The sequence below is a fragment of the Vibrio nomapromontoriensis genome (genome assembly GCF_050337205.1).
GTDB lineage: Bacteria > Pseudomonadota > Gammaproteobacteria > Enterobacterales > Vibrionaceae > Vibrio > Vibrio nomapromontoriensis.
On record NZ_JAKJSS010000012.1, the window covers coordinates 1 to 115,343 of the forward strand.

Below are 115,343 nucleotides of genomic sequence, written 5' to 3' on the forward strand. Positions count from 1 at the left end.
CAGTGATACCGACGCCAATGAAGAGACCTTCATTGCAGGCGCAGGGACACCTGTGGGCACGACTTACGGTGCCCTCACCATCGGCACGGACGGTCAATGGACCTACAAAGTCGACAACAGCTCAGCGCCAATCCAATCATTGGATGTGGGCGATACCCTGACCGAATCCTTTATTGTAAAAAGTGCCGACGGCACAGAGCACACCATTACGGTGACCGTTCATGGAACGGAAGATCCAAGCATCATCAGCAGTTACGAGCCGGGCTCAGTGACGGAAGACACCGCCGGTATTTTGACCGACAGTGGTGATTTAGACATTGCCGATGCCGACAGTGGCGAAGCACAGTTCGATATTACTCGTGTCGAAGGCCAACAAAATGGCAATGGTGACTCACCACTTGGCAGCTTAACCATTACCGCTGATGGGCAATGGAGTTACCAAGTCGATAACTCGTTGACGGGCGTGCAAGAGCTGGGTGACGGCGACAGCCGTGACGAAGTGTTCCGCGTGTACTCCATTGATGGCAGCAGCTATCAAGATATTGTTGTGACCATTCAAGGGGTGGACGGCGCGCCGACCATCGTCAGTGGTGATAGCGATGAACTCACCGAAGACGTCGCGGTTGTGGGCAATAATCTCATTGCGACCGAGCAGCTGGTGATTAGCGATGAAGATGCGGGTGAAAACGTCTTTAACGCAGGCGCGGGCACCTCAGTTGGTACCACGTTAGGCAGCCTGTCTATTTTGGCTGACGGCACCTGGACCTACACCATCGATAACACCTTATCCGAGGTGCAAGCCCTCGATGTGGGTGACACCTTGGTCGAATCCTTTATTGTCACCTCCGCCGATGGCACCGAGCACACCATTAGCGTGACGGTGAATGGCGCGGAAGATGAAACCTTCATCACCAACTACGCACCAGACAGTGTTAAAGAAGACACAGATCAAGTTGCGGGTGAGCTATTAGGTGGCGGTAAACTCGATATTGCTGATTTGGATGCCGGAGAAGCGGCGTTTAACACCACGGTGACGAACTTAACTAACGACCAAGGTCAGTCGCCTCTCGGCACACTGACCATCTTGGCGGACGGTACGTGGACCTACAAAGTCGATAATAGCCTCACTGGCGTGCAAGAGTTGGGCGCGGGTGATACACGAATTGAGCGCTTTGAAGTGGCGTCCATTGATGGCAGCAAAACACAAATCATTGAAGTGACCATTGAAGGGACTGACGACGCACCCGTGATAGCGGGTACTGACATTGGTGGTGTCACCGAAGACTTTGAGGTCCAAAGTGGTGACTTACTTAAAGAAAGCGGCCAGCTGACGATTACCGATACCGACCAAGGCGAAAGCCAGTTCCAAACCAGCGTCACTAAAGTCGATGATGGCAACGGCCTCACACCAGTGGGTACCTTGACCATTGATGCCACTGGCGCGTGGAATTACGAGATAGACAACACCGACAGCTCAGTGCAGTCGCTTTCTGAAGGGGAAACTCGTACCGAGACTTTCCAAGTACTCAGTGAAGACGGCACGACACACAACATCGTCATCACCATTATCGGTACCGATGATGAACCTGTTATTGGTGGCACCTCTTACGGCGAAGCAACGGAAGACAATGCGACACAGATAGATACTGATGGGAATTTATTCTTTAGTAGTCAAGCCTCAATCAGTGATGCTGATGATGGTGAAGGCGCGTTTGTGCCCGCTTCTGTTACCTCTGCAGCCGGTAATTTTGTTGATGGTGCCTTAACCATAGATGCGGCCGGGAATTGGTCGTACGAGATTCCAAATGGTAGCAGTAATGTTCAGGGGCTTGCTGAAGGTGAACGCGCGACACAAACCTTTACGGTGCAAACCATTGATGGCACAGAACATACCATTGTTGTCGATATTGTCGGGGTCAATGATGACTCTGTGCTGATCAGTGATCCAAGCCAAGCGCTAGGGGATGTCAAAGAAAATGATAGCCTGATTGAACTCACGGATAGTGGCGTACTTGAGCTTCAAGATACAGATGGTAGCGATGAGGAAGTATTCCAAACGGACCCTAGCTCAATTACATCAACGAGCACACTGAATGGAGCGACCGATGCGGTTGGCACTTTAACAATCAACGCTCAAGGTGAGTGGGATTACTCGATTGCTAATGCGTACGTTGAATACCTTGGTGAAGGGGATACCGCGACAGAAACCTTCACTGTGCGATCTGAAGATGGTACTGAACATACCGTTGTTATTACCATTGAAGGTACCAACGATGTGCCTTCGATTGTCAGTGGTGCATTCGCAGAAGGCATAGAGGATCAAGGTCTAGACGGCAATAACATTAAGGTGGAAGGCAATCTTGTTATTGATGATCCTGATGCAAACGAAAACACATTCCAAGTAGGAGCGGGGAGCGCTGATGCTGCTAATACTTTAGGTGGTTCGTTGGTCGTTGCTGCCGATGGAAGCTGGACCTATTTGGTAGACAATCAGCAGGCCGCGATTCAGTCTTTGGATGTGGGAGATTCGGTCACTGAAAAATTCACCGTTCTTAGTGAAGACGGTACGCCAATTGAAATTGAAGTCAAAATCAATGGTGCAGAAGACCAAACATTTATCACTGACTATGTGCAAGGAAGTGTGACGGAAGACGATGAGACAACCACACTTTCGCATGTTGGTAATCTAACTGTGACAGACGTGGATACTGGTGAAAATCAGTTTGATCCGACGCGTGTAGACACATTGAACAACAGCAATGGCATTTCGTCTTTAGGCAGTGTTTCAATTACGTCTTCCGGTACGTGGACGTACACCATAGACAACAATTTAGCATCGGTACAACAACTCGGAGCTGGAGATAGCTTTACAGAGCGTTTTCGAGTTTATTCCATCGATGGCAGTACTTCTCAGATAGTTGAAGTGGTGGTCAATGGCACTAATGATGGCGCGTCAATATCCGGTGTTGCATCGGGTTCAGTGACTGAAGACATCACTGTGGTTGGAAGTAATTTGCAAGAATCCGGAACCTTGCAAGTTAATGATATTGATAGTGGGGAGAATATTTTCTCCACTACTGTTACGAATGTGGCAGATGTTACCGATGGATTACCGTTAGGCAGTATCACTATTACCCCTGAAGGTAATTGGACTTACCTTGTAGATAAGGACAACGCCACAGTTCAGGCATTGGGGTTAGGCGAAACGCGTACTGAACGCTTCCAAGTCACCTCGATAGATGGCACTGCGACGCAAGAAATTGTCGTGACAATTCATGGTACCAATGATTTGCCGACGGTTTCTGCAAGTAGTGATCTAACGGGCAAAGTATTTGAAGATTCCGACCCGATACCAACAGCGACAGGCACCTTAGTACCTAGCGATGTTGATGTAAATGATAGCCATACATGGGCGGTTGTAGGTACCACAAATGGTGATTACGGTAGCCTAGTTTTAGACTCCAATTCGGGGGTGTGGACTTATTCCTTAGTGAATGACTCAGTCAACCATTTGCAAGCAGGCGAGAAGGTTTATGAGTACTTCCAAGTTAAGGTTTCTGATGGTAAGGGTGGAGTTGGTTTTGATACGGTTACAGTAGAGATTGAAGGGACTAATGATGATCCATCAATCTCTGGTGATAACTCAGGGTTAGTCATTGAAGATGGCGGTGTGTTGAGTGTCGCTAAAGGTAACCTTGAAGTTGCGGATGATGATATTAAAGATACTCACGATTGGGCGGTTGTCGATGGTGACGGACTCTATGGTACGTTGACGGTGAACGATGATGGTGAATGGACGTACACGTTAGATCAAGCCAAAGCCAACTTTATGGAAGAGGGTGTGATTTATGCTGAAGACCCATTTACCATCACTGTTGATGATGGATTTGGTGGCACGGATAGCTACGTCGTCAACGTTAATGTTGAAGGCAATAATGATGCCCCTGACATCCGTAATGTAAACCAAATACGGATTAAAGAAGATACGGGAACTCAATTTAAGCAAGGTACCTTAAATGATCAAGATCCTGATGAGAATGAAGTACACAGTTGGGTTATTTTAGATGCCAATGGTAATGCGCTATCGGTTGTTGATGGTGTTGCGATTGGTACTTACGGCAACCTATCACTCGACGAGTCGACAGGGCAATGGCGCTATGATCTAGAGTCAACCGCGGATACGACGCTGACATCCGAGCAATTAGCGAATACACAAGCGCTTGAACGGGGGCAAAAAGTTTTTGAGAACTTTACTGTTCAAGTCACAGACAAATACGGTGCAACAGATACTCAAGTATTGCAAGTTCGCGTAACCGGTACCAATGATCAGCCACAAATTGAAGGTACGGTGGAAGGCACGGTGACGGAAGATGATTTCCCGAATGGTGATACTTCGGCTGATATCGTCACATCCGGTACCTTACAACCCGGCGATGTGGATACCAACGACAAGCATACTTGGTCTATTGATACCAATACTGGTGACTATGGGACGATTGTTATTACTTCAGACCCAGTGACAGGCGAAGCGGTATGGACCTATACACTCAACAATAATAACCCAGCAGTGCAAGCTCTTCGCCCTGGAGATACGGCATTAGAAGAAACGTTTACGGTTACCGTTGTCGATGATTCTCGAGGAGGTAACCCGAGCGCAGACCGAGTCGATACTCAACAAATTACAGTTCGCATTGAGGGAGCAAACGACGCGCCAGTACTTAGTGGTGATGTCACGGGTAGTGTGGTGGAGCCCGGTCATAAAAACGAAACGTTCGATATTACTGCGACAGGCGCCCTAGCGGTTTCCGATAAAGATACGACCGACTCGCATACGTTTACGGTTGACAACAACGATAGCAACACGACAAATACCAGTACCTTCTATGGTGAGTACGGCACCTTGTCCGTGGATAGCAATGGCGTATGGACGTATACCCTAGATAACCTCTCTGAGCATACTAAAGCGATCCCACCTGGCACGACAGAGCTTGACGTATTTAACGTTATTGTTACTGACGAATTGGGTGAAACCAGTTCAATTCCAGTGACTATTTCAGTGGCGGGTACCAATACGGACCCATTAATTATCTCCGCAAGTTCATACGAAGTGGTTGAAGATGGGGCTGCTTTGCAAGGTCAGTTTGTCAAAGGGACACCGACCCCAGAGGAGTTAGCACAGGGCGATATTGGTTCCGGTGACCCTGATAGTGGTGACGGTGCGGTTTGGCAAGTGGTGTCTAATGGGCAATACGGAACATTTAGTATTGACCACGCTTCTGGTGAATGGACGTACACCTTGTTTACACCAGCAGATGTCGCTGCGGATCCGAGTAAACGCGATGCCTACAATACCGTTAATGCATTGGCGGAAGGCGATACATTACCCAATGGTGACTCTGTCGAGTTGCGAGTGACAGATGAGTTTGGTCGCACTACGACTGAAGTATTGAACATTGATATTGTTGGCGCCAATGATGCCCCAGTGATTAGCGGTCTTAATAACACCTTTGCTGAAGGGAATCTGGATAACAATATTTATTCCACGTCGGGTCAACTTCAAGACGGTGATGTTGACGCTAATGATGTTCATGTTTGGAGCCTAGATTCCGGTACGCCTAACATTGGTCAATACGGCACATTCTTGCTGCAAAGCGATGGCTCTTGGACCTATTTGGTGAATCCAGATAAGTTTGAAGAGATTCAAAAGCTTAATCCAACAGATTCAACGGTTGCTGACCGTACCTTAGTGGATACATTTGATGTCCAAGTGACCGATATGGGAGGCACAGGTGAAACGGTCACTCAAACAGTGACGGTGACAATAACGGCTGAAAATGATGTTCCGGTCATCTCTGGTGATGTGACAGGCTCTTATGTTGAAGATAGTGGTTTAGCGGTCACTGGGCAATTAATCGCAACGGATATTGATAATAATGACTCGGCTGAATTTCTGGTACCAGATGGTGCTAGCGAGCGATTGTACACTGGTTTGTATGGCAGCTTAACGATAAATGCTGCAGGTGAATGGACCTACACTCCGGTAGAATCGAGTTTGCAAACCCTAGCGGAAGGGGAAGAAAAAACCGAGCGATTTGTGGTGCTTGCTCGTGACACAAATGGCGCAACCGTTACTGAAGAAATCAATATCCATATCACAGGCAACAACGATCGCCCTATTGTCGAAGGTGATAATTCAGGGACCGTGGTTGAAGATGGTACGGCGGATGTCTTTGGCACCGATCTAACACGTGTTGAAGGGCAGCTTTTTGCAACCGATATTGACAATAATAGCCCAGGTCGTAACTGGAGTATTGTCGGTGGACCTAACGGAGATGGGGAAGGCTTATACGGCACCCTGACATTAGATAATACCGGACAATGGATTTACACCCTCGATAACGATAGCCCTGTCGTTCAGGATTTAGATTTTGGTGAGAACCCGACCGAAACCTTTAAGGTAGTGGTGAGTGATAACATCACTGATGTAGAAACGAATACTCCTGGTGTTTCACAAGAATTCACAATCGTCATCAACGTGGTAGGTCAAGATGAAACTGGCGGTGGCAGCGGTGGTGGCGGTGCGATTGAAGTTACTGCTGACGTAACAGAGGATTTGAAGTTAACTGATAGTGCGACTGTTTCTGCCAATATTGATGCTGGTAGCATTACGCCAATCACAGGTGGTGTATTTGGAGAGTTGGTTGTCGATCCTAATGACAGTACGAACTGGCTTTATGAACTGGACAATGATTCAGATTTAGTTCAAATGTTGGAAGAAGGAGACGTCGTAACCGAAAAATGGCGCTTTACCGCAGATGATGGCAATACTTATGTCGTCAATGTGACGATTCATGGCACCGCAGATAACCCCGAGATTTATTTGGGCGACACTGAAGTGGTTGATAATGACGTTATTGGCGAAGTAACGGAAGATGCTATCCCATCAACAACGGGACGTTTAAGCGTCGAAGATCCTGATTCAGATGAACAGTTTAATTGGACCATTGACGGAGGGACTTCCTCAACCAGTAGCTTAGGTGAAATTACGATAGATCCTGATACTGGCGAGTGGACTTACGAGCTTTCTCCTTCGACGGAGTTAGCGCCGGGCGAAGTGGTGTACGACACCTTTACGGTTAAAGTTACCGATAAAGATGATGCTGCGTTTGGGGGATCAGAAGATTCAGCCACGACGAGCGATACACATGTCGTTCGCATTAAGATTATTGGTACCGCAGAAAACGCTCATAATCCAAGTGATCAAGACGCCCCCCTAATTGTTCAAACGGTTTCTACTGTGGAAGACAATAACGATCCGACTGCCGATGCGAATAATACCGAGCCAGCAGAAGTCGTGAGTTCCGGGACATTATCGCTCGATAATGTCACAGAACAAGATGGTACACCTGTTGATAACTTAAACCTTGGTGACACAATCGCATGGACCTTGATTGATGGTTCGAGCCCTTATGGTTCGATGACTGTCACAGAGTCTGGTGATTGGACGTTTACGCTCGACAACGATAGCCCTGCTGTACAAAAGCTTGCCGATGGGGATGTCGTTACCGAAACCTTCGAGGTTTACGCCATTGATCAATATGGTAAAACCATCGTTGATGACAATGGATTCCCACAAACGTTGGAAATTGTTGTTGATATTACGGGACTCAATGATGCGCCAACCGCGACGTCATACGTGGATACTCTTACGGCGGAAACTGACTCAAGTCAGCCACAGCAGCTTAGCGGTAATTTGAGTAGTACTGCCAATGATATTGATACCGGTGACGTATTAGAGTGGTCTAACTTAACCACTATCGATGCCAACCCAGCGTACGGTACTTTGACGGTGAATTCCGATGGTAGTTGGGACTTTGAACTCAATACGACCTATGGCGTCAATGGAGATGAACCTCATCCAGACATTGTGGCACTGAATCAAGGTGAAACTAAAACGCTGCAGTGGCAAGTGAATGTCACGGATAACAATAGTGCACCCGTTACTCAACCAATATCGATCAATATAGTCGGTACGAATGAAGTACCGGTTATTGAAACATTGCAACTTGCTGATGAGAATGAAATTGTTGAGGCCTTACCTGATGATGTTGATCAAACACCGACGATCACCCGCGATATTGTGCTTTCAGATAGAGATGCACCGGGTGATCTAGGCGATGATGTGACTCTTCAAGCGTCAACATTAAATGGTACTTACGGTCTATTTATTGTTGATCCAAGCACGAATCAGTGGAGCTACACCCTATATGATGATGCTCATATTAATGCACTAGCAGAAGGGACAGAAGTAACAGAAACGTTTGTGATACGAGCAACCGATGAATCTGGCGCAGAGGTGATGACGAGCGTTGAAGTGAAAGTCATTGGTAGTAACGATAGACCAGTATTAGAAGGCAAAGTGATTGGTACGGTCGTCGATACCCCTAACGACAGCGCTGAAGGTCAGCTCATTGTCGCAGACCCAGATATTGGCGATAGCTCCGTATTTAGTTTTACTGAAGCAAACCCAAATATGGGGACCTTCGCGATTGATTCTGACGGTAACTGGACTTACACAATCAATAGTGATGATCCTGATATTAACCACTTGCCCAAAGGTGAGACACTGCAAACGTCTATCTTCGTGACCGCTACCGACATGAATGGCGCAGGTTTGTCGAGTGAACAAAAAGAGATTGTGATTACCATTGTCGGTACCAATGATGCCCCTGAGATTCAGGATATTGGTGTTCAAGATTTGACTGAAAATACCCTAACGTCGCTATCGGGAACCTTTGATAGTGGTGACCCAGATAACAATGCAGATGGGACTGGCGGTAGTCGCGTGGATGGCACTGATGCGGATTCTCAGACTTGGCAAGTGGTTTCTGGCGATGCACGGGGTGAGTTGAGTGTTAATGCGACAACGGGCGCTTGGACGTTTAATTTAGTTGACCCATTTGAGGAGTTATCTGAAGGAGAAACGCTGGCTACGCCACTGCAATACACAGTAAAAGTCACGGATGAATTTGGCTTATCGTCAGAGCGCGTGATTGAATTCCAAGTAACTGGTACCAACGATGCACCAACGATTGTGGCTGGCGACACGACTGCGACAGGTACCGTGTACGAAGACCCTACTGGCGGGCAGGTGGATACGGCTAACGGTGTCGTGGCCATTGATGATGTCGATCAAAGTGATACTCATCGTTACAGTCTGAGTAGCACAGGGGTGGTGACGGAAATTGAAGGTACCTACGGTACGTTAACATTGGTTGCCGGCGATACACCTGACAGCGTCAAATGGGTCTACGAGCTGGATCAAGCTAAAGCAAATGCATTGAATGAAGGCCCTCAAACAGAGCAATTTGAGGTGTATATTGAAAGCTTAGTCGGTGGTGTCGGTCAAGGCGATACCATTAGCCAGACCATTGATGTCACGGTGGAAGGCAATAATGACGCCGCAGTGGTGACAACCGGTAGCGTTGAGCTTACTGAAACGGACGCAGTGCTAACGGCAACGGGAACGTTAACTTCGACCGATGTCGATAACCCGGATAACACCTTTACGCCACAGTCTAACGTGAATGGCACCTATGGCACCTTCTCGATTGATGCGAATGGTGTTTGGAACTTTACTGCCAACAGCACTTTTGATGAGCTGAGTGAAGGCCAAGTAATTCAAGAAGTTTTCAATGTCACCAGTGTTGATGGCACACCATCAACCGTGACCGTGAAAATTACCGGTACTAACGATGCTGCAATAGTGAGTTCTGCGGATGTTGAGCGAGATGAAACGGATGCGCCGCTTACTATTACGGATACTCTGACATCGGACGATGTTGATAATCCAAACAACACGTTTACGCCGCAAACTGGCGTTGTCGGCACCCACGGTACATTCTCCATTGATGCTGGCGGTACATGGACATTTATTGCCAACCAATCCTTTGATTATCTCAATGAGAACCAAAGTGTGAGTGAATCATTCTCAGTGACCTCTGTGGATGGTACAACCTCATCGGTTACTGTGAAGATTAACGGCAGCAATGATGCGGCTGATATCAGCGCAGCGACGAAAGCGCTTGATGAAACAGATGCGATATTAACCGCCAATGGCACTCTTACCGCGAGCGACGTCGATAATATTGACGACAAATTCATAGCGCAGACGAATGTAGTGGGAACAATTGGTACGTTTAGTATTGATGAAGACGGGGCGTGGGACTTTATTGCAAACAGTGAATTTAACAGCCTTAACACCGGACAAAAGGCGGAAGAGTCATTCACGGTCACGTCGTTAGATGGCACAACATCACAGGTGAATATCGTTATTAACGGAACGAACGATATTGCGACAGTCAGTTCTGCCGATGTGATATTGCAAGAAGCCGATGCACCGCTGTCTACAGGCGGTACCCTGACCTCGACGGATGTTGATAACGATGATAATAAATTCATCGAACAAACGGATATTGCAGGGAACCATGGAACGTTCTCCATTGATGAGAATGGTAACTGGAATTACACCGCTGATGAGTCATTTAACAGTTTAAATGTTGGTGATTTTGTTGATGACCAATTTAATGTTCAATCTATTGATGGCACCGTATCAACGGTGAAAGTGACCATCCAAGGCACCAATGATGCACCGACAATTGATGGTGACTTCACCGCAGGCGTACAAGAAGGTGTAACAGACGCGACCAGTGGTAGTATCACGGTTTCAGATGTAGATACCGCAACACCAATTTCAAGAAGCCTACGAGGTGGATCGTTAGCAGGAGACACATATACGAAAGTCGGTACCTACGGAACCTTAACCTTTAATGTCATGACGGGAGTATGGGCGTATGTACTGCTCGCGGGAAGCAGCAATGCCTTAGAAGCTAACCAAACGGCCGATGATACCTTCTATATCGATGCGAGTGACGGTGGACTTAATGGTGATTCAGAACAACCGATTACTATCACGGTAACGGGAAATCAGGGATTAAGAGGGGATAGTGCAACCAACGATATTCTTGTCGGTACCGCTGATGATGAATGGCTATTTGGTAACGATATACCGCTTTCTGGCGGTGTTAGTAGTGACAATGACTCTCAAGACACCTTTAAGTGGGAAACCGCAGCACTGGCGGGTACCGATACGGTGAAAGATTTTGATGTTCGTGATTTCAGCAGTAGCGATCCAGCGGTGAAGCATGATGTCGTTGATTTGGCTTCAGTTGATTTTAACGCGGATGAGCTATTGACCGATCAGCTAAGTATCCAAGAGCAGTCAGGTGATACCGTGATTGAAATTAGTGATAGTGGTGCCGTAATTCAGTCTATTGTGCTAGAAGGTGTGACACTCACTTCACTACTCGGTATCACTCAACTTGAATTAGACGATATGACACCAGCAGATGTCATTATTGCTCTACACCAATCAGAGCAACTTACCTTACCAGATCAAATTGTGGTGGGTGATAGTACATCTGAGACGCTGTTAGGTAGCGCTGAGAGCGATATCATTTTTGGTGGCGGTGGTAATGATATCTTAACGGGTGGGGATGGACATGATCTGTTCTTATTCACGGAAGACTCCGCAGGTACAACCTTGAATCCTGCAACCTCGACGGTCACAGATTTCCATGTTGGTGATGACTTGCTGGATATTTCAGACTTATTGCCAGAGCACAATAACCTTGGTGAGCTGCTTGGGAATATATCAGTGACGGTTAATGATGATATTAACGATGCCAATGATGCAACGAGTACGGTGATAAGTGTCACTAAGGGGGGTGAGCAAACGGACATTACCCTTGACGGCGTCGGTTGGAGTGAGTTGGGGATCTCTGACGCAAATGTCATTAATGACCCAGCTGGGCACCAAGTTGATCTCATTAGTCAGCTAGATACACTGAACATTATTAAAGTGGATTTGTAAGGTCATCTTTCGTGTAAAAAAGGCGATACATCTATTGATGTATCGCCTTTTTCTTATGTTGAGTAAACGCAATAAAGAGTGCTTACCTTACGGCTGAGCGATAGTTTTGGGTTTATTTTGTCTAATAGCAAGAATGACTTGTGGTAATAGCGACGTTGCGATCATACCCGACATAAGCAAATATTGTGGTAGGGTGAAAGACTCTCCAAGTAAGATAAGCCCACAGACGATACCAGCAATTGGATTGGCAATGCCACCAAAGGTGAAATCGACCACGGTCATTCGTTGTAACAACCACACATACATGCCGTAGCCGAGAGCGGTATTAAGGCCTATCACCCACAATAATCCCATTAAGTTCTTACTGCTAAATTCATGATATACATTAAGGTACATCGATGGAGCGACAGTCATATGAATGCTGGCCGCGATAGAGAGCATGAGCCCACCTAGAATTAATTGCCAAGTGAGTACTGTCCACCAATGCATTCGGCTACCGAGCGATTTGGTGATACTGCTACCAACAACGATACACATGATAGCTGCCAGCATCGCGCCAAGCCCGATCGGGTTAAGAGTCATAGAGCCGGGTGAAAATAAGAAGTACGCTAAAATCACCAAAGCCAATCCACTTATGGCCTGAATCCAGCTAGGTTTACGCTTACCTACTAGCCAGTGAAATAGCATGGCAAACACAGGAACCGAGACCATTCCAACTCCCGAAATAGCGGATGGGAGCGTTTGTGCCATGACAAAAATTAATCCAAAGAAAGTCGCTATGTTAATTAAGCCAAGGCTAAACAAAATTTGCCAGTCACCCTTCTTTGGTAAAGTGGGTTTAACTGCGAGTAATAGTAAACCTGCAGGTAGCGCTCGCAATGCACCAAGTAGAATGGGTGGCCAGTCGGGCAGGGAGAACTTTGTCACAGCGTAAGTCGTTCCCCAGAAGAAAGCAGGTATCATTGCGAGTAATATATTCATGGTGATTTATCTTTACGTTAAGATATTTGCCCTAAATGTACTAGCAAAGTTGAATAATGTAAAGTATCTTAACGTTAAAGTAATTTTGACGGGCGTTATGATTTTCAACGAACGTTATCTTAATGGAGAGTAAACACTAATGGATGCTGTAGATCGCGTAGTCACGCAATGGGCAAAAGAGAAGCCAGAATTAGAAACTGAGCCGATGGCCATGATGGGGCGAATGATGCGCCTTGCTAAATATATGGAAACCCAAGTTGCTGAAGTCCATAAAAAATATGACTTGAAGATGGGGGAGTTTGATGTTCTAGCAACGCTCAGACGCAGTGGTAGCCCTTATCAGCTGACGCCCTCTGAATTGATCGATTCTATGATGTTAACCTCCGGTGCCATGACTAACCGTATGGATAAGTTAGAGTCTAAGGGATACATCTCACGAACGCATAGCAAAGAAGACAGACGCAGCGTAAGAGTCAAGCTGACGGATGAAGGGCTAGTGCTGATCGATAAGATGATGGAAGAACACGTGGAAGTGCAACAGAAACTGGTCCATTCTTTGTCCAAGCCACAAAAGAAAAACCTTAATCAGTTGTTGAAGCATTGGCTAGGGCAGTTTGAATAATGGTTGTCTTCTAAGCATAAGCATAAGAGTGCGTCTATTTCGCTGCCATATCTCGTGTCTATTCCGGCACGTGGCTGCTCTTCCAAATGTTATCCAGCTAAGAAACAAATGATAGTTTTCATGAAGCTCCCGCATTTTCGGGAGCTTTTTTATTGCAGGTCAATCAAGTTTTGTCAATAAAAGCAAATCCATCTATTCGAAAGGTTAGAGGGCTGCTAATTATTGAATACGGTGGTGGCGTTGTACTATTTGCCTCGTCGATGGGTCAGCCTAAATGGTTGGCGTGCTGGTATTGAAGCTGAAGTCGGCTATGCGTTTGATGTGGGTGTTGTAGATATCAAACCTTATGCAACGTTGGGCGTTGCGACCCAAGGAGGTGAACTCCGCTATAACTACATAGATACAGATGGTCAGCATATATTGAATGACATAGAAGGCGGTGTTGAAAAATTGGGTGGCGCAGCGCTAACAGGTGCGTTAGGTGTACGTGTTAATACACCGATCGGTATTTATGTTGATACTCGTATAGAGCGCGCACCATTTAAGAAAAGTAGCGTAATGAAAGATAATACTCAAGGTACGGTGACGGTAGGCTTTAAGTTCTAAACTTTGGCTTTGCAACCCGCGCTTTCGTAACAGTATAAATTGAGCCTTCGCATGTGCGGGGCTCTTTTTTTGTATGGAACGTACTCTTGTTTCCAGTGTTGATATTTCCGGTTTAGTGTCATTCATTAAGGTTTAAGACAGATGTTGCTGGTTTGAGTAATGTTATGGTTATGTAAACATAATTCTTGCAACACTTAGGCGGAATGGTATTTTTAATGTAAGTAGGCTATTGATTGATTTGGGGTCATCACATGAATAATAACTTTGCATTTGAGAGTAAATTCTACGCCAATCACCGTGTTGATGCGGATACAACGAAGTGTATGGCGCAATTGAACCAAATGATTTTACGCTATACGGATGAGTTTGTGGGCTTACCCGCAGATGCGGCGCTAAATGGAAAACTGAATGGCGCTATTCATTTAACTTCAGGTGAAATGGAGCAATATGCTCTAGAACCAGGAGAGCCAATGGCTTCACGCACTGAACTCGATAAGCTTGCGGCAAAAAAATACATTCTATTATACGTGGATCGTTGCATCCGAATTTACAATGGACGCCCCAATAGTCTAATCAATTGCGCCTTTGCTTCAATTGTTGAAACGATGCACCATTTGGATATTATTTCGTTCGATGAAGCGGAAGCATTTTTGGTGAGCACGCTGAGTGACACTAAAGATAAATAGGATTGGCGATGTTGAATGAGATAGTCAGTGGTCCTCCTAAATTGTGGTGTCATAGCCATTAAGCATTATGTATGTAATAAACATCTTTATGATGAGCGCATCTTGTTGTAGTTCATAGTTTCGTCCTAAATTTTTTTGACAAAAAAGCCCCCGAGGATTCGGAGGCTTAAGCATGGGGATGTGGCTGACTATTTTATTTTTAGCCTAGTGAGTTCGACAGGGAGTTTGATTTCATCTACCGGGCATTCATGGGCGAGAGTTTGGTCGCGGCCAGCAACCCGTTCAAGTGCCGCGGCTTCCCATCCTTGGATGCGCGCGGTGACTTCACCGTGGATTGGTTGAATACCCGTATCGTAAACTTGGATGAAAACGTCATTGTTTATTATTTTCGAGTAACACGTATGCTGATCACCGTAAGGGCAGTTTGAAATGACAACGTACACATCTTTTTCTGCGTACCATTCAATGGCTGTTCCATCTTTTACTGGAGGTGTAGGGCACATGCGTGCACGGGTAATGCGGTTCTCGTCTTGGGTAAAACGGTTTCCTTGGAAGATATTCCAATCGTTACGATCAGAATAAAATTGAATGACTTCTCTGCGTAAATTGGCGTCCTTGATATTTGCAATTGCCGGAATGCGTCCAAATCCATGAATAAAGTTTTCGTGACAAGAATTACGAACATTCTCTCTACCTTGCGCGAGCCCGATCAATTCAGGAGAGCAGTGTGCGGCGAGCCAGATATGGGAGAAGTCGTCAGGCAGTTCATCGTATGGGAACTCATCTTCTACTAGGGTTGCCATTTTTTCGAAGTGGCGAGACTGAGACCAAATTCCAGAATATAGGCGTTGGTTAAGTCCTTCTACCGCCGTTGAGCTGAGGTGACAAGAGTATTGCTCTAAATCCGGGGTGACCATAAGCACATCCATGATTTGCGTACGGCCATTGTTGCCTTTTGCATTTGGACGTTGTTCGATGCGGATCACCTGCCCCTTCTTTACTAAAAAGGCGCCGCCCGTTTCAGCCTTCAATACATCCGTGTAAACGAGTGCACGGATGCCGGTTGATTTCGTTGCTTGAACCTGTTGGTAGAAGTCGAGGTTAGGACTGATTGATCGCGCAAATGTTTCCACGGGATCAACGGTAGCGTCATAGCTTGAGTCAAATTCAGTTACTGCGTTTATTGAATCGTTTACCAGTTTATTACACATAGTCATTACCTATGATGTCGGATTCCTTTTCAGCGATGGCCGAGGGTTCCGTGCTCGACTTCTGATATGAAATAACCATGAGGCGTAGCTCGTTTGGTTGATATGAATATTAGCGAATCGCGTTGAATTGCTCAAAATAGGTAACGCTTGAGAGAGCGAATAGATGTAATTTACAGGCGAGATTTTCTATGATGTTGAAGTGACAAAGCCTCCATAAATGAAGGCTCTGTAAAGTACTAATGGCTGTTAACTATTTTGCTGATACTGGGTCTATGTCAGTGTTGTATTCAGTATTGATTTGAGCTTCTTTACATTTGATATCACACATATTGATAACCTTTTTATGTGCATCCTTTCAATGAGTTGATTTGCTAGCATCGCCTTTGCTCGGCATAGGGCCAGTATTAGGTGACAGGTTTTTGAGGTATACGTTTTAATTAGGTTGTTCATCACTGAACAAATTAGCGTGGTCAATGCCTATCAATGCGCAACTTTCATCAAGATCGGAAAGATCGCCACTTACACCAACGGCGCCAAGTACCGTTTTCTCGGCATCCCTAATTAATAGCCCACCAGGAACGGGCACCATATTGCCATGCGCCAGTACGTTAATGGCTGAAATAAAGGCGGGTCTTGCGTCGGCATCTTGTGCCAATTTTCGGGAAGAACAGCCAAGTGCGAGAGCTCCCCATGCTTTGGCAATGGCGATATCAGGGCGCATCATGCTGGACCCATCCTGTCGTTGCAGTGTAATGAGTTTTCCGCCACTGTCGAGTACCGCGACAGTGAGCGGTGCACTGTGACTTTCCTCCCCAGCGCCAAAGGTGCCATCTGTAATGGTCAGTGCTTGCTTGAGCGTTAAACTTCCCATGTTAATCTCCTAGTTTTATCGCGTTTATCGTGGTGCTACTAACTATTGAAAGATGGCATCAAGAAAGCGGCATGCTGTAGAAGCGGTATCACATGCCTGCTTTTGACTGGCCTTAATGTCGATATTATCTTGCGATGTCTATGACCTTGCCGACCATTAGATACGGGCGACTCCTACAGTAGTTGATAGCTTGGAAGGGTCAGGAAGCTCGCGAATGTCTTTGCTGTTGATAGCTCATAAAAAAGGTCAGCTGTTTCAACAAAGCGGCCAGCAGCATAGCGCGTCTCGCCAACTTCCTGTTTGATAGTGTTGAGTTCTTCATAGAGCCAGCGATGGAATAGTGTTTTGGTGAACACTTGTCCGTCATCTAGCTCTATAGCGTGATGGATCCATTGCCAAAGGTTAGCCCTTGAAATTTCAGCGGTAGCTGCGTCTTCCATCAGCCCGTAGATAGGGACGCAACCATGCCCTTGAATCCATGCCTCAATGTAATACACCGCAATTCGAATGTTTTTTCTAACGCCAGCCTCATCTCGGGTTCCGGGACAAGGAGCAAGCAGCTGATCGGCATCAATCGTATGCGTTGGACTCGGGAAATTAAGTTGGTTCGCTTGCCCTTTCAGGTGCTCGTTAAATGTCGACATCGCTAAATCAACTAGAGCTGGATGCGCTACCCAGGTGCCATCATGGCCATTACGGGCTTCTCGTTGTTTATCATCAATGACCTTGCGGGTGACTTGCTGCATTTCTTGTGTATCTTTTGATGGGATGAATGCCGACATACCTCCCATGGCGAGTGCACCTCTGGCGTGGCAAGTTCGCACTAATAGTTGGCTATAGGCTTTAAGAAAGGATTGATCCATTCCAATGCCATGTCGGTCGGGTAGAATTCTGTCTGCATGGTTTTTAAGTGTTTTGATATAGCTAAAGATGTAGTCCCAACGTCCACAGTTCATCGCAACAATATGTTGGCGCATGACATAGAGTATTTCATCCATTTGGAATACCGCTGGTAAGGTTTCAATAAGTACTGTGGCGCGAATGGTTCCTGTGGGCACATTGAAATAACGCTCTGTGAAGCAAAATATGTCCTCCCACCACTGAGCTTCTTCCATGGTCTCTAGCTTAGGAAGGTAGTAATACACACCTTGGCCTTTTGCTGCGCGCGTTTGGTAGTTATGGAAAAAATACAAGGCAAAATCCATCAGGCAGCCAGGTATTGCTTGATGCTTAAATTGAATCGATTTTTCGGGTAAATGCAAACCTCGAGGACGAGCAATGAGCAAAGCTGGGTCGGCGTCTAATGTGTAGTTTTTTGCTTTGCTTTGATCGTAATAATTGATCGTTCCTAAATTGGCGTCACGCAGATTGATTTGGCCCTCAACCATATTTTCCCATGTGGGTGACGACGCATCTTCAAAGCAGCACATAAAGACTTTGGCGCCTGAGTTAAGGGCATTAATCACCATTTTTCGCTCAACGGGTCCGGTAATTTCAACGCGACGATCAAGCAAGTCCTGAGGTGGCGGAGTGATCTGCCAAGTTTTATCATCACGAATGGCCTTGGTGTCCGTTCGAAAATCAGGCGTAGCTCCTTGATCATACTGCGCTTGTATAGCGTCTCGCTGCTGAAGTAGGGCATCACGTCGTTGGCCAAATTTATCGACTAACGAGGATAAGAAGCACAACGCTTCATCCGACAAAATATCTTTATATCCTTGTGGTCGGGTCGTACCAACGATTTGGATACTGTGCATTGTTGTTTCTTCCTTCGCGTCATTCATTGTCATTGCTCGTCTCCTTTAAACAATGTCTTTTGATTTTGTATACAAAAGTACATTAATTAATCTACTTATATTTTAATTTGTGTGAACAATCAAAGGGTATTTAACAATTATTTTTCATTTAAAAAGCGATGAAAATATTTTTATGTGAAGATATTTAATATAAAGCTAGTGTGAGTGTGGTGTCTGGAGTTAGTGGTTACTTAGTGTATAAGCTCTATGTTGCAAAAATGTACAATTTTAACTTGCGATATCTCCAATATGATTCATAGTACACAAAACAAAGTTGAATTGTATACAATCTGAATTGGAGAACAACATGGCGAAGATGAAAGCAATTGAAGCGGCGGTAGAAGTATTAAGACGAGAAGGGGTAAACATCGCCTTTGGTGTTCCGGGTGCAGCAATAAACCCTATGTATGCAGCAATGAACAAACTAGGTGGTATTGATCATATCTTGGCGCGACACGTTGAGGGAGCGTCTCATATGGCAGAGGGCTATACCCGTACTCAACAAGGCAATATCGGTGTTTGTATCGGCACATCTGGCCCTGCGGGTACCGATATGATCACCGGGCTCTATTCCGCGTCTGCAGACTCCATTCCTATTTTGTGCATTACTGGACAAGCACCGCGAGCGCGTCTGCATAAAGAAGATTTTCAGGCGGTTGATATTGAATCGATAGCGAAACCTGTCACCAAGTGGTGTACAACGGTTCTCGAACCAGCGCAGGTTCCCCGTGCTTTCCAGCAAGCTTTTCATTTAATGCGGTCAGGGAGACCGGGTCCCGTATTAATTGACTTACCATTAGATGTTCAGTTGGCAGAAATCGAATTTGATATCGATACTTACGAGCCTTTGACACCTTATAAACCCGTCGCGACCCGTCCACAGATTGAAAAAGCAATGGAGATGATGTGTGCGTCATCCAATCCTTTGATTGTGTCTGGCGGTGGTGTTATCAATGCGGGCGCTTCTGAGTTGTTGCAACAGTTTGCTGAAATTACTGGAGTACCTGTTATCCCAACGCTCATGGGATGGGGGTCTATACCAGATGATCACGAACTAATGGCGGGCATGGTGGGCTTGCAAACTGCCCACCGTTACGGCAACGAAACCATGTTAGCTTCAGATTTTGTCTTTGGTGTGGGTAACCGATTTGCTAACCGCCACACTGGATCGGTTGATGTGTATACGCAGGGCAGAAAGTTTGTTCATGTTGATATAGAGCCAACCCAAATCGGCCGAGTGTTTTGTCCGGATTTAGGTATTGTCTCCGATGCTAAAGCTGCACTTGAGCTGATGGTGGAAGTGGCACGTGAATGGCGCTCTGCTGGCAAGCTACCTGATAGAAATCAGTGGGTAAGTGAATGCCAACAACGTAAAGCAACCCTGTTACGTAAAACGCATTATACCGAAGTACCCATTAAACCAATGCGTGTCTATGAAGAGATGAATAAAGTCTTTGGCCGTGATACGTGTTATGTCAGCACTATCGGTTTATCTCAGATTGCCGCGACTCAGTTTCTGCATGTTTATAAACCTCGTCATTGGATTAATTGTGGGCAAGCGGGTCCTCTAGGCTGGACTGCACCAGCGGCTCTGGGTGTCAAAGCGGCGGATCCGAATCGAGATGTTGTGGCTATTTCGGGTGATTATGATTTTCAGTTCATGATGGAAGAGTTAGCGGTAGGGGCGCAGTTCAACTTGCCTTACATCCATGTGTTGGTGAACAACTCGTATTTAGGGCTAATTCGTCAAGCACAGCGACAGTTTGATATTGATTACTGTGTTCAACTAGCTTTTGAAAACCAGAACGCGCCAGAGCTGAATGGCTATGGTGTGGATCATGTCACCGTGGTTCAAGGACTTGGCTGTAAGGCAATACGAGTCACTGACCCAGAGCAAATGCAAGACGCATTTTTGCAAGCGAAAGAACTGATGAAAACGCATAAGGTTCCGGTGGTGGTTGAGGTGATATTAGAGCGGGTTACCAATATTGCGATGGGCGTAGAAATTAACGCCATTAATGAGTTCGAAGCGCTATCTGAATCCATTGAAGATGCACCAACAGCATTGCCACGCCACCAATAATATGGTGGCAATTAATTAACAATCTTTGAGGACAAGAGAATGCCAAAATTTGCTGCCAACTTATCAATGCTGTTTACCGAATTGGATTTTATGGCGCGTTTTTCAGCCGCATCTGACGCTGGATTTCATGGGGTTGAATACTTATTCCCTTACGCAGAGTCTGCCAACGATATTAAGCATCAGCTTGATCAGAACCACTTAGAGCAAGTGCTATTTAATCTACCGGCAGGTAACTGGGATGCGGGTGATAGAGGAGTCGCGGTAGACCCGAGCCGAATCGCTGAGTTTCGAGAAGGCGTGCCAACTGCAATAGAGTACGCCAAAGTATTGGGTTGTAAACAAGTGAATTGTTTAGCCGGTATTGTACCTGATGGCGTGACGACAGAGCAGGCGCAAGCCACTTTTGTGAGTAATTTACGCTTTGCTGCGCAAGCGTTAGAAGAGGAAGGTATCTCCCTTGTTATAGAAGCGATTAATACTCGTGATATTCCCGGCTTTTTCTTAAATACGACAGCGCAAGCTAACGCCATTATTGAAGAGGTCGGTAGTGCCAACCTTAATTTACAATATGACATCTATCATATGCAGATTATGGAGGGGGATTTAGCGCCGACAATTCAACAAAACCTAGCGCAAATTTCTCATATTCAGCTTGCTGATAATCCAGGTCGACACGAGCCGGGTACGGGTGAAATTAACTACACCTACTTACTCAATTATCTTGATGAGATTGGTTATCAAGGCTGGGTCGGTTGTGAATATAAACCTCAAACTACCACCCAAGCAGGCTTAAATTGGCTGAATGAATATCGCTAGGTTGGAATTAAGAGATTACGAAGACGTTAAGGAGAACATAGTATGAAAGTTGCATTTATTGGAACAGGAATCATGGGTAAACCCATGGCCGAAAATCTGCAAAAAGCAGGGTACAAATTGATTTTTTCTGATCACTTCAATGCGCCGCCTGCAGAGCTTGTTGCCGCAGGTGCACAAGTTTGTCACTCCCCAAAAGAAGCGACGCTATTGGCCGATGTAGTCATCATTATGGTGCCCAATACGCCGCAAGTGGAAGCTGTACTGTTTGATGATGATGGCGTGGAGCAGGGTCTGGCTCAAAGCCGTGATAAAAAACTGGTTATTGATATGAGCTCCATCTCGCCAATGGCGACCAAATCCATAGCTAAGCGCGTTAAAGAAAGTGGCGCTCAATATTTGGATGCGCCAGTGTCTGGCGGAGAAGTGGGCGCAATCAATGGTACGTTAAGCATTATGGTTGGGGGCGAACAAGCCGCATTTGATGCAGCGCGTCCATTGTTTGAAGTGATGGGGAAAAATATTACCTTAGTTGGGGATAATGGGGCAGGTCAAACATGCAAGGTCGCTAACCAAATTATTGTCGCACTGAACATTGAAGCGGTCTCTGAAGCGTTGGTGTTTGCATCTAAAGCTGGCGCAGATCCAGCGCGAGTGCGCCAAGCTCTACTTGGTGGTTTTGCTAGCTCCAAAATTTTAGAGGTACATGGTGAGCGAATGGTGGAAGGCACCTTTAATCCAGGTTTCAAAATTGCGCTACACCAAAAAGACCTTAACCTTGCTCTAACAGGAGCAGAAGAGCTGCAGGTGGCATTGCCAAACACTCAGACCGCGTTAACATTGTTTGATGAATGCGCTGCCATGGGGGGAGAGGAATGGGATCACTCCGCGCTGATTAAGGCGATAGAGCAACGCTCTGACCATGATATTCGTCGTTAAGAGTAACGACACATCCGTTCCGCACGCGCCCTTATCTCTTAGTAGAGTTTGAGTATAAGGGTTTCAATCGCGTAGTTTCGTCTCCTTTTATACGCGTTCCCTCTACAATTCAATCGGTTGTGAAACGTCTTTATCGCAAATTCCAAGGTGTTGTTTTTCATCATCGCGGGCTTCTGCATCATGACGGTTTCCGAATTAACAGGCATTGATTTGGGTTGTAGTGGGATTTTTTCTTCATATATCAACGAATGTCACGTCTGCGTGCGTGTTATTTTCACATCATTGCTTGCGCTATGCTTCTGACTCTTCGACTATTCTTAGCTTATTTATGCCATTGGCATTTTTATATTTCTTGGATTTAGCCAACGAAATCATTACCATGAAACACGAGCAGCCAGCATGTAGGAAAAACAATGTCACGGATAAGACGAAAGAATCAAGATTTGATCATCGAAGTTGCCAGCGAACAGTTTGCCACCCATGGCTATGCGGCAACAACAATGGCAGATATTGCCAAAGCTGCCGATATACCTAAGCCCAATGTGTTCTATTATTTTAGCTCTAAAGATAAATTGTATTGTGCGGTATTAGAAACGGTGACCAAACCTTTATTGGAAGCTTCTCGTCCTATTGAAGAGCTGGATAATCCTGTCGAAGCGTTAAGCCAATATATTCGAACGAAGTTGACTATTTCACGCGACCACTCCCATGCTTCGCGTGTATTTGCCAGTGAAGTGATGTCTGGGGCGAAGGTACTTCCGGAGGGTATTCGAGAGCAGCTTTTCAAACAATCCCAAATGATAATCAATAAATTCTCCGTTTGGACTGAACAAGGTCTAATGGAGCGCGTTCCTCCTCACCACCTAATGTTCACCATATGGGCAGCCACACAAACCTACGCCGATTTTAGCTGGCAAATTGGCAGTGTTATGGATAAGCCGACGCTCAGTGATGAAGACTATGAACAAGCCGCATCATTTTTAACGCAGCTGGTGATCCAAGGGTGCGGGGTAAAAACGCTTATCGCTGGTGATGTCGGAGGATAATAAAGGCAGAATGATTTTAATACAATTGCCTCTGTCTGATTAAATCGACCGAGGCGAGCGGAACCATTTTGTTTCATACGCTGTTATCCCGTTCAAATACTGTCATTTTACTCGTCATAAGCCTACTCAGGCTGGAACCTACCGATCGCGCCCACCTAGTCACACACTGTGGTTAACTTACTTTTGCTATTCTCTATTTTTGTTCCATCTATAAATAGAATGAACATCTAAGCTGTAAATCTTATTTTTGTTAGGCATACCATAGCTGGGAAAGGCGTTTTGAAACCTATACTGAAATAAATGGTGCACTTATATGTTGAAAAAGGGATTTATAATCGAAGCAGTGGAGCGTATATCGCACTATACGATAAAATATCAGATATGAGTAAGTCCAATTTGCTTAATATCTAGAGTAAATATATAAAGTAACAACACATTCATAAAATGGAACTTGCTATGATTTCACTTATTGTTTTTATTGTTATCATTTTGCTTATCGCGGTGTTCGCTGTCAGCATTTACAATAAGCTGGTGACGCTACGTAATCGCTTTAAAAACAGCTTTGCTCAAATTGAGGTTCAGTTAAAACGTCGTTACGACCTGATCCCAAACTTGGTGAGCACGGCAAAAGGTTATATGGAACATGAGAAAGAAACCTTTGAGCGTGTGATTCAAGCTCGTAATCAAGCCATTTCTGGGTTGAAGGCAGCAAGTGACGCTCCAGACAGCGATGCTGCAATTAGCCAACTGGCACAAGCAGAAGGCATGTTGCAAAATGCGCTAGGTAAGTTGAATGTGGTTGTCGAAGCCTATCCAGAGCTAAAAGCCAATGAAACGATGAGCCAACTACAAGAAGAGTTGACCAGTACTGAAAACAAAGTTGCCTTCGCTCGCCAAGCATTTAACGATGCTGTCACCAACTACAACACTTACAAGCAAACATTCCCACCACTTTTGTTCGCTAATATGTTTGGTTTCCATGACGGTAAACTGCTGGAATTTGCAGACAGTGAAGCAATTCAAGATGTACCAAAGGTTGAGTTCTAATGGATTTTTTCGATCATCAAGATACCGCGCGTCAGCGCACCGGGCTCCTCGTGTTCCTGTTCTCCTTAGCGGTATTAATTATCACAGGTTTGGTAAGCGTACTATCGATTGGTATCTATTACGGGGTGACTGGCGAACCCTTTGATCAGCGAACCGCTATTCTCTACGTCCTGCTGTGCTTTGTCGGGGTGATATTCGTTGTGGCCATAAGCTCCATGATTCGTTTGTCTGAGCTTTCTTCCAATGGTGGTAGAGGTGTCGCTGAGAGCATCGGTGGTAAACTCATTTCATCAAATACATTAGATGCCAAGCATAGACAGCTGCTAAATATCGTGGAAGAGATGGCAATAGCATCTGGTATTCCTGTTCCTCCTGTTTATGTCATGTCGGAAGAGCGTGGTATTAATGCTTTTGCCGCAGGCATGAGTATTGACGATGCGGTCATCGGTGTAACGCAAGGTGCTTTAGACAGCTTTACGCGGGATGAACTTCAAGGTGTCGTTGCCCACGAGTTCAGCCATGTCTTAAATGGAGATATGCGTTTGAACACGCGTTTGATCGGCGTGCTGTTCGGTATTACTTGTATTGCGCATTTTGGTCACTTGGTTTTAGATAGCACACACTACAGCCGTCGTACTTCTAGAAGTTCCTCAGATTCTAACAAAGGCTTCATGGTGATTATGCTGATTGCTATTGTCTGTTTAGTTTTCGGTTGGGTTGGCACCTTGTTTGGCTCTATGATCAAAGCGGCGATCTCTCGTCAACGTGAGTTTTTAGCCGATGCGAGTGCTGTTCAGTTTACACGTAATGACCAAGGTATTGCTGGTGCACTAAAAAAAATTGGCGGTCACACGGCTGGCTCTAGTTTAAATTCCCAAACGAGCAATCAAATGAGTCATATGATGTTTGGACAGAGCAGTCTATCGGGCTTCACGGGCTTCTTTGCTACTCACCCACCGCTAGATGAAAGGATTCGCCGCATTGAGCCAAACTGGGACGGCAGCTTTTCTCTCAGAGGCCAGAGCCAAGATACCGCCTTCAGTCATGAACAAGTGAGTGGGTTTGCGTCGGGTGCCGACGCTGTACCTCAAGATGTATTGCCGACCTTCACTGAGTTTACGGAAACCGGTAAGCAGCTTATCAGCCAGCTACCACAAGATTTGGTGGATATTGCTCGTGAACCCTACAGTGCGCGCTTTATCGCACTAAAACTGATATTTGATGGCAGCGACATACAGCGAGAAATGATCAAAGGCCATATTCCCATGGCTTCTCATGCAGCATTACTACCTTGGCTGGATTATGACTTACCTCTACACTTGCGTCTTCCTTTGTTAGAATTGGCCATCCCCTCACTAAAATCTCTCAGTGAGGGGCAAAAGAATCGGTTATGTGAAGTGCTAAGGGAGCTATCTCAAACCGACAATCATTACTCTTTAGGAGAGTGGTGTGTGATCAACTTATTAGAGAAGCAAATTCTCGTTTCGTTTGGCGCTACTCGCCAAAACAAAAACTTGAAGCAGCTTAAGCAGAGCGTTTATTGGCTATTGAGGGAGTTGTCTTGGGTGAGTCACTCAAGTCCCATAGAAGCACAGAGCGCATTTAATAACGCTATTGCCTCATTGAGCTTACCGGAAGTTGCATTAGAGCCTGCAAGTAATAGCTGGCGTTTGAGCCGTGCCGAGTTGGAGTTATTGCTTCAGCTTAAACCGCAAGAACGCCGCTTGTTTGTGAAAGCGTGTCGTTTAGCGATCGAGTCAGACGGTAAGATTACTGTTGCCGAAGGTGAACTTTATCGAGTGATCGCCAGCTTCCTTGACGTACCAGAGCCGCCGTTAACTATTTCGATATAAGTGCCTCGATATAACAGTCTCGAGATAAGATAAACGATTCTTTGCAAAGAAAAATGCCAGTGGTGACCGCTGGCATTTTTTATCCTACGGCTAAATGTTATGAAATTTGCTCTCGAAAGTGCTTAGGGCTGACTCCCGCTTTGCGTTTAAATACTCGCGAAAAATAGAGCGGATCTGAGTAGCCAATGATTCGTCCAATATGGTTGATGGAATAGTTGGTTGTCAGAAGTAAATGTTTGGCGCGGCTGACTCGTTGATCGTCACGCCATTGAGTGATGGGCATGTTCATCTCACTGCGAAATAAGTGTCCTAAGCGAGACGGGGAAAGGCAGATGTGCGCCGAGACGTCCTCAACGGTAAATTCTTCATTGAGGTGCTGAGTCATGTAGTTCATCGCCTCAATAACCCTTGGGTCGAGTCGTTTACTCATCACGTCAGGCTGCAGTGTTTTGCAACGAATGAGTAGCTGCTCAAGTAAATTAATCGCCAAATCATTTCGATAAGGCACTTCTGATTTTGAGGTGTATTCAATATCGATGAATAGGCTCTCTAACGCTTTGATGGTTTCCATCCCTAGCTGTCGGGTAACGAAAACACCATTAATGTTGTCACTCCAAGACAACCAGTCATGCCAGAACGCACGCGGTCGAAAATAGATCCACCGATGAAACCAAGACGAGCATTGCTCCTTTCTATGGTAGTAATGCGCGGCGCTTGGAGGAAAAAGCAATATATCGCCCTGTTTAACGTCAAAGGCATTATCACCGGAAAAAATGGTGCCTTCTCCCTTACTGGTGATGTTGATAATAAACCCTTTCATCCCGTCAGGACGGTCAATAATAAAGTCCAGCTCATCGCCCTCAATAATAGGGGTTAGCCCCGCGACCAAATGCGCATCGAAATTGAATCCGGGTTTGAGTGGGTCAGTTTGCATAATGTGAACTTTACTTATTGAGTTTATTGTTAATTTGTCGATATTTTACGCCTAGATGGTATTAAGCGCGATGGATTTCGTCTGCCATTTGTTCCAAAACAATCCATTGCGTGCTGCTAAACCCTTCACGAAACTCACGGTCATTCGACTCGACTAAGTAAGCGCTGGGGTTATCACCTCGTTGATGCTGCCAATTCGACAAGGGGCTTAGGCTCTGATGGTCGCTCTCACCCGGTAGAGAAGGGTCTATTTCCGTTATATGATGTCGAATATCTAACCTTGTTGGATTATGGCTTCTGGCGAGATAGTCGATGACGAACACGCCCTGTTGGAATGAGTAGGTCATACTAATAGAAATGGCATGGTTGATTCGTAGGTTACACCATTGCTCAAACTGATGGGGTTTATCACGAAACTGCCATGTGATCGCACTTAAATCTAACGGGTTTCCATTGTTGTAGATTTCTAGTTGCCCTTGAAAAATGGCATGTGAATGGTGCAAAAGTTGAAAGCAATCGGGGGTATGCTTGTTCAGGCTGAGCTGCCATTCATTGCAATTGAGCATTGCGGTAGATGGGAGCGACTCATTCATTGTATTCATAGCTAGACCTAATAAGGCTCCAAGACGGAGCCTCCTTATGAAAATATGACGACATTCGATCGCTAGGCGAAACGGTAGTGTGCACGGTTATGTCTTAACTCCGTTTTTAGCTGGCGCAACTTAGTGTCGTTATCGATTAAGATCATCTCAACCCCAGTCATTTCAGCGTAATCAGTCAGCATATCAACGGTTACAGATTGGCTGTAGACGGTATGGTGCGCACCACCAGCGTGGATCCAAGCGGCAGCGGCCGTCTCTAAATTGGGTTGTGGTGTCCACAGGGCGTGGGCGACAGGTAGGTGAGGCAAGGCTTGCGGTGGCAATACCGTATCAACACAATTGACCAACATGCGGTGATGTGAGCCAAGGTCAATCATAGAGACGTTTAACCCTAGACCGGCTTTACCACTAAATATCATTCTTGCCACATGACAGTCACAGCCAATGGTATGACGGTGAATTTCAATTTTTGGTTTGTTAGCGGCAATCGTGGGACACACTTCTAGCATGTGTGCACCTAATACTTGGCTGTTTGCTCCGAAGTTATAAGTGTAATCTTCCATGAAAGAAGTCCCACCTTGTTTTCCCTGTCCCATGACTTTCATAATGCGAGTCATCGCTGCTGTTTTCCAATCTCCTTCGCCGCCATAACCGTAACCTTTTTCCATTAGGCGTTGCGTTGCCAGCCCAGGAAGATTGGTTAAACCAGACAGGTTTTCGAAGGTGTTTGTAAAGGCTTTAGCACCCACAGAGGTTAAGAATTGCTCCATGCCAAGCTCCAAACGAGCTTCTTGTTGGAGAATGAGAAGGCTGGCTTTGTCTTGTAATAATGCTGGTGCCAAATCGTAATCAGTGGCGTAGATATCCAGAAGGGCGTTGAGATCACTGTCGGAGACATCGTTAACGCAGTCGCTGAGTTCACCGAGTCCATAACCGTTTACCTCGTAGCCAAACTGAATTTGAGCCGACACTTTATTGCCTTCGGTGACCGCCACTTGTCGCATGTTGTCCCCGAATCGTGCGACTTTTAGATGTTGTCCTTCGTGAATGCCCATTGCGGCCCGGCACCAATCATCCACTTGATGATGAACACTTTGGTTTTGCCAGTGGCCAACCACCACTTTGCGATCAATCCCCATACGAGTTCCAATAAAGCCAAATTCACGGCAACCGTGGGCGCTTTGGTTGGTGTTCATGAAGTTCATATCAATGCTGTCCCATGGTAGTGCAGCATTAAATTGAGTGTGGAGGTGCAAGAAAGGTTTGTTTAGTAACCCTAATCCATTGATCCACATCTTGGCAGGCGAGAAAGTGTGCATCCATAGTATGAGGCCAATACAGTCAGGGTGATTATTTGCTTCACGGCACAACGAGGATATTTCATCAGGTGACGTGACGGTCCCTTTATTGATGATAGGGGTAGAAATAGCACTGCTGTGGCTTAATGTGGTCACAATTTCTTGGCTGTTTTGAGCCACATTTTGCAGTACTTGAGGCCCGTAAAGGTGTTGTGAGCCTGTGACAAACCAGACTTGTTTATCAGAATATGTTTTCATGAGAAGCCCTTAATTTAAAATGCTTAATGCTAGTAACTAATGATTGGTGGAATCTTTTTGCCCGTAATAGGCATTTGAACCATGTTTTCTGAGATAGTGTTTATCCAGCAATCGTTGATTGATAGTGCCGACGTTAGGGTTGATTTGTAGCGTTTGCAGTGCCATGCGGGCGACAACTTCTAGTACCACAGCATTATGTACGGCATCATTTGGGCTTTTCCCCCAGCTAAACGGCGCGTGCTCTTTAACGATCACGCCAGGAATTTGCATAGGATCCGTGTCGCCAATCGTTTCGATAATGACGTTGCCAGTATTGAGCTCGTAATCATTCGCTATTTCAGCATCAGATAGCGCTCGTGTGCAGGGGATATGTCCATAGAAATAATCGGCATGGGTAGTACCAAATGCAGGGATGGCTTGTCCAGCTTGCGCCCAACTTGTTGCGTGTGGCGAATGGGTATGCACAATGCCCCCTAATTCCGGGTATGCGCGATACAGCGCAAGGTGAGTATCGGTATCTGATGAGGGATTAAGTTTGCCTTCAATAACGCGACCATTGAGGTCGACCACCACCATATTACTTGGACGTAAGTCCTCGTAAGCCACGCCGCTAGGTTTAATGACCACAAGACCACTTTCTCTGTCTATGCCTGACACATTGCCCCAAGTAAACGTCACTAATTGATGTTGCTGCAAATCAAGGTTTGATTGCCATACCTGCTCTCTTAGCGACGCTAATCGGGTGATTTGTTCGGACATGACATGTGCCGTTGAGATATGGGGTGCATTACTGTTCATGCTGAGTTCCCTGCTGTTGAATTTCACTGAATGTTTCTAGCTCGCGACCCAATTCTTTATATAAGTTTGCTCGATGCTGTCTCACGGGCACCACATTGGCGTTAGGTGTATAGACGTGTGAGATGGGACTAGCCATGACACGTTGAGCATCTTGCGTATTGGGATAGATGCCCGCGGCAACCGCGGCAAAGATGGCAGCGCCTAGTGCGCAGCTTTGTTCTGATTCAACGACTATGATTTCACGGCCAATGACGTCGGCGCACATCTGCATGACGAACTGAGACTTTTTAGAAATCCCTCCGATAGCAACCACACGCTCGACTTTCACATCTTGTGAAACGAAGCAGTCGACGATCGCTTTAGCTCCGTGTGCGGTAGATTCAACCAGAGCTTGGAAAATGTCTGGTGCCTCGGTGCCAAGATTCAAATTTGCAATAGCGCCTTTGAGGCGTTGATCGGCATAGGGTGTCCGACGACCATTGTGCCAATCCATCGCAATAGGGGCGTCTTCTCTTGTTGTTGGAGAGGCGGCATTAGCGAGCATCGGAATGAGTTGTTGTTCAAGTTGTTCAATGGCAAGTTCTAGGGCTGGCTGCTGCTGAGCCAATTGTTCGATGGGCCACATAAGAAGGCGCTTGTACCAAGCAAATATATCGCCAAACGCAGATTGTCCCGCTTCGAGCGCTAACCATTCTGGTGCTGCACTGCCTTGAACTTGACCACAGATCCCATGAATGGTGCGGTCGGCGACGTCGTTCGCGTCCACCATCAAAATATCGCAGGTTGAGGTGCCTATTACTTTGACGAGATCGTATTTTTTTGCGCCGGCTCCAACGGCCCCCATGTGACAATCGAAAGCCCCAATTGCAATCGCAATGCCTTCAGGAAGCCCCAACCGCTGTGCCCAATGTGATGTTAAGTAGCCAGCGATTTGATCCGCGGTATAGACCTTGGAAAACATGCGGTCTCGAATGCCATCGAACGCCGGAGAAATTGCGCTAAGGAAGTCTTGTGAAGGTAGCCCTCCCCAACTTTCATGCCACATGGCTTTGTGACCTGCAGCGCATATACCGCGTTTCAGTGTCTCTGGATGCTCATTACCAGAGAGAAGTGCAGGTATCCAATCGCATAACTCCACCCAGCTATGAATGTGCTGTGCTAGGTTGGGATCTTGCTCTGAAACCCATGCAGCTTTCGCCCAGAACCATTCTGAAGAATACACACCGCCGACATAGCGAGTGTAGTCAGGAAATTGGCCAGAATGTGCCAGGGTGTTAATCAGATCTGCTTTCGAAATCGACGTATGGTCTTTCCATAAGATAAACATCGCATTGGGATTATGTTCATGCTCAGGGGTGAGCGCTAATACCTTACCTTGTTTGTCAATGGGTGCTGGAGTGGACCCTGTGGTGTCGACACCAATACCAACAATTGAGGCCACTATTTCAGTAGGTAGTGCCTTGACCGCGTGACAAATGGCATCACTCATTGCTTCGATATAGTCTTTGGGATGATGGCGGAATTTCGATAGAGCAGGTTCGCAATACTTCCCTTCCTTCCATCTTGGATAATAGGTGACAGCGGTCGCCACCTCCGCGCCGGTTTCGGTATCTACAACTAATGCACGCACGGAATCGGACCCAAAGTCTAATCCAATAACATGCGAATGCACCGCACTCAATTTGTCCATGATGACTCCACATAACAATCGGTATTTCCTTTATTTTATAGCCAGCAAGTGGTGGTAGAGCCATGAATTGAATCGTCATATACATGGACAAAATCGCCGCAATGGGGATTGTGTGGTTGAGTTAATAAAATAACGAATATCGAGGAAGTGGCGTGAAAATCACGTTGTTAGCTTGATTGATGTAGCGTTTATGGCATGTGAGTGCATATGCGGCTGACAAAGTGAGATCTGAATCATGGCTGAGATTGCTATATGCATGGATAAAATGGCTACAAATTTTTGGTGTGATTTTCATCACTTCTTTCATCCATCATTGCCTCTAATAATGCAATAGAACATCAACCTGCATCAGTAAATGGAATGACATCATGAGTAAAATAAGAAAAACACTCACTCTAGCCGCTTTGACGGGAGCAACACTACTGAGTTCATCTGTAAGCGCATTTTTTGGTAGCGATGATGGCCTCAAATTAGGCTATTTGGTTAAACAACCAGAAGAACCATGGTTTCAGACAGAATGGAATTTTGCCGAAAAAGCTGGCGAGCAATATAACTTCGAAGTGATAAAAATGGCGGTGCCTGATGGTGAAAAAACGCTTAATGCGATAGACACTTTGGCTGCGAGCGGTGCGAAAGGCTTTGTTATTTGTACCCCGGATCCTAAGTTGGGGCCCGCGATTATGGCAAAAGCCAAGAGTTATGACCTAAAAGTTGTCACGGTCGATGACCAATTCTTAAATGCTAAAGGTGAGCCGATGCTCGATGTGCCATTGGTCATGATGGCCGCTAGTCAAATTGGTCATCGCCAAGGAACAGAACTTTACAATGAAATGAAGAAACGTGGCTGGGATGAATCCACAACAGCAGTAATGGCGATTACTGCCGATGAACTTGATACGGCTCGTCGCCGTGTGGGTGGCTCTATTCAAGCGCTAGGCGAGCTTGGTTTTCCTAAAGACCAAATTCACCGTGTACCAACCAAATCAAATGATATCCCAGGCGCACTTGATGCAGCCAACTCCCTGCTAGTTCAATATCCAGATGTGAAGCAATGGCTGATTGTTGGCATGAACGATAATACGGTACTTGGTGGGGTGAGAGCGACAGAGGGACAAGGGTTTAATGCTGAGAATATTATTGGTATCGGCATCAACGGTGTGGACGCGGTCAATGAGCTGGCAAAATCTAAGGCGACGGGTTTTTATGGGTCGTTATTGCCAAGCCCTGACGTTCATGGTTTCAAGAGTATTGAGTCGCTATATCAATGGGTTGAAGAAGGCGTAGAGCCAGAGAAGTTTGTTGAAGTGACGGATGTGGTACTGATTACTCGCAATAATTTCAAAGAAGAATTGGCGAAAAAAGGACTGTAATGGACGAACCGAGCGGCAGGGATGCCTGCCGCTTTGGATATTCATAGGAGGAAAATATGTCAGTCTCACCGTCTTATTTAGAGTTTCGCAATATTTCTAAGCACTTTCCAGGAGTGAAGGCGCTATCCAATATTAGCTTTCGCACCAACAAAGGCAGTATTCACGCACTCATGGGTGAAAATGGAGCCGGAAAATCCACGTTGCTGAAAACGCTTAGTGGGTTACATCAGCCGACAGAAGGGGAGCTAATTATTGATGGAGTACCGTTAAGTTTTGCTTCTACAACGGATGCGTTGACGCATGGTATCGCGATTATTTACCAAGAGCTCAATCTGGTACCGGAATTGAGCGTAGCTGAAAACATATATTTGGGTCAGCTGCCAACCAAAAATGGTCGCGTAGATACCGTAACTTTGAATGCGAATGCGCGTGAGCAGTTACTCAAACTCGGTGAAGACTTTGACCCATCACGTCCGCTCAAAGAGTTTTCTATCGGACAATGGCAGATGGTAGAAATTGCTAAAGCATTAAGCCGCAATGCCCATATCATTGCCTTTGATGAGCCAACCAGCAGCTTGTCTCAACGTGAAATAGAACGATTGTTTAAAGTGATTCGTGAGCTACGAGATGATGGAAAAATCATCATGTACGTGTCACACCGTATGGAAGAAATTTTCAATCTATGTGATGCCATCACGATCTTCAAAGATGGTACACATGTTCAAACGTTTGACGATTTATCGTTACTTAGCCACGAACGCTTGGTGGAGCTTATGGTTGGACGGGAGATCAATGATATTTATAACTATCGCAGCCGCCGTTTTGGTGAAAGCGGTTTAGCGCTTAAAAACCTAATAGGTCCGGGATTAACCGCCCCTGTTTCTCTTAACATTCAACAAGGAGAAATATTGGGGGTATTTGGCCTTGTTGGCGCAGGACGAACCGAGTTAACTCGTTTGATCTTTGGCGCAGAGAGAGCAGTCGGCGGGGACATCCTTTTAGATGGTAAGCCAGTGGTCATCAAAAATCCGCGAGAGGCGATTCGAGCCGGTATTACATTATGCCCTGAAGACCGAAAATCGGATGGCATTGTGCCTATCTTATCGGTGGAAGAAAACACCAATATTAGTGCTCGCCCTTGGCACCTTACATTGGGTAGTTTGATCAATTTTAAGTGGGAAAAACAAAATGCGGCTGAGCAAGTTAGTGCGCTTAATGTGAAAACACCATCACTGGATCAGTTGATCGGCAATCTATCTGGAGGGAATCAACAAAAGGTCATTTTGGGCCGCTGGTTGTCAACCGACATGCGTGTCATTTTACTCGATGAACCAACACGTGGCATAGACGTCGGGGCTAAATCCGAAATCTACGATCTGATATTTAAATTGGCTGATAAAGGCGTCACGGTGCTGGTGGTTTCAAGTGATTTACCTGAAGTACTTGGTATTTCAGACCGCTTACTCGTGATGAAAGATGGAGCGGTAACGGGTGAGTTATCTCGCTGTGATTTTAACGAACAAACGGCGCTGCGCCTTGCCATGATGGGCCATGCTTCTGATGCTGCTTAATAAGGATAATTACAATGTCTCTAACCAGTTCAACCAAAATATTTAATAACGAAAAGAAAAAGGCACCATTTAGTGTTGCTCAAATTTGGGATCGATTTGGCATGCTAATGGTATTTGCTGCCTTGTTTATTCTTTGTGCTTTATTTGTCCCCTATTTCGCCACCTTTATCAATATGAAGGGACTAGGGCTAGCGATTTCCATGAGTGGTATGGTGGCTTGTGCCATGCTGTTTTGCCTGGCATGTGGTGATTTGGACTTGTCCATTGCTTCCATTATCGCGTGTTCAGGCGTAGTGACGGCGGTCGCCATTAATGCAACCAGCAGCGTGGTGTTAGGCGTTGGCGCAGGCTTGCTGTCTGGAGTTGCCTTTGGACTACTTAATGGCTTTGTTATTGCTAAGCTGCAAATCAACGCACTTATTACGACGCTCGCTACGATGCAAATTGCGCGTGGGCTAGGCTATATCATTTCCGATGGCAAAGCGGTAGGGATTACGGAAGAAAGCTTTTTTACCCTTGGTAACTCATCGGTTCTTGGTATTCCAACCCCCATTTGGTTAACGTTAATTACGTTTGCCGTGTTCGCTTTCTTATTAAATAGAACCGTTTACGGGCGTAATACACTCGCGATTGGTGGCAATGAAGAGGCGGCGCGTCTTGCGGGTGTTAATGTGGTCAAAACAAAGATCATCATCTTCACCATTTCTGGCTTTATTTCAGCATTGGCGGGTGTCATTTTGGCCGCTCGAATGACCAGTGGGCAACCGATGACATCGGTTGGGTTTGAGCTTGTGGTGATATCGGCGTGTGTGTTGGGTGGTGTATCGTTGAAAGGCGGTATTGGTAAAGTGTCTTACGTGATCGCTGGGGTACTGATTCTAGGAACCGTAGAAAATGCGATGAACCTACTGAATATGTCGCCGTTCTCTCAATATGTGGTTCGCGGCCTGATCTTACTTGCCGCCGTTATCTTTGACCGCTATAAGCAAAATTCAAGTAAAGTGTGACGCCAATATCCCTCTATCCTGTCCTGATAGAGGGATATTTTTTACGACTAAGGCAACGTTTACATTTCATTTATTGTTTTTTTAAGCCGTGATTTTACAGGTTCTCTCCTCATAAAGCGGAGTTAAGCAAAGCGTTAAAATATCGCCAGTGTTAAACAATAAAAACTAATCAATACGACAAATAATCCGATTAGTACCTAAGGTAGTGGTCTGGTTTAATGCGCGCATAAATGTTGTTCATTTTTTTATTTGTTTATTTCAAGGTGTATACATGTTCGCGATTGATGATCTAGTAGTAGCAACGAAAGGTGTGGATTTGGGTCAAATGGTAGTAGTTGGCACAAGCGCTGGCGGTCACTACGTTCACGTTAAAGTGGATGGCGCGACGCTGACTTACCCAGCACGTGACCTTCAAAAAGCATAATTACTAGCGTATTTGATTTAAAAGGCAGCCTTCTGGCTGCCTTTTTCATTTCAGATCATCTAACTCAGCTTTCTCGTCGAGTTGGCAACTAGAACCCTCTGATATTGAATCTTGCGCAGCAAACTAATAGTGAGTGAAGTCCAACGTCAATATTTCGTCACTTCCTTGACCAAATGAAGCATACTTATCGTAAAGAGCTGCGGTCCTTTCTACACCAAGATCGTTAAGAATCTTCGATAATTTTTGGAATTCGTCATTTGCAATGCAAGCTAAAAATGACTCTTCGGACTCATAGCGCCCCTTGTTAATTAGCATTTTGGGGTTTTGACGGTTTCGAAAAAGTGTTGAGCCTAGGAATCCAGGTTGCTGTTCCATAAACTCACCGATAGAAGCCCATGTACTTAGGGCGTTCTTATCGTCACCTTCTGGTAGAATAATCACGTTGAAAAATACATGTATAGTCATCACTCCCTCCCTATATTGTGTATATGAGCTGATATAGCTTATCGAAACTCAAAGGCCTCGGTATAAATAGAGGACTTTTGTACAGATTGTTCAACTAGGTCTTTATGTAGGCCTTTGACCATTGGTTTAGGTCCACAAAGAAAGTAGCTGTATTCGTTCAAAGGGTCTTGTAGCTTATTTTTCATCATATCAACTCTAGCGAAATACCCTTTGTCTGATTCCAAGAGGACAATAGTCAAGTTTCCTAGCTCTTCAGTTATTTGCTCTAGTTCGTCTTTAAAAATGGCTTCACGTAGATTGCGAACAGCGTAAATAAATATTATTTCACGAGGGTCATTTGGTTCCATCGCACGTATCTTTGATAAAAACGGGGTAATGCCTATTCCACCCGCGAGCCAAACTTGCTTGTTCCCTGCTTCTTTAGCATCGAAATTTCCATAAGGGCCGTGAACGAGCACTTGTTTACCTGGCTTGAGCTCTTCGCGGACCTTCCGTGTCCAATCCCCTGAAACTTTCATCGTGAAACGGAGATTTTCCTCAGTTGGTGAACTAGATATAGTAAATGGGTGAGGTTCAGACCAGCCCTTACTTTGTATCTCTACAAACGCGAACTGACCAGCCTTAAACGGGAGTGACTGTTTAATTGGTTCAAGTACTATCTCTGTAGCTCTCTCAAGAGTGTTGACCTCAACTAGCCTAAACGGTGTGTAATTGCGTTTGTTCTTGCCCAAAATGCTGTAGAAGAAAGAGAGTACTCCAACCAATGCAAAAGTAATTAACATATATCCAGGTGCACTAAAGCGCTCAAAGAAGAGTGATGGAACAGTCATGAAATGACCGATTGCTAAAAAGTAGACTAGGCCCATGAATTTGTGAGGAAGGCGCCAACGGTGGTAAGGGATTTTAAGGTTCAATGTAATAGCTAATGAGAGCGCCATTGTAATCAGAGCTAGCATCCCAAGTTGTGCAGATGGAACAAGAGAATATTGTGTAGGCTCGATATTTTCAGGGAGCTCTTTTGGAATACCAAAGAAATGTACCAGGATTAACAGCCCAGAAGAAATTCCGCAGAATTTGTGAACCTGATACATTCGGTCAAGGCCGCCAAATAAGTTCTCAAGCCACATAGCTCGTGTAGATAAAAGTATTGCGCAGGTCATTAATAGGAATGAAAAACCACCGAGCAAGGTCATAATGAGTACTCGAGGGGGAGCGCTTTCAGAAGCTGAACCTAAATGTAGCCCAGCGAAAATGAGTAACAAAAACGCAATCGCGAATACGCCTTTTCTATTCAACATATATCCTCCGATACGGGGCACCGATATAACATGATTCAAGAGACCAATTTGGGTCTGCGTGTATAAACGAAAATCTAACTTAAGTTAACGAAGTGAAGAAAACTGGTAAGTAATATATTGGTTAAATAACGCTACTTTAGTGTCTTCTCGTATAAGTTGACCTTACGTCCTAGATAATTTACGGTGACATTGGCATAACCGAGCTTCACTGCTTCAAACTGACCTGCATAAGCGAGAGCGTGCTCGGCATCATTGGCGAGAACAGATAAATTATATACAGGTTTGATAAAGCCTTGTTCAATAGTTTGAGTGTTTATATATGAAGAGGTAAGTGAGCCTGAAGTATTAAGCGCTATAACGCGCTGCAAGTCTATACCTAAAACCCTGTCAATTTCTAGTGATTCCACTTGACGCTTCCAACGAAATGTTAGTCCATAGTTATCGTAAGTTAGCTCCGAATCCAACCACTTTTCTCCTAGATATTCAATTGAACTAACTTTCACGATATTAGCTTCATTGAGAGGAAGGTCTGCCAGACGATCTTTGAGCTCATCCTCGTCATTTGCTGTGATGACGAGTGTTATGATGTCTAAATCGTTTTCTCCAACATTACTCTTCCGTATATAAATGTCTTTGATTATATCAGAACGGATTAGAGCCCTTACCTTCTCCTTTTGTTTAGGTAGCAAACCTAAAATTTCATAAGGATCATCGGTGTTCCATTCCAACTCGACACCGTAGTCTTTAGCATAACTAAAACTGGAATAAGAGAACAAAAAAAGGGTAAAACTTATTGAGATGAATGCCGCTAATAGGAAACGCATTGTTAGGTCCTTTGTAATCACGAATAATAAATGTCCAAAAGTTGTTTTCATGCCAACCCTCTCATTGCATTGAGAACGGACTGAATTCTGTCTCTATCTAAATAGTCTATGAAGAGAGTACCGTTTAGGTGGTCACACTCGTGTTGGATACAAACAGAAAGAAGACCTTCCGCCGTAAAGGAGAGTGGTTTACCTTTCTCATCAGATGCACTGACTCGTATTTTGTTTAAACGATTTACGCGTGCACTAAACTCCAGGACAGATAGACACCCTTCTTGACTCAACTGTTGTGAGTCATCAATCGACGAATATTGTGGATTGACTAGTATCATAGGGCTATCCCTCTGATGGCTAATATCAATAACGACCACTCGTTTCGATACGCCAACTTGAGTTGCGGCCAAACCGACGCCACCAGATTCATACATTGTCTCCAGCATATCATCCACGAACTCGGATAAATTTGAATTAAATTCCTCTTCTTTAACTGTATGTGCGATCTTCCTTAGTTTAAGATCTGGTATCGTAAGTATTTCGAGTACAGACATCAAAATCCCCTTTTAATTTAGTATGTGATATTAGATGATCAATTCGTCATGTCTTTCTTCTATGGAAATAAAAACCCTTGCAGTAATTTATTTTTCGAATGAGGAAGTTTGCATATTTTGACATAGTCTTCTACCTCTTCAACGCGTTCAAAGATAAGTGTTGGTAAATGATTTACAGAGGAAATAAAATCAAGAAAATTAATGGGGTCCAATATCTCTTCAGAGTCGCTTACATCGATTTTTAAATAGTCAATACAGCTGAAATAGCGCATTAATAAGCTTCTCCAGCTTGTTTCATATAAACAGAAATCATCTAGTGCTATCTTTACCTTATTTTTCCTAAGCCAGAATAGATGCTCATGAATCGAACTGATACATAAATCTTCAGTATGCCTTTCAGTTATTTCTATACATGTATGAACCTCAAACACTATTAGAAACTCTGCTAAATCAATTAACCGACCAATCACTTTTTTCAAAGAAAGTTGCCATGGTTCTACATTGATAAATATTGTAATTCCAGACGTAATCTCTAGGTTATCTATAGAGGAGACATACGAGCAGATAGTGTCTATTTGTAGGAAAAGAATATCATTGACTAAACTTCTATTTTGGAATCCGGATGAGTATATGGATTGGCTCTCGCACAGTAATACTTCATATCCAAAAGTTGCACCCTCTTCAGTAACTACTCTCTCGAATTTAAGTTTTCCAGGTATGGTCTCATGTGAGTGAGAAGAGTGCCACGATGAATGGTGGAAAGCATATTTTTTTTTATAGCTTTGGTCACTATCTTTCACACTCTGGCTGTGACCGCTAAGATTGAAGTCAACATCCAAAAAAAACGTCTTAGCATCATCGACCATTGTATAAGAATACAAGGGTGTATTTTTCTCCGTTGGTTCCATATGACAATAACCCCTAATTTAACTAACGAATAACGAAAATTTAGCGAAGCTGAATCCTGCTAAGTGGTATGATGTTAATTATTAGTTACTAATGGGTAATAATGCAATCTACACGGGGGCTAGACTAGGTATTTTAATATTAAAATAATAGATAATAATATTAAAATACCCTTTTAATATTATTATGGCGTAAGGAAAATACACCCTTCATGATTGTTCATCGACTTATCGTGTTGTTCTTTACTTTCATACTTTTCTATTTTGGTTATAATGAAAGGTAAGCAAGATCCTTCACTATCAGACTTACCTACTAGAAGAAAAGCATCGAAATAACGAAGGTAGCCACCATTAAATGGAACTAGAGATCCATCAGTACCATTTATATAACTCTCAAACCCAAGACGATTGAATTTAATGTTACCAAAAATGTCCGTTTCAGAGTTGGAGCAAGGAGGGGTAATGTGTAGAGTAAGCTCTTCCTTAAAAGTGAATGCACCCGCTAAGCCTAGTACGAAGATCAACTCAATAGCTAATAGGCATAGCCAATTTATTCTGGTAAAAAAACGAAACATAAAAATCACCAGTACAATAAATAATTTAGGAGTAGTATGGAGGCGATAGAGTAGCCTAATATGATAGACAAGGACTTTACTATCTTTCTTTCCTTTGAAAAAATATGGAAAAAATGAGTATCAGTGATTGAGTTACTCATTTTATTTAAAATTATATTTGGTTCATTAGTCGCATTAGTATTCCCTAATGCAATATTTAAATTACTAGTGCTTAAGCTGCTAATGTTTAACATGTATCCTCTTTTAGGCATGGTTATGATTATCCCGTCTAACCCACATTGCCTGAAAATATCTCTAATTTTCTTTATTGCTACAGTGAGGGAACCATTGCTAACCACACGATCAGGCCAACAATTATTGAGAAGAGTTTGTCTGGAAACAACATCTATTGGATGATTAGCTAGCTCTCTAAGAATATTTTCTTCTGTGCTGTTTAATGAACCTTTCGATTTTGCGATTGATATTAATACCTGAAACAGCTCATCATGTGATACTTCTTTTTGTTCCAACTCTTTTGGTTCCTTTCCTTTAAGGGGCGGGAAAGAGTGAAGCATACTCTCTCCAGTTCTATCATGTGCGTATTTTGTGTTAGCCATATCAAAGTGCCTCATTCTGAAATATCATTCTATCCAATAGGGGAATTAACGATCTAATTTATTGATTATTATATTATTATAAACAAAGCTGAAAGGGTTTACGTGACACTTACCCCATAAAGAGTCAACATAAACCGTTATAATATCCCTTTTCAGATCACGGTAGACCTGTAAACCCTTAGTGTACAATGTCGCAACAATTTCTTCACGTCATTTATCTATATTTATAATATAATTTACATTAAAAGTGCGCTTTTATGAGGTGTTATTGCAAAACTCCAAATCATAAAAATCATAAAAATCATAAAAATCATAAAAACTCATGAGCAATACCTCGATAGTATAAATGGGAATAAAAGTGGATGTTTGTAGCAGAACTAACCATTGTAATTGAGTTGAAATAAAAGTGAAATAAAAACTACATAATAACGTAAACTCTTAATAACTATTTATCCTGCCATTATGGCAACTATAGTTTACATGTGAACTATAGCTGCGCTCTGTTGAATTAAATTGTTTTGGTTGTATTAACCATTTTATTTTCGTGGGTATTTGGTTTTTTTGAAGGTTTAATATTAAAGTTTAATATTTAATATTAAATTAACGGCCTTTGTGTTTACCTATGGGCTGGAAAGCTTATTATTAGATGCCAAGATAAGAGAAACCCGGTAAAAATAGAAACACGGGGGGGGATGGTAAATAAAAGGAATTTATTATTTTAAAAATTGGCCCAACAGACCAATTTGATTTCGCATACTAAATAAAAATATATCAAAAGGGATAAAAAAGGTAACGATATGAAGAAAAGCAGTATGAACGTTTTAACGCTCGCACTTATCGCTGGAGCGTTTACTGGAAATGTATACGCTGATGAAGCCGCAGGTGATGCAGGTACAGCACCTGCAGCACCTGCAGCACCTGCAGCACCTGCATCACCTGAGGTTGCTACTTCTCCAGGAACAGGTGATGGTATTCACAGTGGTTTGATTCAGTTTGTCGGTGCTGTTAGCAGCACTACCTGCAATTTCGTTGTTGACTCAAGAGCTTCAGAGTCTCTTACAAATGGGGCATCCTCTTCAGTATCGCCGGGTAATGCAGGTGGTGGTACTGTCAGGTTTAACGGTTTAACGGTATCTAACGTAACAGTGGATACTGTGGATGCTCCCACCGCTTATGCAAACTTCGATATCATTGGTACAACGTCAGCGGGAGCTCCTTGCCTAATTGGCACAACATACCAAGGTCAAACTGCTGGAACTACTGCGTACACTATCCAGTGGACTGCGGGCAACTGGAATGGTTCGAGCGGAATTATTGCAGGTGACAATCCAGGGGTTGGAATTAAGTTGTTTAACGGTGCAAACGCAAGTGGCACTCAGATAACTCCTAGCGCCAATCTGGTTACAGGGACAACGACCAACGGTCAAAGTTCTCGATTCCCATTTACAGCCAAGTTGGTAAGAACTTCTGGGGCAAGTGATTCTGATATTGCAGGTGCATTCAGCTTGGCAGCAACTTATACAGTATCATATAACTAAAAATTATTATCATACAGTGTCATATAATTAAAAATTATTATTTATAGCGCTCAAAAAGGGCGCTATTTTAGAGATTATCATGAATGTATATATCAGACTATTTTTGATGTACATATCCTTGAATTCTGTATTTTTGCGTGCCAGTGAACAGAATGAATTGAATTACTCATTTATTCAAGGCGACTACACTGAAGTTCCACTTGCGCTGCAAACACTTGGGTTTAATGTGCCGGGGGATCATTTGGTCGATGTTCGATTTAATGATGTTAGCTATGGTAGACGTGTATTAAAAATTAGCGAACAAGAAACAGAAAGTATATGTTTGAAAGCGGATTGGTTAAATGGGTTAGACTTGCCAATCAATTACCATAAGGTTATTGGGGCTTACATCCCTAAAAGAGAATGCTATGACTTTACGAAAATAGAAGGGGGGGCGGTAAAGTTCTCTTTTTCTACTCAAACTTTAACAATGAGTTTACCTCAAGTAACGATCCTTAATATTACCCCAGAGGAGAAGTGGGACTTTGGTAGTAATGCATTGAGATTAACTTATGACCTTAATGCAAACGAAACAATATCAAATGATTCAGCAGGCTACAACTCCTTCGATTCTTATGGTGGCTTTAACACTCTAGTTAATGTAGATAGATGGGTACTTAATGCAAGAGCTAGTGTTACAAAAGGTGCTGGATTTAATACCCCTAGCGCTAATATCTCTACGCCAATTCAATCTATAAAAGGCGATCTCAGTATGGGTCGCAACGTAATTTCTGCTCCAATAGTCCAAGGATTTAGTTATGATGGTGTCCAGATTAGATCTAATCGTTCTATGCTTGACCCAAACTTGAGAGGTTATTCACCGGTTGTTGATGGTATCGCTAGTGGGAAATCTAGAGTTACTATAAAGCAAGACGAATACACTATAATTAGTAGGATCGTACCCGCTGGTCCATATTCTTTTTCGGATGTGTCTGCTATATATAGTGGGGAGTTAACTATTATCGAGGAAGAGTTGGATACGGGTGAAAAGACTACTCGAACCATGTACGTTTCCACTTTACCAAATTTATTGAGAAAAGGTAATTTAGATTATAGTTTGTCGGTAGGAAGTAAAACTGATGAAACGAGGATGTTTATAGCGGGCGGGCTGGATTATGGACTATCTTTCGGAACGGTTAATTTAGCATCAATTATCAGTCGAGATTATCAAAGCTTAGGATATGGTGTGGGTGTTCCACTAAATAAATTTGGTGCATTGACTGCTAGTATAAATTACTCATGGTCACGTTATTCTAAGCCCATTTCGACAGGATTTATTGATAACACTCTCGATGGACATGCTCTTGAAATACAATACTCTAAAGTACTGGGTCGAGATACTAATTTACAGATTATAGGGTACCAATATGCATCAAAGGGGTATGTTGAATTTTCAGATTTCAAGCCCGATAATCTTTTGGATGCTTATAGTCGCAGGTCGCGAAGTGATAGGTTAACATTCAACGTTACTCATAGAATGGGCCTCAACAGGTTTTCGGTTAATGGCTGGTATGATAGGTATCGTGATTCATCGAATAGGCAAGGAATAAGCTTTACCGCTTCTCGCTCGTTTAAGGCTCTTTCTGTGAATATAGCGAGCACTTATCAGAGTGGAACTAATAGTCGTGATGTATTAAGTAGTTCAATTAACTTTAGTTTTCCATTTAGTGCGTTTGGACGCGATCATTATTCATTCAGTAATATGCATTACAACAACAATGATGATTCATTCACTGTTAATACAGGTGCATCACTAAGATATTCTGACAAAGTAAGTGGTGGTTTGAATGTAAGCTATAAAAATAACAGAAAAACTAACACGTCATTATACGGTAATGTCAATTTTGATAATGTTAGTACTAGCGTTGGTCTTAGTCGTAGTGATGCATATACTAATATATCAGGGAGTGTCAGAGGGTCCGTTCTGGCTACTCCTAAAACTAAGGTTATTTTTTCCAATAAAACGGCTAGAACCATTGCAATTGCCCGAGTACAAGGGCTTGACGGTGTCGAATTTAATGATAATTACGCCGCTGATGGCAGCGGGGTAGCAGTAATACCATTAAGTCCATATAGAAAAAATAGTATTACATTAAATGGTGATGCTATACCTGCTAATATTGAATTGTTGACGAGCTCATTTGAAAATGTAGTGCCCGTTAATGGCGCGGTACTAGTTAAAGATTTCAATTACATCGATGTACAACGTTACTTTGTTAAGGTGAGCAAGCGAAACGGTGAGTATCCAAGTTTTGGGTCATTGGCGACAACAATGACGGGAGAAATTTTAGGGTATATTGCAGAAGGTGGTTTGCTGGTAATTACGTCTTTGGAGCCTATAGATAAAGTCGAAATTCGAGGGAAAGATAAATCTTGCTATTTAGATCTTTCCGAAGTCCCTGTTAATAAAGATTATATATTTGATGTTATATGCTCATTTGAAGGAAGTTAAAGTGAATAGTAATAAAATTCTACTCTTGATGGCGTTACTGATGTGCTGGTCTGTAACAGCGTCGGCTGCGTTTGTATTAAATACAACGAGAGTTGTCGTATCTGAGAAAGATAAATATGTATCATTCGAAGTTTCTAACCAAGGGACTGAAGAATATGGAGGGCAAGTTTGGATAGAGAATCCTGTTATACCAGGAAGTGATGGAGCTTTTGTAGCAATACCTGCGTTTTTTAGGGTAGGGCCCGGAGAAAAACAGATAGTAAGGATTGTAAATGCCAGTAGAGGACTTGATGGTAGCAAGGAGCATTTATATTGGCTAAATGTGCAAGAAATCCCTCCGAAGCCGAAAAATAAAAATGTTATTCAACTAGCGGTGAGGAGTAAAATAAAACTCTTTTATCGCCCACTTAATCTTCGTGATGGGAGGAAGGACGTTGAATCTGAAATTTTTATTGGCAACACAAATGCTGGGTATATTTTGCGTAATGACAGCCCCTATTTTTTGTCAATAGTAGCAATTAAAGACCCTGATGGTAATAAGATACAGTTGTCTAATAATGTGGCGAATATGTTGGCAACATTTAGGCCTTTTGAAGAAGTTATAATTGGTAATAGTATCCCTAAGAATGCTAATACTCTAACAGTATTTTCAATGAATGATTATGGTGGTGTTAGCAAATACGATATAGAGATAAAAAGATGAGTAAGTACATAAGAATAAGAGGGTTTTCAAAAATATTTTGGTACTGCTGGGTCTTATTTCTAGTAGGTGTTCCAGTTTTGTCAGAGGCAGAACACTTAACCGCAGATTTAGGGCCAATACCTGCAGGGAAAGTAGTAGAAGTTCAATTTCCAGTGACATTTAAGTATTGTTGGTACTTTACCACTGACGACAACCTTGGAACTGCTGATTTTAGGACCCCCCCTAATGACCCGTCTCGTGTAATACCGAAAAGAATTGAGTATTCACTTCACGGGGGAGGTGCGTCTGAGCATAATTATGGTGGTGATTTTGTCTATGCTAAAACTATATTGAATAATTTCCCCGATAATACAGAAGTTACAAAAATTATCGAGAATGTTGGTAATGAAAATGTTGATCCGAACAACCCACCAAAAGTAACGCTTTCAAAGACGGACGCGTGGGCAGGGAATATGACATGGGATGCTGCTAATCAGTATTACCATGTTCCGTTCGATGGTCGTGGTATTGAATGGTGGTTTTCAACTCAAACGAAAGGGTGGAATTCATTTCATTCATACCAAGGTCCTCAAGGAATAACCAGCCCTGGGTGTGGTTATCGGAATGGGCAAGGTGCCCTTTATACAGAGTATGTAATTACTGAATGGTTAGTAGATACTAGGGGGTTGGAACCGGGGATGGCAGGCATGACAGAGCCACTAACGGAAACTCTGTCATTCAGGTCACCAAACTATTCTGGAGTAACCATAGATGTGAACTTCACTGCTATTGATGAGACTAATTATAACCCTAATTGTTCCTTGTCGTTCCCAGGAACAGCCAGTAATACAATCCAATTTGGTGATGTAACTGCTGGAAAAACGAGGATTCGTAATATGCAAGTGGAGTTGACCTGTTCTCATGCTACTACCGCCGTACTTAAGTTCACAGCAGGACAAGACATAGTCCCATCGGATCCTACTAAACTTCAACCCCTCCCTGGAACGTATTTATCTCTGTTTGATGATGAGGGGCGAAAGGTACCTTTGGATGGAAGTGAAATATACTTTACAGGGCTGAATGATGTTAGAAGGTTATATTACGACATTGAACTAGATGCAAGTCAAGCTACCGATGGCGGTTCTTTCAATATACCTATTACAGTAACTATAGAAGCTAATTATAGGCAAGATTTTTCTGACGGAAATTTATAGTAGTTCAGAAGGTAATTAATTTAGAATATAGTATGAATTTTCGTATGTATTCATCATTACCGTCTGATTATGGAAAATATTCTCTGTTAATTTGGAGGCTTTAATGATTTTTAACATACAGAGAAATAAATGTGGTTATTTTTTGTTGTTGAGTTTATTGTGTAGTTCAATGACATCCGCTACCACATGGGATAATGGCTATGAGATTGATCCATTTCCTAATATGGACGTGTATATACCACAATCACACGAAGACACTCTTGTACTTAATATAGCAGGTAGAGTTATTATTCCTGCTTGTAGCGTAGATACGATAGCGCTATCCGAAAATTATGTTAAGCAAGTTAACTTAGGTGTGTATACTAAGTCTACAATTGAAAGTGACCGCGCTGCCCATGTTGCGGTGCCTTTTAATATATATTGTAATAGAAGCTACTCCGGAAATATTTCGTTATTTTACTCGTCGGATCATATTATTTCTGGGTATGATAATGTGATTCAAGCTGACGATAATAGTTCTATAGCTATTGAACTAACGAAAGGTGGAGACGGAGATGAAAAGCAAAATCTTGTATTAGGCCAAAAATATGAACTTATTAATTCTGGAGGTTATTATGATGGGTCTTTCAATGCTAGGGTTGTAAAATCTCCTAATGCTAGCTCGGTTTTGAGTGGTGCATTTAGAGCGGGTTTAACTATTGGGATTCGATATAACTAGAATGAATTTAACATTTAACATATTTGAAATCACTGTTATTTTTGGTGGTAGTGTTTTCTATTAAGTAAGAATTAGGTGATAGTATGTCTGGAAAGTTTCGTATGGCTCTAAATAATTATTTGGCAATTATTTTTTTGTTAGTAATTACAACAGTAAGTGGTTGTGGGGGGGATTCAGGCAGCCCGGACCCTACTCATTCTCCTCCTGAGGTTAGTGATAGAAAACCGAGAGAACATATTTCAATAGATGATGGTACAGTAGCCTTTTCACTTGATGAACAGTACTACTTACCGAATATATACAACAAGATCGGAAATATTAGCTATCGCTTTGAACCTCAGGGAGTTGTGTCTGATGCCGGTGATGGCCAACTGTTAATTATAAAGCCTGGGAGGGTAGTTGTTACCGCAGTAGATTCTTTACTAGGTTATGAAGATTCTATGGACACTTTTACTTTAGAAATTGAGAAAGCGGATAATGAACGGTTAACAGCTAACCCCTTAATCCTTTCTAATATTGGCAGCAATATATCGGGACGTATTAATGTTACTCAATTCAATGGTCAGATTACGTATGAAATACTTTCAGGGAGCGAAGTGGTTGATGTAGATTCAGATGGTATTGTGTTTGCTAAGCTACCAGGTGAGGCCACGATATTAGTGAAAGATTCAGGTAACCTGTATTTTAATCCTGCTGAGGTGGAAGTTCATGTTGAAGTCAGAGATTTATCATCAGATATAATTGAATATCGACCCATTTTAGCAACTTATAGCGCTGGATTGCTTTTGGAACCGTTACGAATTACAGGATTACAGGATTACACAGAGTCGTTTCGAATCAAAGGGCCCGATACAAATGTTGTTAATTTGCTAAATGCTGAAACAGGAGAAATGGAAGTACTAAAAGCTGGGAAAGTTTCTATTGTAGTTAGTGTAACCCGCTTTGTTGAAGGTATAGAATCTTCATTTGTTGAAGAATATGAGTTCATGGTAGATATTCAGAAAGCTGAAAGACCCGATTATCTTAAAATAGAACGCGATACTATCGTTTATCACCCTGATTTTATATTGTCGCCTACGGTAGAAAACTTACCTCAAGGAGCTGAATATTCTATAGACCCTGACCCTGAGTTCGCTCAAGACGTAATTGTGATAGATACAGATACTGGTCTGCCAAAAATACAGAATGCATCTACAAGTAAATTGGCTTTAATTCATTTACGTATCCCTGAGAATGACTTTTACAAAGCATATTCTGGCTCAATAAAGTATGCTGTTCGTCGAGCTCAGCATCCCGGAATTCCTAATAAAAGTATTCAAATAGAGTATAGGGAAAACCTGACAATTCCGCTAATTATATCAGGTGCAAAAGGTGAGCTAACAGTCGACAGTAATAACCAGAATGTATCACTTTCAGGAGGAGAAATAGTAGTTTCTAGAGTAGGGGATTATAGCTTGGAGGTCTTTGATGATGGGGGTAGAAATTATCTACCTCTAGAGCAACCTTTCACCTTAGATTTAGACGTTAGCCCGGGTATAGCCGATCCTTTGCCAAGTCTTGCAAGAATTCAAATGGAGTTTAGCGAAGGGCTAGTCATAAACCTTAAAGATCAATTTATAGCTCAAAATTTGATTTCTTCTTATGATGATGTTGAAGTCGTGTCAATCGATGGAGCAAATATATTGAGTATATATCAACCAAACTCTGTGCGCGTATTACGTGATGGTGGTGCTTTTGTTACAGTTCGAAGACCTGCAACAGATAATTTTAATGCTTCTGATGTCCAACGTATATATATTGTTATTACTTCGGCGGAGAGTTATTTGACCTTTGAGAATGGCGAAAGTGAAGTATCTGCAATATGGAGCCCTGCAACTAACATTCTCGCTCCCCCAAGGATACTGGGTGTTAAAGGAGAGCTTAGTTACCAGTTTGTTGACGGCTCGCTAACTGATGTTGTTCAACTGGATCAAGATGGTCAAATGAAAGTTCTAAACGCCGGAGTAACTCAAATTAGAGTCAATGATAACTTTAGAATTGGCTACTCTCCTAGCTCTTTAGTTTATACTGTTCGTGTCGAAAAAGCAGAGAATGATCTCTCTCTACAATATCCAGTTGTCCAGTATTTAGTGGAGGATTTCGTTATGCCTACATTAACTCATAGCATCATGAACAACGAAGGACACCCTCTAGATATGACATTTGAGCTTGTAGAGGCGACGAACAATAATGTCAGTATAATTGACTCAACAAGTGGTAAATTGCAAGTCAATGGTGCAGGAGATTATACAGTTAAGTTAACTTCGTGGTCTCGAAACTTTATGACAAAGACAGTTACTGTGCAAAGCAACATAGAGCGGGCTGAGCATCCTAGAATTATTATTGAAGACGTGGAGACAAACTATGCGCCGTTAAAGACTATTTTTCCTGTGATAAACGAAGGCTCCTACGGAGATTTAGTTTTCGGAACACATCAGATTGGTAGTGTTGCTTCTTCTACAGCTTCGATTAATCCAAACTCCGGTTTGTTAACCACCACTAATTATCCTGATTCTGATCTTGTTGTCTTTACGGTATATGCAAGCGAAAGCGATAACTACCAACAGTCCGAGTCAAGTACGTTCAATGTGACAGTAAATCCGCCTATTGTGTCGGAAGCAAATCAGAGGCATTCTGTCGAATTTAATATTAACAACACTAATAAAATATTAAGAAGTGACTTGGGAAATAATGGAGTGACTAATAATATTGGGGATACCCGGTTCGGGATTGCTGGGGTTCGTAATGTAATAATACCGACAGCAGACGATATACATAATTATGGACAAGGTATTCGAGTAGTCATTGAGCTTAAAAAAGAAGGAGAGGAGTTGACTAGACCAGGTCTTTTCTACCTAACTCGACATGATGGGTGCAATGTTACTGATAATTTCTCACGGGAGACTGCTATTCGATTAAATATTCCAAGCAGTTGTGAGCAAGGAAAAACACATTTTGTTACTAAGCTGATAAGTCTACAGCCGAATTTTGATTCCTTATCTTCTGGAGTTTGGAAATCAAAATATCCTTTGACGGTATACCGTTATGGAGAAAGGCTTTTTTCCCAAAGTGAGGAAGGTGGTACTTATGTCGAACATTTGAATGATGAATGTAACGTTTGTTCCACTCCTAGTAAACTTTATTGGTGGGAACTAGTCAATGTGACCCTTAATATCTAATTTAAACACAGAAACAACAAGGGGCTAAAAATATAATTAAGCTCCTTGTTGTTAAAGTGTATATTACGACCGTCCCTTTAGCTTATCTTAGGCTGACTTTTTCGTTTTATTGAACAGTACAAAGTGACGAAAAAAGGTGGGTGACGTGTTTTCGTTATGAGTATCTGGTTTCTTGCGTTAAGTTAATGCTTAGCAACGGGTGATCTTGAGCGCGCTCGGCGAACGTTTAAATGAAGCAGGAAGAATAATTTGAGTAACGATCGAAACCCAGTAAAAAAAGCGACGCGAATTGAGAGCGTGATGAACTCAGCTTTGTGGCACCTTGGTCGCCAAGACATGACGCAAAGCGAGTTACTGAGCAAGCTGCGAGTCAAAACCGATAATGAAGAATGGATTGCAGACACAATGGCTAAGCTGCAAGACTTTGGTTATGTAAAGTCAGATAAAGACTTTGCACTGCAATTTACCGAGCGTGCATTTATGGGTGAGTATGGGTCCGGTTATATTATTAAAAAATTAAAGCTTAAAGGGTTAAGCGATGCGCTTATTTTGGAATGCATCGATGTGGTAAAAGCAGAGAAAGCCATTGATGAACAAACTATTTTGAATGGTAGGGTGAATCACTATTATCAAGCGCTTACTATGAGTAAAGAGAAATTGTTCGCTACTCTACAAAACCGTGGCTTTAGTTTTTCCCAAGTAAAAGAAGCCGTAAACCAACACGCAGATGCGGGTCAACTTCAATCTAAATTGGAGATTAAGGCTCAAAAAGCCGACATAGAGAAAGAGATCTTAAAGCTGGCACGTAAAGGGAAAGGGCTGATTGTGATCCGCCAAGAGCTTAGGCAAAGAAAGATTGATATTTCCGATCTAGAGGCGGTCGTCAATCGTTTGACTGAGTCGGAACAGATTGATTTTTTTCAGCAATGCTTAGAGCAGCTAGAGAAGAAAGCGTATGATCTTACCAATCGAAAAGAACGCAGCAAAGCCTATGGAATGCTGAGCCGTAAGGGATACTCAGCGGAAGAGATTCAATTTGCATTAAGTGAAGCGGAACAGTAATTCAATGGTCGAACAATGTTTGGCTTTGGGTTTTAAGACACATTTCTGCGCGCTGATAACCCCTATACTTATAAGTAATTAGACGGAAGAGGGAATGCCGATGCTCAACGAAAATCATGCTTTTATTTTGGATTTTCCAGAACTCAAACTCGATATTGTTCAACTTAACCACGACGACCCGACATTTAAAGCCGACCTTCAACAGTACCATCAGCTTGATTATGATATCCGCCAGCTAGAAATTTCCGGCAGCCCAATTGACGATGAAAATATGCACATCCTTAAAGTGAAGCGGATGGAGCTAAAAGACCAACTTTATCTACAGCTAACAGAACATCATAAGCATACCAGCCCACAATAAACTGAAAGGGTATAGTACAAAATTGGTGATGCCAACTCTGCCCTGAGTCGTGGAAGAGTTGGCTATTTTTTTGTTCTGCACATAGCGACAAGTCGCAGTGGTTGATAGCTATGAGCGCCTTTCGTTTTTGTGGGTGCTTACCATGATGAGAATCGTGATCACACCACATCCTATCAAGACTGTCCCTAAGTGCTGAACGAAGCCAGCCAGTGCTAATCCAATGCCAATCATTAAGTAATAACTCAGACCAAATAACGCGCCAGCGCTGCCCGCCTGTGCTTTATAGTCGACTAACGCAATACTCAATATGTTTGGGATGGCGATTCCAAATGCCATCACAACCATCATCATAGGAAGGAGGAAGTAAATAGACGTTAGTGTGCAATTTACGCCGACGCCTCCCATCATCAGAAGTATTGCTGATAATCCTAATAGGCGAGTTTGCGCTCGACCATTTGATAATGATGGACTCGTGAGCCAACGTGATGACAGCAAAGAACGGTTGAGTGTACTTCCTAACAATGTACCAATACCCAACACGATGCCACTATAACCAAACTCGTCTGCCGTTAGCCCTAAATCAGAAAAGGCAAATCCTCCCAATTGGTAGTAAGAAAATAGGGCAATGTTGTAAACTGACACTAATATGGCCGATTGCCACACTTTGACGTCGGTTAACATTTTCTTTGCTAAAGCCATTAACTCAAGAGGTCGCTTTTCGTGTTGAGTCTCGGGCAGTTTCACCGTATTAAATAGCAATAGCAGCATAGCCATCACTAACAAAGTAAAGAACACCGCTTGATGTCCTCCCAGATGCGCTAACTGCCCTCCTAGTAGCATGCCAACGACCGGGCTAATAGCAATACCCATCCCCATAAGGCTGAATACCTTACTTAGCTCTTCACCACTGTAGGCATCTCTAAGCATGGTTTGCGTGACCACGGAGCCTACTGCAATACCAAAGGCGCTAAGTGATCGCGCCAACATTATGGTGGCAAAGTTGTCTGCCAATAAAGCGATCGCGCAGGCTCCTGCATAAATAATTAATCCACAAAGCATTGCAGGTCGTCTGCCGTATTTATCGGCGAACACGCCCCAAGCCACAACGCCAATAGCAAAAGCGATAAAGTAGATGGATAAAGTTTGTGCGACTTGTGCATCGGTCACAAAAAAATGTTGTGCGATGGAGCCTAGAACGGGGCTATAAATCGTCTCCACTATCTGCGGAAACATTAGCATCGTCACCATGAGTCCCAGTGAAGGTTTGGTTTTCATTGTGTTTTCTCGTATTGATTTAACTTGGCGAGAAGTATAAATAGGACTACTCTATTCCCATTAACAATATTAATACCAATAACATCAAAATAAGGACATATGGCGTTTATTTCCGAGAGTACAGCCTTTGATGCCGATAGTATCCGGGTGCCTATTGTTGGTATTGCTGCAGACGTCGGCCAGCATGATTCTGGCCTACATCAGCACAATAAAGGACAGTTATTGTATGCCCCGCAGGGTTGCATGAGTTTCGAACTTGAAGGTTCGTTGTGCATTCTGCCGCCCACCAAAGCGGTTTGGATTCCGCCTTATACACGGCATCGAGCATTTATGACCAATGTGGTGGCTTATCGTTCGGTGTATTTTGAACCGAGCGAGTTCACCCTACCAAAGACGATCACCACAATAGAAGTGAATGAAGTGATGAAAGCGCTGATCAATAAAATGGCGCTGTGGCCTTGGGATCTGCCTGCTGTAAAAATGAATGCAACGGCAACGTTATTTTGGGAAGAATTCCACCAGGCCAAGCGGCACGCCTTTTATCTACCTCTTCCCAAGCACAAGAGGCTGCAAAGCTTTAATCAGCAACTCTCATCCGGCTCGTATTTAGCGCCCAGCCTTACCACGTTAGCGACACAAGTCGGCGCAAGCACTAAAACCGTGACGCGCATTTTTAAACAAGAAACGGGCATGCCATACCAAGATTGGCGTCAGCAATGGCGGTTACTTAAAGCGATTGAGTGGTTATGCGAAGGAGGGCAAGTCGGGGATGTTGCTCACAGGTTGGCTTTCTCATCTGACAGCGCATTTATAGCTTTTTTTAAACAGCATACAGGGGAGACGCCATTAAGCTTTACTAAGCTACGCGAGCTTTAATGCGAAGTTGGCTTATTCAGCAAGCACAAAAAAGGCCGCCAATGGCGACCTTTCATTTATTCGTTTTAGCATTCATCGAAATGAATACTCATCGTGGCTAATTAGATAGCAACAACGTTGTTCGCTTGTAGGCCTTTTTGACCTTGCTCAACTTCGAAAGACACTTTTTGGCCTTCGTTAAGTGTTTTGAAACCTTCAGATGCGATAGCGCGGAAATGTACGAATACATCATCGCCACCGTTATCTTGAGTTAGAAAACCGAAACCTTTAGTTTCGTTGAACCATTTTACTGTACCAGTTGTTGTGTTAGACATGTGATGCCCCTTATTCATTTGATTTAAGAAAAGTTCAATATTAACAAGCTATTATGGCTAGCTAATTGGTTGAATTATATCATGTTACGCTAAAATAAAAGGGAAACGCCTAACTACAAAACTAAGGCTTAGTAGTGGAAGTTTTACTTGTACTCGATGCTGCATTTAATAACTCTCTGAACAACTGAGCGCTATAGTATAGATTGTTTGTTTTTTGTACAGTCTTTTTTTGGTTTTTTTCATCGTCGTGAGTTTTAGGTCATGAGAGAGACGGCGTTTTTACGTTTGTGATATTTAACTAGACGACTGGTCTATTTTGTAATAGGCTAGCCCCATGAACATAAAAACCAACGATACACGTCAGCACATTTTGGATGTCGGTTACCAGTTAGTGGTAACGAAAGGCTTCACCAGTGTTGGCTTGTCTGAATTATTAAAAACGGCCGATGTGCCTAAAGGTTCTTTCTACCATTATTTTAAGTCGAAAGAGCAATTTGGTGAGGCGTTGATCGAAGACTACTTTCACCATTATTTAGAGCGGATTAACGCTATTTTAGAACATGGGGAGGGCTCTGGTCTTGCTCGAGTATTAGCGTACTTTAGTCGCTGGTTAAGCGTGGAAAATGGCAGTTGTAACGCACATAAATGTTTGGTCGTTAAGTTAAGTGCTGAAGTTTCAGATCTGTCTACACCGATGCGCGAGGCCTTGTTATCTGGTGCCAACAGTGTGGCCGCTGCCATTGCTAACTGCTTGCAAAGTGGCATTGAAGATGGCTCGATTAATGTGACTGATAGCAAAAGTACTGCGCAAGTGATTTATCAACTTTGGCTTGGTGCAAGCTTAATGAGCAAACTTACTCAAGATCAACTAGGGTTAGAGCAAGCCTTTACAACAACTAAGCAGCTTCTAGCCAAATAGAGAATAGAAAATAGACCCGCCAGATTACTTGTTTTAGACGTTTTTTCTAACAGCGAGTACAGAGCGGGATTTTTAGAAATTAACACTAGACGACTGGTCTAATTATGTTGGTTGGATCAGTGTTACTACGACAAAAGGAAAACCCAATGACTCAACCTACCAATCGCCGTATCGTGCTGGCATCTCGTCCTGTTGGTGCGCCAACTCAAGCTGATTTTCGTATTGAAAACGCTGATGTACCCGCTATTGGCGACAATGAAATGTTGCTACGTAGTATCTACCTATCTCTTGACCCTTATATGCGTGGTCGCATGAGCGACGCGAAATCGTACGCTGATCCTGTTGAGCTTGATGACGTAATGGTTGGGGCGACGGTATGCCAAGTGGAGCAGTCAAATAATTCAGGTTTTCCAGTGGGCGAATGGGTGCTTGCCTATACGGGTTGGCAAGATTACGGCGTATCTAATGGAGAAGGTCTCATTAAGTTAGGTCAAAATCCGACGCATCCTTCGTTTGCATTAGGCATCATGGGTATGCCAGGTTTTACCGCCTACATGGGGCTGCTTGATATTGGCGCACCGAAGGCGGGTGAAACCTTGGTTGTTGCGGCGGCGACGGGGCCTGTTGGTGCAACGGTTGGGCAAATCGGCAAGCTGAAAGGGTGTCGCGTCGTTGGTGTAGCAGGTGGTGAAGAAAAATGCCGTTACGCAAAAGAAGTCCTTGGCTTTGATGAGTGTATCGACCATAAATCCGAGGATTTTGCTGAACAATTGGCTGCTGCGTGTGAAAAAGGCATTGATGTTTATTTTGAAAATGTTGGCGGTAAAGTGTTTGATGCGGTATTGCCGCTATTGAATACCGCAGCACGTGTCCCGTTGTGTGGTTTAGTGTCTCAATACAACGCTACGTCACTGCCAGAGGGGCCAGATCGCATGTCAGCCTTGATGGGTACACTGCTTGTTAAGCGAATTAAGATGCAGGGCTTTATTATTTTTGATGACTACGCACATCGCTACAATGAGTTTGCTCAAGATATGACAACATGGCTGGCAGAAGGCAAAATGCAATATCGTGAGCACTTGGTTGATGGGTTAGAGCAAGCGCCTGAAGCCTTTATCGGGCTACTGGAAGGGAAAAATTTTGGTAAGCTAGTCGTGCAGGTAAACCAACCTAAATAGCGCCGATATCTAACGTCTCACACCGGACTGAATGGGTGGAAGAGCGTTATTTAAATCTATAAAGAAGCGACGCTTATATCCGTCTACATTGGATGTAAGCGTCGTTTTTGCGTTACATATACTTATCAAAGAAATTAATGATCGCTTTTTCGGGCTCTTCGCCATCGGGACAGTGCCCTGAGTTGCCAAAATACGCCACTTCTCCTTTCGTAGATAGGCCTGCGGTGTATACCATCTCTTTAGGTGGGTTCACCATGTCATCTTTGGTGTTGATTGCGAGAACGGGCACATTAGTTTCATTCGTTTTAAAGCCCTTTGTCATAAGTGCTAACGGGATGGTCCATTTGCCGTATGAATCAAGGTCGCTAACGTCTTCAACCCCGATGCGATAGCCGTAAGACATGGAAGACATGAGCGGGGCATGATGGAACACTTGGGTATCGGTGAGTACGTCGGTTACGACCGCGCAACGTGCAACCCCCGCTTTTAGCTCCGGGGTGTTTAAAATGAACGTCATTAATGAAACTCCCCCGCCAGACGAACTTAGCGCGCCGACATTGTTACCATCGAGTCGTTTATCGGACTTTACGTATGCGAGCGCGGCTTGGTGAGCCTGATCTTCTTTTTCCAGCTCAATGGTGATGTTGTTATTCAATCCACCACCGGGGATATCAAACGTAACGACGGCAAAACCTTGCTTTAATAATCCATCAATGGAATCTCTATGCTCGGTTAGAATCTTGTCCACACCGCCGGTATATAAGATCACGCCCGGCTTTGATGCCCCTTTGGGACGATGTAATAAACCAGTGATCGAGAGGCCATTGGCCAGAGGCATATCAATGCGTTCGACATTAATAGTATGACTTAATGACTCTGCCTTTAAGTAAAGTTCGACTGAGCGCTCAATGGCGGTATGTTCATGCGGCGTCATATGGTTTGGATACGATGCGATTAGGTACATCATTGAAGCTTTTCGGTATGAGTCATAATCGTTTGCTGATGCCGCATAGTTATCTGCCGCTTTAGTGAACTCATAGGTCCAGTGACCGGGTTCATCGTCATTGATAAAGTCACGGAGTTTATGACCAGAGTTGATCCGGCTTAGCGTACTCCTAATATCCTGCTCTGGTACTATTTCTGTCCAGTTTTCCATTCTTAATTCACGAAACCACTGCGATTGGTCGGCTTCTAAGGCTTGCTCGCCACGGAATTTTTCATGCGCATCGATATTGGTTGCTGCGGCACCAAACGATATAAAACTAAGTACAACGCTTAACGAAATCAGTTTGTTTTTCATACGATACTCTTTTTCAGTTCAAGGAAGTTAGTACCGAATAGAATATGGCTTGCGATGTCGAAATTATGTGAATATCGCAGAGTCGATTTTAAAAGGTGTCATTGGCCCCACTCCGAAAAAATAGCCATCCAATAGAGATTTCACTATTGATATATACAGTGGTGTAAGTTCGCCTTAATCTGTCTATCTTTACGTCTTCGTTCCCCTCCATCTACGTCAATTCAGTATTCAATGTCTATTGAGATAGTATTTTGCTAGAAAACGCGCATAATCTTGTTATACAACACTCAAAGAAGAAATGACCCATGACTGATTTTCAATATTACTTTCATCAACTGCCTTGCTTTAACTGTAAAAAAACCATAGTAAACACTGACCTTGGTTGGTTAACCGCTGCGATGAAAGACGATGTTTTAGCGCAAATGGCGACGATTATCGCGCAAGACTGCGTTGAACCAGATCTTTCAGTGAACGTGACTTGCACTAAAGCTGAAGCGCGTGATTACTTATTGCTGAACTTTTATGGTTATTCAGAAGAAGAACTCGCGAATCAAGTTGAAGCGGAAGATGAGCAAGAAGTCGCGGATGAAATTGCTGAGCTACTGGCGGAAGGTAAGGATGTAGTCGTCTTTGAACACGAAATTGCGCTTCAAAGTTGTACTGATTGCGACACCGATGAAGAGTCAAACCAAGCGTAATTCTTGAACCAAAATATAATGTATGGGGCGTTAGCGAAGTAGAGTTTGCTAACGCTTTTTTTTGTCTACAAAACGTTTAGTAACGCTAAGTAACCCTGCATACAATAGAGAGATTAGCTGTGACGCCTATTTGTTATCAATTCCAAAACAGAGCGTAAGGGATGGTGTTACCTTGCGCTTTCTGACGCAATTAATGCTAGTATTTTTGTCGAAAGCGTTGCCTTAGCAACTGCGCATTACTTACGTAAACGACGTTATTAAAAAAGGAACTCACGTGCAATCGAGCTTTATTGATGGAACGACGCTGTATCGCCAGCATACCTTTACCCTGCCTTTGAATTACCAAGATGAGAGTGGTGAGCAGATTCAAGTCTTTGCTCGTGAACTTGTCGATTTGGGGAAAGACAAACAAGATCTTCCTTGGTTGGTTTATTTTCAAGGTGGACCAGGCTTTCCGTCGCCTCGGGCAAGTGGAGCGTCGGGTTGGTTAAAGCGAGCGCTACAAGATTACCGGGTGTTGCTGTTGGACCAACGCGGAACTGGAAATAGTTCGGTCATTAACCAAGAAACACTGGCGCACCTGAGCGCTGAACAGCAAGCTCAGTACTTGTCTCATTTCAGAGCCGATAATATTGTCCGAGATGCGGAAGCGATTCGCCAGCAATTTGGCATTACGCAGTGGGCGACGTTAGGGCAAAGTTTTGGTGGGTTCTGTACGCTGACCTACTTATCACAGTACCCGCAAAGCTTGCTGCGCTGTTATGTGACGGGAGGTATTCCCTCTATTTCCCGCCATGCCGATGATGTTTACCACGCAACGTATCAACGTGTGATGGACAAAAATAACGCGTTTTTTGCTCAGTTCCCGCAGGCTCAAACGCTGTGCACTGATATTGCTGATTACTTGCTTAATAATGATGTGACACTGCCTAATGGTCAGCGATTGACTGTGGAGCAGTTTCAGCTAATCGGGATCAATTTAGGGCGAGGTGGCGCCAATATGCCGCTTTACCTGATGCTGGAGAGCGCTTTTATTGAGGTGAATGGTAGTAAGAAACTGAGCTACAGTTTTTTAAATCAGATGCAACAAGAGCAAGCGTATTTAACTAATCCTATTTATGCGATTTTGCATGAGTCCATATACTGCCAAGGCTTCGCGTCGAATTGGTCTGCCCATCGAGTTCGTGACCACTACTCGAAGTTTAACTACCAATCAGGGCTGCCATTTTGGTTTACTGGCGAAATGGTTTATCCATGGATGTTTGACCAATTAGAGACTTTGAAACCCTTGCGTGACGCCGCCCATTTGTTAGCGAAAAAAGAAGATTGGGAGCCGTTATATAATGCCGAAGTATTGAGTCAAAATACGGTGCCAGTCGCTTGCGCTGTCTATGCCGATGACATGTATGTAGAACTCGATTATAGCCGAGAAACATTGGCGAATGTTCCGCTAGCCAAAGCGTGGATCACTAACGAATATGAGCACAACGGCATTGGAGTCGATGGTGAAAAAATATTAGAACGATTGGTGATGATGGCGAATGCGCTAGATAACTTGCCGAAATAAACGCGCTGTAAATTTAAACGCTGAGTCTGTATGTTGAACGCCGCTTTTATGCGGCGTTTTGCACTTTGCTATTTTGATGTAAATCGGCAGTGAAATGGGAAGATATTCAAGTCAGAGTGAGTAGTCAGGTCGCCCCTATAAGATACATTAGATAAATTCTAGTTATTGTTGAGTTTCTTATGGCCTATAAGGGTAGCCAATTTAGATAATAATGTTTCAAATAATGAAAGATAACTAATTATAGGGAATGAATTTCAATAGTAGTCTTGTTCTTTATAGCCTATATCGATTTTATATTGTAGTTGTTGGCTTGGTCATTAAATGAGTCAATATAATGTCATTTACCTCGTCAATTTAATGGCTTCAATTAGTGTTACTTTATTCTATTATAAGTGTTTATTTTGGGTGGCTGATATTTTTGACGACTTAATTAGTGTGTGGTTTATTACATGATAGAAAATCTATACTTATGGAGAAATATAGATGAATCATGGATTGAAAATGTCTCGTTGGATGTGGGTAGTTTTTCCTTTAGTGGTGATATTAGCCACCGCCGCCTATGCAAATAATAGTCTGCGGCTCGGGTTGTCTCAGGATGTTATTATCGCTCAATCTCAACGTTATGATGTTGATACTAGCCAAATTCAAGCCGACAATTATTTGCTTGCCGAATTTCAAGGTAACAGCCCACACGATACTTCTTATGTGGAAATAACGGCAGATCAGCAACGTCTTGCAACGCTCAAAGTAGATAGGGCGGTAAAAACGCACTACATACGGATGGACACTGTCCCTACATCGCTTAGTTTACAAGTCACATCAGGCAGTGTGACGCTGTCTCAATTGGACACGAAGCCTGCTCGTATTATATTCAGTGATGGTACTCCAGCCATCGAGCAAACAGAAATTGGATCTGTTCAGTTATCCTCTCAGTGGCAGACGGTGTTTCCTCAACGAGATTATATTAATCCTATTCTATTGACGTCAGCGTATCAGGTGATGTCCCCGCCATTAGCGGTTGAAGGGCATTACTCCGGTGCCGTTGAACGTCGTCAAGATGCCGCGGGCAACTGGCAGCTTAGAGTTCGCCCTTGGGAGGGCATGCCGGAGTTTATTACTCAGGTTGAATATCTCATTGTCGAATCGCAAGCTTACCAGTCCGATGACTTACAATTATTGGCCGCGAAGTTTTCCAAAGACAGCGACACGCTTTGGCAGCAATGGCTGTTCACTGAGGCGAATGCAACCGGCATCAATTGGCACCACACCCCAAGCGTTGTGGTGCAAACTCAGACACAACATGATAGTCGTAGTTTGTTCACCCGTATCGCCAATCTTGACTTCACTGGGCTTTGGGCGGCGTTGTTCTATCCAAATGTAGAAAAAGAGGGAGATGCAGCGCAAGAAGAGGTGGCGGTATTAAGCATGTCAGTTGGCAGCAACGGCGCAAACTTACTCGTTGATGGAAAGCCTCTAGCCGTATCGTTGCACTCTCTGTCAGTGAAGCACCATTGGAAGCGCCTTGGCGAGTGGGAATATCGTCTGATAGAAGACACGACTCATGATGACGAGCAAGAGCATACGTCAGAGACCTTGCAAATTATTCAGATTGGTGAGGCGCAGTTTGCTCAGACGGTGACTGACAATGGCTCAGACAACTACAGCATTGAGCGCCGTCTGCATCAATCGGTGGATTATGACTTAGATGGCATTCGTGATGAAGACGATGATGACATCGATAACGATGGTATTTTAAACCAAGACGATGCATACCCCTATGATGAAACGCGTCATGAGGTGGTCGTGGTGGATATGCCGGGGACGGTGAAAGCCGTTGATTACATTGATGGCTTGGATTCGGATGAGGGCAGTTCGACACTTCGTGGAGGTGATGTTGATATCTCTAATGACAGCGCAGAGGGTATGCATGTTTATCGATTTAGCAAAGGTGAATGGCTGCGTTACAACGTTAATGTCACGAAAGGGGGCTACTACGCATTTGAATTAAGGCTTGGCGCTGAGGGCGCTTCAGATTTGATTGTTGAGACCATGGGGCAATCATTGCCACTCCATGCTGTCACAGGTGCTGGACGTACATTTATGCCGTTTACGACTGCGCCAATTTACCTGCCTCAAGGTGTGCAGAGTGTCGTGGTTAAAGCCGTTGGCGGCTCATCGTTCCGTTTTTCTCAAATGACTTTGCTTGAGGCTACGCCAGTACCAGCACCACTGTTTGATTTACGCTTTGAGCAGGCCGACACTCTCTTGTTAGATAGTTCAGCCCATGGCCGCACCGATATTCAACAGTTGGGTGACGTAGAGGAAACCATCATGTCGTCGGCGCGTGGGTTACAGTTCGTGCGTGACCGCCAGCAGAAAATCGTGCTGCGCGATGGACCAGCATTAAACGACTTTTCTCTCAGCGTTCAAATTGATGAGCCGAAATACGCCGAAGAGTTGGTGTCAATCTCAGCATTATACGATGTGAATGGTGGCGGGTTTGCCATACTGCAAATTACTGACGTTGGCGTATTGCGCGTACGAACGTTGATTAACGACCCTCAAGGCGGCGAGTACGAAAGACACCTTTGGGAAATTGCTCAAGGTGATAAAGCCGATGGATTCATCACCTTGACGTACGCCACAACCAGCCAAGATAGTACCTCACGTATTGGTGATTTGGTGATTTACCGCAATGGTGAACGAGTTGTGAGTGAGTCAGGAGTACGTTTGCCTCATTTAGCCGCGGTGCATTTTGTATTGGGTAATGGCAGCGCGTCACTGAGCGCCTATTCTCCTGCCGGCAGCGTCAAATTGGACGAATGGCGTCTTGATGAGCATGCGTTGAGCGCCGCTCAGGTCAAAGAGTTGTATCAACAAACGCGAGCGCTAGACAGTGATGGTGATGGGTATATCGATATCATCGATGCCTTTCCGGATGACCCTTACGAGTGGTTGGACAGCGATGGGGATGGCATTGGCAACAATGCGGATACCGATGATGACAATGATGGCACGCCAGACAGCATTGATGCGTTTCCACTGGATCCAACAGAAGATACGGACACCGATGGGGATGGCATTGGTAACAATGCGGACCCAGATGATGACGGTGACGGTGTCTTGGATGACGATGATGAGTTCCCTCTAGATCCGAATCATAGCCAGAGCGTAGTACTGTCTGTTGGGGTGAAAGAGATCGAAGGAGGATTAGACGCCGAGGTGGTTTTACGCAGCGGCGATGAGCAATACCATATCACTGTTGCCGCAGGCACGGTGGGCAATATTAAGTTACCCGCTCAGAAATACAGTGTGTATGCGAAGCCTACTCAAGGGTTACAGGCGTTTAGAACACCGAAGCTGATTGATTTATCGGACGCGGACGTGGTACCCGAGGCATTGTCACTGATGTACCGTGTTATCCCTGACACTTCGTATGTGAACCAGCGTGCGCTACCGGGTTTGAGTGTGGATGTCTTGAAAACCGGTCTCGGTAACATTCGCCAGTTAGCGCTGGGTGATGGGGTGCTCTATGCTGCCACGCGTACTGAAGACAAAGTGTATGCGATGACATTTGATGCCTCCGATCTGAGCGTAGGTGATCCGGTTGTTGTGGCTGACGGTTTGAATATGCCAAGTGGTTTAGCGTATCGAAATGGCACATTATACATTGCAGATGTTGATGGTTTGTACCGCATTACGGATATCGATAACCAGTACCAACACTTCCCTGCCTACACACAGTTATTATCCCTGCCGGGCAGTGAGTTAGACACATCCGATCGTTCTCAGGCAGGTCAAATCCATCACCAGTGGAAGTTTATCCGCTTTAGTGATGATCCTAGTGAGAATGTCATTTATATCCCAGTCGGTACGCCGTGCAACGCGTGTAGTTATGGTGATGCGCGCTTTGGTACCATTTTAAAATACGATTTAGATACACAAACGTCGACCACGGTTGCGCGCGGTATTCGTAATACCGTGGGTTTTGATTTCCACCCAGAGACGGGGGAGCTTTGGTTCAGCGACAACGCGCGTCAACCGACCAATCTTGCCCCCGAGTTTAACGGTGTGGCGGATGAGCTGAACCGTGTCACGCAAGACGGCCAGCACTTTGGTGCGCCATACGTGTATGGGTTTGACCAATTGGGCGTGTCAGCGGATGAAGAAACCAATGGTGACGGCCTGGATATTCTTCGCGATGACATTGTCGTGGGGAACTACCGTGCGCCAGCGTTGGAGTTAAACGGTCACTCAGCGCCACTTGGCATTGAATTTAACGCGCTCTTGCCAAGTAACTATGGTCGCGAGCAGCTGTGGATTGCCGAGCATGGCAATGGCACCAACGAGCACATGGGCCTGAATGTCCAGTTGATTGGTATGAATGGGGACGACATTGATTACCAAATGGATGCCATTCCCTTTATGAAGCAGCCGGGTGGCAGCTACATCTGTATGGATGGCTCGTGTAATGGTCGTCCCGTGGCGTTCTTAACCTTGGCCGATGGCAGCATGTTGATGTCCGATGATGCCATGGACAGCTTGGTGCACATCAAGCGCAGTGACGCTGCCGCACTGAACACTAGTATCACGATTGCGCCACCAGCGCTACCGGATGCCAGCCTGACCAATAAGCGAGTGAAACTGAAGCTGACAGACAGTTTTGGCTATGAGCGTCACATCAGCTTGCGCTTTGGTGGTCAACCGCTGGTGATTGACGGTGCGATTTATGGCGATTACACCCTAGAGGTGCTGAATTTCATTGACTGGGTGGGTGAGCTCACGGGCGATGCGACCCAAACTATTGATGCCGACAATATGGATATTGGTTGGACGGTGACGTACAGCCCGGCGATGGGGAATACGGGTACCATTACCTTAAACGCACCTGCAGCACCGGCTTTTGATGTAGCGAACGAACAACAGACAGTGACGGTGACGGGCGATAACTTTCAGACAGTGACGAATGTTAACTGGAAAAGCTCGGTGACGTTAGACAACTTGGCTCCAGGTGATTACCAAGTCACGGTAGCTCCAGTTGAGGGTTACAGTGCACTACCACCGAGTCAGACGTTAAGTTTATCCTCACGCCATCCTAACTTAGAAGCAAACTGGGCGATGACTGCTGGCAGTGGCAGTGGTGAGAAGTTGTTTGAGGCTCACTGTCAGGATTGCCACGGTGTGGGCACCTACGGTCCTGATTTGTTGGGAGATACCAGCATTGCGGACAAATGGGCCGATAGGTCTTTGGTATTACTACTGGAGAAAGTGACGAAGATGCCTCCGCCCAGTGGGTGTGATGCTGATTGTCGCAGTACGCTTGCCAGTTATCTTTGGTATGACGTTTGGGGTAACACGACGTCCGAGCCATTAGCACCTGGGAAATTGACATTAAGCTTGAATGCCATTGAACCAACCGCGAATGATCAAAGCGCGACGGTAATTGTACGTGGTGAAAACGTGCAACGTGAAGTGACAATTACCGAAGGCATTCCTCAGACGTTGATTGATTTACCCCTTCAATACTACACCGTGACCTTTGAGAGTAGTTCAGGCGCACTTAACCCGATGGGCCAGCAAGTGACGTTAACCGAGGTCAATCCATCGCAAGCGATTAATTTTGATTTCTTTGTTGAAGGATCAGAGGACACTGATGATGATGGATTACCTGACTTCTTAGATAATGACGATGACAATGACGGCATTTTAGATGTTGACGACTCCCATCCTAAAGACGCTAAGTTAGGTGATAGTTCGTTATTGGTTTATTTGCCGTTTACCGACGAGAGCGTGGTTGAATCAGGGACGTGGGACAAGATAATAGATCCGCGCAGTGATGCGGCGAGTGGGCTAGAGGTCTGGGTGAATAAGCCAAGTTTTGTGGAGGGTAAGGTAGGTCTTGCACATCGCAATAGTCACCTTGATATATATGGCTTAGGTGAGCATATCAGTGATGCCTTTACGGTCTCTTATTGGATTAATTCGACAGAAAACTGGAATTACAACAACCTTTTTGGTCCTGGCTGGGGCAAGTTTGCAACGCATATGGATAACAACGGTAATCTGAATATTGGTATTCATTCCGGCGAGCGAATTGCATTGCCAATGCTCGGTCATAACCAATGGGTTCTAATTACTTATACTTATGCTGATGGCATTCAACGCCTCTATCGCAATGGTCAGTTGGCTGTCGAGTCAGCCAGTCGGCCTCCAGAAACTTGGGGTATGTTTGGGTTTAAACATCTTGCTGGAACCACACTCGATGAAGTTCGAATCTATAATCGTGCTTTACCCTCTACAGAAGTCGAAAAGTTGCTCATAGCCCTAAGTATCAACTCAGATAATGATATGGATGGCGATGGTATTCCAGATAGCATAGATGTGGATATCGATGGTGATGGTGTCTTCAACGATGACGATTGGGCACCGCACGATCCAACTGAGTGGTTAGATACTGACGGCGATGGCATTGGTAATAATGCTGATACAGACGATGACAATGATGGAATTTTAGATGCCTTCGATGGTCAGCCGTTAGATCCATTACGTAGTGATTTTGATGAACCTGATTATATTGATCCAGCAAAGGCAAGCATCGAAGATTTAAATAACTTCGTATTACAGCAGGCGTGTATCAAGTGTCATACTCCGAGTGGTTTAGCCGCGCCAAGTAATTTGCATTTAGTTGATGGTATGGACTCGGTGATTGCTAAGCAAAATGCGGATATCTTGTTTGATTATATCGATCAAATGGATCCTGATATGGTGACCATACTCGGTAAACCTGCAGGCCACATCATTCACGGTGGGGGCACAGTTTTTGCTGACACGACCAATCAATGGAAGGTGATGCGGTCAGTGCTATATCGTGCCTATGGGCGAGAAGTGCCAGACGAACAACCCGCATCAGATGATTACCATTATTCAGGCCATGACACCATTTATCGCAAGGCGGCGTTAATTTTAACAGGCAATGTTCCAAGCAATGCTGAATTAATTGCCGCTCGTGGCTGGAGTGAAGCCCAGCTAAAAGGCGCAATTAAGGGGTTGATGGCGAATAGTGAAGGTTTTAAAACCTTTATTAAACGTGGTGTCGATGACCGCTTATTGATGAACGAGATTTGGGAGCGTCCAAACTCAGTGAGTGATATTTACAACCAAGCGGGCCATTTTTATCCCTATGTTCGAGATAATTATACGCGGCCGTACCTTACCCAGCATGCTGCTTACGCTACGGATGGTGACTATGATAAGACGATCATGACTAATCGAGGGGGAAGCGATGGCTACAGTGTTTCCTTTATAGATATTGACCTTGGCTCATCACAGCTGGTTGAAACCATCGATATTGCAGAAAGGTGGGGATATGGTGGCAAGGTACAAGCGTTAGATCTCGTCATTACCGATATTGATCCGGCAGGGCGTAGTAATGCTGATGTTCTGTCTGATGCTAATTACACTACTCATGTTGGCAGTTTCTCTGGTTTGACTCGAGATGATGACACGGGAATTTGGCGCTTACCTAGCCTAGCTCAGTCAGGACGTTACATTCGTTTATTCGATCACTATACAGTGGACCTCCGAGAGGTCGATGTATACAACAGTGCGGGTGTTGATATTGCGTCAGGAGCAAGGGTATCAATTTCAAGTTTATGGTACAGGCTTGGTGGCATTGTGTGGGAGGCTGCAAACCGCTTTGTTGAAGAACAAGTCGAGGCTCCGAAAGAATTGGTGTGGGATATTGTCAGTCGCGATTTACCATACACAGATATTCTGACCGCAGACTATACAATGGCGGGGCCGGAGTCCTATAAATGGTTTACTGGCGGAGAAAGCGGCTCTCAATTATATCAACGAGTTAAAGATACTCAATATCGTGGAGCGTATGGCGAGCCAATGGAGCGCCCTCACATTGGAGCTTTATCGATGTATGGCTATCTGACACGTTTTGATAATAATGCAGGTAACTTCCATCGTCATCGAGCTAACGAGACGCTCAAAAACTTCTTTCACTATGATATTGAGAAGAACTTGTCGAGAACGATTTCCACCGCTGATGTCGATTTGACGAATAACCCAACAATGAATAATCCTGCATGTGCTAATTGCCACATCACGATGGACCCCATAGCGGCTGGCTTCCAGCATTATTCGCATATTGGTGCCTATAAAGTTCATGGAGGGTCACATTCATTAGAAACACGTGCTCCTGGATATAAAGAAGGACAATTGTGGTATTCAGATATCCGTCCGGCAGGTTGGAAGGAGGTGAAAACCCCACCTCAAGTCGCTCCGTTACGTTTTCTAGCTGAAAATATGGTACAGGATGAGCGTTTTGTAACTGGGACAATCCGCTTCTGGTGGCAATCAATCTTCGGTAAGGAGTTCATTAGCGCTCCAGCTATAGATAGCGCTGACTACGATGCATTAGCTGCCGTTTATCAAAAGCAACAAGCGTTAGTGGTTGCTCTGAGCGATAGCTTTAAACAACACTGGAACTTAAAACAGTTACTGCTTGAAATGATGATGTCAGAAAACTTCCGAGCTCAAGCTCTTAAGGATAGTTCTGATGAAGCAAACAAAGGACTGCTTGGTCATTACGCTAAAATCACACCTGAGCTTTATGTGGAACGACTTGAGTCTATAACGGGTGGATATCAGGGGCATATTAAGGGGGCTTGGAACGGTGAGGGATTCTTTGAGGAAGATAGTAATAGTACGTTCTTTGGTGGCATAGATGGACGCGGCAGTAATGTTAGGGTTAATGACTATAGTCCATTAACAACGAGCATGGCATATAGCTTAGCGCACCAGTACAGTTGTACTATTACTTTGCGCGAGTTTACGGTTGATGATAGCAAGCGCCATCTATTTAAGGGAATTGACTTAAATTGGGTTCCAAAGTTAGTTGATGCACCTGTAAATCCAGTGCCATTGCCAACGGCAGTTTCGAGATTGAGCTTTGAAGAGCTCGGTCAGGTTGGCTGGGATGCCATTACAGGTAAAGCGTTAGCGTCTATCCAAGGCAGCATAGTGCAAGTCGAAACACCACAAGGCTATAAAGCCAAATTAGACCAATCTGACAAACAGGGCATTCATCTACCTATTCAGGGCTTAAGTCAAGATGAGGTGGGCTTTACCGTGTCACTTAAATACGCCCCTCAGCAATACACTGGAGAATGGCAATCGGTTATCAATACACGCAGTGCAGAGACTCATGGCTTCACCCTATATCAAAGGTATGGCAGCTTACAGTTTCAGTTTGGAAATGGTGAAAATTGGACACTGTTTGGTAGAGAACTCAATCTTGTTGCTGGCCAAGAGTATGCTATTGCTCTGACGTTTAAAGGCATTAAGCAAGAAGATGGTACCCATATTGGTAAGATCGAAGTGTACCTTGATGGTGAGTTAGCGATAGACCGAGAAGATGCCCAAGTGAGTCTACAAAATGAAACTCAATTTAGCTTTGGTATCGGCCATCTTATAAGTAGGGGGGATTATGGAGTACAAGCCTTGTTCGATGATATTCAATTATTCGATCAGCAATTAAGCTCCGAGCAGGTCGCATATATAGCGACACAAAATCAGTTTGACCTAAAAGATAGTGATGGCGATGGAGTGTTCGACGTAGTTGATGACTTCCCACTTGATCCGAATGAATGGCTGGATACCGACAGAGACGGCGTGGGCAATAACGCTGATCTAGATGATGACAATGATGGTATTGCTGATGACTTAGATGCGTTCCCATTTGATGTTGCAGCCAGTGTCGATACTGACAGTGATGGTTATCCAGATAGCTGGAATACTGGTTATAGTCAAACTGATTCTACGACTGGTTTGATTCTGGATGATTACCCAACCTTGGTCACTAAGGATCAAACTGAATATAAGATTAAGCTAAAGATTGCGGATATCATGTATCAGGCTTGGGGTCGCCGCTTGAGCACCGATGATGCAGAGGTTGATTGGGCCTACCAGTTGTTTGTCGATAGGGTTAGAGCCTCGAGGGATAACAATTGGGATTATCTGTGGAGTACTAATGAACGTCCAGCTGTGTGTTTTTACGATATGAATGGTGATGATGAAAACTTTGAGTGGGCAGACGTACCAGAAGATCCTAACGGAACCATGGGTGCATGGCGTGTAGTGCTTGCTTACATCATGAGTGATTTTGAATATCTCTACCACTAATTGGAGCTAAAGATGAACAGACGAGATTTTATCAAAACCTTAGGTCTTGCTGCGGCCACCGCTTCGATGCCTGCATCGTTGCTCGCCAATACCAGTGGTTCAACAAAGCAGTTTTTGCTGTACATTACAGCCAGTGGTGGCTGGGATGTGACCTATTATTGCGATCCAAAGGAGAATGTTGCCGGGAAACCAGCAATTACCAATTGGTCAACAACCCAAAGAACTCAAAAGGCAGGGAATATTGCTTATGCACCAATTGGGAATAACGCCAACTTCTTTGAAAAGCATGCTCAGAAGATTTGTGTCATTAATGGCTTAGATCTGACTACGGTGGGACATGTATCTGGACGACGGGCTTTTTCGTCTGGGATGACGGGAGATAGCCACCCTACCGTCGCGGCGATATCCGCCGCTTCTCAAGATATTGATGCAGGGATGCCATATATATCGGGCTCCCAGTATCACAATAGTGTAGGGCTGGTTCAGGTGACGACGGTGTCTGGTAGTTTTAAAGATAACCTCCGCCGAGCAGCAGAGCCACAGCTTAATCCGTATCAAACTAACGCTGGTAGAGATCACTACAAATTAATCGGTGATACTGACTATGATTTACTTACTCGTGCCAGAGATGCAAGATTAAGGCGTTTGAGTAATGGCGGTCAGTTGTTAATCCAAGACAAGCAATTGGTTGATCGTCTGGTTGATTTTTCATCAGATGGGAAGTCCTTTACGAACTTCTATCAAACCTACATGAACCTACCGTCCGGCCCTAGTGATACAGCGAGGGTTATTATGGCAGCGTTTGCGAGTGGTCAAGCTTTATCTGCTGATATCGATCAGGGAGGGTATGATACACACAGTAATAACGATGCATCGCAAACCTCTCGGCTGTCTCATTTAAATGATACCCTTGATTATATCTGGAGCTGCGCAGAGAGCTTAGGAATTAGTGATCAATTGATGGTTGTTGTGGGTTCGGAATTTAGCCGTACACCGCTATACAACGCTGGCGCAGGGAAAGATCATTGGAAAGTAGGCAGCATCATGGTGATGGGGAATAACAAGCCATGGGGGAACCGTGTTATCGGAACTACAGACAGCGGTCACTACCCACATAAAATGAACTTAACGACTCTGCAAAGGGATGACGAAAATGGCCAGTACTTGACTAATCAACATGTCAACTTAGCCATTCGTGATGCGCTAGGTTTGACGGGAACTAAGCATTCAGATCGTTATAATTTTGGTGCGTTAGAGATCCCGCCTATTTTTGGCTAAATGTAGTTGATTAAAAGATGACCGACTAGTCCTTGGGATGATACGGTTAATTCATGCAAAGAGTACACTAACGATACATAGGGTATTTTGCTGGTTGCTAGTACCGTTAATCTTTCATATTAAGAATTAGCATCGCTGCAAAGGCGAGAAATGCCGTCATCATTAAGAACACATCATTATAAGCCATGATTGCGGCATCGCGTTGCATGGTTGCCAGTAGGCTTGCTTGCGCTTGGTGCATTGCAGTGGCCGCATCGCTTCCAGATTGCATAAAAAAGGCTTGCTGCTGATGTAGGGTTTGCCAGCCAAGTTGGCTCACGCTTGGCAGAGACTCTTTAATGTGTCCTAAGTGCTCACGGGTTTTGTTATCTAACAGGGTCGCGATGATAGCAATGCTGAACGCTCCACCAAGGTTTCGCATCACGTTGGTTAGGGTGGAGGCATCTGGTGTATCCATTTTGCTGATGTTTTTCATTGCTACCAACGATAGCGGCACCATAATAAATGGGCTGCCAATGGCGCGAAGTAGCATGGATAGAATCAATTGTTGCCCGCCAAAATCCACGGTCATGTGCGTATTGACGTAACAGCTAAAGCCAAACATAGCAAAGCCAAACGTGACCAAGTACTTCGGTTTAATTATCTGCGTAAGTTTTGGTACCAGTGGAAAGATAAGCAACTGCGGAAAGCCCATCCACATGAGTACTTCACCAATCTCCATCGCGTTATATTGCTGAATTTGTGTTAAGTACATCGGTAATACATAGATTGATCCAAGCAGTGCCATCCCCAAAATCAAATAGGCTAAGCATGACATAGCAAACTGACCGTCTTTCAGTAGCCTCAGGTTGACTAGTGGCTTTTTATGTTGCAGCTCATTAATCACAAAGTAGACTAAGCTGACGGCAGAGATAATACTCAAGCCAATGATGAAGCCGGAGCTAAACCACTCTTCTCTGTTGCCTTCTTCCAACACGACCTCTAAACACCCTAAGCCCAATGCCATAGTGATAATCCCGAACCAGTCGGCTTTTTTAAGTGTGCCTAGGTCGAGATTTTCATCGTCTAGCCCGTAACGAATCATCGATATCACAAGTAGAGCGGGAGGAATATTGATGTAAAAAATGTAGTGCCATGACAGGTTTTCTGTTAACCAGCCACCAAAGGTTGGCCCAATGGAAGGGGCGAAGGTGGCGGTGACGCCAAACAGCGCCATACCCACGGCTCGTTTGTTGATTGGCAGCAGTTGGATCACTAGTGAAAATGCGAGTGGAATTAATGCGCCGCCACTAAAGCCCTGCATGGCGCGGAAGACAATCATTGAGGTCATATTCCATGAGAATGAACAGAGCAATGATGACAAGGTAAAAATGGTGGTGGTCCACGTGAGGTATCGGCGTTTACCTAGCGCTTTTGATAACCAACCACTTAGAGGGATGGCGATCATTTCAGCGACTAAGTAGGAGGTCGAAATCCATGACGCTTCGTCCAGCGTTGCGGAGAGCGCCCCCTGAATATCTTTGAGCGACGAGTTGGTGATTTGGATATCTAAGATAGCCATGAACGCGCCAATTAACCCGCCAAATAGGGCTATCCAATCGCGGGTAGAGACTTCGCCATGTCGGTTGTCACTTTGGGCGTCAGAGGCGATGGTGACGGTATTACTCATTGGTTAGCCTCTCGTGTCAATCGTGGCGACAACAGACAAGCCCGGTAACAAGCGGTCTTGTAATTGCTGTTGATCGGTGATGATGATTTTCACCGGAACACGTTGCACGATTTTGGTAAAGTTGCCAGTCGCGTTTTCTGGTGGAAGTAGGGCAAATTTAGCACCGGTAGCCGGAGAAAAACTGTCGACCACCCCTTTAAGAGGTTGACCTGGAAACGCATCGAGTTCAACTTCAACGCTTTGGCCTTTATGAATGCCGTTCAGTTGGGTCTCTTTAAAGTTAGCTTCTATCCAAACATTATTGCTCGGCACTAGGCTCATTAGCGGCGCACCAGACTGAACAAGCAAGCCTTCTCGTACGCTACGCTTGCCAATAATGCCGTCTGTCGGTGCGTATACTTTGGTGTAATCAAGGTTGAGTTGTGCTTGCTCTACTTGTGCTTTCGCCTCGGTTACCGAGGCTTTCGCTTGCCCAATTTCACTGGCGATGACCCCCATCTGATCATGGCTAGCAACGACATTCGCTTTGGCTTCCTCTAGGGCGGCGAGGGCGACTTTTTGTTGTGCCAGCATACTGTCTACTTCATCTTGTGAGGCGTAATTTCGCTGATGAAGACTACGAGAGCGAGCCGATTGCTGTAGAGCACGGTCGTATTCCGCTTGCGCTGAATCGACGCGGCTTTCTGCTTGGGAAATTTGGCTGCGTTGTAGAGTTTGCTGAGCGATAAGGTTGTGCACGCTAGATTGGACGACGGACAAATGCGCGTTGGCTTGATCGAGTGTCGCCTGATAATCGCGATCATCAATTTGAACCAGCAGATCGCCTTTTTTCACTAATTGGTTGTCAGTGACGTAGGACTTCACTATGTAGCCAGAAACCTTAGGACTAATATTAGTAATATCACCTTGCAGGTAGGCGTTATCTGTTGATTCAAAGTACTGACCGTAACCAAACCAATAGACACTTCCTAGTAAACCCAGTGACAGCATTACCGCAGTGGCAATCAGCGGTGCTTTATTACGTTTTTTCTTAGCGGTTACTGGAGAGGTAGGGGTGTTGTCGGTCATAGCGTTACTCATTGTGTTGGTCTTAGGTGTAACGAATTGTAAATGATTCCCATTAATTGATAAGATGGGAAAAAAGAGAAACACTGTTGCAAGATTCTTACTAATTAATGGTATGGAGAAGCTCTATGGATTTAAATGCGGTGAGTGTTTTCACTCAAGTTGTTGATTGTGGTAGTTTTACTCATGCAGCTGAACTTTTGAATATGACAAAATCAACAGTAAGTAGAAAACTGGCTGAACTAGAAGAGCATTTAGGTGTGAGGTTGATCACGCGATCGACGCGAAGTTTGGTGCTAACCCCGGAAGGCGAGCAGTTTTATCAGTCGAGTGTTCAGATGCTAGAAATCATGAATCAAGCCGAGATCCAAGTATCTTCGAGTCAAGATTTAGTTCGAGGAAAGCTGAATGTGGTGCTACCGGTTGAGCTCGGCCATCAGGTACTTGCGTCTTATATTCACGGATTTTTAAAGGCCTACCCTCATGTCACCATGCATTTGGAACTGACTAATCGTGAGGTGGACGTCATTGGTGAAGGGGTCGATTTGTATGCTCAAATTGGTGAGCTGGTTGATTCGAGTTTGGTGTCTCGCTACTTGACTACGTCATCACGAGTATTGGTGGCGAGCCCACAATATTTAGCTCAATTTGGTCAAGTTAGCACTCATCAGGATTTGACCTCACCGCATAAAATGATTGAAGTCTTTAACAAAGCGGCGCGCTTACCCAAATGGCACTTGCAATTGGAAGGTGGCGAATCGGTGCAAATTGATCTGCCTTACCAACTGAGGGTCAATACGATCAGTGCTTGTTTAACAGCGTGTATTGATGGCTTGGGGATGGCAGTATTACCAGAGTTTATTTGTCGGGAACATATTCAAGCAGGGCGGCTTATTAGTTTGTTACCCGACTACAAGATGCCAGAGGTGTCGGTGAGTCTTGTCTATGCAGAGAGAAAGCTCATGCCTAAGCGGAAAAAGGTGTTTATCGATTACTTATTAACGGCTTTCCAGCAACGTGAAGATGAAGGTGTGAGTCGTTAAAAGTGGAACAGAATCAGTTGTAGATTCATACAGATAATTGGTATTTGTAGTTCTTTTTAACATTGAATGTACGCTATAATTTGACGACATAAGCGCTAATTTCTATAGGCTCCCAGTAACAGGTAGTCAATGATTAAAGGATTAAAGAGTGAAACTTTATAAACTCAGCTTACCGCTGACCCTGTTAATAATGAGCGCGCCTGCTAGTGCTTACAATTTTCAATTTAATGCAGGTGTGGATACCAATAAATCTTTTGCCGCAGGTATTGAAGGGGTGGTGTACGACAACTACGTGCTTGGTGCTCAGATTAATTTAAGTACGACTGAGAATTACGAAAGTGGGTCTTATAGTGACATATTTTTAACTAATGGTACTTATACCAAAAAGCGTTCAAGCCAATTAGGAACACTTTATGTGGGGTATCAATTTTCCGAGACTGCTTTAGAGGGATTATCTATTAAATTTGGTGTCACACAGATGGTGCTGGATATGAGTGGGGATGCCTATGGTAAGGTAGGGGTGGGGACGCCACAGGAAGAGACAATAGGTTATGAGCTCTATAAACAGACAGAGCGGAAAAGTTTACCGTTTTTAGGACTTGGATACCCTATTTCAGAACGCCTCGTATTTAACGTTCATGCTACTTTTGGTGGCATTGAAACATTGAAAATCGAAGGCAAACAAGAGCCTACAGGCATGGATTCTACAACGGTTAGCTTCTTACTAGGGTTTAGATTCTAGCAGTTAAACCCAGTCGGATTGATTGGGTTTAACTTCCTTCAATCTTGTATAAATACTGCATCTTTCTCTTCATCCACTTAGGTAATAGTTTACGTGATCTTAATCTAGATTAAGTCTCATTGAGGCTATTGCCGCTATGATCGCCCTCGAAAATAACTGTAAGCCTTTAACCTCGTACACAAAAGGACAAAAAGAGTTGCCATCTATGTGAATGGTCGCTCTTTTTGTCCTTTTTGTTCTCTTTGTATGAAAAAAGAGAGGTAGGGCGAAAGATCGAACGTGAGAAGAAGAAATGAGTATTTTGTTTACAGAAACGCGCCTTGGCAACATGACGTTGAAAAACCGCTTTATCCGTAGCGCAACATGGGAAAATATGGCGACGGAAACGGGTCATATGACCGATAAGTTATACGCTATTTATGAAGAGTTAGCACAAGGTGAAGTGGGGCTGATTGTTACCGGTTATGCCAACATTGTTGAGGAAGAAAAGCCCAATGCAGGGATGATGGGTATCTACAATGATTCCTTTATTGATGAGTACAAAAAGCTCACTGAACGTGTACATTATCACGGCTCAAAAATTATTATGCAATTGGCTTACGGTGGTACGAAGACGACCTACAATGTTGGCGAACGCGTCATTTTCGCACCGAGTGATGTACCTGAAATGGGAACGAAAACTCCGGGCATCGCGATGACAAAATCAGATATTGACTACATTGTTCAAGCGTTTTCCGAAGCCGCATTGAGGGCGAAACAATCTGGTTTTGATGGGATTGAAATTCATGCTGCGCACACGTACCTGATTAATCAATTTCTTAGCCCTTACTACAACCAGCGTGACGATGAATATGGTGGCAGTTTAGATAATCGTATGCGATTTTTGCTAGAAATTTATCAACAAACAAGACAACGGGTTGGAGACGCTTTCCCGATACTTGTAAAGCTAACGGCTTCGGAGTTTTTTGCTGGTGGTTTAACCTTTAATGACACACGTAAAATCTGTAAAGCACTTGAGCAAGTCGGTGTAGATGCCATTATTATTTCAGGCAATGTTCACGGTAAAGCCGACACCATGATTGGGCAATCTTATGATGGCTACACCATTCAAGCAGAAGGGTATTTTCATGAATATGGTGATGTCATCAGTCAAGAAGTGAGCGTGCCAGTGATTACGGTAGGTGGCTTAACGGAGCTCAACGCAATTGATGCGATCGCTACCAATACCAATATTCAATATTTTGCGTTATCGAGACCACTTCTCTCTGAACCACACCTGATTAAGCGTTGGCAAACCGGCGATCGCTCACCAGTTGAATGCGAGCGTTGCTCTAAATGTCGTACAAAACGTGGTAATTTTTGTGTGGTGAACAAGGATAGAAAAGCGCAACTTGCCGCGTTATAACCCCCCATTCCCTTCATCAAGCTATGATGTGCCTAGCCGTAAATGTGAATGCGCATGACCATGTTATAGCTTGATTATTCGCCTCGATGTTCATTACCTTTTGCCTATTCCTCTCAAAAACGCTCTCTAGCCACACCCAAGTTACGCGGATGGTGGTTGTTTTTTAGCGTTAATCCCAGCGTGTTTGAAAGCTCTTTTCTCAAATTTACATGCACTAAAAACACCATTGTTTTTGGGTTGATCTTTAAGCTATTTACCTCTTGTTTGTTTATGTTTTTACTAAAAGTATACAGATGGGTGATTGAAAAAAGATTAGAGTTCTAATCACATCTGGATGGGTTTTTGTGCATGCATATATTTAATTTGTGTGTTGTTGCTCACATTTTTTGGGTTTTAAAGCGTCTAATTTTGATTTGGCTCTCTAATTATGAACTAATAAAGGCGAATTTTTACTTAGAGTACAAAGGAAATGTATCTGCGCATGATTACATCAGCACCTTGGGTGATGTATCCCGAAACGAGTGAAAAACCAAGTAAGGAATGGACGTTTTTAGAACCGACTGGCGATGATGGTAATGATATTTTTGGCCTTATTGCCGCCTGCCCGCCCCTAGACGTAAACTCGTCATACTGCAATTTTCTTCAATCCACGCATTTTAGTCGAACTTGTGTTATCGCACGCTATGGCGATGACATTGCTGGTTTCATTTCGGCTTACCGAAAACCAGACGATCCTGCGACATTATTTGTTTGGCAAGTCGCAGTTTCACCGAAATATCGCGGAAAAGGACTCGCGTTCGACATGCTGACTCAATTACTCAGTCGAGATTTGCTTCGCTCTGTTGTTGCAGTGGAAACCACGATCACCAAAGAAAATAGCGCATCATGGGCATTGTTTAAAAAACTTGATTCGCAACAAGGGTTACAAGGTGAAGTCAGTACATTTCTAGATGAACAAATTCATTTTAAGGGGGAGCACGACACAGAATTCTTGTATCGAATCCCGCTGAAAAACACTCAAAAAATAGGAAATTAAACGGTCTATCATGGATATTTTTAACAAGCAAGAATCGAAAGTACGGTCTTACTCAAACAGCTTTCCAGTTATGTTCACCAAGGCAAAAGGGTGCTGGCTAGAAACTGACAACGGGGAGCGTTATCTAGATTTTCTTGCTGGTGCAGGATCACTGAACTATGGCCATAACAACCCAGTATTTAAACAAGCGTTACTTGAATACATTGAGAAAGATGGCATTACACACGGCCTCGATATGCATTCAGACGCCAAAGCCGATTTTTTAACGGCACTTCAGCGTTATATTTTGGCTCCCAGAGAGCTGGATTATAAGGTTCAATTTACAGGCCCAACGGGCACCAATGCTGTAGAAGCTGCCCTTAAACTGGCGCGTAAAGTTACAGGGCGTAGCTCGATTGTAGCTTTTACTAATGGCTTTCACGGTTGTACGGCTGGTGCTTTAGCGGCAACGGGGAATCAACATCACCGTCAGGGTGCGGGGATGAGTTTAAATAATGTTACGCGCATTCCATTTGAAGGCTACGCTGACATTGATGGCCTGAAGCTTTTTGAAACCATGTTGAATGATAATTCGGCTGGAATGGACAAACCTGCCGCTGTGCTGATGGAAACGGTACAAGGTGAGGGTGGCTTGAACGTCGCGTCTAACACGTGGCTACAGCGTTTAAGCAAAATCTGTAAACAGAATGACATTTTATTGATCATCGACGACATCCAAGCTGGTTGCGGTCGCACGGGAACGTTCTTTAGCTTTGAACCTGCGGGTATTAAGCCAGATATGGTTACGCTCTCTAAATCGATAGGTGGTTATGGACTACCAATGGCAGTGGTACTACTTAGCCCTGAGCTGGATATTTGGAAGCCGGGTGAACACAACGGCACTTTCCGCGGTAACAACCATGCATTTGTGACAGCAACCAAAGCGCTTGAGACCTACTGGTCAAATAATCAACTCGAAACCCATATCGCCCGCTGCTCTGAAGCCGTATCAGACGTTATTCAACGCAACTTACAACGTCATCCACAGCTTTTTGTTCAGCAAAAAGGGCGCGGAATGATGATTGGTATTGAGTGCCACAACGGCGATCTAGCGAGTGATATCGCAAAAGCTTGTTTCGATAACGGTATGGTAATCGAAACCGCGGGCCCAAATGATGAGGTGGTGAAGTTCTTTTGCCCACTGACGATTACACAGGCTGAATTGAATCAAGGTCTGTCTATTTTTGAAAATGCGGTTGAGTCAGTTGTCGCGAAACGCTTTAAAAAAGCATCTTAATCAAGGAAGTAAAAGATGATAGTAAGAACATTAGATGAGTGTCGCGATAGCGAGCGTAGAGTAGCATCGGAAACGTGGGAAAGTGTCCGTATGTTGCTCAAAGATGACAAGATGGGCTTCTCGTTCCATATCACTACGATCTACGAGAATACCGAGACGCACATTCATTATCAAAACCACCTAGAGTCGGTTTACTGTATGAGTGGCGAAGGTGAAATTGAAGTTGTGGATGGAAAAACGTACCCGATAAAACCCGGTACACTGTACATTCTCGATAAGAATGATGAACACTACTTGCGAGCTTATAAGGGCACGGAAATGGTGATGGCTTGTGTATTTAATCCACCTATTACCGGTAAAGAAGTGCATGACGAAAATGGCGTTTATCCTTTAGTTGATTAAACCACGTAGAAGGGTAAGTCGTCTAAACGACAATTTAGTTTAATAGATGAACCCCATTATGAAGAGTGAGGTGAAGCCCCTCACTCTCCCTCCTTCAATACCAACCAATACTTATATTTAAGGCCCCCTTATGACTTATACCGTAGAGAAAATCGGCGGTACTTCCATGACGGCATTTGATGCTGTGCTCGAAAATATCTTTTTGCACCCGGATCCTGAGCATCGTTATAACCGAGTGTTTGTCGTGTCGGCGTACGGCGGAATGACGGACGCATTATTGGAGTGTAAAAAAACCAGCAAGCCCGGTGTTTATCAGCGAGTCGCTAAGCGAGATGAAAATTGGCAAGAGGCGCTAAATTATGTTGAGCAGCGTATGCTTTTGACCAATGAAAATATGTTTGCCGATCCGATGAGCCGCATGCGCGCGGATAAATTTATTCGTTCGCGTTTCTCCGAGGCAAAAAACTGCATCTCAAACATTCTAGACACGTGTCAGTATGGCCAGTTTTCATTGCGTCATTATTTGCCACAAGTGCGAGAATTTCTTGCCTCGATGGGAGAGGCACACAGCGCATATAATACGGCTTTGAAACTCAAAAATATGGGCATTAATGCCAAGTTTGTTGATTTGTCAGGGTGGAACTCAGAAACTCCGCAAAAACTGGATGATCACATTCGAGAAGTCTTCGCTGATATTGATGTCAGCAAAGAATTGCCGATTGTTACAGGCTATGCGTCTTGCAGTGAAGGGTTGATGTCTACCTATGATCGCGGTTATAGCGAAATGACATTTAGCCGAATTGCGTCGATAACCAACGCTGACCTTGCCATTATTCATAAAGAATACCACTTAAGCTCTGCCGATCCGCGCATGGTAGGCTCCGAGAAGGTCTTTCCGATTGGGCATACCAATTACGATGTAGCGGATCAGCTTGCAAGCTTAGGGATGGAAGCGATCCATCCTAATGCCGCAGCAGGATTACGAGAGAGCAACATTGAACTGCAGATAAAAAACACCTTTGAGCCCGACCATCCGGGTACATTGATCAGTGGTGGTCACCGCCCAACGGCGAACAAAGTTGAAATTATTGCTGGTAAAGAGGAAGTGTTTGCACTGCATTTGTTTGATCAAGCCATGGTAGGGCAGATTGATAACGTCAGCTATGAACTTATGCAGATCATTGCCGATGCACATGTTAGCTTGATTGGTAAGGAAATGAACGCGAACTCAATGACTTACTATCTTGGTGGCAGCACCGAAAGTCTGAATAAAGTGCTGTATAAGGCTGAGAAGGGTTACCCAAGCGCAGAAATAAAAGGGCGCATGGTGGCGTTAATTTCCGTCATTGGCTCCCAGATTGATACTAATAAATCCTTGGCTCAGGGCGTATTGGCGTTAATGAACAATGGCATTACGCCCGTTGCACTGCATTCATCAATGCGCAATGTAAACGTTCAGTTTGTCGTGGGCAATAAAGAATACTGCGCCGCAATTTGCGCGTTACATGATGAGTTTTTTGACTCTACTGACCAGTGCTCTGATGCAGTAAAAGTAGCGTAATTATTTTCTATTTTGCTGTATAAATGGATGTTTGTTGTGGGGGAGGGTTAGCGCTTCACACCAAGTCATAATAATCATACTAAATGGCAGTGATCGCATCGGTACGCTGCCATTTTTGTCTTTCTAGCTTAGCCAAATGTAGTTAGAGAGTAGTTTCTGCCAGTATCATTGATTTACAAAAGAGCAGCAAAATAGCTAAGGATAAGCACCGAGAAGGGATACAATACCTGAGTTGCGAGATCGCAGCATTCGATACTCATTCACAGCAAACGTTATAGTAACCACATATGCCTAAAGATACTGGTTTCACCACAGAATACATCCTTGATAAGGCCTTTTTTGCCGAGTGCTACGATCAAACTAGTCTGCCTACTCAATTCCCCAAAGCCTATTTAAAAGGCGTACTTTTTCTTCTTTTTGGCGCGGTTTTAGTTATGTTTGAGCTATTGCCCAGTAGTTACATTGGTTGGTTCTTTATTGTGTTGAGTGTTATTGAAGCGCTCAGTGTTTACTTTAAGAGAACTTGGTGGCTATGGCGACAAACATTTAGCAGGAGTTCTGGTAGCAAAGTCGTATTGCAGGTTAACTCTAACGGTGTGACTTATAAAAACGGTGCCAACACCCGCTCTATTGCTTGGAATGAAATCGACCAACTTGAACAAAGCGATTTAGGGTTTATCTTTCATATGGGCAAACAGCGCCAATATGTCAGTAAATCTTGCTTAAATGAAGAAGAGATAGCGTTCATTGTCGAACAGTACGCCGTATCAAAAAAGAACTAACGTCAATGCATACAAAGTTGAGGGAATAAAACCTAACACGGTCGGGCCACTATTTTTGATTTTCAGGGAGGAGAAACTGCATGGTTTTCACTCTGAAGGACAGTGGCTGCTGGCTATTATTTTGTAGAACAATAGCCGGGCTTCCTGCTGCTTCCTTACGCCATATTGGCATGCCCTTATCATATTTGACCCAGCTTTGCTTAAAATCAGACAGGGGAATATAGATGGCGGTTTCTTCGCCAATTTGATAAGCATACCCTGATGCTGACAGCATTTGATAGAAACCATTTTGATCGATAAAACCGATGTAGAGCCCGTTAAGCCGCTGGCTGTTGAGCCCCGTCACCACCAGTTCGAATGAACCACTGTTGGGTTGTCCCAGTACCGTCGGTTCGAGGGGGCGCCAAGGTAATTTTTGCCAAGTATGCCAAGTGGCAAGGTTCACTTGCTCGTTAATGTCCATGAGTGACAGGGCGGAGCGTTTCCAAGAGGTGGTGACGTGTTTGACGCTTTGATTATTTAATTTCAAGCTAATGATAACGGTACCCGACTCAGCCCAAATAGGCAGCATTTGCCCGTTCCAGTTTAGGCTGAATCCATCCCCCGCGCCGCGAGTTGTCCAAGTGTTGCTTCCTTGTGAAATCCTCAATTCCCAACGGCTCCAGTGGGTCCATGTTGCGTCGACCTGCCAGTGAGGCAATAGGTTATCAGCTTGCTTTTTTAGTGTGAATTGTTTGAGCTGTGGAGCTGAATGGTTTGCGTGGTTTTGGGCGGTAAGTTGTCGATAGGTTGCAAGGGCTGTTTTCGCCTGGTAGTTGGCATCAAGTAAGCCAAAGCTTTGTTCGGCATCAGAAAACCATCCTGTCTGATTGGGCTCATCAGTAAGAGAGAACCAATTAAGCGCAAATAAGCCGAGCTGACGTAGCATAGGTAAATAGAAGGTCAATTTGTCCAGCTCATTGGCTTGCTGAGCTTGCCAATTAGGTTGAGAGGCTATGGATAAATAAGCCAACATCCAAGGCTTATTAAAGCGCTTTTGCAATTGCTCGCCTAGGCGAAGTGCGCGTATCCAGGCCGACCAATCTGGAGCCGAGTGCGCTCGTTCTGTGTAACTCGAGAGCATCAGCATACTGGCGACAAAATCGCTTGCTTCAATACTTTTTTGCGCGCTGTTATAGCTGGGTGTGCTGCCTGGTTGATCCCAGTCGCCAAGACCAAGGCCCACTTTAATTTGTGGCGCATGCTTTCGAATTAACGCAATGACTTCCAACATTAATGGATCCCAGCCATCCCAAGTTTCAATGCCTTGTTTATTAAATTCTGGCTCTAAGATCAAATAGGCTTGAGGTAAATCGCGTAATAGTGGAATGAGTTTGTTTTTGATTTCATCGAGATAGCGCTGTCGGTTAGCTTGTACATAGTCAGGGCTGATTTGGTCGCCAAAAAACCAATAATTGATCATGGGAATATAGCCGTGCTGATGTGCGCCACGAAGTAGATCACTACGCAACCAGTTCCAGTCACTGTGTTGTGTGATCCACAACGTCACACTTTGCACATCGAGTTGGTTAGCGGATAAAGTTTCCCACACCGGCGCATAATTTTGTCCGCTGCCCACTGGGTGATCCAGTAATAGTCGAGCGCCGACACCCCATAGAAAAGGCTCGCTTGGCGTGGTGCGAGTATCTTGCTGCAACTCAAAAATAAACGCCATAGCGTCTAGGCGTTGTTGCCAACTTCGAGCAAGCAAGCTATTTCGGCTTCCCCAACTGGAATCGAGTTTAGCTTGCAGTTGATTGGCAAATTGTTTTGCCTGAGCTGGTTTTTGGTCTCTTAGCGCGGAAAATACCGCACCGAACAAAGCTTGAATATACCAATCGGCTTCCATATTTTCGGTTGAAGCAATAACCTCGAGATAATGCTGCAATGCTTGTTGAGGTTGCTGGGCCAATTCCAATAGGCTGTGAGCGACAAGCAGTTGTCCTTTTATGGCCAGAGCTTCTAAGGGATTGCTGGTGGATAAACGAAGGCTGACTTGTTGCATTTCTACTAGCGAATTTTGATCACGTAGTTGCATGAGGGCAAGGTAGTCACCGAGTAATGGGTCATTTCGATACACTCGCAGCAAGGCAAAGGCGGCTCGAGCTTCTAATCGATGAACACTAAAAGGATCTTCAGCGAGATAGCGTCGATAAAGCGACATTGCATCGCTCCAATTATGCTCAAACTCAGCGATACGCGCTGCCAAAAATAACGCCTCCCCTTGATAAGGGGGCACTCTTGTGGCGAGTTGGGTTTTGGCGCGAGTGAGTTGACCTTGCTGAATAAGTTGTATGCCCAAACCAATCGGGTCAACATTCGAAGCGGCATAAAGCGGCGGCATGTAGCCTAATATGAGCATCGTAATGACAATCGCAAGGGGGAGGTCGGCTAGCGTCCGGCGGCTATTGCGTTGGCTCATTTGGTTTCGCTGCGGTGTCTGCCAGATTGATGGTCTCAAAATACGCTAAGTTTTCTCTAATGGTCTCCAGACGTAACGTGGTCTCTGCGGGCAGATCGCAACCGTCTATCATATCGAGGTTGTCTTTCATGCTCATGACCACAATTTGCAGTCTCGCCGAGCTGTCATTGATGTCTTCGGCAATGTCAGTGAGCTCATCACCATCACGAACATGAATCACGGTAGAAAGCTTACCCATAGAAATATCGACTAAGGCGTGGCGAATTCGAGCGACGGGTCCGTATAGGCGATAGCTTAACCAGCAGCCAGCCCACGTCGCCAGCACTAGCTGTAATAACAGCAGCAATAGCAGCCAGTTACTCATCGCTTCATACATGGATGGTAAAGATTGTGCGACGGCATTTAATTCTTCGGGTAATAACTGAAAGGAAAGTCTTTGGGCGAGGACGTCTAGGGTTTGTGCATAAAAGAAATAGAATTGTGTCGCGTTGATGACTGCACTGATTAAAGCAATAAATAATACTCGCCATATCAATCGCTTAGATGACCATATTTTGATTCCTTTTAGCATGGTAGGCAGCCGCAATGCTCGCAACATAACGTTTCTCCTTAAACGAGTTGTATATTGAGTATATAACTGTATTTAGAGAGTGCAGTGCAAATTCTTAATCCGCTCAACCCTAGCGATCGCAGCATCATAGGAAATAACGCAGCACCGTTTTGTTAGTGTGACTTATCTCACGCTTTATTGTTTTTGTTATTGTTGAAACCGGTTTCAGAAATAGTGTTGACCTTAAAGGCTGGGTGACTTTATTTCGAACCGGCACAAAAAGTACTTCCGGATATATTCCGTTAATTTGGTGAACAAAGTATGAAAACAGATTTTCCTAGCGATTTTTTATGGGGTGGTGCCGTTGCGGCGCATCAGCTAGAAGGCGGTTGGAATGCTAATGGTAAAGGCGTTAGTGTAGTGGATGTTTTGACGGCTGGAGAGCATGGTGTTCAGCGTCGTATTACTAACGGTGTGCTAGAAGGTGAACACTACCCGAATCAAGATGCGGTAGACTTTTATCATCGTTACAAAGATGACATAAAGTTGTTTGCTGAGATGGGGTTTAAATGTTTTCGCACCAGCATTGCTTGGACACGGATTTTTCCAAAAGGGGATGAGCTAGAGCCGTGTGAAGAAGGACTGGCGTTTTATGATGATATGTTTGATGAGCTAATTAAGCACGGCATTGAACCCGTTATCACACTGAGCCACTTTGAGATGCCTTACCACCTAGCGAAAGAATATGGTGGCTGGATGAATCGTAAAGTGATCAACTTCTTTGTTCGTTATTCTACGGTGGTCATGGAGCGATATAAGCATAAAGTGAAGTACTGGATGACGTTTAATGAAATCAATAATCAAGCCAACGTCTCTGCAGATCTATTCGGTTGGATGTGCTCTGGGGTGAAATTCTCAGATTATGATCGGCCACAAGAAGCGATGTATCAAGCGGTTCACCATCAATTTGTCGCGAGTGCGTTAGTGGTGACTAAAGGTCATGAAATCAACCCTGCTATGAAAATTGGTGCCATGTGCGCCATGGTGCCTTTTTATCCACGCTCTTCAAAACCGGCTGATGTGATGTTAGCGCAGCAAGCCATGCGAGATCGGTATTTATTCTCCGATGTGATGGTGCGCGGCCATTACCCAGCTTATGCAAAGCGCGACTGGGCAATGAAAGGATTCAACATTCAGATGCATCCTGAAGACGAAGCTATTCTTAAACAGGGCAAAGCAGACTACCTTGGTTTTAGTTACTACATGTCGAATACGTTGGATTCTACCTCTCATCAATCAACGGAAGAGAGTATGGATGGGGGACATGAAAACTCGGTTGAGAACCCATTTATTGAATCCAGCGATTGGGGGTGGCCCATCGACCCGACTGGCCTGCGTTACTGTCTTGCATCATTATATGAGCGTTATGAGGTGCCATTGTTTATTGTAGAAAATGGCTTTGGCATGGTGGATCACGTGGCGGAAAATGGCAGCATTGAAGATGACAGCCGCATCGATTATTTGCGTGAACATATCGCCGAAATGAAAAAAGCTGTCTGTATTGATGGTGTTGACTTGATGGGTTATACCCCGTGGGGATGTATTGATTTGGTCTCCTTTACCACCGGTGAAATGAAAAAACGCTATGGCTTTATCTACGTTGACAAGCACAATGATGGCTCGGGTAGTCTTGCCAGAACCAAGAAAAAATCATTTAGCTGGTATCAAAGTGTGATTGCGTCAAATGGTGAAACGCTTTAGGTTAATCTGAACTCATATCGTTAAATCATAACGTTAAATCACAGAGTACGCCCGCGGTAAGTGGGCGTTTTTAATCAAACAAAGAGGTCTTGGTGGTGAAAGTAACGATGCTGGATGTCGCCAGTGAGGCTGGTGTTTCTAAATCGACGGTCTCTCGGGTATTGAACCGGAAAAATATCGTGAGACCAGATGTTGTGAAACGTGTCTTTGATGCGATTCAGAAAACGGGTTATCGCCCCAATATTCTGGCGCAGAATCTTGCCATGAGGAAAACCAACTTCATTGGTTTTGTTATGAGTAACGTCCTATTTGATGGCCCTTATTTTTCAACGTTGATGAATCACGCAGCTTCATTTTGCGAAGAGTCGAACCACCAGTTAGTGATGACGGATGGGAAACACAGTAAAGCAGAGGAAAGGGACGCTATTAACTTTCTTTTGGATATGAAATGTGCCGGCATCATTGTTTATTCAAAATATCTGAACGAAAAAGAGCTCGGGGAAATCATTAGCCGTACCACTACGCCGATCATGGTGTTGAATCGCCCTGTCTCCGAACACCCTCAACACGCGATTACAACCAATCATTATCAAAGTGCATATTTAATGATGGAGCACTTAGTGCAAAACGGTCATCGCAGCATTGCTATTATTCGTGGTAACCCAAACTCAGGCACAGATCAACAGCGTTATCGCGCCTATAGAGAGGTATTGGAAAAACATGGTTTACCCATTGATAAAGAACTGGAGCAATGCGGAAACTGGGCGTTGAAAGGAGGCTATTTAGCCGCAGTACGGTTACTTGAGTGTGATCGACGACCGTCAGCAATACTGGCTTGCAATGATGATATGGCGATGGGTGCCATGCGTGCATTCAGTAATGCAGGCTTGTCATTACCTGAAGAGATATCAATTGCAGGTTTTGACAACAGCAATATGGGCGAGTATTTATCACCAAGCTTGAGCTCGGTCAGTGTACCGTTGGGCAATATGGTTAAGGTGGCGATACTACGGATATTGGGAGAGAATGAACGAGCCCAATTAATTTCAATATCGGGCTCGCTAGTGATTAGAGAGTCAATTAAGTCACTGACAGCGCCAGAGTAGCCATCGTTTAAGGGATGATTCGAACCATTGTTCAAATTAACTATTTTGGCGGAAGTAACGGCACTCTAAACGGTTATAAGACCGTTAATACGGCTTCGCGGCTTAAGCGCGATTTAGGCAGGGATGCATTGTAATCTTCATCCGCATGGTGATACCCCATCGCTAAAGCAACATCACATTGGTAACCCCTCAACTCCTCTCTAAACAGCTCTGTGATCATCTCTGAATCGACGCCTTCCATAGGCGTTGAATCAATACCTAAGCGGGCTAAAACATGCATGGTATTACCGAGCGCAAGGTAGGTTTGCGCTTTCGTCCATGTTGACGTGTTGCCGGTTTCATCGGTGTTCAATTCAGCAAACGCAAAACCGCCAAAGGCTTGTTCACGTTGTTCGGGTGCCGTACGGCCATCTTCAATCCCTTTATCAACGACTTTTGCATAATCATCACGGGTGTAGCTTGGGTGGTATGCGAACAAAATAATATGTGACGCGGCTTTGATGTGTGGCTGATTAAATTGATGCTTGTTGACAAACGTATCGTGCATGCGTTGCTTAGCCTCATCGCTTTCAATGACAATAAACTTCCACGGCTGTGAGTTAATAGATGAAGCCGATAGGCGTATTGCCTCGTAAATCACCTCTAGTTCGTCTTGAGGGATACGCTTTGTCGCATCGTAGCGTTTAGCGGTATAACGTTGCTCTAAATCAGCAATGATGGGATGTGTCATGGTCATCTCCGAAATGAAAATAGTTAGGAATAGAAAGCGTTAGAAATAAAAGTAGTCGAAGTTCTGACTGCATTACCCAATACGAGTCATCTCATTGAGTGTAAAGCTGGCAACGGCACCTTCGGTTGCCGTCTTGTATTTCGCAATGTGAGCGCTACGCAAATGCGCTTGTAACAGCTCGGGTGACGTCCAGTTTTCATAAAACGTAAAGTGCGCAGGGTTGTTATTATCTTGGTGCAAGTCGTAATTGATGCAGCCTTCTTCGGCGCGCGTTGCGTCAATAAGTGCTAATAATTCGGATTTAACCAATTCAATTTTATCTTCGTTAGCGATGATATTGGCAACAATAGTTAATGACGTCATAGTCTGTTCTCGTCTTCTTAAGGCGCAGTAATAAGCGGCTTATGAGTATGGATAAAGTGTTTGTGTCGAAACATAGTAATAGTAAGATTGATAGTTATAAAGAGGCTATAATTTGAATTATTATCAAAAATTATTTGATAATAAGCGTGAAGCAAGTGGTGCGGAGCATCATCTAATCAAACCGAGAGAGCAGGGGTAGGTAAATGCTACTTGAAGATTTACACGTTATCTTAAAGGTGGCGGAGTTTCGCAGTATCACAGCAGCTGCAACTAATCTTGATATGAGAACTGCCACCGCCAGTGCCGCGGTAAAACGTGTTGAAGCGTCACTTGGTGCGGAGCTATTTGTTCGCACCACACGTCATTTACGACTTTCTGCTGCGGGTGAACGGTATCTGCCACAGTGTGAGCAAGCCGTGAAAATGCTTCAACAGGCGAAGCTCAATATGCGAGAAGAGCTTGGTATCATTGACGGCGAAGTGCGAATAGCCATGTCTTCTGATTTAGGGCGTAATATCGTGGCCTCTTGGCTCGACGACTTTTTACTTGAATACCCGAAGGTGTCTCTACGTACCCATATTAGTGACAGCAATATTGATTTTTATCGAGATGCCGTTGATATGGCGTTGCGCTATGGGCCCAAATTAGACTCGAATCTATACGGATTTAAGATTAGTGATGCGCCAAGGGTACTATGTGCCAGTCCAAAATATTTGGCTGAATATGGTACCCCGCGAACGCCACAGGACTTACTGAATCACAACGCGCTGTTCTACCAATTACACGATATTATACAAGACGAGTGGGCGTTTAATGACGGCGAACGAGATTATAAAATTAAGTTAAAGGGCAATAGAGCCTCTAATGACAGCGATTTTGTACGACGTTGGTGTGTAGAAGGAAAAGGTATCGCGTTTAAGTCATGTATCGATATGTCGAGTGATTTGCTAGCAGGGCGAGTGGTCAATTTGATGCCAGAATATAAACCGACGCCATCAGAATTATGGTTGGTTTGCCCAAGTCGCCAATCGATAACACCCACTGTACGTCTATTGCGAGATCGGTTTAGAGATAAGAGTCAGGCGATATTAACCAAGCTTATAGAGAAAGGGGTATTTGGTTCAAACGGAATTTGATGGCTTAACAGGTATTATTTTATTAGTTAAAAGCCGAGCTTCATAGTAAAGCTCGGCTTTTAGATTGCGGCTGACTCACTACTTTAGCGGTGAGTCACTATCTTGGGAAACATAGTAATTGTTGATGACGCGTCCATATGGATCGAACGCTGAATGGAAGACACGAACCACATCTTGGTTGAGTGTTTCGCTCACACTAGTTTGTCCTGAGTTTATCGTGATCCGTGTTCCTGAGCCGATGTGAGATGGGAAGTACACATAGATATCACCTTCAACAACGAACGGATTTGTTCGGCTCCAATCATAAAAGAAAGAAGGTGCGGTGCCATTAATCGCATCTAATCTGGCAATATAAGGTGACATAACCTCCTTATTTTCTGGAGCTTGCGTTAGAAATATGGTTTTACTTATGGTTTTTGAGTCATAGACATAAGTCGCGGTGTAGGTTGAGTTGTTTTTGATATTATTCTGCGCAATATCAATCGGGTAGCCATCCAGTAGCCCACTGATTTGATTTGTACTGTCTACAAGATGGCAGCTCTTGTTGGTTGGGTCCCTAAAGATTTTATCAAGCTTAATATTTGCGCTGGTCGGGGATGTGACCGTGATGTATTGCAGTCCATCAAAAACATCGCTGACACTTGGTAAGCCACTAATGAAGTCACTCGAACCCCATTGCCAGTCACCTCTATCAAGCTCATCGGTGCAATTGCGCATCGCTAAAAAACCAGTGGTTTCAAATACCCAGTTGAATGCTTCTTGCGGTACCCAGTTGTAACCCGCTGGTGCCGTGTTTAACTTATACAAAGCATAAAATGAAGTAGGGAATGGTTCGTTATCCCCGAGAAACTTCAGTTCGCCATCAATAATTTCAAACCAAGCTTGGTCACGAGCAACACTGGATTGTGTACTCGCTTCAAATGCAGTGGTGTAACCCAGTAAATAGCGAGACTTTTCTGGCTGACTATCCAGTAGCACGATGTCGCGATAACGATTTAAGGTGTTATCATTTTCGTTGGGAAGAATATCAAAGTAGCTGCTATGCAATTGACTTGCATCGCTACCAAACCAATGTGCGGAAGGTGCCAAAAGGCTATTGAAGTGAGCTTCATCATCTTTAAGTAGAATCATCTCTTCCAAGATATTATGACCTTGATGAATTATGCGAAGTTCATGCTGCAATATGTCTTGGTTACTGTCCACAGGGATAAGAGAACGATCGCTCCAACTTTCAGCATAAGGCAGTTCCACTTGGTAAGCCTTGTTTGGTAGGTAGTGTAATATGGCTTTGTCTCGTTGATAATCAACGCTTAGAGTGGAGAGTACGGCGTCAAGTTGAGTGAAATCAGCATCATAAGGAGTGGTAAAAATGTCGATGTGCTCATCAATATTACCTGCAATGAGTAATGGTTTTAGCACTTGTAATAGTTCACTTTGCGCTTCGTTTATCGCCTCGCGAGTTAATTCACCTTGGTAGTCGACAAAGTTATCAAACACTACGCTTGCGTCAGTCTTTGCCGCTCGGCTGATAACGAGTCGTGTTAATGGTGACAAGTTCACCTGACGATTGGTGTCGTCAAGCACCAGAGAATATTCACTGGCTGGCTTAATGCCATGAACACCCTCTATTTTGAGTAATAAAGGGTAACGGAGTTGATCGCTCTCTTTGATAGTGAATTTACCGCTATCAAAGACGTCAATGAATGTGTTGCCTATCGAAAGGTGACTTGGATGAATAGATTCATCAGATAGGCTATTCGTATGGTTCGAGTGGGAAGCTTGTAGGATCGTAACTGTGCCTTTGATCGCACCACCCTGGGAGGCTAGGCCATTGATCACCGAATGTGTGCTAGGAGAGGATGTCGATTCTGACTTACAGCCAGACAAAATGAGGGCAGTCACTAAAACTGCGGTAATTGTCTTTTGTTTCATGGTTTTGTTCTATCCGAGAATAAGTTCTGTCCGAAAAAAGTGCTATCCGAAAAAAGATGATATGTAGCGAAAACAGATGTGCCAGCGTAGCCTATTTTGTTAGCCGTATTTGCGGGCAGCGGATTTTATATCAATGATATAGAGCAGGCGAGATAAACGATTTCACTCGGATTAATTTCACCATAACGTAGGATTAGGCTGACTTTGATATAAGCGCGACAGACGCAGTCGAACAGGTCTAACGGATATTTAAGGAAGAAAAATGCGACAGCCTAAGGTTTGGATAAGAGCTGGGATCGTGATTATGTATGGTGCTTCAATCGATGCGAGCTACCATCGCCATCATGCGATACAACTTGTGTGGCCTAAGCCGGGAAGACGTTGCATGGTCAACTCGCTAGAGATAACAACGCCGGTCATCATTCCCTCTAATAAAGAGCATCAATTGCAGATGGAAGAGGGTTGGATTTTGCTGGTGGAGCCAAGCAGCACGCTTGGAGAGGCGCTTTGTGATCGAGTAGTAAAATTATCTGTCACGATGCTCTCTGATTTTATTTGCTCTGATTCGAGTGTTCAATGGGACAGCCCTATTAATGCCAGTGATGATATCGGTTCGCTACTTACTCCTTTATTCGCCTATTTTGAACAGCCTATCTCTTCGCCACTTATTAATGATAGTCGAGTGATTGATAGTCGAATCAAACGCTTAATCAATGAGCTTAACCAATGCTTAGGGACGACGTGTCTGAAACCTAATACATGGCGTGCTAGTGATGTGGCAGCCACATTAGCATTGTCAGAAAGCCGATTTTTGCATTTGTTCCGTCAGGAGTTAGGGGTGCCATGGCGACCTTATTTATTATGGTGTCGGATGTTGTGTGCGGTTGAAGCTGTGTTTAATGGACAGTCAGCGACAGACGCAGCTTATATGGCAGGGTTTGCAGATAGCGCTCACTTGAGTCGAACTTTTCGCAAAACCTTTGGGATGACGATTCGACAAGCAAAAATACTCTTTCAAACATCGTAGTGTTTAATGGGCACTGGCTCCCTTCTTCCTCGGCATTCATCATATAGCCAGTTTATTCAATTCTTCTAAAAAGTGCTTGGTTACTCTAAGGGTATATTCAGTGACCGGAGTAACCTATGAACGAGTTATCTCAAGCTTATTTGCAACCCACGCCGATGTTGGATTTTTTACATGATGACATCCAAAAATTGATTGACGAAAAACAATGGAAAACCTTGTCTCGCTATGATGCGATTGGTGCAATTTATCACTTTGTTCGTGACGATATTCGTTTTGGCTACAATAGTGACGACCGTCTTGCTGCGAGCCAAGTATTAAAAGATGGTTATGGGCAGTGCAACACCAAAGGTACGTTATTAATGGCGCTCCTTCGCTCTGTGGGTATTGAAACCAGACTACATGGCTTTACGATTTATAATGAACTGCAACGAGGCGCTATTCCTACGGCGATTTTTCGTGTGGCTCCAGAGCGAATTATTCATAGTTGGGTGGAAGTTTACCAAGAAGGGCGTTGGATTAATTTAGAAGGTTACATATTAGATAGTGGATATCTAAGGCAGGTACAACAGCGTTTTGCCGCGCAACAAGACGCCTTTTCAGGCTATGCAATATCGACAAAAAATTTGGCTCAGCCAAATGTCGATTGGAAGGGCGGTGATACCTATATACAGAGTGAAGGTATTGCCGATGATTTTGGTGTGTACCCGCAACCGGATGACTTTTATTCTAAATATGGCAGTAATTTATCCGGGGTCAAAAAAGTATTATATCGTTACGTATTGCGCCACATTATGAACCTAAATGTCAGCCGTATTCGTTTGAGAGGGATTGGACAAAGGACGTCGTAATATGTGCGTAGTTGGGTTCAAATGGTTTTTGGAACTAGCTTTGGAAGTGTTATGTGAGCGCTGCTGCGGTTAGACGTTTCGAGCAGCGCTATAAGTTAGCGATATTGGTTAGGGTCGCTTTAGCGGATTTTACTTATTGGTAATTGGTAATTGGTAATTGGTTATTACTTGTTGGCTGTTGGCTATTGGTGACAGGAGAGATGTCGCTTATGACCTTAGGTCGCGCACAAAGTGCATATAGACAAGGTATGACAATTAATACAATCGGTAATGAGAGCAGCAATCCATACCCAAGCGTTAATGACATCGGCCCCATATAGACATCGGTACCGCCAATACCGTAAGCCAATGGCAGTAAGCCTACCACGGTTGTGATTGATGTCAGGACGATAGGCCTGAAGCGGCTTGCTGCGGCTTCAACAATCGCGTGAGTGACAGAGAAACCCTCTTGTTGCAGTTCGTTAATACGGTTGACGAGAACCAGAGCGTTATTGACCACGACCCCAGCCATCCCCAATATTCCAACCAAAGCAAATAACGAAATAGGCTGCATGTGGAGAAATAGCGCCATTAATGCAGAGACAATAGCAAACGGAATGACGGCCATGATCAATAGCGGCTGTAACAACGACCCAAACATAATGGCGAGCACAAAATAGATGCCAATCATTGCAGCAGGAAAAGCGACAAAGAAGCCAGACATGGTTTCGTCGGTGTTCTCTGCTTCACCACCAACATCGAGTCTTACGCTTGTTCCTACCTTTTGTGTTAACGCTTGAGTCAGTTGCTGACTGAGTGCTCCGGAGCTTAGGTTGTCATCGATAATCTGCGCGCTAACTAATATTTGGCGATCGCCGTTGTAGTGGAGAATTTCTCGTGGCGCTTGAATTTCTTGAACTTTTGCTAAACGGTTGAGTGGCACTTTTACCCCTGAAGGTGTGGTGATTTTAGTGGTGGCGAGCTTGTCGAGATTGCGATATTTTTCATCCAGTATCACGCGCAGCTTCACTTCTTCGTCGCCAATCCATGTTGATGTCACCGTATCACCATCAAACGCAATGCGCAGCGTGTTAGCAAGATCTTGCACGGTTAAATTGTAGCGCGCTAGCCACTCGTATTGTGGTAATACTTGTAATTGTGGATCGGTCAACGCTTCGTTATGAGTGACGTTATCAAGCCCACTGTGCTGGCTCATCCAATCCATGACAAGGTCCAATGCTTGTTCGCGCTCTTGCTGGTTATTGCTGATGATGCGAATTTCTACCGGCTCACCGGGAGGGGGACCACCTGCATCTACCGTAAATTTTACAAAATTGATACTGGTCGAGTTGGTCAATTCGTGGCTGAGCGAGTCGGCGATATCATTGGCGGTTCGTGTACGTTGATCAACATTTGTCAGCGTGATCAACCCACGGCTCACAGGGCTGGAGTACGTGATTTGATGCGAGACGACTTCATTGCTTGGTAATGCTGCGATAGCGTTCTCTAAGTCCGCATGGGTTTGGCGGACTTTATTGAGCGGGGTGCCCGGAGTAATCTCTGTGTAAATTTCAATGTATTTGGCCGCATCACTTGGGAAAATGTCGAGCTTTAGGGTGGTTAATAGCGCTGAGCTGCCCACAAGGCACGTAAGTGCGAGCACTAAAATGCGTTTTTTACGAGCTAAACAGTAGCAAAGTATCGCTTTGTAGCGCTGAATGAGTGCTGTGAAGCGCGTATTGTTCGAACCATTCCTCGGGGGGCTATCGAGAGATGTAGCCAAATGTGCAGGCAGAGTAAAGGTACATTCTGCCAGTGAAAATAAAAGCGCGGTAATGACAGTGATAGGAATAACAATGATGGCTTTGCCCATGGTGCCTGGAATAAAAAACATAGGGATGAAAACCAGCGCCGTTGTTGTCAAGCTGGCAATGATGGGGCGAATGACGTTCTGAACCCCCAAGGTCGCCGCTTCAACGCCAGACTTCCCTTGTTCTTTTTGTTGATAAATACTCTCGGCGACGATGACTGAATCATCGACAATAATACCAATTACCAGAAGCAAAGCCGCAAGGGTAATACTGTCTAGATTCATGCCAAGTGCGGGTAAGACGGCCATGACCCCAAGTACACAAAATGGAATGGAGACGGATACCCAAAAGGCGACTTGGCGTTTCAATATCATACTTAGAACAATAAGAACCAGAATGAGCCCAACTCCACCATTGGTGGTGACGATGGAGAATTTTTCTGCCATATCATCCGCTAGGTTTAAAGTAATCGGAAAGCTAAACTGACCTTCTAGGCGTGTATTCTCTTGATCTAAAATTGTTTTTACGCGGTCGATAGTGGCAATAATGTCCGCACTGGCATTTTTGCTGATGGAGAATACCACGGCGTTCTGCCCATCCACCATACCCAGCTCAGTGGCTTTCTCAAACCCATCGGAGACTTGAGCAACATCCCCCAATCGGATCATTTCACCGGTGGGCAAGACATCGATGATGGTGTTGGCGAGCTCTTCAACCGTGTGAATTTGCGTGAGGGTAACAATGCGTTGGTCGTTGTCCCACGACTCCACAATCCCCCCAGAAAGTGACAGGCTACGCGTATTAATCGCGGCAATGACATCATTAAAGGTTAATTGATATCGAAGTACCTTGGTTGGGTCAACCTCAATCCAAAACTCTCTCTCGGTGTAGCCGTCCAGACGCACGTTTCCGACACCGGGGACTGATCTTAACCGCTTTTCAAGTTCACGAGTGTATTGCTGTAATGCGTGATTATCGAGCGTTGTTACTACGCCGAATGTCATCACATCGAAAGAGGAGGTGTCCTTTTGGACGACTAACGGAGGGTTCGAGATATCTTTTGGTAGACCTCGAACACGATCCACGGCTTGTTGAATATCACGAACCGTCTTATTGACCTCATAACTTTCATCGAGCTCGATGTTGATATAAGACTGGCCATCAAAAGACTGAGAGTAGTAGGTTGTGAGCCCTTGAATCGACTTCAGCTCTTTCTCAATTTTGTTGGTGATGTTTAACTCAATATCTTGCGAGGATGCCCCCGGATATTGTGTCGTGATCTCGACTTCCGCAAATGCCACGTCAGGGAGTTCTTGAAGCTTGAGAATGCTTACTGCTCCGGTGCCGATAAGTAATACCATAATGGTAATGATGCGAGCGAGAAAGCTGAGATTGGCAAAATAAGCGAGAAAACCGTTCATTTTGGGCCCCTATTTATTGGCGAGTTATTTATTGGATTGATTAAGTTGACCGTCATTGAGTTATGTTCTTAATGCAGAGCTTGCTAAAGTAATCAAGTAATCAAGTAATCAAGTAATCAAATAAGTGAATAAGACATTCTATTCACGAAGATCAGTGGGACTTAAATACCGTAGTGGCATGCACTGACATTCCTGGTTTAAAGTGATGCTCAAGGTTGTCGATATTCACTTCTATCGGATACGCGAATGTTGTTGTGTCTAATTCCACCCCGATTCGATTGATGGTGGCGACGACTTTGTGGCTTGGGTTAGCCTCTGCCCAAAACTGAATGGGTTGACCTACATGCAGCTCGTTTAAATCGTATTCACTGGCGAGTAAGCGAACATTAAGCTTGTCGATATTCGTCAATACATATAGTTGATGGCCTTGGCTGACCCAGCTACCTTCGTCGACATTTCGAGTGACGACGTAGCCGTCAATAGGGGAGGGTATGGTTGTATTTTTTAAATCGAGTCGTGCTTTTTCAAGCTCAATCTTCGCTAGAGCCACACTGGCTTGAGAGGCTGCGAAATCCGCCTTTGCTACGTCCAATTCGTTTTGAGACAAACTGTTTTTGGCGCGTAGCGATTGGTAGCGAGAATAGGTCGCTTTATTTATATTTAGATCCGCTTCAACTAACGTGACATTTGCCTGTTGCTTTGCCACTTCGAGCTTAAAATCTTGGTCTTTGATGGTGGCGAGTGTCGAGCTTGGCATGACTCGATCACCCACTTGCCATTGGGTAGTTTCAACTACACCACTCACTTCAGAAACAACATGAATAGAATTCTTGCTCGTGGTTTTTCCTATTAGCTCAACGGCTAATGTTTGAGGTGCCCATAATTGGGTTCCAATAATCGCAATGACAAAAGAGGTCTTCATGGTTAACTCCACGTTTGATTTTGTACCATTGTGAAGCCAGTAATGTCGATTTTATGTCAAATGCCATTGAGCGTAGTTTGTCCTCCATAATTTGGGTGATTCGACATTATTTCGACATGTTTTACTTATAATGAGTAGAACGGTTATCGATGGGGAAAGTGTCATGCTCGCGGGAAGACGAATATTAGTCGTGGAAGACAACGAAGAGCTTCAAGGTATTCTTGCGGACTTCTTAGAATTTAAAGGTGCAGAAGTAGACTTTGCGGATAATGGCGAGATGGGATTGGAACTTGCGCTGAACCATGAGTTTGATGTCATTATCTTAGATGTAATGATGCCTAAAAAGGATGGGATGCAGGTTGCTAGTGAGCTGCGTCAAAGTGGCCTATGTACACCAGTTCTGATGTTGACGGCGCTGAATGGTCAGGATGACTTACTTGCGGGTTTTGAAAATGGTGTAGATGATTTCATTAGTAAGCCGTTTCAATTTGCTGAACTAGAAGTGCGTTTGAGTGCGTTGATTAAACGTTTTCGAGGTGAGGTTGCGCAATCTTTACTTCAGTTCGGCGATCTGATTATTGATCAAAAAACTCATCAAGTAACGAGAGGAAATCACGCTATTTCAGTGACTCATGCCACTTATCAGATTTTATTGACCTTAACGAAAGCACGTGGAGAAGTGGTGTCTAGAGAAGCATTGAGTTACCAATTGTGGGGTGATGATATTCCAGATAAAGATGTGTTACGAAGCCACATTTACTTATTAAGGAATGCACTGGACAAGCCATTTGAACATTCAATGTTGGTGACAGTTCCAAAGTTCGGCTTCAAGCTGGTGGCCGTGTGAACTGGTTAAAGCGCAGGTTTAAAAAGCGCTCGCGCAACTCTATTCAAGAGGTCAAAGCACGACTGATTATGACTTTTTCAGTCATGGCTCTGTCTTCGTCGTTTTTGGTATTTCTGGCATTTTCCATTTATCTAGTAGTGAATGAGGATAATCAAATTGAACACTATTTAGTTTCATTTGAGCAAGTTGCGATTCAGCATTATGCGTTAGATAGCCGTGACGTCGCCTCTATCAGCCCGAATGTGACGGCGTATTACAGCCAAGAAGCGCTCAGTGATAAATTGAAGGCTCAGGCGCCTTATTCGCTCAATGAGATCACTCGATATGATCGTCTGAGTGAAGATGGGTTTCTCGTTTTTCATACTCAATTTATCGATCAATCTGGAACGCTAAGGCCTCTATACTTGAGTGTGGGTATGCGGGCCATGGATTTTGGTGATGACAGTTGGGATGCCTTGATGTTAATCGCCTTAGGGTTGATGTTAGTGTTGATTGCATTTTTACGCTTTTCTTTGCAGCGGATGTTCGAAGGGTTGATGTCACCCATATCAGATTTGAGTGAGCAACTGCGGTCAGGGCAATCACAGGACTTTATCGTGCCTATGCATGCGATAGATGAAGTCAAACAGCTTGCCGCGCATTTAAATAGCTACAATCAAATGAAGGATCGTCTGGTAAAGCAGGAGTTGATGTTTGCCAAGTACGCCAGCCATGAACTAAAAACCCCGATAGCAATCATTCTTGGCGCAGCAAACTTACAGGCGATGAAAGACGATCGAGATTTTCAAACTAAGCAGCGAAATCGAATTATTCACGCAGCAGACAACATGCAAGCCACTGTGGAGATATTGCTGAATATTGTTAAACAAGAAAACGCAGAACATAAGGAGACATTCAGCCCATTTTCTTTTTCTGATATTGATCTGAGTAAGTCACTTAATAAATTGTCACCGGACGTTAAATTTACACTGCAAATAGCGGACAATACCGAGCTTAACTTTCCCCCTGCCGTTCTAAACATGTTGTTGAAAAATCTAGTGGAAAACGCAGTGCGTTTTACCGAACAAGGTGAAATTACGGTGGAAATATTGGAGCAAACCATAACCGTGCGGGATTCGGGTTGTGGAGTGAGCATGCACAATGAAACAGAGCATGGACTAGGGTTGTTAATAGTGAACCGATTATGCGCTAGCTATGGGTGGACATTTAGCCTTAGCAATAATAGTCATCAAGCGGGATGTACCGCTCGGTTACAACGGTTGAAACAGACGCAGTAGTTTCGGAAAAGTCGACAGATAAAAGGGCGTGACGTTTTGTTTCTATCGATCCCTTTTTATCTGTCGACACCCTTTTGAGCTCCTTGTTATCCCAGATGCTAGCCGAGAATGGTGTGATGGATTATCACCTATTACCGAGAAAGCAATCGTAGTCGAATCGCAGCCGCTTTATGGCGTTCAATTAGGTGACGAATATCGACGTCAACTACTTGACCATCTGTCACTCGCCATTGTCCTGCGACCATTACACGGTCTGCTTGCTGAGCTCCGCAAAGTAGCAGAGCAGCGAGCGGATCGTGACTACCAGAAAAACGAATATCGTCCAGTTTGAACATGGCGATATCCGCTTGTTTGCCTACGTCCAAAACACCAATATCTTCGCGTCCCATCGCTTGTGCAGAACCTTTTGTTGCCCACCGGAGCGCGTCAAAATGGGTGACTTTGCTCGACCCGTAACGCAATCTTTGCAAGTACATGGCCATTCTTACTTCTCCAATTAGGTTTGAACCGTCATTGGAGGCGGAACCGTCAACACCAAGCCCGACCTTGACGCCTGCGGCCTCAAGTTCGTTATTTTTACATATACCAGAGGCCAACATCATATTGGAGGTAGGACAATGACAAACCCCGATTTTAGCGTTGCCAAGTCGAACAATCTCGTCGCTATTGAAATGGATACCATGCGCGAGCCAAGTTCGATGGTTGAGCCAACCTACATCCTCTAAATAGTCGACCGGGCGCATGCCAAATGTGCGTATGCAAAAATCTTCTTCATCAATAGTTTCACAAAGGTGCGTGTGCAGCATAACGGAGTCACGTTTTGATAAGCGAGCTGACTCTTTCATCAAGTCGGTTGTGACAGAGAATGGTGAACACGGCGCAAGTGCTATTTGGGTCATCGCGCCCTCACTGGGGTCGTGATACGTTTTTATAAGGCGCTCACTGTCATCAATAATGGCTTGTTCAGTTTGTATCGTGGTTCGAGGAGGAAGCCCTCCTTGGTCTTCGCCTAAGCTCATTGATCCGCGAGTCAAAATCGCCCTAATACCTAACTGGTTAGCAACCTCAACCTGGATATCGATGGCGTGTTCTAACTGATCTGGAAATAGGTAATGGTGATCTGAAGCGGTGGTGCAACCCGACATCAGCAGTTCAACCAAGGCAAGCTCAGTCGCGGTAGCCAGCATGTCAGCGTCTAGGTTGGCCCAAACTGGGTACAAACTTTTTAGCCACGGAAACAGTTCTTGGTTTAGCGCGTCTGGATAGGCCCGGGTCAGGGTTTGATAAAAATGGTGATGCGCATTGATTAAGCCTGGAATAACGACGTGCTCGCTTGCATCGACAATATAATCAATACGGTGCTGCGGACTTTCGCCTGAAGCAATAAGTTCAACAACATGCGAACCTTTCACGACAATGCCACCGTTAGCATCTTTGTCAGTTCCTGTGTATACCGCAAGAGGATTTTTAATCCAAATAGTGTCCATTCATACTTGTCCTTAGCCATCTCAACCTTTGCAGGGGAGAGGGTCTTTGTGCTTGTTTATGGGTATCCGGGTGGGTGTACTAGGGTAATTCCGTATGGGCTATCGCTTGTCTATTATAGCGGGTCAGAATGTGACTGAACTGACCCGCAAGCGATGGCTTGGAAATAACCAATGATACGATATTGCTAGTGATTTGAACTGGCTTTGCCATGAGTCTCCAATGGGGGGCTTGACGTGTCCAATTGAGATTCCTCCTGTCGCTGATGTTCAATTTCTTCTTCCACTTGTGCCTGACTTTCTACTAAGGCTTCTTGGACCTCTTTCATCGAGGATTTTGGCAGAAGCTGGTGTAGCAACACGGTGATGATAGTGCCTGTCGTGATACCAGAATGGAAGAAGTTAGCGATCTCATGAGGCAGGTGCTGCAAGAGTCTTGGTTCAAATGTGACGGCAAGACCAGACCCTAAACCAATGCAGATCACCAAGGCATTCCTTTTGGTGTCCGCGGCTTTGATGAGCATTCGAATACCCGCGTAGGCAATCATACCGAACATAACAAAGCCCACACCGCCTAATACTGGCTTGGGAATGGTGACCGCTAGAGCCGCTAGTTTGGGGAATAATCCCCCCAGAATAAGTAACGCGCCTGTAGCCGCTACGACGTATCGACTTGCCACGCCAGTAATGCCGACAATGCCAACGTTTTGGCTAAAAGAAGCCAGTGGCATCGCGGTTAGACAAGCAGCAAGCGTACTGCCTAACCCGTCGCCAAGTAGGCCTCGTTTTAAGTCTTTACCTGATACCTTGCTATGGCAGTTTGCCCCGAGCGCCATGAAGTCCCCAGTAGCTTCTGCGATGACGACAATGTACACCAAACTCATACTTACGATGGCGCCTACAGAGAATGAAAATCCATATTTAAACGGTTCTGGTCCGCTGACCCAAGCCGCTGACGTGATTTGCTCAAGGTTCACCATGCCCATAGAAAGCGCCACGATATAACCACCAGCCAGCCCGATAACAATCGCAGAGGCTGCAACGGCACCTTTGCAAAAAACAGTGACAGCGACAACAATGCCTAATGAGGTTGCAGCAAGAAAAAGCTTCGGCAAGGTGGCAAAGTCAGCGCTTACCGCTGGAGCATCGCCGACCCAGTTCATGGCGACTGGTAGTATGGTTAATCCGATCAGCGTTACCACTACTCCACTGACGACGGTTGGAAAGAGTTTTCTTACTTTTTCCATGTAGAAACTGGCCAGTATCACCACGAATGACCCGACGAGCGCTGCGCCCATAATGGCGGCCACACCTCCTTCTTTGCCGACGGAAATGGCCACACCGAGAAATGCAAAACTGGAGCCCATGACGACGGGTAGTTTGATCCCGACAGGGCCAATACCGACACATTGTACAATGGTCACGATACCCGAAACCAAAAGAGCGGCATTAATGAGGCTAACAATTTCATTATTAGGAAGCCCAATGGAGGCGCCGACAATGAGAGGAACGGCAACAATGCCCCCAATAGAGGCAAGCATGTGCTGGAGCGCGAGCAAAAACGTAATACTATGAGGTGGTTTCTCGTTGAGAGAATAAAGAAGTTTCATGTACATATCCTTTACTGAACGCGGTGCGAATATTGAACGCGGTACGGACAGTGCGTAGTGAGCACGACAAAGACTTCTACAAACTGCGTAGGGCCAAGAAATAGAGGGCTGGGTGCCCTCTACGGTTCGAGATTGTTGCGTTGGGTTAGATGTAAATTAATTTACCGACGAATATAACCGTCAATATGTACATCGACAGTGAGACATCTTTTGTTTTGCCAGTGCACACTTTCAGTACGGTGTAGGTGATGAAACCTAGCGCAATACCGTTGGCAATGGAAAACGTCAGGGGCATCATGAGTGCTGTGATAGCAGCCGGTGCTCCGTTGGTGAAATCTTTCCAGTCGATATGCTGCATGCTACTCATCATGACAAAGGCGACGTAAATCAAAGCACCAGCGGTGGCGTAAGAGGGAATCATGCCGGCAAGTGGCGAAAGAAAAATAGCAGCAATAAATAGTGCGGCCACCACAATGGCGGACAGGCCAGTTCGTGCACCAGCAGCAACACCAGAAGCACTCTCTACATAACTAGTGACAGGGGGACAACCGACGCACGCACCAGCTACACTGGCAATACTGTCTGCTTTTAAGGCTTTGCTCAGACCTTCGATTTTACCCGTGTCTTTATTGACTAGGTTGGCTCGTTCCGCCACGCCCATTAGGGTGCCAGCGGTATCGAACATGTTCACAAACAAGAACGCAAGAATCACACTGACCATCGAAATGTTAAATGCACCCGCAATATCCATTTTTAGGAATGTTGGTGCAATACTCGGCGGCGCGGCAAAAAATCCGTTGTATTGTACTAATCCCAGCATCATGCCGACGGCGGTAACACTTAAAATACCAATTAATACCGCTCCAAATACCCGTCTTTCACTCAATACTGCAATGATAAGAAAGGCCATTGCAGCTAAAATGGCATCAGGCTTAGTAAAATCACCAAGTGATACTAAAGTGGCTGGGTTTTCAACGACGATCCCTGCCGTTTGCAGCCCGATTAGACCAAGGAATAGCCCCACACCGGCGGTCATTGCAAACCGCAAACTGTGTGGGATACTTTCAATGATCCATTGCCTAATTTTGTAAAAACTCATCGCGACAAAAAGAATACCTGAGATAAATACTGCACCCAGTGCGACCTCCCAGCTATAGCCCATTTCGCTTACAACCGTAAACGAGAAAAAGGCATTCAAGCCCATTCCCGGGGCGAGGCCAACAGGCCAGTTGGCAAAAAGCCCCATGAGTAAGCAACCAATTGCGGCCCCGATACAGGTTGCTACAAACACCGCACCCTGATCCATACCAGATGCCGCCATAATGCTAGGGTTTACAAAAATAATGTAGGCCATAGTGGCAAAGGTTGTGACTCCACCAAGCATTTCATTTTTGACACTTGAACCATGTTGTTTGATCTTAAACCATCGTTCGAGAAAGCTATTCTCATTGGTTTGATTGAGCGTTTCTGCTTTGCTTTCGTTCATTTCAGCAAGTCCTTCTAATATTGAATTTCCCTAAACTGCACACGACCAAGCCCATCACATCAAAATGGAGTTTGATGCTTATTAATGAGTCTTTACGACGTCGAGGTTTGCTTTCGAGAGTGTGGCGCGATCACGATTAAGTGACCGAGGTAATTCTTCTCTTATGTAGAACGTCTATTTTGGGCGATTAGCTGCCTCTGTAAGTTGAAAAACTGTATGGAGAAACAAGAAGTGGCACATGGTAATGAGACGCCTCGTCACTAAGTCCAAAGCGAATGACCACGTCATCAAGGAAGGGAACGTCATCGAGCTCAATTCCTTGCTGTTGGAAGTAAGGAGCAACATGAAAGACGAGCTGATATCTGCCTGCAACAAATGCCCTCCCTTCCAGTAGAGGCGCATTGGTTCTGCCATCAGAGTTGGTTTCGGTTTGTAGAATACGTATTGGCGTATCACCGTCCAAGCGGTATAGCACCACCTGAATGTTGGCGCCTGGAACACCACTCGCGGTGTCGAGAACGTGCGTGGTTAATTTTCCCATAATGTGTGCTCGTGCTAAGTCCATAGTGATGCGCGATTGATCGCGCAGTATTGTTGTTAGTCTTGTTTTTATTGCTGTCTTTTGACGTTGTTATCGATGTTAAGAAGCTGAGTGTTGGAACAATGGCGTGCTTTCGCTGAGTTTTTCTTCGCGATGAGAACACCATCGGTACCGCTCACATTTATATTCTTGATAATAATATGTACACAATATCTACAATTAGTAAAGGTTATTGTTATAAAAATGTTGATTTGGCTAACGATATTTTTGATGTTTTTTATCGTCGTCACGAACAAATGTTCGTCGGGTTGTATTTTAACTTATTGTTTTAATAGAGGTAAAATAAATAATTTAACTTTAGAAACAAAATCTTTACATTAAAATAAAAAATTGTATACAATAAATGTATTGAATGGATTTGTCGGCGCGCTTCTCTACGCCGAAATTCATAGAACTTACGGACTAGCAGGAGCGATTGGATGAGTCAGGATTATTCTCGAAATCTTATCGGATATGGACCAACGCCCCCTCACCCCAAGTGGCCAAATGAAGCTCGCATTGCGGTTTCTTTTGTTCTGAACTACGAGGAAGGGGGAGAGCGATGTTTATTGCATGGCGATGATGAATCAGAAGCGTTTCTGTCTGAAATTCCGGGCGCTTTGGCGATTCCCGGTGAGCGTCACATGAGCATGGAGTCCATTTATGAATATGGCAGTCGTGCTGGAGTATGGCGGATTTTGCGTTTATTCGAAGAATACGATATTCCATTAACGGTATTTGCTGTGGCAATGGCGGTTGAGCGTTACCCCGACGTTGCGATTGCGATGAAAGAAGCTGGGCATGAAATCTGTAGCCATGGTTATCGCTGGATTGATTATCAATATATGGATGAATCCGAAGAGCGCGATCATATGATGAAAGCCATTGAAATTATTCAACGGGTGATTGGAGAGCGCCCACTGGGTTGGTATACGGGGAGAACGGGGCCGAATACACGTCGACTTGTGGCTGAGGAAGGGGGGTTTGCTTATGACTCTGATGCTTATGATGATGACTTACCTTATTGGCATACAGAAGCCGGACGGCCTCAGCTTGTGATTCCGTACACTCTCGATGTTAACGATATGCGATTTGCTACGGCGCAGGGGTTTAATTCAGGAGAGCAATTTTTCCAATACTTGAAAGACACGTTCGACACGCTTTATGCCGAAGGCGAGAGCGCGCCTAAAATGATGTCCGTTGGCCTACATTGCCGTTTAATCGGTAAGCCTGGACGAATTGCGTCTCTCAAGCGATTCATTGAATACGTTCAGCAGCACGACAAGGTTTGGTTATGCCGACGCATCGATATTGCTAATCATTGGCATCAAACTCATCCGTATCAGGCTGAATCTAAGTCGTGAACACGGCTACCAATGCCGTTCAGCACCACCATACTTTTAACTCGATGGAAGGAAGCATAGATATGACACCGTTTAAATTTGGCAAACCGACGCAATTAAATAAAACCGACTTTGTCGCGCGGTTTGCCGATATCTATGAGCACAGTCCTTGGGTCGCGGAGTCGGTTTTTGAGCAAGGGCTTGCTGAGCAAGATAACCACATTGAATCACTTCATGAAAAAATGGCGTCAGTGTTATTGGCTGCCCCTTATGAACAACAACTCGCGCTTATTAATGCTCACCCAGATTTAGCGGGCAAAGCAGCGATAGACGGAGAACTCACGGCGGCTTCAACTTCAGAGCAAGCAGGGGCAGGTATTGACCAGTGCTCGAAGGAAGAGTTCGCACAATTTACCACTTATAACGATAGCTACAAAAGTCGCTTCACATTTCCCTTTATCATGGCGGTAAAAGGGGCCAATCGTTACCAAATTCTTGAATCGTTCGAGATGCGATTAGGCAATGATAGTGAAACTGAGTTTGCTACGGCGATTAATGAAATTAACCAGATAGCACTTTTTCGCCTCAGAGATATGTAAGTCATAGGAAGACAGCTATCTCTGCTACTGGTTAGGTGGAAGTGGCGTTAACACGCCGTCACCTAACACTCATTTTATTATTTATTGATTAATTGAACTGGATGACCGGATATGTCCTTAGATTTTGAACAGTACATCAACTTAGCCGATGAAAAACTCGGTGCTCAAGCGCTTTTTGCCACCGATGATTTTTTTGCTGATAAGTCGCGTTTGTTACGCAGAGCAGCGCCAGAATGGAAAGATGATGTTTATGATGACAACGGCAAATGGATGGATGGCTGGGAAAGCCGCCGCAAACGTAGTGAAGGCTACGATTACTGTGTCGTGAAGTTGGGGTTAGCTGGCACCATTGCTGGATTAGATATTGATACTTCGTTTTTTACTGGCAACTTCCCGCCATCGGCCTCTGTTGATGCGATTTATAGTCCAAATGAAGATCCAACGGATTTAGCTCATTGGGAAGAAATTTTACCATCACAAGCGCTATCTGGAGACCAACACCATCTCAATGACATTGCCAGTGACAAAGTGTTTACTCATGTTCGTTTAAATATTTACCCAGATGGCGGTGTCGCGCGACTGCGTGTTTACGGGCAACCGAGTGTTGATTGGGAAGCGATTGATTCACTGCAGCAAGTTGATCTTGCAGCGGTAGAGAATGGTGGTCGAGCTTTAGCTTGTAGTGATGAGCACTATGGAAATAAGTCTAATATTCTTGGCCCTGGACGTGGTGAAAACATGGGTGACGGCTGGGAAACGGCGCGTCGTCGGACGCCTGGTAATGATTGGGTTATTGTCGCGTTAGGCCATGCTGGCAATATCGGACGGGTTGTTGTCGATACCGCGCACTTTAAAGGTAATTTCCCAGATAGCTGCTCTATTCAAGCGGCATATGTGAAAGGTGGTACGGATGATCAAGTCGCGACACAAAGCCTTTTCTGGCAAGAGCTACTTCCAGCACAAAAACTCAACGCTCATGACATTCAGGAGTTCGTGTCGCAAGTGAATGAGATAGGCCCGGTGACACACGTTAGGTTAAATATTTTCCCTGACGGAGGGATTAGTCGTCTTCGTTTGTTTGGTACCAAAGCAGACTGAAGAATGAGGAACGTATAATGAGTAATGGAATCCGCCGTTTAGCGATTGAGCCTCTCACCCAAGAGCGTTTTTCTGATTTTGGTGACGTTATTGAGACCGAAAATCGAGACTACTTTATGATCAATAACGGTTCAACACGTCGCTATCATCGCCTTGCTGACACCGATGTTGATGAACAGCAAGGGCAAGCGATCATCAGTATATTTCAGGCCATGCCGTTGAAATACCCACTGACGATAGAAATGCTAGAAAGGCATCCTCTTGGTTCGCAAGCGTTTATCCCATTACTTGGTCAACCGTATCTTATCGTCGTTGCAAAGAGAGGGGACACACCGTCATTAACAGAATGTCGCGCATTCATCAGTAATGGGCGACAAGGTGTTAATTATCATAAAGGGGTGTGGCATCACCCAGTTCTGACACTGGCTGAGAACGATCAGTTCTTAGTCGTCGACAGGGCAGGTGATGGGCATAACTGCGATGAAGTGTTCTTTGATCAGAACCTTGTCTCGCTTCATCTTGATGATATCCCAACAATGAGTTAGCACGACGATAAGCTGGGTTAAAAGGAATGAATGCAGCGCTTAGATTGAGGCTGCTAAGAAGGAGTATGTTATGGATCCGCACATGACAGAATGGTTGAACCTGCTAATTCGATGGGTTCATATGGTCGTCGGTGTCGCTTGGATTGGCGCATCGTTTTATTTTGTTTGGTTGGAAAACAACCTTAACCGCAGTAACCCAAAAGAAGGGCTTTCTGGCGATCTTTGGGCGATTCACGGTGGTGGCATCTATCACCTTGAGAAATACAAATTGGCTCCGCCTAAAATGCCAGATAACTTGCATTGGTTTAAATGGGAAGCGTACTTTACTTGGATAACAGGGGTCTGCTTACTCGGCGTTGTGTATTACCTCAACGCAGACCTTTATCTTGTTGCCCCAGGCTCTGGTATCGATTCTGCTACCGCCATCGCGATTGGCATTGGCTCTTTAGCAGTAGGTTGGTTGGTGTACAGCTTTCTTTGTGATTCATTCTTGGGAAAAACCCCGGTTATTCTGGGCGTTGTGCTGTTTCTTGGTTTGGTCGCGGCGGCGTATGGATTAACTCAGGTCTTTAGTGGACGAGGCGCTTACATTCATGTTGGTGCGATAATTGGCACTATCATGGTGGGTAACGTGTTCTTTGTTATCATGCCCGCACAGCGTAATCTGGTGAAGGCGATTGAAGAGAATACAGAGCCAGATCCACGTCTGCCAGCCAAAGGGTTGTTGCGCTCTAGACATAACAACTATCTCACGCTGCCAGTATTATTCATCATGATCAGTAACCACTTCCCTAGTACCTATGGGTCACACTATAACTGGCTGATATTAGCAGGCTTATCGGTATTTAGTATTTTGGTTCGTCATTACTTTAATACTCGCCATGGCAGTCAAAAGTTCGCATGGACCATACCCGTCGCCGCATTAGGTATGATCACATTGGCGTTCGTTACCTCGCCGTACGCCAATAAGCCATCGGTAATGAAAGCTGGGCACACTAGCACTGTGACTGAGAGTTCTATCGAGAAGGAATCCAATGATACCTCAACAGACGTGGTGAGCACTGATAGTCAGAGCAGCGATGTGGCCATAGAGGATTCGGCGTCTTCCTTTGCGCAGATTAACCAAGTGATTCAAGTACGTTGCACGGTGTGTCATTCGGCCACACCTTCACATGCCGCGTTTCAAACCGCGCCAGGGGGGCTCATGCTTGATACTCCACAGGAGATCAAAATTAACGCTTCTCGCATTGTCGCCCAGTCAGTGACGACCAAAGTCATGCCTTTGGGTAATTTAACCCAAATGACCGATGATGAACGTGTTTTAATTGGCGAATGGGTAGAACAGGGAGCGCAAATACAGTGATGGGCTAGTGAGGTCGCCTTTATGTCTCGTGAAGGTACCCAAGGTAGTATCTTGTGAACGTAAAACGTAAATGAACAAGAAGGCATCAGGATCGATAGGTTCTGGTGCTTTTTTATTGCCGGTATTTGATTAGATGATGTAGGTAAAGCTAGCGTGGGGCGCTATTGTTAGAAATCCGCCGCAGTTAAGCGGCGATGATTTAAGTGGTACTGGTTATTTAGAAAAGGTCATTAAGTAAGTCGACCAACTCATTTTCAGTCTTCGGCATTTTGGCCAGCTCAATACAGGCTGAACTGCCGCCTTTGAGCATATAAGCTCGGGTAGTACAGTGATCGTGATGAAACCATTTTCCATTGATACAAACGTCTGTATAACATCTTGGGTCTTGTTTAAGTTCCATACTGCTTCCTTTCTATTAACCTTTAACAACAAGTGATTAACATGAACGTTTTTCAAAAGAATTGATTTGATCTAGATCAATAGGTGCGGTGGATTAACACTATAGGGTTAATTGAAAATAGTAGATGTATCACGCTATAAAAGCACTCTACATGGTTTTTAATATCAAAATACCAGGCTAATTTGGAGTAGTGGACTATTTTAGGAGTTTGACTAGGCGGATCCTATGGCAAGAAAAAAATGGTATTTTTCGATCTGCATCGAATTTAAACAGAGTGTCCACTATTGGCTGCATGAGCGCTTGTTAAATTTACGTGACAAAGAACCCACGTTGTGGAGTCTTTGTCACCGAACCATCCGCTTGCGATTATTTGCTTGCAATTACAATGCGGTTGACATCGATAGTCGCGTCTTCCCATGTATCTTTATCTAGGCTACCCGTAATGATAACCGTGTCTTGCGGTGTTACGTCAACCCCTTGCCAAACACGATCATCAATTTCAACGACAATGGTATTGGTACCATCAGTAAATTGATAGTCTTCATCACCTAACGCGTGAGTGATGGTGCCTGTGATTTGCACTGGTGTATCGTCATTGGCTTTTAGCGCTTGCTCAACGGTCGTTTGCATTCCTTCAGTTGGGCCGTTGAAACCGCCGTTAGCTGGCATCGTATTTGCCGCTGCAAAGCCAGATGCTAGGACAAGAGTTGTTGCGATGATGATGTTTTTCATGTGAACCTCAGAACTTATAGTATTCGTTTATAGTGCTATTAATAGGCGGTGTCGTTGGTATTTTTAGCGACGGATTCATAGAACTCTATGTTCTTGAGTCGTTGACTAATCCAATGAAGCACTGCCTGAGCGTTTCGTTGATGGTGCTACTATGCACTAGGCTGAATTAATGAGGACTGAAGTGAATATTCAGAATTCGTTCATAATCAAAAAAGTCGCCATTCAAAGGCGACTTTTTTGATGAGGATGGTCAGTCTTATAGATTCACGCTAAATAAGATTGACGATTTTTTTCTCAGGACGTTTGGATTGGGACTGGTTTACATCATACGCTTTATTGCCATAGATGTAGGTTTCACATACGGTGCGGTCATCACCTAAGCTCATTAATACAAACAGCTTCTCTTCCAACGTTGTAGTTTGCTGCATTCTAAAGCGCATGAGCTGCGTGGCATGGAGATCGAGCACCACAAAGTCCGCTTCTTTGCCCACGGCAAGGTTGCCAATCTTATCTTCTAAGTGCAGTGCTTTCGCACCACCGAGAGTGGCGAGATAAAGTGACTTGAACGGATGTAGCTTTTCTTGCTGCAGTTGCATGATTTTGTACGCTTCACTCATGGTTTGAAGAATAGAAAAGCTGGTACCAGCTCCGACATCCGTTCCCATTCCCACACGCACGCCTTTTTCTTCAAGTTTGGTGAGTTTAAAGAGTCCTGAACCAAGAAATAGATTAGAGGTAGGGCAGAAAGCGATGGCCGATTCGCTTTCTGCAAGGCGCTCACACTCACAGTCTGATAGGTGAATGCCGTGGGCAAAAACGGATCGCTTATGTAGTAAGCCGTAGTGATCATAGACATCTAAGTAGCTGTCACGCTCTGGGAATAGGTCAAGTACCCATTCAATTTCCTTTTTGTTTTCGGACAAGTGAGTATGTAGGTATACATCGGGGTATTCTTCTAATAACTTCCCAACGGTCGCCAGTTGCTCTGGTGTACTTGTTGGGGCAAACCTTGGCGTGACGGCATAAAGTAACCGACCTCGCTGATGCCATTTCTCAATCAGATCTTTTGAAGCTTGATAGCCGGATTCTGGTGTGTCGGTTAAGTAGTCTGGTGCATTTCGATCCATCAGGACTTTGCCAGCAATCATGCGTAAGTTTCGCTTTTCAGCCTCTGAGAAAAATACGTCAATCGATTCTTTGTGAACGGTGCCAAATACCAGAGCGGTGGTGGTACCGTTACTGGCAAGCTCATCTAAAAATAGTTTTGCCACCTTATGGGCATAGATAGGGTTTTTAAAGCGGCGCTCTTCCGGAAAGGTGTAGTTTTCAAGCCAATCGAGCAGTTGTTCACCGTAGGAGGCGATCATACCGGTTTGCGGGTAGTGAATATGGGTATCAATAAAACCAGAGGTAATCAGTTTGTCTTGATAGCTTGTTACAGGCATGGATGGGCTGTGGCGTGCCAGGACTTCTGTTGCAGGGCCAATATCGATGACATGACCGTTTTCTACGACTAACACCCCATCTTCGAAATATTGGTACGACTGTTCTAAATCGACCTCTTTAGGGTCTGCGATACTATGGAGTATGCTCGCGCGATAGGCGCTGCGTTGCGTTGTCATTTTGATTTCCTTTTCTACCAGCAAGCATGCTTACCAGTGTATGTATTCTGTGTGTAACCTAAACGCGTATTGAGTCTGATGCTCGTGATGGGCATGCCCAGCACATTGTGTGCCGTGAGAGTTTTGCCATTCTAATCACTCGCAATTGCGGCGAGCTTGGGTTACGCGATATGTTGATGTGGCGCTTCATCGTTTGGGGCAATATTGTTGTCTTGGTCTATGATATTGCTCTCTTTTGAGGTGCGTACCGCCGCGCGGTTATTATTCCTATTGCCATGAGTTGGGCGCTTTTGCTCGATACTTTGCCCTTGATAATGGGCAATTAATTCGCCAGTAACAGAAACGGCGATTTCTGCAGGGTGCTTACCTGTTACCGCGCTAATGCCGATAGGGCAAACCATGCTATTAATTTGGTCTTGGTTATAGCCACGTTGCGACAATCTGAAATCGAATTTCTTGCGTTTAGTGAGGGAGCCAATCATACCAAAGTACACACTGTCATTTTTATCAATGATGGCTTTGGCCAGCTCAAAATCAAGTTGATGGTTGTGTGTCATCACTAAATAATAGCTGTTTGATGGCAGGTGTCTCACTTCACCGACGGGATCATCGGAGACAAGCTTAGTCACGCCATGAGGTAAACTATCAGGAAATTCCTCTTCTCGTTCATCGATCCAAGTAACGCGAAATGGCAGGGTAGCCACGATATGAATTAAGGCTTTCGCCACATGGCCCGCTCCGAAGATCACGAGATGTCTTTTTGCTGTGCCGATAGGTTCAAAGCTTAGAGTTGCCATT

At 44.4% G+C, this 115,343-nt stretch carries 84 protein-coding genes and 2 pseudogenes (1 of these 86 running past the window's edge); 50 read left to right on the top strand and 36 right to left on the bottom strand.

Features of this window, described 5'->3' with window-relative positions:
* A partial coding sequence (locus L4D05_RS16010; RefSeq protein WP_428794600.1) for a VCBS domain-containing protein occupies positions 1-11,932 on the top strand: 11,932 nt, incomplete at its 5' end.
* Between the two features lie 87 nt (positions 11,933-12,019).
* On the opposite strand, the gene L4D05_RS16015 is transcribed toward L4D05_RS16010, so the two are convergent.
* Entirely contained in the window at positions 12,020-12,913 is an 894-nt protein-coding gene (locus tag L4D05_RS16015; protein ID WP_428794601.1) for a DMT family transporter, read from the bottom strand.
* Between the two features lie 139 nt (positions 12,914-13,052).
* On the opposite strand from L4D05_RS16015, the gene L4D05_RS16020 reads away from it, so the two are divergent.
* The 3 genes from L4D05_RS16020 (at position 13,053) to L4D05_RS16030 (ending at position 14,827) form a co-directional block, all read left to right on the top strand.
* Complete coding sequence (locus L4D05_RS16020) at positions 13,053-13,535, top strand: MarR family winged helix-turn-helix transcriptional regulator (protein WP_428752109.1); 483 nt, start codon at positions 13,053-13,055, stop codon at positions 13,533-13,535.
* Positions 13,536-13,769: 234 nt separating this feature from the next.
* Complete coding sequence (locus L4D05_RS16025; protein ID WP_428794602.1) at positions 13,770-14,141, top strand: hypothetical protein; 372 nt, start codon at positions 13,770-13,772, stop codon at positions 14,139-14,141.
* Positions 14,142-14,392: 251 nt separating this feature from the next.
* Complete coding sequence (locus L4D05_RS16030) at positions 14,393-14,827, top strand: hypothetical protein (RefSeq protein WP_428794603.1); 435 nt, start codon at positions 14,393-14,395, stop codon at positions 14,825-14,827.
* Between the two features lie 188 nt (positions 14,828-15,015).
* Here the strand turns inward: L4D05_RS16030 and L4D05_RS16035 are convergent, their stop codons facing one another.
* From L4D05_RS16035 to aceB, 3 genes are all read right to left on the bottom strand, one after another.
* Entirely contained in the window at positions 15,016-16,038 is a 1,023-nt protein-coding gene (locus L4D05_RS16035) for a DUF1989 domain-containing protein (RefSeq protein ID WP_428794604.1), read from the bottom strand.
* A gap of 433 nt (positions 16,039-16,471) precedes the next feature.
* Positions 16,472-16,909 (bottom strand): GlcG/HbpS family heme-binding protein, encoded by a 438-nt coding sequence (locus tag L4D05_RS16040; RefSeq protein WP_428752106.1) that lies wholly within the window; start codon positions 16,907-16,909, stop codon positions 16,472-16,474.
* A 173-nt stretch (positions 16,910-17,082) separates the two neighbouring features.
* Positions 17,083-18,699, bottom strand: a complete 1,617-nt coding sequence (gene aceB / locus L4D05_RS16045; protein ID WP_428794605.1) for a malate synthase A — start codon at positions 18,697-18,699, stop codon at positions 17,083-17,085.
* A 313-nt stretch (positions 18,700-19,012) separates the two neighbouring features.
* On the opposite strand from aceB, the gene gcl reads away from it, so the two are divergent.
* From gcl to L4D05_RS16075, 6 genes are all read left to right on the top strand, one after another.
* Entirely contained in the window at positions 19,013-20,788 is a 1,776-nt protein-coding gene (gcl, locus tag L4D05_RS16050; RefSeq protein ID WP_428752104.1) for a glyoxylate carboligase, read from the top strand.
* A gap of 39 nt (positions 20,789-20,827) precedes the next feature.
* Positions 20,828-21,604 (top strand): hydroxypyruvate isomerase, encoded by a 777-nt coding sequence (gene hyi / locus L4D05_RS16055; RefSeq protein ID WP_428794606.1) that lies wholly within the window; start codon positions 20,828-20,830, stop codon positions 21,602-21,604.
* Between the two features lie 42 nt (positions 21,605-21,646).
* Positions 21,647-22,540, top strand: a complete 894-nt coding sequence (locus tag L4D05_RS16060) for a 2-hydroxy-3-oxopropionate reductase (RefSeq protein ID WP_428794607.1) — start codon at positions 21,647-21,649, stop codon at positions 22,538-22,540.
* Between the two features lie 413 nt (positions 22,541-22,953).
* The gene (locus L4D05_RS16065; RefSeq protein ID WP_428752101.1) at positions 22,954-23,586 is read left to right on the top strand and encodes a TetR/AcrR family transcriptional regulator; all 633 of its coding nucleotides are present in this window, start codon (positions 22,954-22,956) and stop codon (positions 23,584-23,586) included.
* Between the two features lie 456 nt (positions 23,587-24,042).
* Complete coding sequence (locus L4D05_RS16070; RefSeq protein WP_428752100.1) at positions 24,043-24,633, top strand: LemA family protein; 591 nt, start codon at positions 24,043-24,045, stop codon at positions 24,631-24,633.
* Positions 24,633-26,486, top strand: a complete 1,854-nt coding sequence (locus tag L4D05_RS16075; protein WP_428794608.1) for a M48 family metallopeptidase — start codon at positions 24,633-24,635, stop codon at positions 26,484-26,486. Before L4D05_RS16070 ends, L4D05_RS16075 begins: the two co-directional genes overlap by 1 nt.
* Positions 26,487-26,583: 97 nt before the next feature.
* Here the strand turns inward: L4D05_RS16075 and araC are convergent, their stop codons facing one another.
* The 5 genes from araC to L4D05_RS16100 all read right to left on the bottom strand — a co-directional run bounded on the left by araC (position 26,584) and on the right by L4D05_RS16100 (position 32,065).
* Complete coding sequence (araC, locus tag L4D05_RS16080) at positions 26,584-27,420, bottom strand: arabinose operon transcriptional regulator AraC (protein WP_428752098.1); 837 nt, start codon at positions 27,418-27,420, stop codon at positions 26,584-26,586.
* A gap of 61 nt (positions 27,421-27,481) precedes the next feature.
* The gene (locus L4D05_RS16085; protein ID WP_428794609.1) at positions 27,482-28,021 is read right to left on the bottom strand and encodes a hypothetical protein; all 540 of its coding nucleotides are present in this window, start codon (positions 28,019-28,021) and stop codon (positions 27,482-27,484) included.
* A gap of 62 nt (positions 28,022-28,083) precedes the next feature.
* Positions 28,084-29,577, bottom strand: coding sequence for an L-arabinose isomerase (gene araA, locus L4D05_RS16090; protein ID WP_428752096.1), 1,494 nt, complete (start codon positions 29,575-29,577; stop codon positions 28,084-28,086).
* 36 nt (positions 29,578-29,613) lie between these two features.
* A complete protein-coding gene (locus L4D05_RS16095) occupies positions 29,614-30,336 on the bottom strand; it encodes an L-ribulose-5-phosphate 4-epimerase (protein WP_428794708.1) in 723 nt (240 codons plus the stop codon).
* A 28-nt stretch (positions 30,337-30,364) separates the two neighbouring features.
* Positions 30,365-32,065, bottom strand: a complete 1,701-nt coding sequence (locus tag L4D05_RS16100) for a ribulokinase (RefSeq protein WP_428794610.1) — start codon at positions 32,063-32,065, stop codon at positions 30,365-30,367.
* 368 nt (positions 32,066-32,433) lie between these two features.
* On the opposite strand from L4D05_RS16100, the gene L4D05_RS16105 reads away from it, so the two are divergent.
* The 4 genes from L4D05_RS16105 (at position 32,434) to L4D05_RS16120 (ending at position 36,437) form a co-directional block, all read left to right on the top strand.
* Positions 32,434-33,435, top strand: a complete 1,002-nt coding sequence (locus L4D05_RS16105) for an arabinose ABC transporter substrate-binding protein (protein WP_428752094.1) — start codon at positions 32,434-32,436, stop codon at positions 33,433-33,435.
* A 56-nt stretch (positions 33,436-33,491) separates the two neighbouring features.
* The gene (gene araG / locus L4D05_RS16110) at positions 33,492-35,006 is read left to right on the top strand and encodes an L-arabinose ABC transporter ATP-binding protein AraG (protein WP_428752093.1); all 1,515 of its coding nucleotides are present in this window, start codon (positions 33,492-33,494) and stop codon (positions 35,004-35,006) included.
* A gap of 14 nt (positions 35,007-35,020) precedes the next feature.
* A complete protein-coding gene (gene araH, locus L4D05_RS16115; RefSeq protein ID WP_428752092.1) occupies positions 35,021-36,013 on the top strand; it encodes an L-arabinose ABC transporter permease AraH in 993 nt (330 codons plus the stop codon).
* A gap of 271 nt (positions 36,014-36,284) precedes the next feature.
* Positions 36,285-36,437, top strand: coding sequence for a hypothetical protein (locus L4D05_RS16120; protein ID WP_250617636.1), 153 nt, complete (start codon positions 36,285-36,287; stop codon positions 36,435-36,437).
* Positions 36,438-36,560: 123 nt separating this feature from the next.
* Here L4D05_RS16120 and L4D05_RS16125 read toward each other — a convergent pair whose 3' ends face one another.
* From L4D05_RS16125 to L4D05_RS16155, 7 genes are all read right to left on the bottom strand, one after another.
* Positions 36,561-36,902 carry an antibiotic biosynthesis monooxygenase family protein gene (locus tag L4D05_RS16125; RefSeq protein ID WP_428794611.1) on the bottom strand — a complete coding sequence of 114 codons (342 nt, stop codon included), beginning with the start codon at positions 36,900-36,902 and terminating at the stop codon, positions 36,561-36,563.
* Between the two features lie 38 nt (positions 36,903-36,940).
* Complete coding sequence (locus tag L4D05_RS16130; protein ID WP_428794612.1) at positions 36,941-38,200, bottom strand: ferredoxin reductase family protein; 1,260 nt, start codon at positions 38,198-38,200, stop codon at positions 36,941-36,943.
* Positions 38,201-38,331: 131 nt separating this feature from the next.
* Positions 38,332-39,075, bottom strand: a complete 744-nt coding sequence (locus tag L4D05_RS16135; RefSeq protein ID WP_428794613.1) for a hypothetical protein — start codon at positions 39,073-39,075, stop codon at positions 38,332-38,334.
* Positions 39,072-39,572 carry a peptide deformylase gene (gene def, locus L4D05_RS16140; protein ID WP_428794614.1) on the bottom strand — a complete coding sequence of 167 codons (501 nt, stop codon included), beginning with the start codon at positions 39,570-39,572 and terminating at the stop codon, positions 39,072-39,074. Before def ends, L4D05_RS16135 begins: the two co-directional genes overlap by 4 nt.
* Positions 39,573-39,631: 59 nt before the next feature.
* Positions 39,632-40,480: an EAL domain-containing protein gene (locus L4D05_RS16145; RefSeq protein WP_428794615.1), complete on the bottom strand. Its 849-nt coding sequence runs from the start codon at positions 40,478-40,480 to the stop codon at positions 39,632-39,634.
* Between the two features lie 182 nt (positions 40,481-40,662).
* Complete coding sequence (locus L4D05_RS16150; protein ID WP_428794616.1) at positions 40,663-41,052, bottom strand: hypothetical protein; 390 nt, start codon at positions 41,050-41,052, stop codon at positions 40,663-40,665.
* Between the two features lie 5 nt (positions 41,053-41,057).
* Positions 41,058-41,648: a winged helix-turn-helix domain-containing protein gene (locus L4D05_RS16155; protein WP_428794617.1), complete on the bottom strand. Its 591-nt coding sequence runs from the start codon at positions 41,646-41,648 to the stop codon at positions 41,058-41,060.
* A 797-nt stretch (positions 41,649-42,445) separates the two neighbouring features.
* Between L4D05_RS16155 and L4D05_RS16160 the strand changes: the two genes are divergently transcribed.
* The 8 genes from L4D05_RS16160 (at position 42,446) to L4D05_RS16195 (ending at position 52,932) form a co-directional block, all read left to right on the top strand.
* Positions 42,446-43,186 (top strand): hypothetical protein, encoded by a 741-nt coding sequence (locus tag L4D05_RS16160; RefSeq protein WP_428794618.1) that lies wholly within the window; start codon positions 42,446-42,448, stop codon positions 43,184-43,186.
* Between the two features lie 79 nt (positions 43,187-43,265).
* Complete coding sequence (locus L4D05_RS16165; RefSeq protein ID WP_428794619.1) at positions 43,266-45,677, top strand: fimbria/pilus outer membrane usher protein; 2,412 nt, start codon at positions 43,266-43,268, stop codon at positions 45,675-45,677.
* 1 nt (position 45,678) lies between these two features.
* Positions 45,679-46,380 (top strand): fimbria/pilus periplasmic chaperone, encoded by a 702-nt coding sequence (locus L4D05_RS16170; RefSeq protein WP_428794620.1) that lies wholly within the window; start codon positions 45,679-45,681, stop codon positions 46,378-46,380.
* A complete protein-coding gene (locus tag L4D05_RS16175; RefSeq protein WP_428794621.1) occupies positions 46,377-47,573 on the top strand; it encodes a hypothetical protein in 1,197 nt (398 codons plus the stop codon). Before L4D05_RS16170 ends, L4D05_RS16175 begins: the two co-directional genes overlap by 4 nt.
* A 103-nt stretch (positions 47,574-47,676) precedes the next feature.
* Positions 47,677-48,291: a fimbrial protein gene (locus L4D05_RS16180; RefSeq protein ID WP_428794622.1), complete on the top strand. Its 615-nt coding sequence runs from the start codon at positions 47,677-47,679 to the stop codon at positions 48,289-48,291.
* 83 nt (positions 48,292-48,374) lie between these two features.
* Positions 48,375-51,509, top strand: coding sequence for a hypothetical protein (locus L4D05_RS16185; RefSeq protein WP_428794623.1), 3,135 nt, complete (start codon positions 48,375-48,377; stop codon positions 51,507-51,509).
* Positions 51,510-51,809: 300 nt separating this feature from the next.
* Positions 51,810-52,571: a regulatory protein RecX gene (locus tag L4D05_RS16190; protein WP_428794709.1), complete on the top strand. Its 762-nt coding sequence runs from the start codon at positions 51,810-51,812 to the stop codon at positions 52,569-52,571.
* A gap of 100 nt (positions 52,572-52,671) precedes the next feature.
* Positions 52,672-52,932: an HP1242/YdcH family protein gene (locus L4D05_RS16195; protein WP_265675767.1), complete on the top strand. Its 261-nt coding sequence runs from the start codon at positions 52,672-52,674 to the stop codon at positions 52,930-52,932.
* 108 nt (positions 52,933-53,040) lie between these two features.
* Here L4D05_RS16195 and L4D05_RS16200 read toward each other — a convergent pair whose 3' ends face one another.
* Positions 53,041-54,207 carry a multidrug effflux MFS transporter gene (locus L4D05_RS16200; protein WP_428794624.1) on the bottom strand — a complete coding sequence of 389 codons (1,167 nt, stop codon included), beginning with the start codon at positions 54,205-54,207 and terminating at the stop codon, positions 53,041-53,043.
* A gap of 99 nt (positions 54,208-54,306) precedes the next feature.
* Between L4D05_RS16200 and L4D05_RS16205 the strand changes: the two genes are divergently transcribed.
* Positions 54,307-55,083: an AraC family transcriptional regulator gene (locus tag L4D05_RS16205; RefSeq protein ID WP_428794625.1), complete on the top strand. Its 777-nt coding sequence runs from the start codon at positions 54,307-54,309 to the stop codon at positions 55,081-55,083.
* A 101-nt stretch (positions 55,084-55,184) separates the two neighbouring features.
* On the opposite strand, the gene cspE is transcribed toward L4D05_RS16205, so the two are convergent.
* A complete protein-coding gene (cspE, locus tag L4D05_RS16210; RefSeq protein ID WP_102468934.1) occupies positions 55,185-55,397 on the bottom strand; it encodes a transcription antiterminator/RNA stability regulator CspE in 213 nt (70 codons plus the stop codon).
* 334 nt (positions 55,398-55,731) lie between these two features.
* Between cspE and L4D05_RS16215 the strand changes: the two genes are divergently transcribed.
* Together L4D05_RS16215 and L4D05_RS16220 are read left to right on the top strand one after the other, a co-directional pair.
* Complete coding sequence (locus L4D05_RS16215; RefSeq protein WP_428794626.1) at positions 55,732-56,316, top strand: TetR/AcrR family transcriptional regulator; 585 nt, start codon at positions 55,732-55,734, stop codon at positions 56,314-56,316.
* 146 nt (positions 56,317-56,462) lie between these two features.
* Positions 56,463-57,494, top strand: coding sequence for an NADP-dependent oxidoreductase (locus L4D05_RS16220; RefSeq protein WP_428794627.1), 1,032 nt, complete (start codon positions 56,463-56,465; stop codon positions 57,492-57,494).
* Positions 57,495-57,606: 112 nt separating this feature from the next.
* On the opposite strand, the gene L4D05_RS16225 is transcribed toward L4D05_RS16220, so the two are convergent.
* Positions 57,607-58,794, bottom strand: coding sequence for an alpha/beta hydrolase (locus L4D05_RS16225; RefSeq protein WP_428794628.1), 1,188 nt, complete (start codon positions 58,792-58,794; stop codon positions 57,607-57,609).
* Positions 58,795-59,099: 305 nt separating this feature from the next.
* Here L4D05_RS16225 and L4D05_RS16230 point away from each other — a divergent pair, with 305 nt between their 5' ends.
* The 4 genes from L4D05_RS16230 to L4D05_RS16245 all read left to right on the top strand — a co-directional run bounded on the left by L4D05_RS16230 (position 59,100) and on the right by L4D05_RS16245 (position 72,531).
* Positions 59,100-59,492: a hypothetical protein gene (locus tag L4D05_RS16230; protein ID WP_428794629.1), complete on the top strand. Its 393-nt coding sequence runs from the start codon at positions 59,100-59,102 to the stop codon at positions 59,490-59,492.
* Between the two features lie 274 nt (positions 59,493-59,766).
* The gene (locus tag L4D05_RS16235) at positions 59,767-61,059 is read left to right on the top strand and encodes an alpha/beta fold hydrolase (protein ID WP_428794630.1); all 1,293 of its coding nucleotides are present in this window, start codon (positions 59,767-59,769) and stop codon (positions 61,057-61,059) included.
* A gap of 501 nt (positions 61,060-61,560) precedes the next feature.
* Positions 61,561-71,253, top strand: a complete 9,693-nt coding sequence (locus tag L4D05_RS16240) for a LamG-like jellyroll fold domain-containing protein (RefSeq protein ID WP_428794631.1) — start codon at positions 61,561-61,563, stop codon at positions 71,251-71,253.
* A 12-nt stretch (positions 71,254-71,265) separates the two neighbouring features.
* Positions 71,266-72,531, top strand: a complete 1,266-nt coding sequence (locus L4D05_RS16245) for a DUF1501 domain-containing protein (protein WP_428794632.1) — start codon at positions 71,266-71,268, stop codon at positions 72,529-72,531.
* Between the two features lie 106 nt (positions 72,532-72,637).
* Here L4D05_RS16245 and L4D05_RS16250 read toward each other — a convergent pair whose 3' ends face one another.
* Positions 72,638-74,200 (bottom strand): DHA2 family efflux MFS transporter permease subunit, encoded by a 1,563-nt coding sequence (locus L4D05_RS16250; protein ID WP_428794633.1) that lies wholly within the window; start codon positions 74,198-74,200, stop codon positions 72,638-72,640.
* A 3-nt stretch (positions 74,201-74,203) separates the two neighbouring features.
* Complete coding sequence (locus L4D05_RS16255) at positions 74,204-75,268, bottom strand: HlyD family secretion protein (protein WP_428794710.1); 1,065 nt, start codon at positions 75,266-75,268, stop codon at positions 74,204-74,206.
* A gap of 125 nt (positions 75,269-75,393) precedes the next feature.
* Here L4D05_RS16255 and L4D05_RS16260 point away from each other — a divergent pair, with 125 nt between their 5' ends.
* From L4D05_RS16260 to L4D05_RS16295, 8 genes are all read left to right on the top strand, one after another.
* Positions 75,394-76,308, top strand: coding sequence for a LysR family transcriptional regulator (locus L4D05_RS16260; RefSeq protein WP_428794634.1), 915 nt, complete (start codon positions 75,394-75,396; stop codon positions 76,306-76,308).
* A 148-nt stretch (positions 76,309-76,456) separates the two neighbouring features.
* On the top strand, positions 76,457-77,050 hold the full coding sequence (locus L4D05_RS16265) for a hypothetical protein (RefSeq protein WP_428794635.1): 594 nt from the start codon (positions 76,457-76,459) through the stop codon (positions 77,048-77,050).
* A 292-nt stretch (positions 77,051-77,342) separates the two neighbouring features.
* On the top strand, positions 77,343-78,455 hold the full coding sequence (locus L4D05_RS16270) for an NADH:flavin oxidoreductase (RefSeq protein WP_428794636.1): 1,113 nt from the start codon (positions 77,343-77,345) through the stop codon (positions 78,453-78,455).
* 481 nt (positions 78,456-78,936) lie between these two features.
* A complete protein-coding gene (ectA, locus tag L4D05_RS16275; RefSeq protein WP_428794637.1) occupies positions 78,937-79,491 on the top strand; it encodes a diaminobutyrate acetyltransferase in 555 nt (184 codons plus the stop codon).
* A 10-nt stretch (positions 79,492-79,501) separates the two neighbouring features.
* Entirely contained in the window at positions 79,502-80,767 is a 1,266-nt protein-coding gene (gene ectB, locus L4D05_RS16280) for a diaminobutyrate--2-oxoglutarate transaminase (protein WP_428794638.1), read from the top strand.
* A gap of 15 nt (positions 80,768-80,782) precedes the next feature.
* Complete coding sequence (locus L4D05_RS16285; protein WP_265675755.1) at positions 80,783-81,169, top strand: ectoine synthase; 387 nt, start codon at positions 80,783-80,785, stop codon at positions 81,167-81,169.
* Positions 81,170-81,299: 130 nt separating this feature from the next.
* Positions 81,300-82,730, top strand: coding sequence for an aspartate kinase (locus L4D05_RS16290; RefSeq protein ID WP_428794639.1), 1,431 nt, complete (start codon positions 81,300-81,302; stop codon positions 82,728-82,730).
* Positions 82,731-83,017: 287 nt separating this feature from the next.
* Complete coding sequence (locus L4D05_RS16295) at positions 83,018-83,512, top strand: YcxB family protein (RefSeq protein WP_428794640.1); 495 nt, start codon at positions 83,018-83,020, stop codon at positions 83,510-83,512.
* A 49-nt stretch (positions 83,513-83,561) separates the two neighbouring features.
* Here L4D05_RS16295 and L4D05_RS16300 read toward each other — a convergent pair whose 3' ends face one another.
* A complete protein-coding gene (locus L4D05_RS16300) occupies positions 83,562-85,973 on the bottom strand; it encodes a tetratricopeptide repeat protein (protein WP_428794641.1) in 2,412 nt (803 codons plus the stop codon).
* On the bottom strand, positions 85,957-86,571 hold the full coding sequence (locus L4D05_RS16305; RefSeq protein WP_428752074.1) for a HAMP domain-containing protein: 615 nt from the start codon (positions 86,569-86,571) through the stop codon (positions 85,957-85,959). Before L4D05_RS16305 ends, L4D05_RS16300 begins: the two co-directional genes overlap by 17 nt.
* Before the next feature lie 273 nt (positions 86,572-86,844).
* Here L4D05_RS16305 and L4D05_RS16310 point away from each other — a divergent pair, with 273 nt between their 5' ends.
* Together L4D05_RS16310 and L4D05_RS16315 are read left to right on the top strand one after the other, a co-directional pair.
* On the top strand, positions 86,845-88,284 hold the full coding sequence (locus L4D05_RS16310) for a 6-phospho-beta-glucosidase (protein WP_428794642.1): 1,440 nt from the start codon (positions 86,845-86,847) through the stop codon (positions 88,282-88,284).
* Positions 88,285-88,391: 107 nt separating this feature from the next.
* Positions 88,392-89,390 (top strand): LacI family DNA-binding transcriptional regulator, encoded by a 999-nt coding sequence (locus L4D05_RS16315; protein WP_428794711.1) that lies wholly within the window; start codon positions 88,392-88,394, stop codon positions 89,388-89,390.
* Positions 89,391-89,463: 73 nt separating this feature from the next.
* Here the strand turns inward: L4D05_RS16315 and L4D05_RS16320 are convergent, their stop codons facing one another.
* Both L4D05_RS16320 and L4D05_RS16325 read right to left on the bottom strand, forming a co-directional pair.
* Positions 89,464-90,120 carry a nitroreductase family protein gene (locus tag L4D05_RS16320; RefSeq protein ID WP_428794643.1) on the bottom strand — a complete coding sequence of 219 codons (657 nt, stop codon included), beginning with the start codon at positions 90,118-90,120 and terminating at the stop codon, positions 89,464-89,466.
* 72 nt (positions 90,121-90,192) lie between these two features.
* Positions 90,193-90,483, bottom strand: a complete 291-nt coding sequence (locus tag L4D05_RS16325) for a putative quinol monooxygenase (RefSeq protein WP_265674347.1) — start codon at positions 90,481-90,483, stop codon at positions 90,193-90,195.
* A gap of 203 nt (positions 90,484-90,686) precedes the next feature.
* On the opposite strand from L4D05_RS16325, the gene L4D05_RS16330 reads away from it, so the two are divergent.
* Complete coding sequence (locus L4D05_RS16330; protein WP_428794644.1) at positions 90,687-91,619, top strand: LysR family transcriptional regulator; 933 nt, start codon at positions 90,687-90,689, stop codon at positions 91,617-91,619.
* A 78-nt stretch (positions 91,620-91,697) separates the two neighbouring features.
* On the opposite strand, the gene L4D05_RS16335 is transcribed toward L4D05_RS16330, so the two are convergent.
* Positions 91,698-93,551: a hypothetical protein gene (locus L4D05_RS16335; protein ID WP_428794645.1), complete on the bottom strand. Its 1,854-nt coding sequence runs from the start codon at positions 93,549-93,551 to the stop codon at positions 91,698-91,700.
* A 262-nt stretch (positions 93,552-93,813) separates the two neighbouring features.
* Here L4D05_RS16335 and L4D05_RS16340 point away from each other — a divergent pair, with 262 nt between their 5' ends.
* Positions 93,814-94,578, top strand: coding sequence for a helix-turn-helix transcriptional regulator (locus tag L4D05_RS16340; RefSeq protein ID WP_428794646.1), 765 nt, complete (start codon positions 93,814-93,816; stop codon positions 94,576-94,578).
* Between the two features lie 116 nt (positions 94,579-94,694).
* Positions 94,695-95,426 carry a transglutaminase-like domain-containing protein gene (locus tag L4D05_RS16345; RefSeq protein WP_428794647.1) on the top strand — a complete coding sequence of 244 codons (732 nt, stop codon included), beginning with the start codon at positions 94,695-94,697 and terminating at the stop codon, positions 95,424-95,426.
* Between the two features lie 133 nt (positions 95,427-95,559).
* Here the strand turns inward: L4D05_RS16345 and L4D05_RS16350 are convergent, their stop codons facing one another.
* A complete protein-coding gene (locus tag L4D05_RS16350) occupies positions 95,560-98,637 on the bottom strand; it encodes an efflux RND transporter permease subunit (protein WP_428794648.1) in 3,078 nt (1,025 codons plus the stop codon).
* Between the two features lie 151 nt (positions 98,638-98,788).
* On the bottom strand, positions 98,789-99,559 hold the full coding sequence (locus tag L4D05_RS16355) for an efflux RND transporter periplasmic adaptor subunit (protein WP_428794649.1): 771 nt from the start codon (positions 99,557-99,559) through the stop codon (positions 98,789-98,791).
* 163 nt (positions 99,560-99,722) lie between these two features.
* On the opposite strand from L4D05_RS16355, the gene L4D05_RS16360 reads away from it, so the two are divergent.
* Positions 99,723-100,406 (top strand): response regulator transcription factor, encoded by a 684-nt coding sequence (locus tag L4D05_RS16360; protein ID WP_428794712.1) that lies wholly within the window; start codon positions 99,723-99,725, stop codon positions 100,404-100,406.
* Positions 100,407-100,474: 68 nt separating this feature from the next.
* The gene (locus L4D05_RS16365) at positions 100,475-101,683 is read left to right on the top strand and encodes a sensor histidine kinase (protein WP_428794650.1); all 1,209 of its coding nucleotides are present in this window, start codon (positions 100,475-100,477) and stop codon (positions 101,681-101,683) included.
* A gap of 131 nt (positions 101,684-101,814) precedes the next feature.
* Here the strand turns inward: L4D05_RS16365 and L4D05_RS16370 are convergent, their stop codons facing one another.
* The 4 genes from L4D05_RS16370 to uraH all read right to left on the bottom strand — a co-directional run bounded on the left by L4D05_RS16370 (position 101,815) and on the right by uraH (position 106,804).
* Complete coding sequence (locus tag L4D05_RS16370) at positions 101,815-103,170, bottom strand: 8-oxoguanine deaminase (RefSeq protein WP_428794651.1); 1,356 nt, start codon at positions 103,168-103,170, stop codon at positions 101,815-101,817.
* A 185-nt stretch (positions 103,171-103,355) separates the two neighbouring features.
* Positions 103,356-104,777 carry a nucleobase:cation symporter-2 family protein gene (locus tag L4D05_RS16375; protein WP_428794652.1) on the bottom strand — a complete coding sequence of 474 codons (1,422 nt, stop codon included), beginning with the start codon at positions 104,775-104,777 and terminating at the stop codon, positions 103,356-103,358.
* A gap of 145 nt (positions 104,778-104,922) precedes the next feature.
* On the bottom strand, positions 104,923-106,263 hold the full coding sequence (locus L4D05_RS16380; protein WP_428794653.1) for an NCS2 family permease: 1,341 nt from the start codon (positions 106,261-106,263) through the stop codon (positions 104,923-104,925).
* 187 nt (positions 106,264-106,450) lie between these two features.
* Positions 106,451-106,804: a hydroxyisourate hydrolase gene (uraH, locus tag L4D05_RS16385; RefSeq protein WP_428752062.1), complete on the bottom strand. Its 354-nt coding sequence runs from the start codon at positions 106,802-106,804 to the stop codon at positions 106,451-106,453.
* A 479-nt stretch (positions 106,805-107,283) separates the two neighbouring features.
* Here uraH and puuE point away from each other — a divergent pair, with 479 nt between their 5' ends.
* The 6 genes and pseudogenes from puuE to L4D05_RS16415 form a co-directional block, all read left to right on the top strand.
* The gene (gene puuE, locus L4D05_RS16390) at positions 107,284-108,207 is read left to right on the top strand and encodes an allantoinase PuuE (protein WP_428752061.1); all 924 of its coding nucleotides are present in this window, start codon (positions 107,284-107,286) and stop codon (positions 108,205-108,207) included.
* A 62-nt stretch (positions 108,208-108,269) separates the two neighbouring features.
* Positions 108,270-108,785, top strand: a complete 516-nt coding sequence (gene uraD, locus L4D05_RS16395) for a 2-oxo-4-hydroxy-4-carboxy-5-ureidoimidazoline decarboxylase (RefSeq protein ID WP_428794654.1) — start codon at positions 108,270-108,272, stop codon at positions 108,783-108,785.
* A gap of 111 nt (positions 108,786-108,896) precedes the next feature.
* Positions 108,897-109,883: an allantoicase gene (gene alc, locus L4D05_RS16400; RefSeq protein ID WP_428752059.1), complete on the top strand. Its 987-nt coding sequence runs from the start codon at positions 108,897-108,899 to the stop codon at positions 109,881-109,883.
* Positions 109,884-109,900: 17 nt separating this feature from the next.
* Complete coding sequence (locus L4D05_RS16405; RefSeq protein WP_428794655.1) at positions 109,901-110,428, top strand: ureidoglycolate lyase; 528 nt, start codon at positions 109,901-109,903, stop codon at positions 110,426-110,428.
* Positions 110,429-110,498: 70 nt separating this feature from the next.
* A pseudogene (locus tag L4D05_RS16410) lies at positions 110,499-111,398 on the top strand (urate hydroxylase PuuD); the annotation flags it as partial.
* A 126-nt stretch (positions 111,399-111,524) separates the two neighbouring features.
* Positions 111,525-111,791, top strand: a pseudogene (locus tag L4D05_RS16415) (urate hydroxylase PuuD); the annotation flags it as partial.
* A gap of 217 nt (positions 111,792-112,008) precedes the next feature.
* Here L4D05_RS16415 and L4D05_RS16420 read toward each other — a convergent pair.
* The 4 genes from L4D05_RS16420 to xdhC form a co-directional block, all read right to left on the bottom strand.
* Positions 112,009-112,191: a hypothetical protein gene (locus L4D05_RS16420; protein ID WP_428752057.1), complete on the bottom strand. Its 183-nt coding sequence runs from the start codon at positions 112,189-112,191 to the stop codon at positions 112,009-112,011.
* 366 nt (positions 112,192-112,557) lie between these two features.
* Positions 112,558-112,923 carry a YgiW/YdeI family stress tolerance OB fold protein gene (locus L4D05_RS16425; RefSeq protein WP_428794656.1) on the bottom strand — a complete coding sequence of 122 codons (366 nt, stop codon included), beginning with the start codon at positions 112,921-112,923 and terminating at the stop codon, positions 112,558-112,560.
* Positions 112,924-113,192: 269 nt separating this feature from the next.
* A complete protein-coding gene (gene guaD / locus L4D05_RS16430; protein ID WP_428794657.1) occupies positions 113,193-114,545 on the bottom strand; it encodes a guanine deaminase in 1,353 nt (450 codons plus the stop codon).
* A 161-nt stretch (positions 114,546-114,706) separates the two neighbouring features.
* Positions 114,707-115,343: the 3' portion of a xanthine dehydrogenase accessory protein XdhC gene (xdhC, locus tag L4D05_RS16435; RefSeq protein ID WP_428794658.1), read on the bottom strand. It continues 275 nt past the right edge of the window; 637 of the gene's 912 nt are visible here — the last part of the coding sequence; its start codon lies off the right edge, out of view — the gene reads right to left on this strand; the stop codon is at positions 114,707-114,709.

Excerpts from the sequence above, each read along its gene's own strand:
- L4D05_RS16015 (WP_428794601.1), bottom strand. The coding sequence starts at position 12,913 with ATGAATATATTACTCGCAATGATACCTGCTTTCTTCTGGGGAACGACT.
- L4D05_RS16020 (WP_428752109.1), top strand. The coding sequence starts at position 13,053 with ATGGATGCTGTAGATCGCGTAGTCACGCAATGGGCAAAAGAGAAGCCA.
- L4D05_RS16030 (WP_428794603.1), top strand. The coding sequence starts at position 14,393 with ATGAATAATAACTTTGCATTTGAGAGTAAATTCTACGCCAATCACCGT.
- L4D05_RS16035 (WP_428794604.1), bottom strand. The coding sequence starts at position 16,038 with ATGTGTAATAAACTGGTAAACGATTCAATAAACGCAGTAACTGAATTT.
- L4D05_RS16040 (WP_428752106.1), bottom strand. The coding sequence starts at position 16,909 with ATGGGAAGTTTAACGCTCAAGCAAGCACTGACCATTACAGATGGCACC.
- aceB (WP_428794605.1), bottom strand. The coding sequence starts at position 18,699 with ATGACAATGAATGACGCGAAGGAAGAAACAACAATGCACAGTATCCAA.
- gcl (WP_428752104.1), top strand. The coding sequence starts at position 19,013 with ATGGCGAAGATGAAAGCAATTGAAGCGGCGGTAGAAGTATTAAGACGA.
- hyi (WP_428794606.1), top strand. The coding sequence starts at position 20,828 with ATGCCAAAATTTGCTGCCAACTTATCAATGCTGTTTACCGAATTGGAT.
- L4D05_RS16060 (WP_428794607.1), top strand. The coding sequence starts at position 21,647 with ATGAAAGTTGCATTTATTGGAACAGGAATCATGGGTAAACCCATGGCC.
- L4D05_RS16065 (WP_428752101.1), top strand. The coding sequence starts at position 22,954 with ATGTCACGGATAAGACGAAAGAATCAAGATTTGATCATCGAAGTTGCC.
- L4D05_RS16070 (WP_428752100.1), top strand. The coding sequence starts at position 24,043 with ATGATTTCACTTATTGTTTTTATTGTTATCATTTTGCTTATCGCGGTG.
- L4D05_RS16075 (WP_428794608.1), top strand. The coding sequence starts at position 24,633 with ATGGATTTTTTCGATCATCAAGATACCGCGCGTCAGCGCACCGGGCTC.
- araC (WP_428752098.1), bottom strand. The coding sequence starts at position 27,420 with ATGCAAACTGACCCACTCAAACCCGGATTCAATTTCGATGCGCATTTG.
- L4D05_RS16085 (WP_428794609.1), bottom strand. The coding sequence starts at position 28,021 with ATGAATACAATGAATGAGTCGCTCCCATCTACCGCAATGCTCAATTGC.
- araA (WP_428752096.1), bottom strand. The coding sequence starts at position 29,577 with ATGAAAACATATTCTGATAAACAAGTCTGGTTTGTCACAGGCTCACAA.
- L4D05_RS16095 (WP_428794708.1), bottom strand. The coding sequence starts at position 30,336 with ATGTCCGAACAAATCACCCGATTAGCGTCGCTAAGAGAGCAGGTATGG.
- L4D05_RS16100 (WP_428794610.1), bottom strand. The coding sequence starts at position 32,065 with ATGGACAAATTGAGTGCGGTGCATTCGCATGTTATTGGATTAGACTTT.
- L4D05_RS16105 (WP_428752094.1), top strand. The coding sequence starts at position 32,434 with ATGAGTAAAATAAGAAAAACACTCACTCTAGCCGCTTTGACGGGAGCA.
- araG (WP_428752093.1), top strand. The coding sequence starts at position 33,492 with ATGTCAGTCTCACCGTCTTATTTAGAGTTTCGCAATATTTCTAAGCAC.
- araH (WP_428752092.1), top strand. The coding sequence starts at position 35,021 with ATGTCTCTAACCAGTTCAACCAAAATATTTAATAACGAAAAGAAAAAG.
- L4D05_RS16120 (WP_250617636.1), top strand. The coding sequence starts at position 36,285 with ATGTTCGCGATTGATGATCTAGTAGTAGCAACGAAAGGTGTGGATTTG.
- L4D05_RS16125 (WP_428794611.1), bottom strand. The coding sequence starts at position 36,902 with ATGACTATACATGTATTTTTCAACGTGATTATTCTACCAGAAGGTGAC.
- L4D05_RS16130 (WP_428794612.1), bottom strand. The coding sequence starts at position 38,200 with ATGTTGAATAGAAAAGGCGTATTCGCGATTGCGTTTTTGTTACTCATT.
- L4D05_RS16135 (WP_428794613.1), bottom strand. The coding sequence starts at position 39,075 with ATGAAAACAACTTTTGGACATTTATTATTCGTGATTACAAAGGACCTA.
- def (WP_428794614.1), bottom strand. The coding sequence starts at position 39,572 with ATGTCTGTACTCGAAATACTTACGATACCAGATCTTAAACTAAGGAAG.
- L4D05_RS16145 (WP_428794615.1), bottom strand. The coding sequence starts at position 40,480 with ATGGAACCAACGGAGAAAAATACACCCTTGTATTCTTATACAATGGTC.
- L4D05_RS16150 (WP_428794616.1), bottom strand. The coding sequence starts at position 41,052 with ATGTTTCGTTTTTTTACCAGAATAAATTGGCTATGCCTATTAGCTATT.
- L4D05_RS16155 (WP_428794617.1), bottom strand. The coding sequence starts at position 41,648 with ATGGCTAACACAAAATACGCACATGATAGAACTGGAGAGAGTATGCTT.
- L4D05_RS16160 (WP_428794618.1), top strand. The coding sequence starts at position 42,446 with ATGAAGAAAAGCAGTATGAACGTTTTAACGCTCGCACTTATCGCTGGA.
- L4D05_RS16165 (WP_428794619.1), top strand. The coding sequence starts at position 43,266 with ATGAATGTATATATCAGACTATTTTTGATGTACATATCCTTGAATTCT.
- L4D05_RS16175 (WP_428794621.1), top strand. The coding sequence starts at position 46,377 with ATGAGTAAGTACATAAGAATAAGAGGGTTTTCAAAAATATTTTGGTAC.
- L4D05_RS16180 (WP_428794622.1), top strand. The coding sequence starts at position 47,677 with ATGATTTTTAACATACAGAGAAATAAATGTGGTTATTTTTTGTTGTTG.
- L4D05_RS16185 (WP_428794623.1), top strand. The coding sequence starts at position 48,375 with ATGTCTGGAAAGTTTCGTATGGCTCTAAATAATTATTTGGCAATTATT.
- L4D05_RS16190 (WP_428794709.1), top strand. The coding sequence starts at position 51,810 with ATGAACTCAGCTTTGTGGCACCTTGGTCGCCAAGACATGACGCAAAGC.
- L4D05_RS16195 (WP_265675767.1), top strand. The coding sequence starts at position 52,672 with ATGCTCAACGAAAATCATGCTTTTATTTTGGATTTTCCAGAACTCAAA.
- L4D05_RS16200 (WP_428794624.1), bottom strand. The coding sequence starts at position 54,207 with ATGAAAACCAAACCTTCACTGGGACTCATGGTGACGATGCTAATGTTT.
- L4D05_RS16205 (WP_428794625.1), top strand. The coding sequence starts at position 54,307 with ATGGCGTTTATTTCCGAGAGTACAGCCTTTGATGCCGATAGTATCCGG.
- cspE (WP_102468934.1), bottom strand. The coding sequence starts at position 55,397 with ATGTCTAACACAACAACTGGTACAGTAAAATGGTTCAACGAAACTAAA.
- L4D05_RS16215 (WP_428794626.1), top strand. The coding sequence starts at position 55,732 with ATGAACATAAAAACCAACGATACACGTCAGCACATTTTGGATGTCGGT.
- L4D05_RS16220 (WP_428794627.1), top strand. The coding sequence starts at position 56,463 with ATGACTCAACCTACCAATCGCCGTATCGTGCTGGCATCTCGTCCTGTT.
- L4D05_RS16225 (WP_428794628.1), bottom strand. The coding sequence starts at position 58,794 with ATGAAAAACAAACTGATTTCGTTAAGCGTTGTACTTAGTTTTATATCG.
- L4D05_RS16230 (WP_428794629.1), top strand. The coding sequence starts at position 59,100 with ATGACTGATTTTCAATATTACTTTCATCAACTGCCTTGCTTTAACTGT.
- L4D05_RS16240 (WP_428794631.1), top strand. The coding sequence starts at position 61,561 with ATGTCTCGTTGGATGTGGGTAGTTTTTCCTTTAGTGGTGATATTAGCC.
- L4D05_RS16245 (WP_428794632.1), top strand. The coding sequence starts at position 71,266 with ATGAACAGACGAGATTTTATCAAAACCTTAGGTCTTGCTGCGGCCACC.
- L4D05_RS16250 (WP_428794633.1), bottom strand. The coding sequence starts at position 74,200 with ATGAGTAATACCGTCACCATCGCCTCTGACGCCCAAAGTGACAACCGA.
- L4D05_RS16255 (WP_428794710.1), bottom strand. The coding sequence starts at position 75,268 with ATGACCGACAACACCCCTACCTCTCCAGTAACCGCTAAGAAAAAACGT.
- L4D05_RS16260 (WP_428794634.1), top strand. The coding sequence starts at position 75,394 with ATGGATTTAAATGCGGTGAGTGTTTTCACTCAAGTTGTTGATTGTGGT.
- L4D05_RS16270 (WP_428794636.1), top strand. The coding sequence starts at position 77,343 with ATGAGTATTTTGTTTACAGAAACGCGCCTTGGCAACATGACGTTGAAA.
- ectA (WP_428794637.1), top strand. The coding sequence starts at position 78,937 with ATGATTACATCAGCACCTTGGGTGATGTATCCCGAAACGAGTGAAAAA.
- ectB (WP_428794638.1), top strand. The coding sequence starts at position 79,502 with ATGGATATTTTTAACAAGCAAGAATCGAAAGTACGGTCTTACTCAAAC.
- L4D05_RS16285 (WP_265675755.1), top strand. The coding sequence starts at position 80,783 with ATGATAGTAAGAACATTAGATGAGTGTCGCGATAGCGAGCGTAGAGTA.
- L4D05_RS16290 (WP_428794639.1), top strand. The coding sequence starts at position 81,300 with ATGACTTATACCGTAGAGAAAATCGGCGGTACTTCCATGACGGCATTT.
- L4D05_RS16295 (WP_428794640.1), top strand. The coding sequence starts at position 83,018 with ATGCCTAAAGATACTGGTTTCACCACAGAATACATCCTTGATAAGGCC.
- L4D05_RS16300 (WP_428794641.1), bottom strand. The coding sequence starts at position 85,973 with ATGAGCCAACGCAATAGCCGCCGGACGCTAGCCGACCTCCCCCTTGCG.
- L4D05_RS16305 (WP_428752074.1), bottom strand. The coding sequence starts at position 86,571 with ATGTTGCGAGCATTGCGGCTGCCTACCATGCTAAAAGGAATCAAAATA.
- L4D05_RS16310 (WP_428794642.1), top strand. The coding sequence starts at position 86,845 with ATGAAAACAGATTTTCCTAGCGATTTTTTATGGGGTGGTGCCGTTGCG.
- L4D05_RS16315 (WP_428794711.1), top strand. The coding sequence starts at position 88,392 with ATGCTGGATGTCGCCAGTGAGGCTGGTGTTTCTAAATCGACGGTCTCT.
- L4D05_RS16320 (WP_428794643.1), bottom strand. The coding sequence starts at position 90,120 with ATGACACATCCCATCATTGCTGATTTAGAGCAACGTTATACCGCTAAA.
- L4D05_RS16325 (WP_265674347.1), bottom strand. The coding sequence starts at position 90,483 with ATGACGTCATTAACTATTGTTGCCAATATCATCGCTAACGAAGATAAA.
- L4D05_RS16330 (WP_428794644.1), top strand. The coding sequence starts at position 90,687 with ATGCTACTTGAAGATTTACACGTTATCTTAAAGGTGGCGGAGTTTCGC.
- L4D05_RS16335 (WP_428794645.1), bottom strand. The coding sequence starts at position 93,551 with ATGAAACAAAAGACAATTACCGCAGTTTTAGTGACTGCCCTCATTTTG.
- L4D05_RS16340 (WP_428794646.1), top strand. The coding sequence starts at position 93,814 with ATGCGACAGCCTAAGGTTTGGATAAGAGCTGGGATCGTGATTATGTAT.
- L4D05_RS16345 (WP_428794647.1), top strand. The coding sequence starts at position 94,695 with ATGAACGAGTTATCTCAAGCTTATTTGCAACCCACGCCGATGTTGGAT.
- L4D05_RS16350 (WP_428794648.1), bottom strand. The coding sequence starts at position 98,637 with ATGAACGGTTTTCTCGCTTATTTTGCCAATCTCAGCTTTCTCGCTCGC.
- L4D05_RS16355 (WP_428794649.1), bottom strand. The coding sequence starts at position 99,559 with ATGAAGACCTCTTTTGTCATTGCGATTATTGGAACCCAATTATGGGCA.
- L4D05_RS16360 (WP_428794712.1), top strand. The coding sequence starts at position 99,723 with ATGCTCGCGGGAAGACGAATATTAGTCGTGGAAGACAACGAAGAGCTT.
- L4D05_RS16365 (WP_428794650.1), top strand. The coding sequence starts at position 100,475 with ATGACTTTTTCAGTCATGGCTCTGTCTTCGTCGTTTTTGGTATTTCTG.
- L4D05_RS16370 (WP_428794651.1), bottom strand. The coding sequence starts at position 103,170 with ATGGACACTATTTGGATTAAAAATCCTCTTGCGGTATACACAGGAACT.
- L4D05_RS16375 (WP_428794652.1), bottom strand. The coding sequence starts at position 104,777 with ATGAAACTTCTTTATTCTCTCAACGAGAAACCACCTCATAGTATTACG.
- L4D05_RS16380 (WP_428794653.1), bottom strand. The coding sequence starts at position 106,263 with ATGAACGAAAGCAAAGCAGAAACGCTCAATCAAACCAATGAGAATAGC.
- uraH (WP_428752062.1), bottom strand. The coding sequence starts at position 106,804 with ATGGGAAAATTAACCACGCACGTTCTCGACACCGCGAGTGGTGTTCCA.
- puuE (WP_428752061.1), top strand. The coding sequence starts at position 107,284 with ATGAGTCAGGATTATTCTCGAAATCTTATCGGATATGGACCAACGCCC.
- uraD (WP_428794654.1), top strand. The coding sequence starts at position 108,270 with ATGACACCGTTTAAATTTGGCAAACCGACGCAATTAAATAAAACCGAC.
- alc (WP_428752059.1), top strand. The coding sequence starts at position 108,897 with ATGTCCTTAGATTTTGAACAGTACATCAACTTAGCCGATGAAAAACTC.
- L4D05_RS16405 (WP_428794655.1), top strand. The coding sequence starts at position 109,901 with ATGAGTAATGGAATCCGCCGTTTAGCGATTGAGCCTCTCACCCAAGAG.
- L4D05_RS16420 (WP_428752057.1), bottom strand. The coding sequence starts at position 112,191 with ATGGAACTTAAACAAGACCCAAGATGTTATACAGACGTTTGTATCAAT.
- L4D05_RS16425 (WP_428794656.1), bottom strand. The coding sequence starts at position 112,923 with ATGAAAAACATCATCATCGCAACAACTCTTGTCCTAGCATCTGGCTTT.
- guaD (WP_428794657.1), bottom strand. The coding sequence starts at position 114,545 with ATGACAACGCAACGCAGCGCCTATCGCGCGAGCATACTCCATAGTATC.